The following is a 99082-nucleotide window of genomic DNA, read 5'->3' as shown; positions in this document are numbered from 1 at the left end:
TTTTGTTTAAAGACAGGAGGTTCCCGAACTGTCTATATTTCAGAAATAAATTATACTCAATATTATATGATAAAGCAAGAAGAATTATATATTATTACCTTAATTTAAGAAAATAATATATAAAAAGTTAATATTTTAAAAAAAATAGTATTATAATTTATTAATCATACTTTTATATAAGGAGGAAAGTGGGCATGGAGTTTTTAGAAAATAAAAACAGGAAAGATTTTGAAAGACATAAAAATAAAATTCAAGAAAATATAGACATGGGGAAAAATATGGGGGTAAATAAAATTAGTGCTATATTAGCAATAGAAGATGAATCTCAAGAAATCCAAACAAAATTAATAAATTGGTTATTATCAGAAGGATATAGGATTTCATTAAAAGAAGAGGATTGTACAATATTAACTATCGAATGGTAAAAAAATAATAAAAAAATAATTATTCGTGAATATCATTATGAAAGCTGTCAATAATTACAGAAAAAGGAGTGATATTTATGAGTAATGAAATATATGATAAAGATAAAAAAGAAGTGAAATTTGAAAATAAGCACTTTAATAAAAAAATTTCAATTTTAGCAGGTATTATAGTTTTTGCTGTAGTTGTTAGTTTTTTTGGAACTTATATTATAAGTGATAGATTAATAAATCCGAAATATTCGCAAGAAAAAGAAGATGATGAAAAAACTGTTTATAATAATTCTAAAATTTTAAATGATGATATGATGGTTGTATTAATGAATGAAGGTGTTGTAGAAAAGGAACAAAGTATTTTAGAGTTTAAAAAAGAAAACTCAATTGTAAGTGATATAAATCAGCAATTTGTTGTTAATTTTTATGAAGCAAATGGATATAATCTAGAATCTTTAGAAGATGACAAAGTGGTGTTTATAAAAGAAGGCACAACAAGTGTTTTACAACCTAATAAATATTATCTTGGAGAAAAAGATGGATACTTTGCTATATATAAAACAGATGATTCAGGAAACTTAACAATTGAAGAAAGTGAAGATATATATAGCAATAATCGACCAATAAGTTTCTTACAAGGTAACGATTTAGATGCAATAAAAAATTTTAAGTATTCTTATGATACAAAAGAAGAGGCTATAGAAAAGTTATCTGCTTTTATATCTTAAAAGTAAATACGTTAAATACATACATAAAGGGAAAGTTTACTTTTAAGAAGAAATATAATTCTTTAAATTTGTAACCCAATCTACAACTCAAATATTATAATGAGTTGTTAATATACTTTTACACTAAAAAGAGATTATAAATAGAATTTGGTTTCTATTTATAATCTCTTTCATTATAGGAAAAGACACACCTGTATAACAATATAATCATAGGGAAAAATATTATCATAACCTACTAAGGAGGCGAAGAAATGAGTATTATGTCAAACTTCGATTATTTATTAGTTATGCCTAGTGGAAATATAAAGGGATTTAATGATGAAGAAAGTGCTAAAGCTTATATTAATACTTATTATTTTAAAAAAACAGTTAACAGAGATGTCAGTGGGGCTTATAAGGATTTAACTGAAGACTTTGACGATATTCCAGAGGTTTTAAGTTATAAGAGTGGAGTAGAGGAAGGAGAATGTAGATTATATAATACACTTGAAATAATAGAAAAGATACAAAATGAAGTGATTTTTGAAGAGGAAAAAGAAGAGATAATTTCAAAATTGATTTCTAATAATATAAATATGAATATATATGATTATGCTATTGACAATGTTTTTAGCAATAGTGATTCTATAGATATTATGGAACCATACGGAGAATATACAAGAGGATAAAGTTAAATAAAGAGTTATACTAAAATCTCTTACTTTAGTATAACTCTTTATTATTGAAAAAAACTTTTTAAAATGTTAAAGTATAATGTAGATTATTAAAAAGTATTTATTTACAATGTAAATTGAGAATCGTTAAAATAACAAAACAAGGTTAATCTATTTATATAGATTGAGGGGGATAAAATGTACGAATATATTAAAGGTAAGTATATGGGGATAAATAAAGAATATGTTATTATAGAAAACAACGGTATAGGATATAAGATATTTACTTCTGGTGCTACTATGACAGAGATGCCAAAGGTTTCAGAAGAAGTTATGCTATATTTAGAGCAGATAGTAAGAGAAGATTTTATAGGCTTATATGGATTTAAGGATAGAGAAGAATTAGAAATGTTTAAATTGCTTATTTCAATAAGTGGTGTTGGAGCAAAAGCTGCATTGTCATTACTTTCAATAAGTAGAATAAATAATTTAAAGTATGCTATTATTATGGAAGATGATAAGCATTTATGCAGAGCACCTGGGATTGGTAAGAAAACTGCAGGAAGAATAATTTTAGAATTAAAGGATAAAATCAAAACTGATGAAGTAACAGAAGGTGTTGATATCCAAGAAGGATTTGAAGATATTGTACCAAGCAATGCAAATTCTATTGGAGAAGCTTTAGGAGCGTTATTGGCTTTAGGATATTCAGAAAAGGAAGCTGAAAGTGCATTAAAGAAAGTAAATAGACAGGAATCAGTTGAAAATATTATTAAGGAATGTTTAAGAGTATTAATGGGATAGAGGTGATATAATTTGGAGAGAATTATCACACCAGATGAAATTCTGGAAGATGGGAATGGTGAATTAAGTCTAAGGCCTCAAAAAATTAATGAATATATTGGTCAAGATAAGGTAAAAGAAAGATTAAATATATTTATTACTGCTGCAAAGAGAAGAAATGAAGCTCTAGACCATGTTTTATTATATGGACCACCAGGTTTAGGGAAAACTACACTTGCTAATATAATAGCTAAAGAAATGGGTGGAGATTTAAAGATTACATCAGGACCAGCTATTGAAAGAGCAGGAGATTTAGCTGCTATATTAACTACATTAAAAGATAACGATGTTTTATTTATAGATGAAATACATAGATTAAATAGAAGTGTTGAAGAAATTCTATATCCAGCAATGGAAGATTATGCTTTAGATATAGTTATAGGTAAGGGGGCAGCAGCAAAATCAATTAGATTAGATTTACCACATTTTACTTTAATAGGAGCTACAACTAGAATAGGTATGCTTACATCTCCTCTAAGAGATAGATTTGGAGTTTTATGTGATATGGTGTATTATACAGAAGAACAATTGAAAGAAATAATTGTACGTTCCGCATTTGTTCTAGGCTGTGATATAACTGAAGAAGGCGCATATGAAATTGCTAGGAGATCTAGAGGAACTCCGAGAATTGCAAATAGATTATTAAAGAGAGTCAGAGATTATGCAGAGGTATATTCTGATTCATTAATAAGTTTTAAAGAAGCAAAAGCAGCGTTAGAATTATTAGAGGTAGATGCTCAAGGTTTTGATAGGGTTGATAATAAAATTTTAGAAGCGATTATTGATAATTTTAACGGGGGACCTGTTGGGATAGAAACATTATCTTATTTTATAGGGGAAGAGCTTGGAACAATAGAAGATGTTTATGAGCCATATCTGCTACAAAAAGGATTTATAGTTAGAACTGCTAGGGGAAGAACCGCTACGGATAAGGCTTATAGTCATTTAGGTAGAACAAGGGGCAAAAAAGTTACAAAAAAGCAAACTAGTTTTTTTGAAGGTTAGGAGATATATTAATGAAAACAAGTGATTTTGATTTTTACTTACCAGAGGAGCTTATAGCTCAACATCCACTAGAAAGAAGGGATTATTCTAGATTAATGGTTTTAGATAAAGAAACTGGAGAGATAGAGCATAAACATTTTTATGATGTTATAAACTATTTAAATCCAGGAGATACATTAGTTTTAAATAATACTAGGGTAATGCCAGCAAGGCTTATAGGAGAAAAGGCTGAAAGTGGAGGTAAAATTGAGTTTTTACTTTTAAAGAGAATTGAAGGCGATAAGTGGGAGTGCTTAGCTAAGCCAGGTAAAAGAGCTAAAATAGGAGCTGAATTTGTATTTGGTGAAGGAAAGTTAAGATGTAAAGTTGTAGATATAATAGAAGAAGGAAATAGAATTATTGAATTTTCTTACGATGGAATATTTGAACAAGTTTTAGATGAACTTGGAGAAATGCCACTTCCTCCTTATATAACAGAAAGACTTGATGATAAGGAAAGATATCAAACTGTTTATTCTAAGGAAAAAGGATCAGCAGCAGCACCTACTGCGGGACTACATTTTACTAAAGAACTTTTAGAAGAAGTTAAAGAAAAAGGTATTAATATAGCATATGTTACATTACATGTAGGACTTGGTACATTTAGACCAGTAAAGGTTGATGATGTAAATGAACATGTTATGCATTCGGAATTTTATCATTTGGAAGAAGAAGATGCTAAGATAATCAACGAAACAAAGAAGCGCGGAAATAAGATTATTTCAGTTGGAACAACATCAACAAGAACTTTAGAGACAATTGGTGATGAAAATGGATTTGTTAAAGCACAAAGTGGATGGACTAATATATTCATTTATCCAGGATATAAGTTTAAAATAGTAGATAAGCTTATAACAAATTTCCATTTACCAGAATCAACATTAATAATGTTAGTTTCTGCATTAGCAGGAAAAGAAAAAGTAATGAATGCTTATAATGAAGCTGTAAAAGAAAGATATAGATTCTTCTCTTTTGGAGATTCAATGATAATAAAATAGAATACATAAGTTAAGAAGGACGTGAAGTTTTGAGTAAAAGATATACGTTATTAAAAAAAGACGGTAAAGCAAGAAGAGGTAGATTTGAAACACCTCATGGAACTATAGAAACACCAGTATTTATGAATGTTGGTACTTTAGCAGCAATTAAGGGTGGAGTTTCTTCAATGGATTTAAAGGAAATTGGATGCCAAGTTGAGCTTTCAAATACATACCACCTACATTTAAGACCTAGCGATAAAGTAGTTGCAAAAATGGGTGGCTTACATAAGTTTATGAATTGGGATAGACCAATTTTAACTGATTCAGGCGGATTCCAAGTGTTTTCATTATCATCAATGAGAAAAATTAAGGAAGAAGGAGTTTACTTTAATTCTCATATAGATGGAAAAAAAATATTTATGGGTCCAGAAGAGTCAATGCAAATACAAAGTAATTTAGCATCAACAATAGCAATGGCATTTGATGAGTGTATACCAAATCCTTCAACTAGAGAATATGTAATAAATTCAGTAGCAAGAACAAATAGATGGTTAGATAGATGTATTGCTGAAATGAATAGATTAAATTCATTACCAGATACAATAAATAAAGAACAAATGCTTTTTGGTATTAATCAAGGTGGTTGTTATGAAGATATAAGAATTGAGCACGCTAAACACTTAGCAACATTAGATATGGATGGTTATGCAATTGGTGGTTTAGCAGTTGGTGAAACTCATGAAGAAATGTATAGAATTATTGATGCAGTAGTTCCACATTTACCAGAAGATAAGCCAATATATTTAATGGGTGTTGGAACACCAGAAAATATTTTAGAAGCTGTAGATAGAGGAGTTGATTTCTTCGATTGTGTTCTACCAGCTAGAAATGGTAGACATGGGCATGTGTTTACAGGTCAAGGTAAGATAAATTTAATGAATGCAAAATTTGAATTAGATGAAAGACCAATAGATGAGGGATGTGAATGTCCAGCATGTAAGCATTATACAAGAAGTTATATAAGACATTTATTTAAAGCTAAAGAAATGCTTGCTTTAAGATTATGTGTATTACATAATTTATATTTCTATAACAAGCTTATGGAAGATATAAGAACAGCAATTGATAATGGAACTTATAGTCAGTTTAAAGAACAAAAGTTAAGGGAATGGAATTGCAAAAAATAAAATCCTAAACTGTGTTTTATGAATAATTTGTTAAACTTAGTATTTAATTTGTTCATAGAATTGACATATTATTTTAAATAAAGTATATTATTTAATACATAGTAAATAATACGATGTATCCTTAATGATGAATGTGAAGGGAAGGGATTTTTAAATGACACAATTATTAGCTACACTATTACCTTTAGTAGCGATGTTTGCAATTATGTACTTTTTATTAATAGTTCCAGAAAAGAAGAGAACAAAAAAGTATAATACAATGTTATCTGAATTAAAAGTAAATGATGAAATTTTAACAAGAGGCGGAATAGTTGGAAAAATCATAACAATTGAAGATGATCAAATGGTTATCCAATCAGGGCCAGATAGAGTAAGATTTAGAATTACTAAAAATGCTATAGCTCAAAAAGTAAACAAAGACGTTGCATAATTAAAGAATAATACCCCCTTTTAGCTCATAGAATGAACTAAAAGGGGGTGTTTTTATGGAATGGAAAGAATATTTTAATAACGTTCTAAAGGGTGTGGTAGGAGCAGTAGCAGTAGTAACAGTATTAACAGCAGTTTTATCTTTAGTTATGTCTTTTGTAGACATTAGTTCAGGAATGTTTAGTGCTATTTATGTAGCTATAACCAGTATTAGCTTAATATTTGGAACAATATTTGCAGCAAAACTATATGGTCATAAGGGGTGGCTAGTAGGACTTTCTGTAGGAGTTTTATTTTACATATCCTTATATGCTATTGGAGTTTTATTTGGAGCAGAAGCTACATTAGGATTATATGATTTAATGAAATTTTCACTTTGTGTAGTTGTTGGAATTCTTTCAGGTATGTTAGGTATTAACTTAGGAAGCGATTAAAGATTAAAGGAGTTATGTTATATAACATAGCTCCTTTAATTTATGTGCATATATAATAAATTATAGCATTAAGTAAAAAAAAAATAAATAATTTGGAAAAATATTTGTTAAAATGTACAAAAAATATAAAAAAGGTAGAAATAAACTGTTGAAATACTTTACAATAAGAGAGTAAAGTAAATTTAAAAGATAATACAATTGTTTGGGAACGGTTTCTAGATGTGTAGTATAAGTATTTTCTTTTAAATTAAAAAATAGGGAGGAGAAATTTATGAAAAAAAGAGGGGTAATGAAGCACAAATGGAAAATAGCGGTAATGACATTAGTTTTATTTTGTATAAATTTGGTACCGTTTTCTAATAGTGCGAGTGATGTTTTAGCTGAAACAGTATTAAAAAGCCCAGTAGTTAATAGTGATGGTACTGTTACCTTTAATTATCAAGGTGATGGAACAGAAAATGATGTAAAGGTAAAGGGGGAATTTAGTGGTTGGAATACAATTGATATGATAAAAAGTGAAAATAATATTTGGACAACCACAGTTGAGGGAATATCAGGAATAAATGAATATGGAATTGTGACCTGGGCAGATACAACTATTGATGATATTAATGGTGATTGGAAGGGTGATCCATTAAATTCATATAAAAAAGGTAGTAATCCAGCAGTTGTAGTTAATCCACAGGTTAGTAATGGAAAGGTTACATTATATTATTTAGGTAATGGAATAGAAACGAGAGTTGCAGTAAAAGGATCTTTTGATAATGAAAGGTCAGTTTTACATGAGATGATAAATGAAAGTAGCTCAAATATTTGGTCTGTAACATTAGATCTTGCACCAGGAAATTATGAATATGGAATAGTAACTTGGTCTCCAGACACAAATGATCAAGAAGTGGGAGATTGGCAAGGAGACCCATTAAATCCTAAGCATGTTAAAGAAGGTGATTTTACTTCTAATGCATTGATTTCAGTAGAAGGTGAATCAGAATTAAAAAGTCCAGAAATTAATGAAGATGGTACTGTGACATTTAGAGCTGAATATGAAGGAGAAACTTTATATTTAATTGGATCAATGGTTGATTGGAATATATCTAAACAAATAAAAATGGAAAAAAACGATCAAGGTATTTTTTCTACAACAATTAACTTAGAGCCAGGAACATATGAATATCAATTTAAACCATACGAAGGGGATAATTGGGAAGATGCATTTAAAGATTCACTGAATGCAGAAGTGAATGGAGATAATTCAGTAATTGTTGTACCAAAGCAACAAGAGAAAAAAACAGTAAAAGTAAGATTTATAAAAGAAGGGGAAATTGAATACGAAAACTGGGGATTTTGGACATGGTATCCAGGAGAAGTAGGGAAATTTGTTGAATTTGATTATGTAGATAAAGAAGGTGCATATACGTTACTAGAATTACCGGCTAATGTAACAGAAGGTGAGCTAGGAATTATAGTTAAAAAAGGACAAGATTGGGACAATAAAGCCACTGGAGATCTAAAGTATGAGATTTCTGATTTAAATAATGAAAATAATGAAATAGTTGTAACTTATGGTGAAAAGGAAAAACCAAAAAGTATTATTCAAAGAGCATTTATAAAAGAATATGAAGATATTACTATAAATATTCATTATAAGAGAAATAATAAAGATTATGATAACTGGAATATATGGACATGGTTAGACGGAAATGATGGAGAAACATTAGAATTAACTTCAGAAGATAGTTATGGTAAAGTAGCAACTAAGGTATATGCAAACTTAGTTAATGATACTAATATGGGGTTCATTGTTAAGAGAACTGAAGGTGAGAATGAATGGGCCGAAAAAGATGTAGATAGTAATAGATTTATTGATTTGAGGCATGTATCTAATGATGGAACATTAGATGTATACTTATCACAAGGAAAAGAAGCTTTTGGGTATCATTCGCCATTGGTTTCAAAAGAAATAACAGATTTAGATGGCCAAGTAAATGGTGATATGTTGTATCACAATACTTGGGATAGTCTTTATAAATATCCATTTGGGGCTGTTGTTCAAGGAACTGATGTAACAGTTAGAATGCATTCTCAAAAAGGTGATTTGCAATATGCTAGAGTATTAGTGAGAAATACAAATACAAATAGATCAGATCTTTATAATATGGAAAAGGTTTCAACTATCACTGTAGATGAGGAAGAAGTTGATATATGGGAAGCTACATTTACTCCGGATGAAATTGGAGTATATGGATATAAATTTATTGCTGGTGATGGTGATACTGTAAAATATTATTGTGAAGATGGTAGCGAAGGTAAAATAGGAACTGTAGGAGATAAAAACGGACTATTCTTCCAATTAACTGTTTATGACAAAGACTATACAACACCTGATTGGATGAAAGAAGCAGTTGTTTATCAAATTTTCCCTGATAGATTCTTTAATGGGGATGAATCAAATGATACAGCTAAAGAAAATGCAAGAGGAGAGGAACCAATAGAAACTCATGAATCTTGGAACTCATTACCAGATAACCCTAGATTGGGTGAAAATAATATGGACGATATTGATGGAGCATACACTGGTGACGAAATATGGTCAAATGATTTCTTTGGTGGTGATATTGAAGGAATTCAAAAGAAGTTAGATTATTTACAAGGATTAGGAGTTAATACTTTGTATTTAAATCCAGTTTCTATGGCTGCTTCGAACCATAAATATGATGCTACAGACTATAAAACTTTAGACCCTATGTTTGGAACAGAAGAAGAATTTAAGGCATTTACTGCTGAGTTAAAGAGTAGAGGAATGCATTTAATTGTAGATGGAGTATTTAACCATGTTGGTGATGATTCAATTTATTTTGATAGATATGGTAAATATGATACAGTTGGTGCATATGAATATTGGTCATATGTATATGATTCAATGAATAATGAAGGAATAACAGAAGAAGCCGCAATGACTAAGGCAGATGATTATTTTATAAAAGATGGACAAACATTTAGTGAAGAAAAATGGCATTTATGGTTCAATATTAATAATACTAAGGTTGATGTTGGAACAACAAATGAAAGATATGATTATCAAGGATGGTGGGGATATGATTCACTACCAGAATTTAAATCATTAAGTAAGAAAGATGCTATTAAATTAGGTTTAGCTAGTGAAAGTGATGAATTTGTCAATAAAGAAAGTGAATGGAATAACAAAGAGTTAGTTGATTATATCTATAAGGATGAAGATTCTGTTGCAAAACAATGGATTGACTGGGGAGCAGATGGTTGGAGACTTGATGTTGCTAATGAAGTCGATACAGTATTTTGGAATGATTTTAGAGAAGTAATGAAGGAGCATAATAGTGAAACACTTATTTTAGGGGAAATCTGGGATGATGCCTCAAAATATTTTATTGGAGATCAATATGATTCGGTTATGAATTATAGAATAAGAGCTGCATTAATTGATTATTTAAAAAATGGTAATGCAACAAGGTTAAATGATACATTAATGGCAGTTTATGAAGATTATCCAGAGGAAGCGTTTTATGCATTAATGAACTTAATGGGGTCTCATGATGTTGCAAGAGCGATTTATGTATTAGGAGGGGGAAGTGATTCTTCTGAAAGAGCTGAATTCGGGGACTATGATGAAAGTTTAGGAAAGCAAAGATTAAAGCTTGCTTCTTTATTTGAGTTTGGTTATGCTGGAGCTCCTACTATTTACTATGGAGATGAAGCTGGAGTTACAGGATCTAAGGATCCAGACTGTAGAAGAACTTATCCATGGGGAAATGAAGATGATTCATTAGTTAGTTTCTATGAAGCAATTGGATCAGTTAGAGAAAATAATAAAGAATTATTTTCTTATGGTGATTTAACAACTTTATATACTGGCACTGATGGTGTATATGTATATGGAAGAAGCTATGAGGATAGCCATGCTATAGTAGCTATTAACCCTACAAATAGCGATGCAAAAGTAACTTTAGATTTAAAAAAATTTACTGGAAATGGTACAGATTTTGTTGATGGACTAGATTCTAATTATAAAGTTTCAGTTAAGGATGGAAAGGTTGAAATAACTGTTCCTGCAATGACTGGTAGAATGATGACAAGCACTAATGTTATAAAATTGCCTGAAGCAGTTAGTAAAGTTATAGGAACAGAAGGTAATGGAGAAGTAACTTTAAAATGGGATTCTGTAAAAGGAGCAAAAGAATATAAAGTTTATTCTTCAAGCTTTAAGGGAAGTTTAGAAACAGAAGTTAAGATAGTAGATAATACTGAGATTATAATTAATCAATTAACAAATGGTAATAGATTATACTTTGCAGTAAGTGCAATAGATAAAGATGGAAATGAATCACCTTTATCTTGGAGTGATGGATTAACTCCACATTCAGAGATTACATGGCTTGGTAACTTGAGTGATGTAAAAGCTGATAAAGTTGATATATCATCAGCTATAAATGTTAATTCTGAAGTATATATAGAAGATATTTCAAATGTAGAAGGAGCATCTGATGGATTAGTTGGAAGGTTATTAGTTAAATATCCTGGAGATGAGGAATTTACAATATTTAAAGCAAGCTATTTAGAGGAAAATGAGGATAATGATGTATTCACAGCGTCATTTATAGCAAATAAAGATGGAAAGTATGAATATAAGTTTGAGTTTACTACTAAAGGAACTTATGGATTTGATGACAAGGATAGTATAAAGTCTACAGATGTTAAATCATTTAAATTATCTGTTAATGATGATGTAACTCCAGCAGATGCTATTAAGTTAAAGACTCCAGAAGAACAATCAGGAGAAGTAAATTTAAGTTGGGATGTTGTTGGAGAAAATAATATAGCTCTATATGAAATTGTTAGAAATGGAGTTGTAGTTGCAAGAATTCAAGATAAATTAGCAGTATCATATAAAGATACAGATGTGAAAAATAAAACTGAATATAAATATGAAGTAATTGCTTATACTAATGGTGGTAATTCAATTAAGTCAAATTTAGTTAATGTTACACCGGATTTAGTTATGGTAGAAGTAACATTTAAATTACATGCTCCTTCGTATACACCGCTTGATGCAGTAATAACAATGCCAGGAGGAATGAACGGATGGGATGTAAGTTCATGGGAAATGAGTAGGAATGGTGCAGTTTCAGCTGACTGGACTTATACTATTTCAGTTTTAGAAGGTGAACAAATTGAATATAAGTATGTTAAAGGTGGATCGTGGAATCAAGAAGCGTTAATGAATTATTCAAATCCAAAGGCTGCTAATCAAAGTAAATATGGTTGCACTACTGGAGAAGGTGGTAATGAAAAAATTACAGTTGTAAATCAAGGTAATGGTAAAATGCTTGTTGAAAACGAAGTTGTAAGATGGAAGGATATGCCTGTAGTTGTATTAGATCCATCAAATGGAAGCTATACAAAAAATGAAACTATTACAGTTAAAGGTAATTCAATGTTAGATCCAAATTTAACTATAAACGGCGAAAAAGTTGAAGTTGATGAAAATGGAACTTTCGCACATCAAGTTAAATTAAATGTTGGAAAAAATGATATTAAAATTCATATCGAACCAACAGAAGAGAATAAAAGTAACCCAGATATATTTAATAATAATGAAGAAGCAATAGGATTTGCTACAAAAGATTTATCACTAGAAATAACAAGATTGGGTGAAGGTGAAGAAATACCAGGACCAACTATCAATGCAAATGATAAAATGTTAAAGGTTGGAGATGTATTTAATGCATTAGAAGGGGTTACTGCAGTTGATGCAGAAGGAAATGATATTACAGAAAAGTTAGAGGTAGTTGAAAATACAGTTGATACTTCTAAAGAAGGAGAATATAAGGTTATATATAAGGTAGTGGATGAAAATGGAAAAGAAACTACTAAGGAAATTAAAGTTACAGTAGAAAAGAAAAACCCTGACTCAGAAGATGATGATCCATCAGTTGAAGTTAAGCCGGAAGAAGATGGAACTATAAAGATTGATAAAATCACAGATAAAGATGGTAATAATAAAATTAATATTAGTAAACCAAGTGATGAAGTTACTATAGAGATTACTGATATAGAAAGTATTAAAAATGGTAATGGTTCTATAGAAATAGTAAATGACAATCAAACATTATTAATACCATTTAGTGTATTTGATAAAACTTTACTTGTAGATGGTTCATCTATAATAGTGAAATTTAAAAATGCTATTGATAATGCTATTACAAAAGGGTTAAAGGCAGTGAAAAAAGTTTATGAAGTAGATTTATCTATAAAGAATGGCGATAAGTTTACAAAGATAAAGACTACAAATGATGGCAGAATTACAATGTCAATTACATTAACAGATGATGAATTAAAAGGATTAAATAAATCTAAATTATCTGCATTCTACTATAATGAAGAAAGTAAGAAATTTGAAATAGTAGAAAGTAAAATTGAAGGTAATACTATAGTATTTACAACAGATAAAATAGGAAAGTTTATAATTGCTGAAAAATCAACTGCTGTTGATGGTAATATATTACCTCAAACTGGTGGGACAAACATAATGAATTATATAATAATTGCATTATTGTGTACTGCTGGTGGAATAGTAATGGTATATAAGAAAAAAGAAGAATTAATATAATAATAAAGAAAGCTCTAGGATAAAACCTAGGGCTTTCTTGGCATTAAAGTCAGTTTGAATTCTCTTTTTTAATAAGTATAAATAAGCTAAGTTAAATTAACTGATTTTAGCTTATCTTTAATTTCAAACAATTTAGCTTCAAGAGTATCAATTTTTGCTGAAAGTATTGTACGTTCACTAATCTTATCTGTTTTACTTAATTTTGTATTTAGTTCATCAATATCAGTAGCTATCGAAATAATTTCTAAAGCATATTTCCATGCACTTTTTCCCATATAGAATTCTCCTTATATAATTACTTACTGGTATTTTATGATGAACTATTGATATGTTTACTAAAATTAGGCAAAAAATGTTCAAAATTAGTGAAAACGATATAAAATGCAATAAAATTAAAATAAAAAGGTTTAGATATAAAAATATGAATATATAAGAGAGAATAGAGTATATAGTTTTACTTTATAAAATTATAAAGAAATAATTTTAATACAAAATAAATTATTTGTAAATTAATGTAGTAGAGCCGCAGAATTTTATATGTTCATAAATTAGTTAATATAGAAATACATAAAGAGTATTGAATAAGAAAAAATAACAGATAAAGAGACTAAATGTATTATCCAAAGGTGTTTGTTAAAAAAAAAACAATTTTTTTAAAAAACCTCTTTACTATTCCTTAGTAAAGTAGTATGATTTAATTAAGGAAAATAATTATTAATTAAAAATAAATATTTTAAGATAGTTTTTAGCTTTAGGAGGAATTAATATGAAAATAGTAGTAGTAGGATGTACTCATGCAGGAACTGCAGCAGTAGTTAATTTAAAGGAACTTCACCCTGAAAGTGAAATCACAATATATGAAAAAAATGATAATTTATCATTCTTGTCTTGTGGAATTGCATTAAATGTAGGAGGAGTTATAAAAGAAACTAAAAATCTTTTCTATAACTCACCTGAAAACTTAGCTAAAATGGGTGTTGTAACAAACATGAAGCATGAAGTTTTAAATATTGATTTTGATAATAAAATATTAAAAGTTAAAAATCTTTTAACTAATGAAGAATTTGAAGATAATTACGATAAATTGGTTTTAACATTAGGATCATGGCCAATAGTACCAAGATTTGAAGGTGGAGATTTAGATAATATTTTATTATGTAAAAATCATGACCATGCAGTAGAAATTATAGAAAAATCAAAAACAGCTAAGAATGTAGTAATAATTGGTGCTGGATACATTGGAGTTGAATTAGTAGAAGCATTTGAGATGCAAGGTAAAAAAGTAACTCTAATTGATGCTGAAGAAAGAATAATGGCTAAATACTTAGATAAAGAGTTTACTGATATCGCAGAAAAAGAATTTACAGATAGAGGAGTTAACTTAGTATTAGGAGAAAAGGTATCTAAGTTTGAAGGTGAAAATGGGAAAGTATCTAAGGTTGTTACTGAAAAGGGAAGTTACGAAGGCGATTTAGTAGTATTATGTATTGGATTTGCACCTAATACTAAATTAGTACAAGGAAAGTTAGATACATTACCAAATGGAGCTATTATAATTGATGAATATATGAGAACTAGTAAGGAAGATGTTTTTGCAGCTGGAGATTGCTGTGTTGTTAAATACAATCCTGCTCATGATACAAGATACATTCCACTTGCAACAAATGCTGTAAGAATGGGAACTTTAGTTGCAAGAAATATAGTTGAACCTACATTGAAGTATATGGGAACACAAGGTACTTCAGGAATCAAAATTTACGAAAAATGTATAGCTTCAACAGGCTTAACAGAAGAAGTTGCTAAAGCTACTACTAAAATGAATGTTGGTTCAGTTGAATTAACTGATAACTATAGACCTGAATTTATGCCAACATACTTACCAGCTACTGTTAAGTTAGTATTTGATAAAGATACAAGAAGAGTAATCGGTGGACAAATAATTTCTGATATAGATTTAACTCAATTTATGAATACTTTATCAGTTGTTATTCAAAATGAAATGACTATTGAAGAATTAGCTATGACAGATTTCTTCTTCCAACCACATTTTAATAAACCATGGAGCATTTTAAATGCAGTAGCTTTAAAAGCTCTATAATATTATAAATAGCCTATTTTCATAGGCTATTTTTTTGTTTTTTTGCAAAAAGGGGCACAAAAATTTTTAAGATCATGTATAGTTTGATATATTAAATAGTATAGGAAGGTAATAAATAATATGGAATAATTTTTAATAGAAAAGAGTATATCTCATATAGGGAATAAAATTATGTAAAAGATAAAGAAAATATTGACTTTGGGTAACAGGAGATTGAGATGAAAAATAGTTATAAGTTTTTTATAATTTTTATTGCTATATGGATAGTTGTAGCAATAGTTTTAAATATTAAACTAGACAAAATAAATAGTAGTAAGAGCAATAATGAAAAAGAAGTGGTTGAAAGTAATAATAGTAATGATATTTTTAATAGCAAGTTTGAGGAGCAAGGAGAAATGAGAGGGGTATGGATATCAACAGTTAATAATTTAGATTGGCCTGAAGTAGGTAGCTATAACAACAATAAGATGCAAAAGGAATTATTAAAGGAAAAATTGGATTTTATTGAAGATAATAATATGAATACTGTATTTTTTCAAGTAAGACCTATGGGAGATGCTTTATATGAGTCAGAGTATTCACCCTGGTCAAAATATTTAACTGGAGAATTAGGCAAGGATCCAGGATATGATCCATTAGAATTTGCAATAGAAGAAGCCCATAAAAGAGGAATAGAATTGCAAGCTTGGTTTAATCCATTTAGAATAGATAGTAATTCAGAGAAATTTAATTTTGATGATTATATTAATGAATTACCTGAAGGAAGTCCTTTAAAAGAAAATAAGGATTGGATTGTAAAATATGATAAATATAGTTATTTAGATATTGGAATACCAGAGGTAAGGAAATATGTAATAGATTTAATTTTAGAAGTAGTCGATAAATATAATATAGATGGTATTGTACTTGATGATTATTTTTATCCTTATCCAGTCAAGGGATTAGATTTTCCTGATGATTCAACATATAAAAAGTATGGTGAAGGATTTTCATCAAAGGAAGAATGGAGAAGAAATAACGTTAATTCCTTTATTAGTGAACTAAATAATGCAATAAAATCAAAAGATTCTACATTAAGGTTTGGAGTGAGTCCATTTGGAATCTGGAGAAATGGAGAATCAGTTGGAGGAAGTGCAACAAGTGGATTAAGTAGTTATGATGATGTTTATGTAGATTCAAAGAAGTGGATAAAAGAGGGATATATTGATTATATTATTCCACAAATATATTGGCAATTTGATAATACAAATGCACCTTATGCTACTCTTGTTGATTGGTGGGCTAAACAAGTTGATGGGACAAATGTAGAACTATATATAGGAAATGCTATTTATAAAATAAATGATTCAACTTATGGAGAGGCATGGTTAAATGAAAATGAGGTAATAAATCAAATTAGATATTCAAGAGGAATATCTAATGTTAAAGGTAATTGTTTCTTTAGATTAGGGAGTTTAGAAGAAAATAGATTAGGCTTTACAGATAAGTTAAAAGAATTATATGAAAACAAATAATAAAAAATTGACAATATATAGAAAAAGGATATCATATATCTTATACAAATAGTAAATTTAATTTGTTTAATAAAGGCAATGGGGCCTTAAGATTATCTTAAGGTACTGTTGTCTATTTTTACATTTAAATTTTCATTATCTTTTTGATATTATTTCAAAAGATAACCTCCTAAAGTTTTATATAGCTTGCAAAGCACTTATTTAGAGATAAATTAGTAAAATGTAATCCTTAAAATTAAACTTCCTAAGTAATAAATAAGTGCTTTGTAATTTATGTAGTAATAGATTATGCTTGAAGGGGATTTTCAAGCAGTAAAAAATATATAATATCAATTAATAATTTATAGTAGAATTATTGTAGTAAAATTTAATTATATTTAATAAGAAAGGCAATGACGAGTTACGTTTATCTAAGCATAAATTAAAGGTTGTATTAGTTTAAATAGAGTAAGGTAGATATAGGAGAATTATGTAATAACTAATAAATCCTATATCTTTTTTTATATGAATATAAATAATAAATAGAGTATTTGAATTTAATCAAAAAGAACTTTCCAGTTTTCAGTTTCTTTAGCCTTAAAGCACATTTCTATTTGTTCAAAATTAGATTTTTCTTCAGAAAGTGGAGGTAAATTATCAAGTGAAAAGTAACCGATTTCTGAGGTTTCTATATTTTCAATAAATTCACCACCAACAACATCACATTGAACGAAAACTTTACATATACCATAGGGGTAAAGCGGTGTATTATGCTTATTTCTATCTTGAATAGCTATAACTTTATCGGCAACAACGTCAAGTCCAGATTCTTCTTTTACTTCTTTTATTGTGTTTGATTCTATTGATTCTAATACATCAACCCATCCACCAGGTAATGACCATTTTCCATTTAGTTCATGAACCAATAATATTTTTTCATCTTTAAAAATTGCAGCTCTAGTATCTAATTTAGGCGTTTGATATCCTTCTTCATTACAAAATAAATTCTTTATTTTATCAGTTGGAATATCAGTTTTGTAACTTAACATTTCAGCAGCAATATTTCTCAAATTTTCATAACGTTCTTTATCATACATGTCTTTTGTATATGTCAAACCGCATTGTGCTATACTTTGTATTTCAATAGCCCATTTTAACCAAGGTTCTTTTAAAAATATATTACTCATAAATCCTCCGTATAATATGATTTTAAATTTTGAATTTCAATAGTAATAAGTAATAAAACTATTTTTATTTGTTTTATTAGTTAGTTAAATTAATTATAATTTTATTTTGCTGACTATAAATTAACTAAGATGAAACAGTAATTTTAGATTATTTTACTATATGCTGGCTAAGTAGTTGCCATTATTTTACCAAGATCTTTTAGGTCATAACCACCAATTCCTTTTAGTTCGTTTTTAAACCTATCAGAAGATAAAATAGAAATTATATTTTGATAAATTGGATTATTTAAATCACTTTTTTTAATAATTAAATCATACCTTTCAGTTTGAATTGGTATGAAATCAATAGTTTCAACTTGCATAGAAGCTTTTTTATTACCAATTCCAACATTGGCATCTCCACGGCCAACTGCACTTGCAACTGCTAAATGTGAAGTTTCTTCATTATAGTATCCATTTATACAATGTGGATCAATGTTAAGTAATCTTAACTTCTCGTCAAGTAAAACTCTAACGCCACTACCTTTTTCTCTGTTAACAAATTTAATATTGTCATTAATTAAATCTTCAAAAGACTTTATATTTAATGGATTTCCTTTAGCAACGTAAAAGCCTTGTAATCTATATGCTAAATTAATAAGTACACAAGATGTTCCAGGGACAAGCCTTTTAACATAATCAACATTATAGTTATCAGTGTCTCCATCCCAAAGGTGGCACGAAGCAATAGAAACCCTATTGTTATATAAATCATATAATCCATTATAACTACCTTTATAAGAACGTAAAACAGTAAAGTCTGGATATAGTTCTTCAATGTATCGAGCTAAGATGTCCAATAAAATATCTTGACCAGCAATTATAATTTCGTTAATAGATTGATTACCTAATGTAATAGAATTATTAATTGGTTGTTGAGGTATATTAGTTACTGAATTATTTTGAGTTTCGATATATTTTGATTGTTTAAAGCCAATTTTTTGATTGCTTATATATTCTTCTACATCCTGCATATCAATTCTAATTTTTTTCCCTATTTTATAGCTTGGTAATTCACCACGTTTAATAAGTTCGTAAACAGTGTTTTTAGTTATCTTTAGTAATTCTGACACTTCTAATGGAGTCAAAGAAGATTTTAAGTCCATGTTATCCCTCCTATATATTATGATAATTTTATCATTATTAATAAATAAATTGCAAGAAGTAACGAGATATGATATTATTTTATTTGTATTAAACATGACAAAACAAAACGAAACATAACAAAATGAACTTGTTTAAAGAAAATGGAGGATGTAATAATGAAGAAATTAGGAATGATTTCAATGTTACTATGCTGTAGCTTATTATTTGTAGGTTGTGGTAAAAGTAATGAGGGGGAAAATACTAGTAAAGGTGATACAGAGGCAAAGGCTGCTGTAGAGCTAAATATCTCTGCAGCTGCAAGTTTAAAAGAAGTAATGGCTGATTTAGAAACAGAATATAAGAAGAGTAATGAAAATGTTACTTTAGTTGTAAATTATGGTGCATCAGGTTCTCTTCAACAACAAATAGAGCAGGGAGCACCTTGTGATTTATTTATTTCTGCAGGGCAAAAGCAAATGAATGCATTAAAAGATGAGGGATTATTAGTTGACGATACAACAAAAGATTTAGTTGAAAATTCTTTAGTTCTTATAGCAGCTAATGGAATTGATATTACTAGCTTTGATGATTTAAAAAGTGATAAAGTTACTCATATAGCTGTTGGTGAACCAGAAAGTGTTCCAGCTGGTAAATATGCCGATGAAGTATTAACAAACACAGGAATAAAAGATAGTATTACTGATAAATTAGTTTTTGCTAAGGATGTTAAAGAAGTTTTAGCTTGGGTTGCATCTGGAAATGCAGATTTAGGATTTGTATACTTAAGTGATGCATTAAGTAGTGATAGTGTTACTATAGTTGAAAATATTGATGAAGTAAATAATCACTCTTCAATTACTTATCCAGTATCAGTTATAAAAGATTCAACTAATGTTGATGAAGCAAAGAAATTTGAAGATTTCTTATTTACTGATGCAGCACAAAAGATATTTGAAAAGTATGGATATAAATCTGTAGAATAATATTCTGTAGAGTTAAATTGAAGAAAGTAAGGTTATAAGTTATGGATTTTTCACCTTTATGGATATCGATAAAAACAGCCTTTCTTGCAACTATTATAACTTCAATAATAGGTATATTTATATCTTATAAAATGGCTAATTATAAAGGAAGAGGTAGAGGGTTCATAGATGGAATCTTCACTCTTCCTCTAATATTACCACCAACTGTTATAGGATTTTTTTTATTACTTATTTGTGGGAAAAATGGATTTGTAGGAAAGATTTTTATGAGTTTTAATAAAAATATTATATTTAGCTGGAGTGCAACAGTTATTGCTGCTACTGTAGTTGCATTTCCAATGATGTATAGAACTTGTCGTTCTGCATTTGAGCAAATAGATAAAAATATGATTTCAGCAGCAAGAACATTAGGATTAAGTGAAACTAAGATATTTTTTAAAATTGCAATTCCACTTGCTTGGCCAGGAATAATTGGGGGATTAGTATTAAGCTTTGCAAGAGCCCTAGGCGAATTTGGGGCAACATTAATGATAGCAGGAAATATACCAGGAAGAACGCAAACAATGCCAGTAGCAATATTCTTTGCTGTTGAAGGTGGAGATATGAATAAGGCTATGATTTGGGTTTTAATTATAGTTTCAATTTCATTTATAATGATATTTTTACTAAATTATTGGTGCGATACTCAGCAAAAGTTAATAGGTAATAGGGGGAGGTAATTATGAGTTTACATATAAATATTACTAAAAATTTATCTTCCTTTAACTTAGATGTTTCTATGGAAAGTAAAGGTGGCATTATAGGCTTTTTAGGAGCGTCAGGTTCAGGTAAAAGTATGACACTTAAGTGTATAGCAGGTCTTGAAAAAGCTGATACAGGAAAAATAATAATTAATGATAAAGTTCTTTTTGATTCACAACAGAAAATAAATATTAAAACTAAAGATAGAAGAGTAGGATTTTTATTTCAAAATTATGCTTTATTTCCTCATATGACTATAAAAGATAATATTGAAATTGGATTAGATAAGATAAGTAAAGAAGAAAAGAATAAATTATCATCTAATTTTATTAAAAAATTTGGATTAGAAGGCCTTGAAAAAAGATATCCTTGGCAGTTATCGGGTGGACAACAACAAAGAGTTGCACTTGCAAGGGCTCTTATTACATCACCAGATGTTTTGCTTTTAGATGAGCCCTTTTCTGCCCTTGATAATCATTTAAGGGCTACAATGGAGAGAGAACTTGTAGAGATTCTAAAAGATTATAATGGGACAGTAGTTTTTGTAACTCATGATATAGCAGAGGCTTATAGGGTATGTGATAAAATAATAGTATTTGATGGTGGAAAAGCTAAGAGTATAAGGAAGAAAAATGAATTGTTTGAAACACCAAAATCATTGGCTGAAGCTAAGCTTACTGGATGTAAAAATGTATCAAAGGCTAAGATATTAGAAGATAATTTTATTTTAGCAGAAGATTGGAACTTAAAGTTAAAGTGTTCAAGTGATGAAAAATATATTGATTATATAGCAATAAGATCTCATAATATTAAATTATTTAAAGAGCAAGAAAATGATGAAAATGTATTTGAGATGAGTATTGAAAATATAGTAGAAAATCCTTTTGATTATACTTTATATATTAGGAGAATTAATGCAAGTAAATCAAATTTAATACATTTTACTATTTCTAAGGAAGAAATGGTATTTAACATTAATGAAAAGATAAAGGTTAAATTTGAGCCAGAATATTTATTTACCTTTAAAAGTGAATAAATAACTATAAAAAATCATGTCATGAAGTTTGACATGATTTTTTTTTGTATTGTTATTTATTTAGATGATATAATTATATTTAGAAAAAAGCTTTTAAATCCAGAAAAAGAAATATATAGTAAGATTTTAAATAATTGTGATTTAATTCTAGAAGAAAGTATGTTTAGAAATGATGGTATTGAAAATATTAAAGGTGCAAATGAAAAAGGTATTAAAAGGATTCAATAAGTATAAGTGAATTAAGAAAAGATCTAAATGAATGTGGGGGCTTAAAAAGTTAAATATATAAAATTATAAATTGAAATAGTACAAGGGAGGAAGCTTATGAGTATTTTATTAGAAGCTTGTGTTGGATGTTATGAAGAGGCTAAAAAAGCAGAAATTCAAGGTGCAGATAGAGTAGAACTATGTGATAACTTAGCAGAAGGTGGGACAACTCCTTCTTATGGAACAATATATTTAGCAAAGAAAAATCTTAATATACCGATAGCGGTAATAATAAGACCAAGAGGTGGAGATTTTGTTTATTCAAATGATGAATTTGAAATAATGAAAAGAGATATAGTTGTCTGTAAAGAATTAGGGGTTGAGACTGTAGTATTTGGTATATTAAATAAGGATAATAAGATTGATATAGAAAGAACTAATGAATTAATTGAGTTATCCAGTGGATTAAAAGTTACTTTTCATATGGCTTTTGATGAAATAGATGATAAGTTTGAAGCATTAAATCAGCTTATTGATATGAAAGTTGATAGAGTTTTAACTAAAGGTTGCAATACACATGCTACAGATGGAAAAAATGTATTGAAGAGACTTATAGAAAAAAGTAATGATATGATTACTATTTTAGTTGGTGGTGGAGTTAATTATAAAAATTATAAAGAACTTTCAAATTATATAGGATGTAAAGAAATGCATGGGAGTAAAATAGTAGGGGATTTAAAATAACATAGTTTAGGATTAAATTTAGTAAGTTTATATAAAATGTAAAAAATTAAAACTTATATATAATTTGTCTTTAGTAATATGCCTTTATATAAGTAAATTAATAAAATAAATTCCAATAAGTTCAACTTATTGGAATTTTGTCGAATCTAATATTTTATATTTTCTTTTTAAAGAAAATTTCACCTACACCATCATCATTAATTCCACATAGCATTCCGCACTCTGTGAATCCCATTTTTAAGTGCCACTTTTGTGGATTAACCGCATCTGTCATTGTTGAACTTAATAAGGTAGATTGTCCATTATTTCTTAAATAATCTTCTAAGAATGATAATAGTGATTTTCCAATACCATTAGTTCTATAATCCCTTTTTATAACTATGTAACTTATAAATGGAAGGTGAGTCCAAATATATTCAATTTTTAAGCAACCAATAACTTCATTGTTTAGCTCAGCTACTATTACTTCTTTCATATCAATTTTATTCTTTATAATACTAGCATTTTTATGTAAGTCTAATTCTACGCAGCTATTAAAATCTTTTTGTTCAGCAAATCTAATATTCATATTTTTAATTACTACCTTTCTATACACTATTTTACAATTTTATTATAGCCCATTTTTACTATTTTATGAATAAATATTATAGTATATAATAAGAATAAATTAAATTATAAGAAAAGGAACAAAATTATGGTACATGAATTAACAGTATATAAATTAGGTAAATTATTAAATGAACTTTCTTCTGAATATAATATGAAATTATTAGTGAAAAGAAAGTTAAGTGGAGGATTTATTACAATTACAGGTGAAGTAAATGTAGCTTATATTCCAAATGATAAAAAAGCTTTAAAGGGAAATAATATTATAGGTTTAAAAGTTAAAAATGACGGTGGGGAAATTGATTTAAAAATTACAGGAATTAAAGATACTTTATTTAAAGTTGAAGTTGCTCCTACTAAATTTAAAGAAGTTAGTATTGGAGGATTATCTATAGATAAGATTAAAGAAAGTAAAGAGGAGTGTAAAATAAGAGTTGATGAAGATTTAATTTTTACAGTTCCTGCACCAAATGAAGTAGTAGAAAAATTAATATAAAAAATATATTATTAAATGTCGATACTAGTTAGGTATCGATATTTTTATGTTTTTGTAAAGGGATAAGGAAAGATATTTTACAGTAGAATAAGAGTAATTGTATAACTTTAACTGAAATTTCATATTGTTCTGTATCTTTAAGAATAATAAAATTATGCTATAATGATGTAGTTGAAAAAATTTAAATATTGGGGGTAAAAGATTGAGTGACGATATTATAAAGAAGCTAACCCTTGAAATAAATAAACATGAGAGTTTAGAAGATAAAGAACTTAAAATAATTAAGTTCCAACTTTTAAGAAAAAGTATGATCTTAAAAGTTGTTTTAAGAGGTAAGGAAAAATTAGTTCATGAAGAAGAAGAGTTAATTAAAAAGATAATTTGTAAAACTTTAATGATAAGAATTACTGTTGAAATAGTATTTTATAGAGATGCATCAGACATAAGTTTAGAAGAAGTAATACAAAATCACTGGATTGAATGTATTTCAAGCACTATTAAAAATACTCCTTTGTGTAAAAGTCTTTTATTAAATTGCAGAAAAGAAATTAATGGAAACAAAGTTATCATTTACAATGGATATGATAAATTAACAGATCATTTAAAAGGTAAAAATGGAGAAAAGTCATTAGAAGATACTGTAAAAGCAATGTTTGGTATAACATGTAGGTTCGAACTAAAGTTTGATCCGGAAATGGAAGTTACTATAGATTTTGCTGCTAGGGAAAAAGAAGAACGAGAATTATTAAGTAAAGCGATGCAAGCAAGAGTACAAGAAATTAGTAACAGCCATAGTGGAGGAAGTAAGCCATCAGAGAAAAAGCCAGCTGAAAAGAAATCTTATGAAAAGAAAGAAAATGGATATAAGAGAGAGTCAAAAGCAGAAAATGCTATTTATGGCAGAAATATTTCTATTGAAGCAACGCCAATTAATGAAATTGATGAAAGATCAGGTTATGTTGCAGTTTTAGGAGATGTATTTAAAGTTGATACTATGGAAACTAAAACAGGTAAGATAATTTTAACTTTCTATATTACTGATTATACAAGTTCAATAACAGTTAAATGTTTCTTAAAGCCTCAAGAAAAAGATGAAGTTCTTGATAATATTAAAAAGGGGCTTTATTGCAAAGTAAGAGGAGAAGCTGTTTATGATACTTACCAAAGAGAAGTTGTAATAATGGGTAGAGATATTTTAAAAATGAAAAAGATGGAGAAGATGGATGGAGCAGAAGAAAAAAGGGTTGAGCTTCATTGCCATACTACTATGAGTGCAATGGATGGAGTTACTCCAGTTTCTAAAATAATAGAAAGAGCTGCTAAGTGGGGGCATCCGGCAATAGCAATTACTGACCATGGTGTTGTTCAGGCGTTCCCTGATGCACAGATAGCTGCTAAGAAAAATAAAATTAAAGTTATTTATGGGGTTGAAGGATATTTAGTTGATGATGGAGTTCCATTAGCATTAAATGAAAAGGGTCAAAATTTAGATGATACTTATGTGGTATTTGACTTAGAAACAACAGGATTTTCATCTAAAAATGATAAAATTATTGAAATAGGTGCAGTTAAAATTAAGAATGGAGAAATAATTGATAACTTTAGTGAATTTGTTAATCCAAGACGACCTATACCATATAAAATAATAGAATTAACTGGAATTAATGATGATATGGTTAGGTATGCACAATCAATTGAAGACATACTTCCTAAATTTTTAGAGTTTATAGGTGATTCTGTAGTTGTTGCGCATAATGCTAGCTTTGATTGTAGTTTTATTTCTAAAAATTGTAATGATTTAGGTTTGAAATTTGAACCAACTGTAGTTGATACAGTACCGTTATGTAGATTTTTATATCCAGAATTAAAATCTGTAAAATTAAATATTGTAGCAAAGCATTTAGGGATAAAGCTTGAAAGCCACCATAGGGCTGTAGATGATGCTAAGGCAACTGGAGATATATTACTTGAGTGTATTAAAAAAATTAAGGAAGAGTTAGAAATTAATACTCTTTCAGAATTGAATAAAGTATTTTTAGAAAAAGTTGATATTAAAAAATTACCTACTTATCACATAATTATATTAGCTAAAACTCAAGCCGGAATTAGAAATCTATATAAACTAGTATCTGAAGCTCATATAGATAATTTCTTTAGAAGACCTAGAACTAAAAAGTCTAGGCTAATGGAAATGAGAGATGGACTTATTATTGGTGGGGCTTGTGAAGCTGGTGAAGTTTATAGAGCAGTAGTTGGTGGAAAAAGTGATGAAGAAATAAAAGAAGTGATGAGTTTTTATGATTATGTTGAGATTCAGCCTATTGCTAATAATGCTTATATGATAGAAAAAGGTTCAGTAAAAGATGAAGATGAGCTAAAAGATATTAATAGAAAAATATATGATTTAGCAAAGGAAATTAATAAACCTACTGTAGCAACTTGTGATGTTCATTTTTTAGATCCTCAAGATGAGGCGTTTAGAAGAATTATAATGGCAGGACAGGGATTTGGAGATGCTGATAATCAAGCGCCTCTTTATCTTAGAACTACAGAGGAGATGTTAAAGGAGTTTGCTTATTTAGGAAGTGATATTGCTAAAGAAGTAGTAATAAAAAATCCTACAGCAATTGCTGACTCAGTTGAGGAAAATTTAAAACCAATTCCAGATGAAACATATCCTCCTAAAATTGAAGGTGCGGATGATGATATAAGAAATATGACTATGAACAAGGTGCACTCTATTTATGGTGATCCTTTACCAGAGGTGGTACAAAAGAGACTAGATAAAGAGTTAAACTCCATTATTAATAATGGTTATGCGGTTCTTTATCTAATTGCTCAAAAGTTAGTTGCTAAATCTTATTCAGACGGTTATTTAGTTGGATCAAGAGGATCTGTTGGTTCATCTTTTGTTGCAACAATGTCTGATATAACAGAGGTTAATGGATTACCGCCTCATTATGTTTGCCCAAAATGTAAAAAGTCTCATTTTTTCTTAGATGGATCTGTTAGTTCAGGTGCCGATCTTGAAGATAAGGACTGTCCAGATTGTGGAGTGCCATATATTAAAGATGGTCATGATATTCCTTTCGAAACATTCTTAGGATTTGAAGGGGATAAAGAACCAGATATAGATTTAAATTTCTCTGGAGATAACCAAGGAGATATTCATAAGTATACAGAGGTATTATTCGGAAAGGGATATGTATTTAAAGCGGGAACAATTGGTACAGTAGCAGAAAAAACTGCATATGGATTTGTTAAAAAGTATTTAGATCAAAAAGGACTTGTAGTATCGCAAGCAGAAATTGAAAGATTGACAATTGGTTGTACAGGGATTAAAAGAACTACTGGTCAGCATCCAGGGGGGATAATGGTTGTACCTAATTATACAGATGTATATAATTTTACACCTATTCAAAGGCCAGCAGATGATCCAACATCTGACGTTACAACAACACACTTTGATTATCATTCTATTTCAGGTAGATTGCTTAAGTTAGATATACTTGGGCACGACGATCCGACAGTACTTAGAATGTTACAAGATATAACTGGATTAGATCCTAAGACTATACCTTTAAATGATAAAAAAGTACTGTCTTTATTTACATCACCTGAAGCTCTTGGTGTTACAAAAGAAGAGCTAGAATGTGAAGTTGGTTCATATGGTTTACCTGAGTTTGGAACTAAATTTGTTCGTCAAATGCTTGTTGATACTCAACCACAAACATTTTCAGACTTAGTAAGAATATCAGGACTTTCACATGGTACTGACGTTTGGCTTAATAATGCCCAATACTTTATTAAGGAAGGATATACTACCTTAAGAGATTGTATTGCAACTAGAGATGATATCATGGTTTATCTTATGTATAAGGGTGTTGCTCCTAAAACAGCCTTTACAATAATGGAAAGTGTAAGAAAAGGTAAGGGATTAACAGAAGAGTTTGAGAAGACCATGAAAGAAAATAATGTTGAAGATTGGTATATAGAATCATGTAAAAGAATAAAATACATGTTCCCTAAAGGCCATGCTGTTGCTTATGTTATGATGGCGGTGAGAGTTGCGTATTATAAGGTATATTATCCATTAGCATATTATGCAACATATTTTACGGTTAGAGGTGCTGATGACTTTGATGCAGATTTAATATGTAAGGGTGAGACTGCAGTTCATGCAAGACTTCAAGAATTATATGAGCTGGGAAATCAAGCAACTGTAAAAGATAAAGGGTTGATGACCGTATTAGAACTTTCTTTTGAAATGTACAAAAGAGGATTTAAAATGTTAAAAGTAGATTTATATAAATCTGATGCAACAAAATTCTTAATTATAGATAATGCACTAAGACCTCCTTTAAGTTCATTACAAGGAGTTGGAGTCAATGCTGCAAAATCTATTGCAGAAGCAAGAAAAGATGGAGAGTTTATTTCTAAGGAAGATTTAAGATTAAGATCAAAGGTTTCAAAAACTGTAATTGAAACATTAAGTAATCATGGTTGCTTAGAAGGCATGTCTGAAACTAACCAATTATCATTATTTTAATAGTATAAATAATTAAGGCTAATTATTTATGAGAAATCATAAAATAATTAGTCTTTTTTATCTTTTTCATTGTATAATAATTAGGTTGGAAAAGAATGGAGGGGAATGAATGAATTTATCAGTTATAGTTAATGGAGTGATATCATTATTTTTAATAATTTTAGTTGGGGTATATTCGGCTAAGATGAAAATAATAACTAAGGAAATAAATAAGGGATTAACCAATATTCTTCTTAAAATTACATTACCATGTCTTGTAGTATCATCGTTTATATTTGATTTAAGTGATGAATTAAAAAGTAGCATTATTAAATGCTTTATATATAGTCCATTAGTTTTACTTATTTCAATAGTTGTATCATATATATTTCTTGTACCGATTAAGGAAGGGAAAAAAATAATATTACAGTTTGCAAATGTATTTTCTAATTGTGGATTTATAGGATTTCCTATAGTTTTTAGTATATATGGAAATGAAGGAGTAATATATGCTTCTATATTTAATTTGTTTTTTACTGCTTTTTTATGGACATATGGAGTTGTTTTATTTAATGGGAAAATGAAAAAAGATGATATAAAACAAGTGTTATTAAATCCGGCCATAATTGCAGTAGTTATTGGATTAATAATTATGATTTTTGGTATCAATATTCCTAGTGTTTTATCTTCTACGTTAGATTTAGTAGGAGATATGACTTCACCATTATCTATGATAATAGTTGGTGTTATACTTGGAAATGCAAAAATAATTTCTTATTTGAAGGATAAGACTATATATTATAGTGCATTTTTGAAATTAGTAGTTATGCCATGTATATTAATCATAATTTTTAGAATAATTAATGATAATTCTGTAGTGAGCAAAACTTTAATAATAGTCACTGCAATGCCAGCTGCTGCAATGACATCTATATTGGCAGAATGTTTTGATAAGGAAAGTGAATATTCTGCAGTAATTGTATTTATAACAACATTATTTTCACTTATTACATTTCCAATACTACTTAATTTTATATTGTAGAAAACAATTATTAATGAACCAATATAATATGTTCATCATAAGATATATGTAAGTAATCTTAAAAGGAGATTAAAGTGAGTTATAATTCAATTTATGATATTATTGGATTGAACAATGAGGTAAATAGATTAGAAACCCAAGCTAAGCTAGGATGGAATAAAGAGTTTAGAACCTTGAAATGGTTAGGTTTAAAGGATGGAATGAAAATATTAGATGTTGGCTCTGGGTCAGGAGCATACACTGAGTTATTGTTAGAAAATTTGCCTAATAGTAAAATAACAGCTTTAGAAATAGATAAAAACTTATTGTCTATAGCAAAGGATAGATTAAAAGAATATCCTATTGAAAGATTAAATTTTAAGTATGGATCAATTTTGAATAGTGGATTAAAAGAAAATTCTTTTGATTTTATTATTTGCAGATTTGTATATCAACATTTAGAAAAGCCTTTAGCTGCAACAAGAGAAATATATAAATTGTTGAAACCAGGTGGAATAGTGGCAATTATTGATTCAGATAGAGGACTTTATGGGGTAAGTGAACCTGATATGTTATTTAAAAGTGGAAGAGGGTTTATAAGTCAAATAGAGAGAAGAGCTAAATGGAACAGAGAAATTGGGAGAAAACTTTTGAAAATTTTAAAATATGAAGGGTTTGATAAGTTAGATTTTGAAGCTGTAACAATTCATAGTGATTTAGTTGGAATAAAGAATATTATTGGAATTGATAATGTTCCTCCAGAATTAATCAAAATTGTTAGTATGAATAATCCTAGGTTAGGCAAGATAATGAAAATGTGCTGTGACAAAAAAGAAAGAGAGAATTGTACAATAATTTTTTTGAATTTAATTGCAAAAGGGCAAAAGCCTATAATAACATAAAAAGGGTAAAAACCCTTTTAAATTAATTATACCACCATTTAGAAGGAACACTTTTAGGAGTATAAACAGTACTTTGAATATTTTTATTTGATACTTTAGTAGAGTATGTACTAATGCAATTAAAAGATAAATTTATAAATAATAATGGGATAATTAATAATATTTTTTTCATAATAACCTCCATAGAAAAATAAAATTATGTAATATTAGTATCCCACATATTAATATTAATTATTTATGAAACAAAATAACCTTTAGCAAAATAAATTTTGCTAAAGGTTATTTGTTTTATGTCCTAAAATCAAATTTTGTAGAACATTTTTTGCAGGTAACAACAATTTTACCTTTCTTTCTTGGAAGTCTTAGCTTTTGACCACATTTAGGACATTTAGTAATTTTATAGTCACGAAATTGGGTATACTTTTGTTTAATTCTATCAAATAAAAATGAAATATTATTTAAATCATAGTTTTGTAAGTTATAAGGAATAGATTTACCAAATTTATTTAATAGTTTATTTGTGTATGTATAAAATACATTGTATTCTTCTTTCCTTTTATATATTTTTTTTGAAAAAGCTCTATATATTGCATATGCAAAGACAATAATGCCTAAAGCTCTTGTGATATCAAATATATTAAGTATAAAAGATAATAAAACAAGTACTATAGATAATAAATCAAATCCATAAGTACCATTTAAAAAGTTCATATAATCACCCCTAATTATATAAGTTTTTCTATAATTATAATATAAATTTAAAGGTTGTACAATTTAAAATATAAGAATAAATAATGAATAAAAAATTAATAATAGGATAATATAAATTTATAATCACTTAGTTACTTATGTAACTAATGATTGATTATGGGACGTTGCAATAAAAAATGCAACGTCTTTTATTTTATAGTATATAATACTACTATTAATTGAATTACAAAAATAACTGGAAAACCAATTTTAAATTTTAAATGCTTAGTTTTATGTCTGAAGGTGTACATTCCTATTATTCCACCCATACTTCCGCCTAAAAGGCATAATATTAAGAGTGTTTTTTCTTTTATTCGCCATTTATTTGTAATTGCTTTTCTTTTATCGATACCCATTAAAATGAATAGTAATAGGTTTACTAATAAAAGATAAATAAATTTTAAAGTCATATAACCTCCTAAAAAATAAAAACACTGAATAACAAATCTCAGTGTTTTTTTATATAGATTTACTTTTCTTGACCTTTAGCTAATCTTACAATATTGCTTTTATGTCTCCAAAAAACAAGTATGCAAGCAAACAAGGTTGCACATACATAGTATTTGTCATACCCGAGCAATAAAGTTGAAATAAATAAAGTTACGCCAGCAGATAATGAGCGTATAGAAACTATTTTAGTAAATAGTTTTAAACCAAAAAACACAACTGCTGTAATTAGAAATGGGATTGGCAATGCAACCATGAATGCAGCAGCAGAAGTAGCAACACCTTTACCACCTTTAAATTTCAAAAATATTGTGTAATTATGACCCAATATAGCAGCTATAGCAACTAATGATAAACTTAAGCTTTCATTAGTATGTAGAATATCAGTCCAAATTAAAATTCTTGTTAATAAAACAGGAATAACAGCTTTTAACATATCACAAATTGCAGTGATTTTTGAAAGCTTGTCCCCGGCAACTCTTTTTACATTAGTTGCGCCTATATTTCCACTTCCGTAATCTCTTACATCTTTGTTTAGAGTCTTTTTTACTAAAATATAGCCTGTTGGAATTGATCCCATTAAATAAGAAAAAATAATTAGTAATGGTAACATGGGTACCTCCTTATATATATCTTTACATAAATATAATATTTAAGAATGTTAAAATATGCAAGGATTATTTAGTTTTTTAAGTATAGAAAAGATTGGGAGTGTTTTGGAAGTTTCAATGGCAACAAAAAAATAAAGAACATATAATATAGTATAAAATAAATATCATGAGGAATATTTTTATGAATAGATGGGATCATATAGCCATTATTACATTTATTGCTTGCGATGCTGTTTTAGAAAATCTTAATTGGTTTAAAAATTCTTATAAGTATTGTTATAAAAGCGTTGAAAAAAGAGTTGGAGATATACTTCATAGATTATCAAAATAATGTTATTACAAATTTAATAATATTGGATAATTTTGTTGTGTGTCTAAAAAGTTAAATATGTATCAAATTTTTTGAGCAAAGATTGAAAGTGATTATAGTAGGTAAAGTTCAAATTAAAATTTGAATATGGCAGTAAAAATAAAAAAAGCAAAACTTTATTAAGTGAAAAAATGGTAAACATAAATTTAAAGTATTTAGGAAAAGATAAAATATGTAAGTAACAAGGGCGTAATTTGGAAGAAAAAGAAAAAATATAATCCAATGTTTCCCAAAGTTATTACAAGGAAATTAATTAGAATAAAATACATAAAAAAATGAGGATAATACATAAAGGAAAAATGTTGACAAACATCAATGAAATGTCGTATTCTGTAACGGTGCGAAAAAATGTTTATGCATTTTTATTATTGTATTAGAAAAATATGAGGTGAATTATCAATGGGAATAAGACTAGAAAACCTAGTTGTAAAATTTGGGGACTTTAAGGCAATTAACGACGTTACATTACAAATACCAAAAGGCAAGCTAGTTTCATTATTAGGGCCATCTGGTTCAGGAAAATCTACTACGTTGTTTACAATTTCAGGAATACACAAGCCTTTTAGTGGAAAAATATTTTTTGGAGATAAAGATGTAACAGGTTTAGAACCGGAACAACTTGGAATAGGGCTTGTTTTTCAAAACTATGCACTATATCCACATATGACAGTAAGAGAAAATATATTATTCCCTTTAAAAAATTTAAAGTGGAATAAGGAAGAAGCTGAAAAAAGAGTAGTTGAAGTTGCTAAGATAGTAAAAATAGCTGATCAATTAGAAAAGAAACCAGCTCAGCTTTCAGGAGGACAACAGCAAAGAGTTGCAATTGCAAGAGCTTTAGCAAAGAAACCAGATATTCTTCTTTTAGATGAACCTTTATCAAACTTAGATACAAAGTTAAGAGTTGAAACAAGACAAGAAATAAGAAGAATTCAAAAAGAAACAGGGGTTACGGCTATATTTGTAACACATGACCAAGAAGAAGCTATGTGCATCTCAGATGAAATAGTATTAATGAAGGATGGAGCAATACAACAAGTTTCATCACCAACGGATATTTATATGAATCCAGTTAATAAGTTTGTTGCTTCATTTATAGGAAGTCCAGAAATGAACTTTATTGACATTGATTTAAAAGATGGAGTAGGAACTTTAGATACTTTAACAATTGAGAACTTACCAAAAAATAAGAATAAGGTAATACTTGGAGTAAGAGCTGAAGATTTTGAAGTTGCAGAAAAAGGACTTCAAACTAAGGTAGTTACAGTAGAAATATTAGGTAGAGAAAGATTATTAACTTTAGACCATAAAGGAAAAACATATAAAATGTTAGTTGATAAAGAATTCTTTATTGATGAAGGTGAAGAGTTAACTATTAAGCCTAAAAATGGTAAGAGTTATGTATTTGACTCTGAAAGTGAGGAGTTCATAGCAAAATGTTAAAGAAAAATAGAAAAGGATATTTATACTTATTGCCTGCTCTTATAATATTAGGTGTATTTGTATTTTATCCTATAATAAATACTATTATTTTTAGTTTTGATGAAACAAAAGCTAAAGGATTTGTTTTTGGGTTTGGATCTTACAAATACCTATTCCAAGATAAAAGATTTTTGCAATCTTTATTTAATACAGTAATTTATGCAGCTATTGTACCAGCATTATCAGTAATTATATCTTTATTAATTGCAAATGCACTAGCAAACATAAAAAATGAAAAAGTAAGGGGAATGTTCCAAAGTATATATTTCTTACCATATGTAACATCTCTTGTTGCAATAGGAATAGTGTGGTCATGGTTATTTAACTCAGAATATGGAGTAATTAACTTTATTTTAAATAAAATTGGAATTAGTTCAATAAATTGGTTAAATGATCCGAAGTATGCGATGATAGCATTAATAATATTTGCTGTTTGGAAAAGTTTGGCTTTTAATACGTTAATATTAACAACTGGGATAGCTTCAATTAATCCACAGTATTATCAAGCTGCTAAGATTGACCAAGCAACTAGCGGAACAATATTTAGAAAAATAACTGTTAAATTAGTTTCGCCTATGATTGCATATACATATGTTATTAGTTTAATTGCTTCATTTAAAGTTTATACGGAAGTTTATGTTCTATTTGGAGGACGTACTTTAGATGGTGCAGTATCAACGGTGGTTAGATATATAATAGATAGATTCTATGGAGATCAGGATTTCCCATTAGCATTTGCAGCTTCTGTTGTTCTTTTAGTTATTATATTAACAGTAACTTTAGTTCAAAAAACTGTAGCGCGTAATAAGATTCATTACTAAGAGGTGTAAAGATGAAAAGTAGGAATAATATAAAAGCAGCCATTAAATACTTCTTATTAGTTGTCTTTGCTATAATAACGCTATTTCCATTTTATTGGATGATAGCATCTTCATTAAAATCAAGCTTTGAAGTTATTCAAACGCCGCCAACTATGGTGCCTGATAAGTTTATATGGAGTAATTTTAGCACAGCATTTTCAATGGCTCCTTTTGGAAGATATTTTATAAATACAATAATAGTAACAGCTTTAAGTATTGTTACAACTGTAGTAATTGCTATTTTATCAGCATTTGCTTTTTCACATCTTGAATTTAAGGGAAGAGATTTAATATTTTCAATTTTCTTAGCTTCAATGATGATTCCAGGTGAAGTTCTTATAGTAACGAACTTTAAGACTATTTCAGCATTAAAGATGATAGATAGTTATAGCGCATTATTTGTGCCATATATGGCTAATGTATTATACATATATATGCTTAGAGAATTCTTCTTAAAGATTCCAAAGCAACTTTATTATGCGGCAAAAGTTGATGGAGCAAGTGATTGGAAATTCTTATGGAAAATAGTTGTACCTATGGCTAAGCCATCAATAATAACAATATGTATTTTAGTTGGTATAAATTCATGGAATGCTTTCTTATGGCCATTATTAGTAACTAATAGTGATAACATGAGATTGCTTGCAAATGGATTAACTGCATTCCAATCAGATGTTGGAAATAGATATGAATTATTAATGGCAGCTTCAACGATAATTACAATGCCTATAGTTATAATTTACTTGTTCTTACACAAGAAGATTATGAATGGTATCTCAATGGGGGGAACTAAGGGATAAAAAACAATTAGTTATATAGAAAAAAGATGTTTTGAAAGTTGTAATATTAATTGAAATAGTTATTTTTTAAATAAGTTATTATATAGTTTAGTTATAAAATATATAATTAATATTTTAACTTTTAATCATCTTTTCTTATAAAAATATATATTTAAGGTTTTAGAGGTGAAACGAATGAAAAGAAGATTATTAGCATCTTTAATGACTGCAGTAGTTGCAGTTACAGCATTAACTGGTTGCGGAAGCAATAATTCATCAAGTGAAAATGCTGACATTGTTACAGAATTAACAGAACCAGTTTCAATTGAAATGTGGCACTATATGAATGGTAAACAAGCTGAAATTTTACAAGGTATAGTTGACGATTTCAATGCAACAAATGGAAAGGGAATAACAGTTACTGCATCTAGCCAAGGTAGTATTACTGATTTAAACAAAAAAGTAATTGCTGCATCACAATCAAATACATTGCCAGCAATAGTTAATGTTTATCCAGATGCTGCAACAGGATTAATTAATGATAATAAAGTTGTTGATTTAACTCCATATGTAAATAATTCTTCAATAGGAATGAAAGATGATATTGAAAAAGACTTTATTCCAGATTTTATTAAAGAATTATCACAATGGGGAGAGAATAAAATTTATGGATTACCTTTAACTAAATCTACTGAAGTTTTATACGTAAATAAAAACTTATTAGAACAATTAGGGTATACTGTTGAGGACCTAAATGATTTAACTTTTGAAAAATTAGCTGAAATTTCTCAAAAAGCGTATGATGAATTAGGAATAGCAGGATTTGGGTTTGATTCAAGTTCAAATGCCTTTATTTCATCATTAAAAGAAGAAGGTAAAGATTTCGTTGAGTTAGATGGAAAAATAAATGTTAATAATGATTGGTCTAAAGAATTTATGCAATTCTTCAGAGCTAATACTCAAAGTGGTGCATTTAGAGTTCCAGGTGAAGATAAATTCTTATCAGGTCCATTCTCAAACCAAAGATTATTAGCTTATCAAGGGTCATCAGCAGGTTTCGCACACATAAATACTAATGATGCTTTTGAAATTGCAGTAGTAGAAGTTCCACATTTTGAAGGTAAAGATAAGGCTGTTATCCAACAAGGTGCATCATTATTTGTTACTAATGATGTTTCTGCAGAAGCTCAATATGCAGCTTACGAATTTATAAAGTTCGCAACAAATACTGAAAATACTGCTAAATTTGCTACTGGTACTGGATATTTACCAGTAAGAAAGTCAGCTGTAGACTCTTCAATTGTTCAAGAAGTTTTAGCTGATACTACTTCTTTATATGGTAAGATTTATGATGTAGCAAATGATTCTTTAGCTTTTGCATACTTTACACCAGCTGTAAACAATGCTCAATCAGCTAGAACAGTAGCAGAAGAAAAATATGCTTCATATGTTACTGGTACATCAGATGATATAGAAGCAATGTTAAAAGAAATGAATTCTCAAGTTGAAACTTCTATAAGTCGTCAATAAAAGAATTAATAAAATTATTACCCTACTTAGATAGCTAAGTAGGGTGTTTTTCTAGAAATTATTAATAAAATTATTAATCAAGGAGACAATTAATTATGATAGAAAAATTAATGAAAGAAATTATCAATAAAATTGAAGAGTTTGAAACAATTGCAATATTTAGACATGTGTTTCCAGATCCAGATTCATATAGTTCTCAAACTGCATTAAAGAGTATAATAAACAATACATATCCAGATAAAAAAGTTGTTATTTTAGGTGAGCACTCTAAAAATTTAGAATATATAAATACAATGGATGAAGAAATTGATTTAGATAAAGATTGCTTAGCAATTATTGTAGATGTAGCGAATAAGGAAAGGGTAGATAACCAAGCGTTTAATAAATGTGGATATGTAATTAAAATAGATCACCATAAACCTTTTGATGCTCCTTTTGAGAACTTAACTTGGGTTGATACAAATTATTCTTCTTGTAGTGAAATGATTTTAGATTTGTATCTAAATAACTCTGATAAACTTAAGATAGATAAAAAGGGAAGAAAAGCATTATATACAGGAATTGTAGGAGATACAGGTAGATTTTTATATGTTGAAAATCCTACAGATCTGTTTGGAAAGTTATCAAAAATCACATATGATATAGAAACTAAAGATATATATGCAAATATGTATAGACGTGAAGAAAATGAACTTAAATTTTTAGGATATATTTATAGTAATTATAAGACTACTGAAAATGGAATGGCATATTTAAAAGTTCCTAAAGAAGTGGTTAGAAAATATAAACTAGAAACAATGAAAGCTGTTAGAATGGTAAATGCCCTTCAAGATACAGCTGGAATAATTAATTGGAACTTCTTTGTTGAAAAAGAAGAAGGTGGTATATTCTGTGAGTTCAGATCTAATGGGCCTAAAGTAAATGATATAGCTGCAAGTTTTGGCGGTGGTGGTCATATGCTTGCAGCAGGAGCATCATTAGCTAACTGGGAAATAGTTGATGAGATATTAAAAGCTTTTGATGAGAATTGTATAAACTTTAATAATAGTAAATAAAAAAATACCTAAAGACGAAAATAATAAATAGTTGTCTTTAGGTATTTTTTATGTAAAAATACTTTTAAATAGTATTTTTATGGTATAATTATATTATATTTACTTATTGGTAATATATTAAATTTAAGGATATAAAGTTAAAAAAATAAATTCTTCTTATAGGATAAAGTGATAGAATTTATTTTGAACTGAAAATCAAAAAAGAGGATTTATAGGAGGAGAAAAGATGGGAAGATTTACATTACCAAGAGATATTTATCATGGAAAGGGGTCTTTAGAGGTTCTAAAGACATTGAAAGGTAAAAAGGCTGTAGTAGTTGTAGGCGGAGGATCAATGAAGAGATTTGGCTTCTTAGATAAGGTTGAAAGCTATTTGAAAGAAGCTGGATTGGAAATTAAATTAATAGAAGGTGTTGAACCAGATCCATCAGTTGAAACTGTTATGAATGGTGCTGCTGTAATGAGAGATTTCGAACCAGATTGGATAGTAGCTATGGGGGGAGGATCACCAATAGATGCAGCAAAAGCAATGTGGATTTTCTACGAATATCCAGACTTTACATTTGAACAAGCTGTTATTCCATTTGGATTACCTGAACTTAGACAAAAAGCTAAGTTTGTTGCAATACCATCTACATCAGGAACAGCAACTGAAGTTACAGCATTTTCTGTAATTACTGATTATAAAGCAAAGATTAAATATCCTTTAGCTGATTTCAATATAACACCAGATATAGCAATTGTTGATCCGGATTTAGCACAAACTATGCCGGCTAAACTTGTTGCACATACTGGAATGGATGCATTAACACATGCAATTGAGGCATATACAGCATCATTAAAATCTAATTTTTCTGATCCATTAGCATTAAAGGCAATTGAAATGGTTGATGAAAATTTAGTTAAATCATTTAGTGGAGATGAAGAATCAAGAAACTTAATGCATGAAGCTCAATGTTTAGCAGGTATGGCATTTAGTAATGCTTTGTTGGGAATAGTACATTCTATGGCACATAAAATAGGAGCTGTATTTCATATTCCACATGGATGTGCAAATGCAATTTTCTTACCATATGTTATTCAGTACAATAGATCAGTATGTGAAGATAGATATGCAGATATAGCAAGAGTTTTAAAATTAGAAGGGCAAACCAATAGTGAATTGACAGATTCATTGATTGAAAAAATAAATAAATTTAATAGGGAGCTTAATATTCCAGCATCAATGAAAGAATATGGAGTTACTGAAGAAGATTTCTTAGATAATGTAAAACATATAGCACATAATGCAGTTTTAGACGCATGTACTGGATCTAATCCAAGAGAAATTGATGATGAAACAATGGAAAAGCTACTTTCATGTACATTCTATGGAAATAAAGTAGAGTTTTAATAATTAGGAGTTAGTAGTTAGTGGTGAGTAGTTAAGGTGAAATTTCAGATAATCTGAATTTAAAAATATATTATTATGAAACTCGAAAAGGAGTTTAAACCTTAACTACTAACTTGAAACTACTAACTCTTAACTTTTAATATAGTATGTTAATAAAAATTATTATATAAATACTTAAGAAAATTTTAGGAGGTTATTAAGGTGTATAAAATAACAAGTAAAAGATTATTAACTGAAAATATTTATTTAATGGATATTGAAGCTGCTAGAGTAGCTAAATCTGCTCAGCCAGGGCAATTTATTATTATTAAAAATAATGATAAGGGAGAAAGAATTCCATTAACTATTGCTGATTATGATAGAGAAAAAGGAACAGTAACTATTGTTTTTCAAACGGTAGGCTATGCGACTAAAGAGTTAGCTGAGTATGAAGTTGGTGATTTTGTAGAAGATTTTGTGGGACCATTGGGGCAACCAAGTGAGTTTATTCATGAAGAATTAAGCGAATTAAAAAAATCTAAGATTATATTTGTTGCTGGAGGAGTAGGGGCTGCTCCGGTATATCCTCAAGTCAAGTGGCTTCATGAAAATGGTATCGATGTAGATGTTATTATTGGTGCAAGAACTAAAGAGCTTATAATTTTAGAAGATGAAATGAGACAAGTTGCTAAAAATTTATATATTTCAACTGATGATGGATCATATGGATTTAATGGTAGAGTTACAGATTGTTTAACAGACTTAGTAAAAAATAATGGAAAAGAATATAACCATGCAGTTGTAATTGGGCCTATGATTATGATGAAGTTTATGAGTGCTTTAACTAAAGAATTAGGGATAAAAACTACAGTAAGTTTAAATCCTATCATGGTAGATGGAACAGGAATGTGTGGTGCATGCAGAGTAACTGTTGGCAATGAAGTAAAATTTGCCTGTGTTGATGGGCCAGAGTTTGATGGTCATCTTGTAGATTTTGATGAGAGTATGAGAAGACAAACCCTTTATAAAAGTGAAGAAGGTAGAGCGGTATTAAAAATAGAAGAAGGCGACACACATCATAGAGAAGGTTGCGGATGCGGAGGTCATAATTAGTATGAATAATGTAGTTGATAGAATGAAAAGAACACCTGTTGTTGAACAGGAAGCAAGTGTAAGAGCAAAAAACTTTAAAGAGGTATGCTTGGGATATGACGAAGAGAGTGCTTTCAATGAAGCAAGTAGATGCTTAGGATGTAAAAATCCTAAATGTGTTAGTGGATGTCCTGTTTCCATAGATATACCGGGGTTTATATCAGAACTTAAGAAAAAAAATATAGAGGGTGCAGCTAAAGAAATAGCTAAATATAGCGCATTGCCTGCAGTATGTGGTAGAGTTTGTCCTCAGGAATCACAATGTGAAGGGAAATGTATTTTAGGAATAAAAGGTGAGCCAGTAGCTATTGGTAAGCTAGAAAAGTTTACAGCAGATTGGGCTAGAAAAAATAACATAGATCTTTCAGAAAAAGAAGATTCTAAGGGAAAGAAAATTGCTGTAATAGGTTCAGGACCATCAGGACTTACATGTGCTGGTGATTTAGCTAAAAGGGGATATGATGTTACAATTTTTGAAGCTTTACATGAAGCGGGTGGAGTTTTAGTTTATGGTATTCCTGAGTTTAGACTACCAAAAGATGAGGTTGTAAAGCATGAAATAGAGAATATTAAAAAATTAGGAGTTAATATTGAAACTAATGTAGTTGTAGGAAGAACAGTTACAGTAGATTCTTTAATAGAGGACGAGGGATTTGAGGCTGTGTTTATAGGTTCAGGAGCAGGGCTTCCAAAATTTATGGGTATTCCAGGTGAAAATGCTAATGGGGTATTTTCAGCTAATGAGTTTTTAACAAGAGTAAATTTAATGAAGGCCTTTAAAGAAGAATATCATACACCAGTAAAAGTAGGGAAAAAGGTAGCAGTTGTTGGTGGTGGAAATGTTGCTATGGATGCAGCTAGAACGGCATTAAGACTTGGAGCAGAAACACATATTGTATATAGAAGAAGTGAAGAGGAACTTCCAGCAAGATTAGAAGAAGTACATCATGCTAAAGAAGAAGGAGTTATCTTTGATGTGTTAACAAATCCAACTGAGATTTTATGTGATGAAAATGGATGGGTTAAAGGAATGAAGTGTGTTGAAATGGTACTAGGTGAACCTGATGCTTCAGGTAGAAGAAGACCTGTAGTAAAAGAAGGTTCTGAGTTTGTTATGGATGTGGATACAGTTATAATGTCTTTAGGTACGTCGCCAAACCCACTGATTTCATCAACAACTAATGGGTTAGAAGTGAATAAATGGAAATGTATTATTGCAGATGAAGAAACAGGACTTACAACTAAGGAAGGAGTATATGCTGGGGGAGATGCTGTTACAGGCGCAGCAACAGTAATCTTAGCAATGGGTGCAGGTAAAAAAGCAGCTGCAGCAATAGATGAGTATTTAAGTAACAAATGACTACAAAATTCATTGACTTTTTAATAATAAATTAATAAAATTATCTAAGAGCTAGCCATTGTAAAATTTCAATCTATTTAAGTTGGAGATAGCAATAGGCACAGCCTTAGATAACGAATTTTAAGCTTAAGATGGATGTGAAATCCCATCTTAAGCTAAGAATTTGGTTTGTAACTCCAAGGTTATTTTCTTTCTTTGGGGTTTTCTTTATAATAATGGGAAGTAGCAGTAGGTGTAAAATGAAATTAACTAAAGTACAAAATAGGTTTATAAAAAACAAGAATATGGGCTTTTCATTAATGAAAGGAAAATCATTAACAGGAAAGACTATAACGGCTTTATATAGAGTTATAAATTTAGAAAACAATTATTGTTTATATAAAGATGATAAAATATTATTTTTATCATCAAATTATAAAGAATTAATTAATAATAATTCTTTATATGAGGAAATGAGCAAAGAAAGTGAATTTTATTCTTTATTTTCTTTAGATACTAGAAGAGTAGAATTTAATCTAATAAATTCGTTAATAAAAGAATATTCAAATATGTATTTAAACTTAAAGAATTTAAAATTAGAATTAATTTCTTCAGATAAAGGATTAGAATTATTAAACAGTGAAAAATTTAATTCGAAAATGAAGTTTTTTTCAAAGAAATCAAAGGTTTTAAATAAAATTTCTTCAGAGGAACTTTATGAAGAAATTATGTGGATTAAAGCATGTAATTTCACAAGAGATGAGTATAATGAAGTTGAAAGAAAAGGTAGAAAATATAGGGTTATTAAAAATTCTTTTACTAGAGAAGCTATTTATACATTAATGGAAGTATATGATGAGATATTAATGGATAATGGATTTTATGATGTTTATGATGAGACTAGCCTTGCAATTAAATATGCAAGGGAAAATAGCAATAAATATACTCATATAGTTTTAGACAGTGTAGAAGGATTAACTAAAGGTCAAGTTGAATTTGTAAAAAGTATATATGCTAATTATTTATATTCTTCATTTGTATTTATTGTAAATAATGAAAATAAAAATGATGATATGTGTTGGTTAGTGAAGGGGAGAAAATTAAAAACTCTTGGAGCTGATTTTAAAGGTAAAAGCTTTGCTTTTAAAAAGAAGTTTATTGAAGAAGATAATATGAAAAATACATTTATTGATAAGTTTGAATATGTAAATTTGAAATATAAAAATATTGTTGATTTTAATTTAGATAATTCATCAGCTAAAAAAGAAATTTACCTTGATGATAATACAGTCTTTTCTGAAGAAGAATTAGAAGAAGTAAATGTATATAATGACATAGCAGCAGGTACTCCTATTGAAATTAATGAACAGGTATTAGAAAAGTTCCTTTTACCAAAAGGGTGGTTAGAAAAAGGAAAGGACACTTTCATACTTCATGTTAAAGGAGATAGTATGATCGATAAAAATATAAATGATGGGGATATGGTAGTAATTAAGAGACAAAATACTGCTTATAACAATGAAATAGTTGCTGCTAGTTTGGATGGTGAAGCAACACTTAAAACATTAAAATTAAATGGAGAAGCACCAATGTTAGTTCCTGCAAACTCTAAATATAGTGAAATATATTTAGAAGGTAAGGAAGTTAGTATTTTAGGGGTAGCAATTGGTGTTATTAAAAATAAGTTAAATTAATATATTAATGGGGGCTAAAAATGATTTCTAATAAGATGAAAACTATGGTTGCTAATAGCTCTACAATTAGAGCAATGTTTGAAGAGGGAAAAAGGCTTTCGAGTATTTATGGAGAAGAGAATGTTTTTGATTACAGTATAGGTAATCCAAATGTGGAACCACCTAATGAGATAAAGGATATAATAACTAAAATATTAAATGAAGAAAATCCTAATACAGTACATGGATATATGAATAACTCTGGTTATGAAGATGTAAGAGAAGCTATAGCTCAAAATATAAAGGAAAAAGAAAATATCGAGCTAAGTTATGAAAATATTATTATGACATGTGGGGCAGCTGGTGGATTAAATATTATTTTAAAAAGTTTATTAAATCCAGGTGATGAGGTAATTGTATTTGCGCCTTTTTTTGGTGAGTATGTTAATTATGTAAATAATTTTCAGGGGAAAGTTAAGATTATATCAGCGGATACTAATAATTTTCAACCAAATTTAATGGAGTTAAAAAATGAAATTAGTCAAAATACTAAAGCTATTATTATAAATTCTCCTAACAATCCAAGTGGCGTTATATATAGTGAAGATACTATTAAAGAATTATCAGCTATATTGAGACAAAAAGAAGAAGAATTTAAGCAAGATATATATTTAATTTCTGATGAACCATATAGAGAGATTGTATATGATAATGCAAAGGTTCCATGTGCATTAAAATATTATGATAATTCATTTATTGGATATTCATATAGTAAGTCATTATCCTTACCAGGTGAAAGAATAGGATATATTGTTGTTAATTCTAAAATTAAGGACTTTGATGAAATAGTTTCTGCATTGAATATATCAAACAGAATATTAGGATTTGTTAATGCACCATCACTTTTTCAAAAGGTAATTAAGGAAAGTTTAAACTTAGAGATTAATGCTGATATATATAGGAAAAATAGAGATCTACTATATAACCATTTAATTAGTATAGGGTTTGAATGCATGAAACCAGAAGGTGCATTTTATTTATTTCCTAAGGCGCCGATAGAGGATGATGTTAAGTTCTGTGAAGAAGCAAAGAAGTTTAACATCTTAGCTGTTCCAGGTAAAACATTTGGATGCCCAGGATATTTTAGACTATCTTATTGTATATCATATGAAAAGATAAAGAGGTCATTAAAAGCTTTTGATAGCTTAATGAAACAATACAAAAAATAGATTGATTTAAAATTATTTATATTAACAATTATTAGTGAATAAAAAGATTGAATTTAGGGTAAGTTTAAAATGGGGAACTTAAATGTTGCTTAGCCCCTTGTATTTATTAGTAAAGTATGTTAGTATGTATAAAGAAGTAATTTACTAATAGCTAAAAAAAGTAGAGTGGGGCAGGTTCCCGCTCTTTCTATTTGAACGCAACTACTTTTTTAGTTGCGTTTTTACATATCTATTTTTTAAACTACTTAAAAATTGAATATTGCAAAGGAGGATAATTATGAAAATTGATGCCTTAGTTAATGAAATTTATGAAATGGTTAACCCCATAGCAGAAGAACTTAACTATGATATATATCATATCGAATATGTTAAGGAAAATGGAGAATTCTATTTAAGAATATATATAGAAAAAGATGGCGGCATCACTTTAAGTGATTGTGAAGCTCTTTCAAGAAGAGTTAGTGACCTTATGGATGAAAAGGATCCAATTAAAGATCCATATTTCTTAGAAGTATCATCACCAGGATTAAATAGAACTTTATTTACTGAAAATCACTATAAGAGATTTATAGGAAGAGAAGTAATGGTTAGATTCACTAAATCTATTGATGGGAAAAAGAATGTTAAAGGTATTTTAAAAGAAGTTAATGATGATAGTATAGTTGTTGAAGCAGAAAACTTAATGAATATTCCTAAGGATAAAATTAAGTCTGCAAATATTGAAGGGGAAATATAGTAAGGAGGGTATTTAAGATGAACCAAGAGTTTATAGGTGCTCTTAAAGAAATAGTAAAAGATAAAGGTATTAGTGAAGATTTATTATTCACAACAATAGAGGATGCGTTAGTTGCTGCATATAAGAAGAATTATGCTGGACCAACATCATCAGCGCAAAATGTTAAGGTAACAATTGATAGAGAAAGCGGTGAAATACACGTTTATTCTCAAAAAGTTGTAGTAGAAGAAGTTTTTGATAATATTACTGAAATAGGGTTAGAAGAAGCTCAAGAAATAAAACCTACTTATGACTTAGATGATATTGTTGATTTTGAAGTTACTCCAAAGAATTTTGGAAGAGTTGCGGCACAACTTGCTAAAGGTGTAGTTACTCAAAGAATTAGAGAAGCTGAAAGAAGCATAATCTATGGTGAATATAAAGAAAAAGAATATGATATTATTACTGGAACAGTTCTAAGAGAAGATAAAGGAAATGTTTTTGTTAATATTGGAAAACTTGAAACTGCAATTGGACCAAATGAACAAATTCCAAGAGAAAGATATAAGTTTAACGAAAAGATTAAATTATATGTTGTTGAAGTTAAAAACACTCCAAAAGGAGCTCAAATTATAGTTTCTAGAACACATCCAGGTCTAGTTAAGAGATTATTTGAATTAGAAGTACCTGAAATATATGAAGGTGTTGTTGAAATAAAGAGTATCTCTAGAGAAGCTGGTTCAAGAAGTAAGATAGCAGTTATTTCTCATGATGAAAATGTTGATCCAATGGGTGCATGTGTTGGACCTAAGGGAGCAAGAGTTCAAAATATAGTTAACGAGCTTAAAGGTGAAAAGATTGATATAATAAAATGGAGCAAGAATCCAGAAGAGTTTATTGCAAGTTCTTTAAGCCCAGCTAAGGTTTTAAGCGTAACTGTTGATGAAGATAATAAATCTGCAAAAGTAGTTGTTGATGATAATCAATTATCACTTGCTATTGGTAAAGAAGGACAGAATGTAAGATTAGCTGCAAAATTAACAAATTGGAAAATAGATATTAAGAGTAAGTCACAAGCAGAAGCAGCGGTAGAAACAACAGAATCAATAGAGGAATAGGGGGATTTTTTTATGAAAGTAAAGAAAATACCTTTAAGAATGTGCACAGGTTGCATGGAGATGAAGCCTAAAAAGGAACTTATTAGAGTGGTTAAGAGCCAAGAAGGTGAAGTTTCTGTTGATTTAACAGGAAAAAAGGCAGGTAGAGGTGCTTATATTTGTAAGGATATAGAATGCTTAGAAAAGGCTTTTAAAGCTAAGCGATTAAGCAGAAACCTTGATGTTGCAATAGATGAAGAAATATACAACAGATTAAGGGAAGAGATAGTTAATGAATAAGTTTTTTAATTTTTTAGGTCTTGCCAAAAGATCTGGGAATTTAATTGAAGGATATAGCAAGTGTGATGAACAACGTAATAGAATTAAGTTTCATCTTGTTATATTGAGTGATGATGCTTCTAATAGTACTAAAAAGAAGTTCAGGAATCACTGTGCAGAAAAGCAAATTCCTCTTATAGAAGGCTTTTCAAAAGAACAACTAGGAAACCCAATTGGGAGAGAGGAAATCAAAGTTTTGGCTGTAATAGATAAAAATATGGCTAAAAAATTAATATCCTTATACCAAAATGAAGAAGGAAGAAATTAACCGGGGGTGATTTTATTGTCAAAGATTAGAGTATATGAATTGGCAAAAGAGCTGAATGTAGGCTCAAAGGAATTAATAAATTTATTGATGGAAGAATTTGGTGTCGAAGTTAAGAATCATATGAGTGTGATTGAAGATGAAGATGCTAAGCTTATAACAGAATTATTAGGTGATGCAAACAAAGATAATTCAGAAGAAGGAAAGAAAAGCCTTGTTGATGAATATGAAGATGAGTTAGCTGAATCACTTAATAAAGGTGTAAGAAAAAAGAAAAAGACTAAAAGAGAATTAGAACTTGAAGAAGTTGAAAGAAATGCAGAGGCTGCAGGCGGAGTAATCGAAATAGGTGAAACAATTACAGTTAAAGAATTATGTGAAAAGCTTGGTAAACCAACTACAGATGTTATAAGAAATTTAATATTCTTAGGTGTAATGGCTGGGGTTAACCAAGAAATAGACTTCTCTACAGCAGAAAAACTTTGTGAAAAATATGAAGTTTTAGTTGAAAAGAAAGAAGAAGAAACAGAATTAGAAGCATTTGAAGAAGAAACAGATGTTGTTGAAGAAAACTTAGAAAAGAGACCTCCAATAGTTACTATCATGGGACACGTTGACCATGGTAAGACATCACTTTTAGATGCTATTAGACATGCAAAAGTTACAAGTAGTGAAGCAGGTGGAATCACTCAACATATAGGGGCTTATACAGTTTCTTTAAATGGTGAAAAGATTACATTCTTAGATACTCCAGGACATGAAGCTTTCACAGCTATGAGAGCTAGAGGAGCACAAGTTACTGATATAGTTATATTAGTTGTTGCTGCTGATGATGGTATAATGCCACAAACTAAAGAAGCAATAAACCACTGTAAAGCGGCAGAGGTTCCTATGATTGTTGCAATCAATAAGATTGATAGACCAGGAGCAAATATTGATAGAGTTAAGCAAGAATTAACTGAATATGGTTTAGTTTCAGAAGACTGGGGTGGAGATACTATATGTGTTCCAGTTTCAGCAAAGACAGGAGAAAACTTAGAAAGCTTATTAGAAATGGTTTTATTAACTTCTGAAATGCAAGAATTAAAAGCTGATCCTAATAGAAAAGCTAAGGGAACAGTTATAGAAGCTAAGCTTGATAAGGGTAGAGGAGCAGTAGCATCTTTACTTATTCAAAATGGTACATTAAATGTAGGTGATTCATTATTAGTTGGTTCAACTTATGGTAGAATTAGAGCTATGTTTGATGATAAAGGTAAGAAAATTAAGAGTGCTGGACCATCTATTCCAGTTGAAATATTAGGTCTTTCTGAAGTTCCATCTGCGGGAGATAGATTTATTGTTTGTAAAGATGAAAAAACAGCAAGAAATATGGCTGAATTAAGAAAACAAAAAATCAAAGCTGATAGTCATCAAGCATCAAACAGAGTATCTTTAGAAGATTTATATAGCCAAATCCAAGAAGGTAAAGTTAAAGAATTAGCAATAGTTGTTAAAGCTGACGTTCAAGGTTCAGTTGAAGCAATAAGACAATCATTAGAAAAGTTATCTACTGATGATGTTAAAGTAAGAGTTATTCATGGTGCTGTTGGAGCAATAACAGAAACTGATGTTACACTTGCTGCTGCTTCAAATGCATTAGTAATTGGATTTAATGTAAGACCAGATGGAAAGGCTACAGTTCAAGCAGAAAAAGAAGGTATCGAGATAAAGACATATAGAATTATCTATGATGCAATTGAAGATGTTAAATCTGCTATGATTGGTATGCTTGAGCCAGAATATAAAGAAGTTGTAAATGGTAAAGCCGAAGTAAGAATGACTTATAAGATTTCAAATGTTGGTACTATAGCTGGATGTTATGTTATTGATGGAAAAATTGTTAGAAATTCTGAAATTAGAGTTATCAGAGATGGTATAGTTATATTTGAATCAACATTAGCTTCATTAAAGAGATTTAAAGATGATGCTAAGGAAGTTGCTAGAGGATATGAATGTGGTTTAAGCGTTGAAAAGTTCAACGACCTTAAAGAAGGCGATATTATAGAATCATTTACAATGGAAGCTATTAAAAGAAAAGAGCTTTAAGAGGTGTTTTAAATGGCTAACTATAGAGGTGGAAGAATAAACGAAGAAGTAAAAAGAGAAATTAGTAATATAATACAAAATGAAATCAAAGATCCTAGACTTACTGCTATGGTATCAGTTACTGATGTTAAAGTAACAAAGGATTTAAGATATGCAAAAGTATTTGTAAGTATTTTTGGAAAAGATGATGAAGAAAAGAACAACACTTTTGTTGCTTTAAAAAATGCTAGTGGATATATAAGAAAAGAAATAGGTCAAAGAATTAATTTAAGATATAATCCTCAAATTATATTTGAACTTGATGATTCAATTAATTATGGAATGCATATTGAAGAATTAATTCAAAAGGTAAAAGAAAAGTAATATGACTTTAAGTCAAATTGCAGAATATATTTTAAGGGGCAAAAAAATAGGCATTACCTACCATGTATCACCTGATGGTGATGCTGTAGGTAGTGTCCTTGCACTTCTTAATGGATTAAAAAGTTTAAACAAAAATTGCTATGTAATCTCAAAGGATAGTTTGTCAGATAATTTGAAATTTTTAAAAGGATCTGAAGAAATTGTTGGAGAAATTGTAGAAGCTACAAATGATACAGATATAGTAGTAGTATTAGACTGTGGAAATTTAGAGAGAGTAAGTGCAAATTTAAATGAATTCACTGGTACAATTATAAATATAGATCATCATCTTTCAAATGATAAATATGGAGATATTAATTATATAGATTCAAAAGCTGCAGCAACTGCAGAAATAGTATTTGAATTATTAGGATATATGGGGATTTCTTTTAATGATGAAAACAGCAGTGTTTTAAAGGAGATAGGAACATGCATATATACTTCAATAGTAACAGATACAGGTGCATTTAGACATTCTAATGTTACTGAACGAACTCATACAATATCTGCTGCTTTAAAAAAGATAGGTGTTGATAATACAAGCATATATCAGAACCTTTTTGATAATAAAGATTTTAGTAGAATAAAATTAGTTGGAAAAGCTTTAAGTAGTATGCAACTTATATTAAATGGAAAAGTTGCATTGTTAGAAATTGATAAAGATTTTACAGCAGATTTGGGAATAGATGTAGGTGATACATCTGATATAATTTCATATGGACTTCAAATTAAAGGTGTAGAAGTAACGTTATTACTTAAAGAAGTTGAAGATGGAGTTAAAGCAAGTTTAAGAGCAAAGAGCTACGTTGATGTAAGAAAAATAGCTGAAATTTTTGGTGGTGGTGGCCATGTAAGAGCTTCAGGTATAAAAATTAAAAATATATCAATGGAAGAAGCTAAATATGAAATATTAAATGAAATACAGAAAGAGTTGTAAGAGATGAATGGTGTTTTAAATATTTTTAAACCTAAAGGAATGTCATCTTTTGATGCTGTAAGAGTAGTAAAAAAAGTTGCAGGCACAGGTAAAGTTGGTCATACAGGAACATTAGATCCAGAAGCAACTGGAGTATTGCCAATCTGTATAGGGAAAGCAACTAAAATAATAGATTATATTATGAATTCTGAAAAAGTATACGAAGTAACTTTAAAGTTAGGAATTAGGACAACTACTTATGATTTAGAAGGTGAAATATTAGAAGAAAGAGACTGCGAACATTTAACAGATGTTGAAATACTTCAAGCTGTTAATAGTTTTATAGGCGAATATTCACAAATTCCACCTATGTATTCTGCTTTAAAACAAAATGGAGTTAGGCTTTATGAGTTAGCGAGAAAGGGCATAGAAGTTGAAAGAGAAGGAAGATTAATTACTATTTATAATATAGAAGATATTAAAATTAACAATCCTTATGTTTCAATGAAGGTTAGTTGTTCTAAAGGTACTTACATAAGGAGTTTATGCTATGATATAGGTGAAAAGCTAGGGGTTTTTGCAACTATGACAGAGTTAAATAGAGCTAAAACATCTGTGTTTTCACAAGAGGAATCAATTAATATAAATGATTTAACAAAAGAAAATATAAATCAATATATATTATCTATGGAAAAAGCTCTAGAAAAGTATGATAAAATTATTGTTCATGGAAAATATGTTAATTTACTAATTAACGGAGTTAGAGTTGGAGATAATAGATTTACTAAAAATAAAGTTATAAATGAAAAGTTATATAGAGTATATGATGAGGAAAATAATTTTATAGGCCTTGGTAAGAAAAATGATTTAGGCTTTAAAATAGAGAAGTTACTAATCACATAGGAGAAAAAATTAATGCTAATATATGATAATAACACTCTTAAAAATGAAGAAAAAAATAATTATATAGCTTTAGGTAGTTTTGATGGATTACATTTAGGGCATTTATCTTTAATAGAAAAAGTAAAAAGTTTAGCTCAAGAAAATAATGGTAGAGCTATAGTTTTTACTTTTAAGAATCATCCTAGAATTTTTGTTAATCCTAATTGCCATGTTCAATTAATAATGAGTAATGATGAAAAGATTAAGGTTTTAGAGGAAAAAGACATAGATATACTAGCATTTAAAGACTTTGACGATGAAGTTATGAAAATGATGCCAGAGCAATTTATAAAATGGCTTTGTGATTATTATAAGGTTAAAGGGATTGTTGTTGGATTTAATTTTAAATTTGGATATAAAAATTTGGGAAATGTTGAACTTTTAGAGAAACTTCAAGATAAATATGATTACAAATTATATATTATGGAACCATGTATGATAAAAGATGAGATTATCAGTTCAACAGCTATTAGAAATGAATTACTGCAAGGAAATGTATATAAAGCATTTAATATGCTATCTAGACCATATATGCTATCAGGAAAAGTTGTAGATGGTAAGAAATTGGGAAGAACAATAGGATTTCCAACAGCTAATTTGGAAGTTAAAGGCGAAAAAATTATTCCTAAAAAAGGTGTTTATTATACAAATGTAGAGATAAATGGGAAATTTTTTAAGGGAATTACATCTATAGGGAATAATCCTACAGTTAATGGGATAGACTTAACAATAGAAACCTACATTTTAGACTTTAACGGTGATATTTATGGAAAAGAAATTAATGTTTACTTCATTGATAGAATTAGAGATGAAGTAAAATTTAATAATATTGAAGAGTTAATAACTCAATTAAAAAAAGATAAGAAATATGCTGAAGAAAGAAATATAGCAATGTGTCAAAAAAAATTATAAATCTATGTTATTAGATAATAAAATCTAAATATATTTAAAATAATAAATTATGTTTACAAGATAGACGGACTTTGCTATAATATTTCATGAAGAACCTACTTCTAAGATTTGAGGGTGATTTCTCTTTTCCTGGAAATAGGGGATAAAATTACTGGAGGTGTCATTATGGACGCAATAAGAAAGCAAGAATTAATCAAACAATACGGAAGACACGAAGGAGACACTGGTTCACCAGAAGTTCAAATCGCTCTTTTAACTGAAAGAATCAACTCATTAACTGGACATTTAAGAGTTCACAAAAAAGATCACCACTCAAGAAGAGGTCTTTTAATGATGGTTGGACAAAGAAGAGGTCTTTTAAACTACTTAGCTGCACAAGATATCGAAAGATACAGAGCTATAATAGCACAATTAGGCTTAAGAAGATAGTCTTTATAGAGCGGGTTTTATCCGCTCTATTATTTTAAAAAAATTAAATTGAAGAACCGCAAAACCTGAAGGGAGGTTATTAAATGACTAATGTACTAGAAAAAAATATAGCTGGTAGAACTATGAAAGTTGAATTTGGTAGAGTTGGAATGTTATCAAATGCAGCTATTTTTATGAGCTATGGAGATACAGTTATTTTAACTAATGTTAATGCTTCAGAAAAACCAAGAGATGGGATTGATTTCTTCCCATTAAGTGTTGAATATGAAGAAAGATTATATGCTGTAGGTAAAATACCAGGCGGATTTATAAAAAGAGAGGGTAGACCTTCAGAAAACGCAATTCTTTTCGGAAGAGCTGTAGATAGACCATTAAGACCTTTATTCCCAAAAGGATATAGAAATGATGTTCAAGTGGTTTGTACAGTTGTATCAGTAGAACAAGATAACTTACCAGAAATTCTAGCAATTAATGCAGCATCAATGGCATTATCTATTTCAAGTATTCCTTTCACTACACCAGTTGCAGCAGTGCAAGTAGGTTTAATCGATGGTAATTACATTTTAAATCCAACATCTAAAGAAAGAGAAGAAAGTATTCTTCAATTAACTGTTTGTGCAACAAAAGACAGAGTTATGATGATTGAAGCAGGTGGAGATGAAATTCCTGAAGATATAATGATAGGCGCAATTGAATATGGTTTTGAAAAATGCCAAGAAATTGTTAGTTTCCAAGAAGAAGCAATGGCTAAGTTTGGTAAGAAAAAGGATGAACCAGTTTTATATAAACCAAATGAAGAGCTTGCAAAGGATATAGAAGAATTTGCAGGTGAAATGATTAAAGAAGCTATGTGGATTACTGATAAAGATGAAAGAAATGCAGCTATGGATGTAGTAAACGATAAAATTACTGAAGAGTTTGCTGAAAAGTATCCAGATAACTTTGGAGATTCTAAAGAAATAATATATAACATGCAAAAAGAAGTAGTTAGAGATATGCTTTTAAATCACTCTAGAAGACCTGATGGAAGAGCATTCGATGAAATAAGAAAAATAACTTGTGAAGTTGACTTATTACCAAGAACTCATGGAACAGGTTTATTTACAAGAGGATTAACTCAAGTTATGACAGTTGCTACTTTAGGAGCAGTTGGAGATATTCAAATTATAGATGGTATAGGTGAAACAGAATCTAAGAGATATATGCATCACTACAATTTCCCAGCTTATTCTGTTGGTGAAGTAAGACCATTAAGAGGACCTGGTAGAAGAGAAATAGGTCATGGAGCTTTAGCAGAAAGAGCTTTAGAACCACTTATTCCTTCAGAAGAAGAATTCCCATATACTATTAGATTAGTTTCAGAAGTATTAAGTTCAAATGGTTCTACGTCTCAAGCTTCGGTTTGTGGATCTACATTAGCATTATTAGATGCAGGTGTTCCAATAAAGAGGCCAGCAGCAGGTATTGCAATGGGACTTATAACATCAGAAGATTTAAGTGAAGAAGAAGTTTTAACTGATATTCAAGGCATAGAAGACTTCTTTGGAGATATGGACTTTAAGGTAGCTGGAACTACTGAAGGTATAACTTCTATACAAGTTGATACTAAAATTAAAGGATTAAGCTTTAACGTTATTGAAACGGCAATTAAAAATGCAAGAAAAGCAAGATTACACATTTTAGATAAGATCAATGAATGTATTCCACAACCAAAACAAGAAGTTTCTAAGTTTGCACCAAAGACATCTACTATTTCAATTGATCCAGAAAAGATTAGAGATGTTATCGGAGCTGGTGGAAAAGTTATTAATAAAATAATAGCTGATACTGGCGTTAAAATTGATATTAAAGAAGATGGTACAGTATTTGTTTCTTCTCCAGATCATGATGGAGTAAATGAAGCAATAAGAATCATTGAAGGCTTAACTAAGGAAGTTGAAGCAGGTGAAGTTTATTTAGGTAAAGTTACTAAGATAGCTGCATTTGGAGCATTTATAGAAATACTACCTAATAAAGAAGGACTTTGTCATATTTCTAAACTTGATAAAAAGAGAGTAGAAAAAGTTGAAGATGTTGTATCTGTTGGAGATGAGATTTTAGTTAAGGTCACTGAAATAGATTCACAAGGAAGAATAAATCTTTCAAGAAAAGATGCGCTTCCACCAGATGAAGTAACTGAATAATTGAAATGGTAAAAGAGAATTAAAAATAATTCTCTTTTTTTTACTATATAGAATAAATATGATAAGATTAAAATAAACTAAAAGCAAACTTATAAAAATGGAGGTAAGTATGTTTAATTTATATACATTAGATAACGGGCTAAGAGTAGTTACTGAATATATTGAACATGTAAATTCTATAAGTGTAGGTATTATGGTTCAAAATGGTTCTAGAAATGAAACAAAAGATGAGAATGGTATATCACACTTTATTGAGCATATGTTCTTTAAGGGTACAGAAAAGAGAAGTGCAAAAGAAATAGTTCAAGAAATTGAGAATATTGGAGGACAAATAAATGCTTATACAAGTAAGGAAACTACTTGTTATTATATAAAAGCTTTAAATACTCATACAGACTTATGTCTAGAAGTAATTTCAGATATGTTATTAAATTCTAAATTTGATGAAGAAGAGATTGAAAAGGAAAAAGGTGTAGTAATTGAAGAAATTAATATGAGTCAAGATAATCCTGAAGATGTATTAGATGAAATACATTCTCAAGCTATCTTTGGAAATGATTCATTAGCATATCCTATTTTAGGTACTCCAGATAAAATTAGATCTTTTAATAGAAAAAAAATAAAAGATTATATTAGAACTCATTATACACCATATAACTCTGTACTTAGTATATGTGGAAGATTTGATGAAAAAGAATTGAGAAAACTTATTGAAGAATATTTTGGTGGATGGAGTAAGGATGATATTTATAAACCAACGTATGAGGAAATTATACTTAAAAATGATAGTAAATATTGTGAAAAGCAAATTGAACAAGTCCATATTAATCTTGGACTTAATGGCTTGCCATACGCTAATGATAAATCTTATTCATTAGTATTATTAAACAATATTTTTGGTGGTGGAGCATCATCGATTCTTTTCCAAAAAGTAAGAGAAGAATTAGGTTTATGTTATACAATTTATTCATATATGCAACCTTATTTAGGGGTTGGAACAATGAATATTTACACTGGATTAAGCAATAAATATTGTGATAAAGCAATAAGTGTAATCAATGAACAGTTAGAAAAGTTTACTAGAGAAGGTATTAGTAATGAATTGTTAGAAATAAACAAAGAGAAAATAAAGGCAAATTATATTTTAGGATTAGAAAGTACATCATCAAGAATGTTTGCTAATGCAAAATGCTTTTTATTACAAAATAAGATAAAAACTCAAGAAGAGGTTATTAATAGAATTAACAAAATAGACAAAAATGACATAAACTATGTATTGGAGAGATGCTTTAAACCAGGAATAATCAGTACAGCTTTTGTTGGGCAAGGTGTTGAAGCTGATAAATTAAATACAATTTTAGAAAAGTCTAAAGTTGCATATAAGAACAGTACTGATGAAAAGTTTTTATTGTAAGTTCTAAATATAGTTGATATATTAGTTATGTAAAGTAAGTATTTGAAGGTTTGATGTTCTAATTCTTAAAGTAATATATTACCAAAGGGATGCATAATATTATGTATAACAAGGAGGTAATTATTATGAAGGATTTTGAATATTATGAAAAAAAACCAGAGAGCAAGATAAGAAATTTAAGTGAATTAGAAGGTTATGAAATTTTTAATCTTGAAAGTGCAGAAAAATATGATACTGCTTCAAATATTGACTTTGTAATAGATGAAAACGGATATCTTAAATTCCTGGTGGTTGGTATTAGTGCAGGAAAGTTTAGCTTCTTTGGTAGTAAAGAGTACGTTGAAATACCATGGGAATGTGTAACTAAAGTAGGAACTAATGTCATAGTAATCTCTGCCGAGGAAGGAAAGATAAAGAGAGCGAGAGCTTAGAAAACTTAAGGGGGAAGATTCCTTGGATATTATAGTGCAAAAGTTTGGAGGAACATCTGTATCAACAGAGGAAAGAAGAAAACAAGTAATAAAAAAAATAGGCAAAGCAATTGAAAGTGGTTTTAAACCAGTAGTAGTTGTGTCAGCAATGGGAAGGTTTGGAGAACCCTATGCTACAGATAGCCTATTATCACTTGTAGATAGTAATTTTAAAGAGAATAATAAAAGCGCTCAGGATTTATTAATGTGCTGTGGAGAAATAATAAGCTCTGTAGTAATGTGCAATGATTTATATAAGCACGGAATAACTGCTGTTCCTTTAACAGGAGGTCAAGCTGGAATAATAACGGATGATAATTTTACTGATGCTCAATCAATTAAAGTTGATAATACTAATATAATGAAAATACTAGAAGCTGGGAAAGTACCAGTTATTACAGGATTTCAAGGTGTAACAGAAGATGGATTTTTCACAACGTTAGGAAGAGGTGGAAGTGATACTTCAGCATGTATATTAGGTGTTGCTTTAAAAGCAAAGGAAATTGATATATATACTGATGTAGATGGAATTATGACAGCTGATCCAAGGGTTGTCGAAGATGCTTCACTAATAAATGAAATTTCTTACAATGAAGTATTTCAATTAGCTGATCATGGTGCAAAAGTAATACATCCTAAGGCTGTAGCATTAGCTAAAAAGGGAAATGTACCATTAGTTATTAAAAATACAATGAATGATTGTAAAGGAACAGTGATAAAAAGTAGTGTTTCTGAAGAAGAAAAGAGATTGATTTCTGGAATTACTCACTTAAATAATAGAATTCAAGTTAGAGTAAGATTATCAGATAATAGAGATAAAGGTTCGTATAAAAATTTATTAGAATTGCTTGCTAAAAACCATATAAGCCTAGATTTAATTAATATTTTCCCAGAACATCAAATGTTTACAATAGATGCGTCTGAAAAAGAAAAGCTTGATGAAATAATGAAAAAAGCTGAAATAAAATATACTATAATTGAAGATTGTAGTACTATTGCTATAGTTGGAGCTGGTATGAATGGTGTTCCAGGTGTAATGGCAAGAATAATAAATACTTTAACTAGCAATGAGATTGAAATTTTACAAACAACAGATTCTAATATGACAATATGGTGTTTAATTTACACTAGTAAGGTAAGAGAAGCTATAAAGTTGCTTCATAATGAATTTAATTTAGGTACTGCAAAGTAAGGTTATATTACTATAAAAATACTTAGGAGGAAGTAAAATGGAATTTACTTTTGATGAAAAAGCCAAAAATGCATTAAGTGAACTTATAGAAAATAGTTCAGAAGATTATGTGAGAATAAAAGTATTTTATGGATGTGGAAGACCAGGATATGATTTATATCCAGATTTTAAAAGCGATGAAGATGAAGAAATTATAATTAGTGGAATAAAGTTTGTAGTTAATAAAAAAGATGTTAGAGCTTGTAATAAGCTTGAAATTAAATATGATAAAGAAGTATATAATAAAGGATTTTATATACGTGATTTAGATTAATGTAAAAGGGTATGCAGAAATGTATATCCTTTTTGTAATTATTAATAAAAAATTTTTTCGGTGGTAGATAAATAATATTTTTCATAATGGAAAAAATAATGTAAAAAGTATAGAGGTGATAAAAAGTGAGAGATAAGATTATAAAAGAATTAAATAAATTCTTAACAGGGGTTCATATGGGAGGAGCTACTTTTAAAGAGTATTTAGATAAGGCTGAAAATTTAGAGCTGAAGGGTGTATTAAAGGAAATAATAGAATCTTTTAAAAAGCATGAAGAAGCAATTACGCATAGGATAGAAGAATTAGGAGGAAATGCTAGTGATTCATTAGGGATAAGAGGAAACATAGCAGAAGCCTTTGAAAAGATTAAGCTTATTCCCGTAGATACCGATTGTGAAGTATGTGAGCATGCAATAAAAGCAATGGAAATCGGAAATAGAAATGCAAATAAATTTATTGAGGAAAATGAAAGTATGGAAAAGAGTATTTTAAGTGATATTTATGGTGTAGTTAAAGATTATGATAATCATTTAAAGAAGTTAAAAAATTTACAAAGTAAGTTATGTAATTATTAGTGAAATTTCCTACAACATGTTGTATACTTAGTGAGAGAAATTAGAAAAGTGAGGAAGTTTTCATGAAAAGAATTAAAAGATTATTAACATTATTATGTGTTATTTCTATTATGTCTATTTTGCTTACAGGTTGCGGTAAAGAAGTGGAAATGATTAGAGGTAACACAGCAGAAGAGGTATTAGAATCATTCAATAAGTATAACGTAGAAAATAATATTGAAGAGATGGTTAAACTATATTCCGATGAATATATAGATTACATAGGATATGATGCGAACAAAATAATAAAGATGATTAAAAGTAACAGAAAAGATGCAACTATTAATTCATCAACTACAAAAAGTGTAGAGGATATTAATGAAAATTTAAAAAAAGCAGTAGTTAATATTAATGCAGTAATCAATGGTGAAGAAAGCAATGAAGATTATGTTTATGCATTAATTAAGGAAGATAATGGATGGTCAATTTCACCAGATGGAATAAGTGAATGTATAAACTTTAATGTTCCTGCTAATAAAGAAAAAGAATTGAATTTAAATTTAATGAAAGAAGCAGTTTTATTTGATGGAGCTCTAATTCGTGTAGATTTATATAATGATACGAGCAATTCGTATACATTTGGAACAGAAAATGACAAAACACAAATTATTGTAGAAACTACTGAAGGTACTTTTACAAGTGAAGTAGAAGAACCACAAGAAATAAATAAAAGAGTGAAAAGTTATTTTATAGCTAAAATTCAAGATTTAAAAGGTGACATAAAAAAAGTTACAGTAACATCAATATATGACTTAGATAAAGATGGCAATGTAATAGCTGATAGTAAAAGAGATATTGTAGCTTACAATAAATAATACAAAAAAATACCAGTAGCTAACTACTGGTATTTATCTTTTTGTTATTAATAAAATGATATTTATTTAATACCTCATAATATTTGTTTAGCATTCCAAGATTAATAACATTGTCAATAATAGTATAATGTTTTTTAAAAGGAATGTTTTTTAAAGTTTCACTACAATTAACTAAACTATTTAAAATAGAAAAGTCAATATCTTCAATGCAAGAAGATAGTAAATCTTCGTAAGATAAATTTTTAGTATTATATAAAACATTATAAGGATTAAAACTATTTGTAGATATATCATTTTTTAAATCATCTAAAGCATCCATTAAATAAATCCATTTACCGATAAAATACCCAAGTGAATATAATGCATCTCTTAGTATTTTACTATCTTCTTCAAATTCATATGGGAAATCACTTAAAATACATGCCATAATATTTCCAAAGGGATGAGATATTTCATCTAATGAAGAAAAGGCTTTTGTCTTTTCAAAATTAGAAATTAGGCTTAAATTAGTTGATATTTTATCAGCTATCTTATTTAAATTGTTAAAGCTCTTTTTAGATGAAGGAGAAAGAATTAATTTAAAAAACTTACTTTTTAAACTTTTGTCATCTTCTATGTTATCTTTAAGTTTATAATCAAATAGTAATATGCTTAAGTCTGCACAATAATTTAAACATTGGGATTCAGTAGCAATAATAAGTTTTTTACCAGGATGGCGTATACATGTTACCTCTTTTAATTTTAGAGGATTACTAAAAAGTCCATCTAACATAAAACCAATGAAAGTTAAATCGTAATTTAAGCAAAATCGGGGTATATTACCAAATTGATTTTTGATTTCGTTGCATAAGCCACAATAATAGCTCCTAAAGTACTCAAATTCTTTAACTTTAAGTTCGCTTTTAAGAGGTGTGACGTATCCAAACATTATAAGACTCCTTTTAGCTTCATAGATAATTTAGGAAGATTAAGTGATGTTTTAACACAATCCACCACCACCGCCATTACCACACATATTCATTCCATTGCCACCGCCGCCTAAAAGGCTTTGCAATAGCATATTTTGCATTGGATTGCCACCCATATTATTACCCATGCCAGCCATATTACTTAAAGGGTTGTTTGCTCCACCCATAGGATTAGCACCATTAGCTGCACCACCCATATTATTAGCTCCTCCACTCATAGGATTAGCACCGCCCATACCACCAGAATTATTCATTAACATATTTAATATATTTGGATCAATTCCTCCACCAGAACCTTGTCCGCCGCACATATTTGCTTGATTTCCGCCACCACCGCCACACATGCTATTATTATTTTGTGCAGCTGCATTGCTTTGCATAGCACGAGCATAGTTTGCTTTCATTTGTTTTACCTTTTTAGCTAAAACCATTAATGCCTCTTGATATTCTTGGTTATCAGGGTTAAGTTCTGCAGCAGCTTTCATATGATTAACACCTGCCTTAAACCAACCTTTTTTTAATAAAACAAAGCCTTGTAAATAGTTCCATTCAGCAGATGACTTATCAGTAATTAAATTTAATTGTGTTTCAGCTGATAAAAATTGTTGTTTTTCAATTAAATTACGTATATCTTTGTACTTATACTCATTAATTAAACTATTATATGCTGTATTTAACTCTGAAAGCTTATCCTCAGCAAGGGGTTCTTCTAAAGAACCTTCATAACTATTTATATCATAGGTATTTGCAAGGGATTCGTAGGCTGTTTTGATTTCATCTAAAGATGCATTAGGTCGTACACCTAGTACCTTATAAGGGTTCATATTAAATCTCCTTAGAAAGATTATTAAATCATTATAATATATTCATCTTGATGTAAATAAGTGATTCAATAAAATAATAGAAATAATATTAAATACAATCTATTAAGTCTCCACCCATACATTCACAGCATTGATCTAAACAAATAAGATCGCAACAACTAAAATTGCCACAATCACAACAATCATCACAACAGCAACAAGAACAACCACGGTTTCTTCTTCTATAACCGTTATTATAGTAATCATCTGAGTAATGTCTATGTCTGCTCATAAGTGAAATAAGTTCATCTTTGTATTGGATATTATCTGGTGATAATATTACTGCATTTTTTAAGTGAGATAAGGCTTCATCAAACCAAGCTTTATTCTTTAAAATTAGACCATATAGATAATGATATTCTGAATTCCTATCTTTTGTAGAGTTCAATATATTTTCAGCTTCTATGTAATTTCTATTATTTATTAATTTATTGATAATGCTAAATAGGGAATCATTTTTGTTAAGTGAATTTTCCAAGATATCAACTCCTTTTATTAGAAATAATAATTGTAATATATATATTATATACAATTATATAATATTAATCATAAATAGAAATATAAAATTTATACTATTATTTACTATTATATTGTAAGTGTGATAAAATATAAAAAATGAAAAGGGGAGATACTTATGAAAAAATTATTTATTGAATATCCTAAATGTACAACTTGTAGAAAAGCAAAGAAGTTTTTAACAGAAAATAATGTGGATTTTGAAGATAGAGATATAGTATTAAATAATCCTACTGAAGAAGAATTAGATAAATGGATAAAATTAAGTGGATTAGAAATTAAAAAATTCTTTAATACTTCAGGTGTTTTATATCGAGAAATGAACCTAAAAGATAAGTTAAAAGATATGAGTCAAGAAGAAATGATTAAGCTTTTAGCAAGTGATGGAAAACTTGTGAAGAGACCATTATTAGTAACTGAAGAAAAAGTATTAGTAGGATTTAAAGAGGAAACATACAAAGAAATAATTTAAATTTATGGAATGTATCAAAGTAAATATATTTTGATACATTCTTTTTTTGTTAAAATAATGTATTACTTAGTGAAAAATGTGGTAAAATAATTGATAGTGCTTTTTTAGAATAATAAAAAAATAAACTCTAAATAAAGTTAATATATAAAATAGTTCATTTAATGAGGTGACTTAGGGTGAATGTGACGCAACTAAACGCATTAATATTAAAAAAAGATAGTAATAATCGTCTTTATAAGGGGATGAAATGTTTTAAAGAAGGATTAGTACTGGATATAAAGTCTATAGCAGATAAAGAATATGGATCTTTGGATATATATGGAAAAGTCATATCTGAAAGTGACTTAAATGTTTATAATACAAATTTATCATTTGATTTAAAAAAGAATGAGTTAATTTATACTGAATGTAATTGCGTAGATTTTGAAAATAATTGTGATTTTAATTCTACATATATATGTAAGCATATAGGTGCTACGTTTTATAAGTTTGAAGAAGCAATTGAAGAAAAAACAAATGCAAAAAAAGAGAAAATAAGTAGCGTAGATAGTGATAATGGGGATTATTCAGATAAATTACTTAGCGTTATAAATAAAATTAATAACTGTGATAAAGAAAAAGCTAGCATACAAGTAAATTTAACTAAGAGGGATATAACAAAATATAAATATTTTTATGAATTAGATTTGAAAATAGGAACTAAAAAATATTATGTTGTTAAAAATATAGCAGAATTAATTAATGCTAGGAGATTTAATAAAACATTATCATATGGAAAAGAATTCAAGTATGATCCATCAATATATTATTTTTCAGAGGAAGATGAAAATATTTTGAATTTTATAGAAGAATATGTATCGTTAAATGAACCTTTTGAAAAAGAGTATTCGGTTAATAGGATAACTAACAGTGTGTTTGGAAATAATAAGACTTTATTTATACCTCAAAGCGCTTTAAGGAGACTATTAAGCAATATAGGGGATAAAGTAATAACTTTAACTAAAGATATTACTACAGTTAAATTACAAGTGTTTAACGAAGACTTACCGATAAAGTTTAATATAAATGAAGAAAATGGGCAAATTAAAATTTCTTCTAATGAAGAAATGCCAAAGCCACTAAATGATAAAGGCGATGTATACCTTTATGAGAATAATATTTATTTACCTAATGAAAATCAAGTAAAATATTATAAAACTATAAATGATATATTTACAAAAGAGCCTGTAATTACATTTAAAGATAATAAAAAAAAGGAAGTCTTTAATAAGGTTTTACCTTTATTAGAAACTATAAGTGAGGAAATAAATATAGATGAGAGTCTTAAAAAAAGTATAGTTAAAGAAAAACCAAGATTCGAAATATATTTAGATAGAGATAGAAAGAAAAACTGGGCTTTAGTTAAAGTTTATTATGGTCACATAGATTTTAATATGATAAAGGGACAAAAAGATGACCAGTATGTTATTAGAGATTTAAATGAAGAAGAAGAGATAGAGAAGATATTAAATAGATTTTCTTTTTATAGAAGTAAAGATGTATTTATGTTTAATGGGGATGATGAAAAATTATTTGACTTACTTTCAGATGATTTATCAATATTAAAAGAGAAAGCTACTGTATATTATTCTGATAGATTCAAGGAAAGAAGAATTTATGGAGCTTCATCATTGAATGCATCTATTACAGAAGGAAGAGGTAATTATTTAGAATTTTCATTTAGTATAGAAAATGTTAGTGAAGATGAATATAAGAAAATAATTGCTGCTTTTAAAGAGAATAGAAGGTTTTTTAAGTTAAAAGATGAAAGTTTTGTTGATTTAAAAGACGAAGAAGTAAGCAAATTGTTTGATCTTATTGATAACTTAAGTGAGGAATCACTTATTGAATCCAATGAAATTAAGGTGCATAAAAGCAAAGCATTATTTATTAATAATAGTATAAAAGAAAACAATTTATTGTTTGTACATGGGAAGGATATAGTAGAACATATTTCTAACAAAATAGAAAATTTAAATAGTGTCAATTATGAAGTACCAAAAGAATTAAGAGCAACTCTTAGAGACTATCAATTAACGGGATTTAAGTGGTTTAAAACCTTAAGTTATTATGAATTTGGTGGAATTTTAGCAGATGAGATGGGATTAGGAAAAACACTTCAAACTATTACATTTTTATTATCAGAAGTAGGAAAGAAGAGTATCATAATAACTCCAACATCATTAATTTATAATTGGAAAAGTGAATTTGAAAAATTTGCACCTTCTTTGAAGATTAAGATAATTCATGGGAGTAAGGAAGAAAGGATGTTTATAAGAGAAGAAATTAATGAGTATGATGTGTTAATAACAACTTATGGAACATTAAGAAATGATTACAATTTATATAAAGAAATTAACTTTGATTACTGTATAATTGATGAGGCTCAAAATATTAAAAATCCTTTATCTCAAAGTAGTGAAGTTGTTAAAGAATTAAATGCTAAGGTAAAATTTGCATTAACAGGAACTCCAATTGAAAATAACCTTTTAGAATTATGGTCGTTATTTGATTATATTATGCCTGGATACTTATATTCAAAAAGAAAATTTCAAGATAAATTTATTAAAATGGAAAAAGGGAAATCTGAATTAAAGAAGCTTATTAAGCCATTTATACTTAGAAGGTTAAAAAATCATGTTATGAGCGAGTTGCCTGATAAAATTGAGAAAAGATACGTAATAGAAATGACTAAGGAGCAAAAGAAGGTATATAAATCTTATGTAGATGATATTAAAGTAAAAATGGAAGAAAAGGATGTAGCTAAAGATAAGATTACAATATTCTCTTATTTAACTAAGCTTAGACAACTTGCCTTAGATCCAAGCATACTTCTTGAAGGATATACTGGTGGAAGCGGTAAGATTGATATAACTGTAGAATTAATAAATGAATTTATAAATAATAATCATAAAATATTATTATTCTCCCAATTTACATCTGTACTTGATAGTATAAAAAATATTTTTGAGGCAGAAGGGATTGAGTATTTCTATTTAGATGGAAATACAAAAGCTTCAGAGAGAGTTCAACTTGTAAATGAATTTAATAATTCAAGCAAAGTTAAGGTGTTTTTAATATCATTAAAAGCTGGAGGAACAGGATTGAATTTAACATCTGCAGACGTTGTTATTCACTTTGATCCATGGTGGAATCCAGCTATTGAAGATCAAGCAACGGATAGAGCGCATAGATTTGGGCAAAAGAATGTTGTAGAAGTTATTAAGCTTATTGCAAAGGGAAGTATTGAAGAAAAGATAATTAAACTACAAGAAAGTAAGAAAGAAATTATTAATGATATAATGAATGGAAATTATACTAATGGTGGCTTCTTAAGTAGTTTAAGTTCTGAAGAAATTAAAGAATTGTTTAATTAAAAAAAGGATACACAAAATGTGTATCCTTTTTTATTATTCAACTGTAACAGATTTTGCAAGATTTCTTGGCTTATCAACGTCACAACCTTTTTGTTTTGCAACATAATAAGAAATTAATTGTAGTGGTACAACACTTACTAGTGGAGTTAACATATCAATAGTTTTTGGTATATAAACTAAGTCATCAACAACTTCCTTAGTAGTAGTATCACCCTCATTTACAACTGCAAATATATTTCCACCTCTTGTAGAAACTTCTCTAACGTTACTAATCATTTTATCTTTTAATCCTTCTTGAGTTAAAAGAGTAATAACTGCAGTATTTTTTTCTATTAAAGCTATAGGACCATGCTTTAACTCACCACCAGCATAAGCATCACAGTGAATATAAGATATTTCTTTAAGTTTTAATGAGCCTTCCATTGCAACTGCGTAGTCAAGACCTCTTCCTAAGAAGTACATATCTTTATGGTTATAGTGAGAAGAAGCAAATTTTTGAAGAGAATCTTTCATTCCTAATGCTTTCTCTATTTTATTTGGTATTTCTAATAAATGTGTCTTAATTTCTTCAATTTCTTCATATGACATAGTACCTTTTAATGAAGCAAAGTATAATCCTAAGATATAAAATGCTGCTAATTGAGTAACATAAGCTTTTGTTGAAGCAACAGCTATTTCAGGACCAGCTAATGTATAAAATACATCATCAGCTTCTCTTGATACAGATGAACCTACAACATTAGTTATAGCTAAGACTCTAGCGCCTTGTTTTTTACCATCTCTTAAAACTGCTAAAGTATCTGCAGTTTCACCAGATTGAGATACAACTATTATTAATGTTTTATCTGTTATCATTGGATCTCTATATCTAAATTCAGATGCTATATCAACTTCTACTGGGATTTTAGCGAATTTTTCAATTACTGTTTTACCAACTAAACCAGCATGGTAAGCAGTTCCACAAGCAATTACATAAATTCTATCAAAGTTTTCTAACTCTTCCTTTGTAAATGATATATTATCTATTGTTATTTCTTTTCCTAAGGCGATTTTACCTGCTAAAGTATCTTTAACAGCTTTTGGTTGTTCATGAATTTCCTTTAACATGAAATCTTCAAATCCACCTTTTTCAGCTGCATCGATGTTCCAAGTAACATGGTAAATTTCTTTTTCAATTTTTTCACCATCTTCGTTTCTTAATTGAACACCATTTGATGTTAAAATAGCAAACTCTTTATCTTCTAATAAATAAACTTCTCTTGTATGGTTTAATACAGCAGGGATATCTGAAGCAATAAAGCTTTCATCTTTTCCTAAACCAACTATAAGAGGGCTATCTTTTCTAACGGCAACTATTTTATCAGGTTCATTTTTAGCTATTACTCCAATTGCAAAACTTCCTTCAAGTTTAGAAGTTGCTTTAACAACAGCTTCAAATAAATCACCTTCATAGTAGTAGTCAACTAAATTTGGTATAACTTCTGTATCTGTTTCAGAAAAGAACTTATATCCTTTTGAAGTTAACCATTCTCTTAATTTCATATAGTTTTCTATAATACCATTGTGAACTACACTAATTGTAGCATTTTCTGTAGTATGAGGATGTGAATTAACATCTGATGGTTCACCATGAGTAGCCCATCTTGTATGGCCAATTCCAATATGACCGTGTATAGGATTTTCATTTAGGCTTATTGCTAAGTTATTTAAACGTCCTTTAAATTTTCTAACATTAATTCCATCATTTAAAATTGCAACTCCAGCAGAATCATATCCTCTATATTCTAATTTTGATAATCCTTCTACTAATAAATTAGACGCTTGTCTATTTCCTACATAACCAACTATTCCGCACATATAAATAAATCTTCCTTCCATTTAATAATTATTTTTTTTATTTGATTTTATTGTGATATTAAAGAAAAGTATTAAAAATGGTATACCAATACTAGGACCTCTAAAAACACAATGAAGGTTTTAACACCAAACTAGGATTGTGCTACAAATCACTTTGTAGTTTTACTAGTTGTTAACGGTAGTGCGATACCGTGGGGCACCCGCCGAAGAATTCGATACTCCCCATCCTCGTCAACTTAAGTGAGCCTCCAAATCTTCGATTTGGTTAGGCGAACTTACTCCTATGGTAGTAGGAGTTTCCTTTTTATTCAGCAAACTAAGCTTAGTCTGAGTAAGTTCAGCTTGCAGAAATAAAATTCGAGTTTCACTTAAGTTCTGGCGCTTTTATGAAATTTTTTCATGCTGTATTACTATAATAATCACTTCCTTTGTTAATTATTTAGTATACCACCACATAATTCTACCATAAAATAAACATTTGTCTATAGCAGCTATATAAATAGCTATAGCATATAAAGCTACAAATAATAATTTAAATAATATTATTATATGCATTAATGTGAAAAAAATATATAAAAATATATATAAATATATAAAAATATATATAAATGTAGTTTTTATTATTGATGATTGTATTTAGTTTAAAGTTTCGTAAAAATTATTAAATTAATGTAGATAAAATAAAAAAACACATAATTTAACAACTTAAATGTATAAATTATAAATTCTTTGGTAAGAATACCTAAGAGAGTTTAAAAAACAGGAGGTAATGTGAAATGTCAGATTTAGAAATTAGTAAAAGATCTATAGATGTTCCAAATAGTGCAAAGAAAGCAAGAAAAAACGGAAAGGTTCCAGGAGTTTTATATGGTAAAGCAATAAAAAATTTATCATTTGAAGTTGGAGAGCTTGAATTAGCTCATGAAATAGGAAAAAATGGGCAACATGGAGTCCTTGATTTTTGTTTAGATGGAGAAAAACATAAGGGATTAATTAAAGAAGTTCAAAAAGATCCTGTAACAAATAAAATTATCCATTTAGATCTAGAAGAAGTAAATGGAACTGAAAAGGTTGTTTCGTCAGTTCCAATTCATTACATAGGAGAAGAATTCCTAAATAAGAAGGGTATTGTATTACAAAAGGAAAAAGATAGCGTGAAAGTTGAATGTACTGTTGATTCAATACCTAAATATATAGATTTTAATATAGGTACAGGGAATGTTGGATCAGTTTATAAATTTGGAGATTTAGAAGTAGCATCAGAAATATCAGTATTAGATGATTTAAATTCAGTAATTGCATCTATTAGTTATGAACGTAATACAGTTAGCAAGGATATGGAAGAAGTAGAAGATGCTGATATAAAAGACGTTGCGGAATAAAAAATATACTAAAAATAAGAGTTATAAATAATTTTAAATATAACTCTTATTTTTTTATTTAAATTTATATAAATTTGGTATATAATAACTAAGGTATAGACTACTGAAAATGTTTAGGAGGGATAATATGGATTACAAAGAGAAGTATAATGAGTGGTTAAACTCAAAGGTAATATCAGAAACAATAAAATCTGAATTAAGAAACATTACAGATGAAAAGGAAATAGAAGATAGATTCTACAAAGAGTTAGATTTTGGTACAGGTGGTCTTAGAGGGGTTATAGGTGCTGGGAGTAACAGAATGAATGTTTATACAGTATCAAAGGCAACTCAAGGATTTGCTAACTATTTAAATAAAAGTTTCGAATCTCCAAAGGTTGCAATTGCATATGATTCAAGAAATATGTCAAAGGAATTTGCTGAAGCTGCAGCGTTAACACTTTGTGCAAATAATATAAAGGTATTTTTATTTGAAAGCTTAAGACCAACACCAATGCTTTCATTTACAGTAAGACACTTAAATTGTCAAGGTGGAATAGTAATTACTGCTTCACATAATCCTAAAATATATAATGGATATAAGGTTTATGATGAATTCGGTGGTCAAGTTACTGATGAAAAAGCAGGATTAATAATTGGAGAAGTTAATAATATAGTAAATTATGAAGATATAAAAAATATTGCTTTAGAAGATGCATTAAAAGACAATATTTTAGAATATATAGGTGAAGATGTAGACAAGGCTTATCTTGAAGAAGTAAAAGATCTTACAATTAGAACAGAATTAGTAAAAGAAAAAGCTAAAGATTTAAAGGTTATTTACACTCCAATTCATGGAAGTGGTAACATGCCTGTAAGAAGAGTATTAAAAGAGTTAGGATATGAAAATGTAGAAGTTGTTAAAGAACAAGAAATGCCAGATGGTAATTTCCCAACTGCTTCTTATCCAAATCCAGAAAATGCTCAAGTATTTGAATTAGCTTTAGAAATGGCTAAAACAAGCAACCCAGATATAATATTTGGTACTGACCCAGATTGTGATAGAATTGGTGTTGTTGTTAAGGAAAATAATGGAGAATATAAAGTATTAACAGGTAACCAAACAGGTTTATTATTAACAGATTATATATTATCATCTCTTAAGGAAGAAGGTAAATTACCTTCAAATGGTGTTGTTATTAAGACTATTGTAACTTCTGAAGGTGCAAGAGCTATAGCTAACTACTATGGTGTTGAAATAATGGATGTATTAACTGGATTCAAATATATTGGAGAAAAAATAAGACAATTCCAAGAAAATGGGGATAAGAAATACTTATTTGGATTTGAAGAAAGTTATGGATATTTAGCTGGAGAGTTTGTTAGAGATAAAGATGCTGTTATAGCTTCAATGTTAATAGCTGAAATGACACTTTACTATAAAGAGCAAGGAAAATCTTTATATGAAGCATTAATTGAACTTTACAATAGAGTTGGATTCTTCAAAGAAGACTTAATTTCAATTGAGTTACAAGGAAAAGAAGGTCAAGAAAAAATAGGTAAGTGCTTAGATTTATTAAGAGAAACAGCTTTAACAGAAGTTGATGGTGTTAAAATTGCTAAAAGACTTGATTATAAATTAAGCAAAGAAGAGGATTTAGTAAATGATTCTGAAAAAGTTATTAACTTACCAAAATCAAATGTATTAAAATATATTTTAGTTGATGGTTCATCATTTGTAGTTAGACCTTCAGGTACAGAACCGAAAATGAAGGTTTATTCAGCTGTTAAAGGTGAAAGTTTAATTAATGCTGAAGAAAAGTTAAAGAGATTTAACGAAAAAGTTATGGAAATAATAAATGAGAAATTAGCTTAATATAAAGGTAGAAGTTGTTACATTCTTACGGATGTAACAACTTTTTTTGTTATTATAAAAATATAAAATCAATTTAATGGTTATTGTATTTTATAAGTTATTAGGGAATGGGGATGCTGCTTTTTTCATATGAAGTTATATATGATATAATTAAGGTAGTGATAAAGTTGGAGGGGAATGGAAATGAAAGTTATTGATATGCATTGTGATACGATAGGAGAAATATATGAAAATAGACTCTTAGGGAAAAAGTATAGTTTAAAAGAAAGTAATTTACATGTAGATTTAAATAAACTAATAAAAGGCGACTATCTACTTCAAAATTTTGCAATGTTTATAGATATAGAAAAATATAAAAATCCTTATAAAACTTTGCAAGAGATGATACAAGTTTATCATGAAGAGTTAGAGGAAAATAGAGATATAATTAAGCCAGTTTATTCTTATGAAGATATAGATAGTTGTACTAATGAAAAAAAAATAGGTGCATTATTAACTATAGAAGATGCAGGAGCATTAGAAGGTTCTTTAACAAATTTAAAAACTGTTTATGAGCAGGGGGTCAGGCTTATAACATTAACATGGAATCATATAAATGGAGTAGGTTTTCCAAATTTTAAATTTAAGATTGATACATGCGGAAATATAACTGAAAAACCAGATTTTATAACTCCTAATACTGAATTTGGGCTTACAGCCTTTGGAGTTGAATTGTTAAGAGAGATGGAGAGATTAGGGATTATAGTGGATGTATCACATTTGTCAGATGCTGGATTTTATGATGTTTTAAAATATAGTAAAAAACCATTTGTAGCAAGTCATAGTAATGCAAGAGCCGTTACAAATGTTGTTAGAAATTTAACTGATGATATGATAAAGAAGTTAGCTAATAAAGGTGGAGTTACGGGGATTAACTTTTGTTCAAGTTTTGTTATGCCAACACCTTATACAGGTTTAACATTTACTTATATAGAGGATTTGGTAAAACATATTAAGCATATTAAAAATGTAGGCGGAATAGATGTTATTGCATTAGGAACGGATTTTGATGGAATACAAAGTACTTTAGAAATTAAAGATGCGTCACAAATTCAATTGTTAGCAGAGTCACTATTAAAAAATGGTTTTACTTATGAAGAAGTAGAAAAGATATTTTTTAAGAATATAATGAACTTATATAAGGAATTATTATAAGGTATACAATTAGTATTAGGATGAAGGATGATGAGCTAAGGTGATAGATGTTGAAAAATTATTTGATTTAAATATTGGATTAGTTTTAGCTGGAGGTGGGGCTAAGGGGGCATATGAAGCTGGAGTCTTTAAAGCACTCTGGGAATTGGATATAATAAGAAGGGTTAGTGTAGTTTCAGGTACATCAATAGGTACAATTAATGGTCTTATGCTTTCTATGAACGATGGAAATGTTATGGATAAAAGTTGGTCTAATATTTCTTACTCAAGATTTATTAATAATGAAAATAAAATAAGAGATATTAATATAAGAAAATTAATTAAAAGAGATGGTACTATAGATAAAGAAAAAAAGTTAGCTGACTTATTTAAAAAAAATGATATTGGGTTATTATCACAGAGTGGTATAAAAAGCTTTATTGAAGATTATGTTGATTTTAATTTGATTAGGCAAAGTAAAAAGATATTATATGCTTGTGCTTATAATATTGATTTAGGAAAACCTGAATATTTTAAGCTTAATGATTATGACGATAAGAAGGCCTTGGATATTTGTATAGCATCGTGTGCAGTACCATTTTTATTTAAACCAATTGAAATTAATGAGTATAGATATGCTGATGGTGGGGTAAATAACCCACAATATAAAGAATCTAATGTAGATAATGTTCCAATTGCTCCACTGAAAGAGCATAATTGTGATATTATTATAGTAGTTCATTTGTCTTATAGGGAAGAACTTAATAGAAATGGTTTTGAAAATACAAATATTATTGAAATATATCCATCAACACAATTAGAGCTTATAGAGGGGATTGGTTCTTTGAATATTAGACCAAGTGTATTAAATCAGCATATTGAACTTGGTTATAGAGATGCACTAACTGTACTTGCACCAATGATAATTGATATGATTAAAGGAAAAAATATTGGAAAATTAATAGAAAAGCATGAAGAGTATAATAAAGAACTAATAAATAGAAATAGACATTAGTTAATTAAAATATTAATATAAGAATAAACATTGATATGATGCTATGTTTATAGTATCATATCAATATTTTATTGATGAAAGAAAAAAATTAAGGTAGGAAACGGAAGATGGAAGAGAGTAATTTAAAAGATATGACAGGAAAAGAAATTTTGAGCAAAATATATGAAAAAGAATTAAATTCTAAAAAGAATATATTAGAAGTAATAGAAAAAGTAAAACCTCTAGCTAAAGACGGTTTAGAAAGTGATAAAATTCAAGAAATATATACTATAATCTATAAAAGTATAGAAGAAATGAATACAATAGTAAAGGCGAATACTATAATGTATTTAAAAAATCAACTAAAATCAGCATTAGGAAAATTTGTTGATAATAAAGATCCTAAAGAAATAAATTATTTTTTAGAATTTTTCAAAGAAGCATATCCTCCTAAGAATAGACGAGTTGGATATACAAGGGTAATAAATGATTTTAGTAAAATAACAAATGAACAAATTTGGGAAACACTAACATTTATAAATAGATGCGTAATTAAAACAAAGAGAAGATTAGGGGAGGCTGAAAAACAAGATATTATAAATAATATTAATACTTTACTTGCTAGTGGAAAGATTGAATATATAAATCAAGTTAAAAGTTTAGAAAAATTATTAAATGTACTTAATGTTAAAGTTGTTAACTACAAAGAAGGCTTTAAACTTAAGAAGAGATAGATAATTGAAGTTAACTAGACTGATGTTTAAATTTAAAGAAAAGAGAGATAAAGTATGAGAAATATAAGAATGACAATTCAATATGATGGATCAAGATATAAGGGATGGCAAAAACAAAATATAAAAGGAACAGATGTATCTACTATTCAAGGAAAAATTGAAAATGTTCTATCTAAAATGATGGGAGAAGACATTCAAGTAATTGGATGTGGAAGAACAGATACAGGAGTTCATGCAGATAAGTATACTGCAAACTTTAAAACTAATAGTGATAAAAATATTAAAGATATGTCAAAGTATTTACATGAATTTTTACCAGAAGATATATCAGTTATATCATTAAGAGAGGTAAGTGAAAGATTTCATTCAAGATTAAATGCAATTTCAAAGACTTATGTATATACTGTTGATAATAATAAATTTGCAAATGTTTTTATGAAGAAATATGCGTATCATGTTGAGGGACAATTAAATATTGAAAAAATGAAAGAGGCTAGTAAATATCTTGTTGGAACTCATGATTTTAAAGGATTTAGTGCAGTAAAAGAGAAATCAAAAAAGTCTACTGTTAGAACTATTAATTATATTGATATTACAGAAAAAGATAATATTATTAAAATAGAATATAACGGCAATGGATTTTTGATAAATATGGTCAGAATTTTAAGTGGAACATTATTAAAGGTTGCTAAGGGAGAAATAGAACCTCAAGAGGTTAAAAAAATGCTTGAATCTAAACAAAGAAGTGAACTGGCAGTAAAAGCACCAGCAAAGGGGCTTTGTATGAAGGAAGTAAATTATTAAAAATTTTATCATATTAATTAACATAAAAGAAGTCAGACTAATATATTAATGAATATAGGTTATTTTACCTTAAAAGTATAAATTAATTGAGGGTGTGAAAAATAAATGAATGTGGATTTTCATGTCCATGGTTTGTTAAGCAAGCGGAAAGATTTTAATAAAGATTTTTTCATGAATGAGATATACTTTTCAAAGGATAATGGATTAGATGCTATAGTTTTATGTGAGCATTTTAATGCAAAAGATTTTTTAGTAATTTATGATTTTTTAGAAAAAAATTATACTTATGATGGAGATAGATATATTGTAGAGGGTATTTCAGTATTTCCAGCTATGGAAGTAAGTGTGAAAAACAAAGGTCATGTGATACTTTGTGGTGATAGAGAAAGTATAGTAAATATATATAAGTCTCTTGAAGCTTTTAGAGAAAAGGAAAACTTAATTGATTTAGAAGAATTATTGGATTTAGCAGAAGTATTTAATTTGCTAAAAATAGGTGCACATCCATGTAGAAGAGGACATAAGTTATGTAAGCAGCCTCATGAATTATTAAAAAGACTTGATGCATTAGATTTAAATGGAAAGGATATATTTAAAAAAGGAGAGGCAGTTGCAAGAGATGAAGTAATTAATTTGTCTCAAGAGCTAGGTTTAAATATAATAACTGGCAGTGATAGTCATACTCCAGTTCAACTTGGAGGAATATATACTAGTTTAAATAAGGAATGTAAAACAGTTAAAGAGCTTAAAGAGTGTATCAAAAACAATGATTATACTATTGAAATAAACTCCGCGCTTAATTTTAAAATATTTTCTTCAAAGGTACTAAAAAGATATTTACTAAAAGCTGATACCTATGATAAAAATACTGAATTTAAAATTTAAATAAAATTAATTTGTAAGCTATCTTTTAATATATAATAAAAGATAGCTTTTTGTTGCATATTAGTTTTATAATTTTTAAAGAAAGAAAAATAAAATATTACATAATTATAAACTATGTAAAATATGGCAAAAATAATTAATATAAATAATTAGATAAGGAAGAAGAAATCATGGAAAATATTGAAGAAACATTTAATGAAATTTTAGCTTGTAATGTTCAAGAAGCTATGAAATATGCAAATGATGGATTTAAAAAGAATGGTAATCCAGAATATTTAATATATACTGGACATTGTTATTTAGTTCAAGGATACTTTGAGGAGGCAATTGCAGCTATAGATTTAGCATTTGAATTAGGTTGTGATTATATTGTTTATGGATATAATGTAAAAGGAGAAGCTTTATTAGAGTTAGGCCTTTATGCTGAAAGTAGAAGATGCTTTGAGAGAGTTTTAATGGAAGAAGAAGAACAATATTTAGCTAATACTTTTTTAGTTGAATTAGACATTAGAGAAAAGCTTTATATAGATGCAATAAATAGATGTATTGATTATATAGAAAAATATGAATGTGATAATATACAAATTGCAAACTTTAAATGTATAATTGGATGGACATATTTAATAGATTTAAATAATAGTGAATTAGCCAAAGAAGCGTTAGTAGAATCAATCAAAGCAAATGATAAATGCGGGAGATCTTATACAGGGCTTGGGATATATGAAGCGAATAATAAAAATTTCGAAAAAGCAATTAAGTATTTTAATAAGGCTATAGAAATAAACAATAATGATGGTGAAAATTATTTTGCATTAGCAATATGTTATAAAGCTTTGAAAAAATATGATTTTATTGAGGAGTATTTAATAAAAGCAAATACATTAGAACCGGAAGATAATAGAATTATTGAAGAATATGCTTATGAATTATTAAGACAGGGTAGAAATAGTGAAGCTATTGAATACTTTAAAGAAATAATTGATGATAGTATTGATAGTCAAGAAATTAAAAATTTAATTATTGATTTAGAAGAAAATGAAAAAAATAGAGAAATAGAATAAAGTACATAAAAGGCAAATGATAAAAGTTATAGATATCATTTGCCTAAATTATTATTTTTTATCGAAACTTCCACAGTTAGTTTCAGTATAAAGATTTGCGTTAGCTCCGTTTACTTGAATAGAAGAAAGGGTACAAAGACAATTTTCATTATGCTCACAACTACTTACTTTACAAACTAAACAATCACAAGGACCTGAAGTTTCTGAAGAATTAGTAAGGTCACTATAATTTTTTTTATCTAAGAATGATCCACAACATGTATTATTTTCAGCAGATGAAGCCATTCCACCTATATCAACACGATTTGAACAACAAATTCCTGAACTATTATATGAACAATTACATACATCACAATTAATTTTTGCCATTTTAATATCTCCTTAAAATAAATTATTAATTAAAATATCTATCTAATAAACCTTTAAATGCTTTTCCATGTCTTGCTTCATCCTTACACATTTCGTGAACTGTATCATGGATAGCATCTAAGTTGTGTTGTTTTGCTAATGTAGCAAGTTTTTTCTTTCCATCACAAGCACCAAATTCAGCTTCTACCCTTGCTTGTAAGTTAGCTTTAGTGCTTGGTGAAACAACTTCACCTAACATTTCTGCAAATTTACTAGCATGATCAGCTTCTTCATAAGCAATTCTTTTATATGCTTCTGCAACTTCTGGATAACCTTCACGATCTGCAGCACGTGACATTGCTAAGTACATACCAACTTCTGTACATTCTCCAGTAAAATTAGCTCTTAAGCCTTCAATAATTTCTGGATCAACATCTTCAGCTAAGCCAATTCTATGTTCATCAGCCCAAGCCATATCACCTTTCATTTCTTCAAATTTACTAGCTGAAGCTTTACATACTGGACAGACTTCTGGGGGTGTATCGCCTTCATGAACGTACCCACATATTGTACAAATAAATTTTTTCAATTAAAAAAAACCTCCTTAATATTATTTCAATAATAAACATCTATATTATTATTTCTCACATAAAATTTAATATTCATTTGAAAAATATAGAAAATATAATTGACTTTTGTTCTAAAAGTATATAAGATTGTAGGATATACTATATAGTAAGAGGAGAAAAAGATGGCAAAAGACAATAGCGGAAGCGAAAATTTTCATTATAATAATATAGAAAAAAAAGATAAGAACTTTATGTATAAAAACTTTAAAAGAAGTAATTGCTATAATTGCAATTTTGCAAATTCTAATTTTAATTTTGCAACTTTTAGAGGCGCTCATTTTAAAACTTGTAGTTTTATTAGGGGAAGTTTTGAAGGAACAGAATTTATTGGAACTAATTTAAAAAATAGCAAATTCAAAAATGCAAAATTCAAAAATGCTATTTTTGAGGGTGCAAATTTAGATGGTGCAGATTTTAAAGAAGCCATATTCGAAAATACAATATTTTTAGGATGTAAATTAGAAAAGACTATAAATTTCAATAAAGAATTAGATGGTGTAAGAATTTTCGATGAAATGCCAGTAATGGAGTTAAGCACTGAATTAAATACTGCTTTACAAGGTTTCATGGAAAATAAATTTGTTAAAAATTCAAGAATATTTGATACTAAAGATGGTGGAATTAACACATTAACATTAATGATTTTATTAGAAAATTTTAGCGAGAGTGAATTGATTCAAGGATTTGATAAAATTAAGTCAAAAATTGATAGAGATTTTTATACAATAAGTTATATTATAAGAATGATAAAAAAAGAATTAGTATAAATATTTAATTTAAGATAAGATTAAAAAAAGAAATACTATATCAATGGAAAATTTTCTTGATTTTCGTAGATATAATATTTCTTTTTTATCTTTAAAATTATTTTATTAATTACTTTAAAAGTTAGAAAATTAGTTGGAAAATACCCATTAAAATTATTATTAATGCAGATAATAATCCAGAGTATTTACCAAAAATTTCAGAAAGGAAACTGTTACCTATTTTTAAACCAACTATTAAAATTAAAACACTAAATATAAATGTAAAAACAGTTGTAAGAGGAATACTGATTCCGGACATACTTGCCCCAATACCTAATGCAAAATTATTTATACTTAAAGCTAATGCTAGAGAAACAGCTTCTTTTAATTCGATATTACCAGAACCATCTATGTCTGCTGTTTTGTTTTTAGTTAATATTTCGTCATAATTTAAAGAATCTATTAAATCATTATCTATATCATCACTATCAGGTGTGTCACTACAAAGTGATTTTTGATCTTTATAATAATCTATTGTCATCCAAATACCTACTGCAATTAAAAGTATTGCACCTATATAATTACAGATATACCCAGGGATGAATTTGCCTAATATAGCACCAAGAAGCATAGATAAAAATGTACCTAAAGTAACTATTAATGCTATTATTATATTTATACTAAATTTGATTCTAATTTTTTTTATTCCATAAGCAATCCCAATAATTAAGCTGTCCAAACTTGCTGAAAATGCTAACAAAATAGAAGAAAATATAAACATATGTTACTCCTTATTTCATAATTATATTAATTAGTATATTCAAAGATAAAAAGTTAGTTACTTAGACAAAAAAATCTTTTAAAATCTAATAAATGACGTAAAATATTTATATAAGTTAATTTGGGAATAATTGAGAAATCCATCTAGAAGAAGTAAATACACAATTAGTTTTGTAGTGGTGTCTATTTAGATTGTTTGTAAGTTTTGAAATGTACTATAAATTGAAAAGTGTTCAAATAGTTGAATCGTTAAAATATGTAGATTAAAATAAATGAGATATGTAAATTATAATTACACATCTCATTTATTTTTTAAGATAAATTGCTATTTAATAGTCTAAATTCCTTTGGTGTTAAGTTATATTTTCTTTTAAATAGTTTATTAAAATATGATAAATTATCAAATCCTACTTCTAAGGCAATATCCATAATTGCATTGTTACATGAAGTAAGTAAAATAGATGCTTTTTCTAAGCGATAATTATTTATATATTGAATACAAGTTAAACCTATATTCTTCTTAAAAAATCTCATAAAGTGATATTCACTATAATTGCAAAGAGCTGCTAAGGTGCTAATAGAAATATCTTCAGTATAATGTTCATTAATATAATTTAATACTGCTTTAATTTTATCAGTAGTATTAACGGTTAATAAGTTCTTATTAATTTGTTGTTCTATTAAATTATTTTTATAAAGGATCGCAAAGAAACTAAATAAAAATGATTTTAATTCAAGTTCATATGCAATATCTTTTTCATAGTAGCAGTATACTATATTTTCTATTAAGTTAAATAGAGCATTATAGCAAGGTGTGTGTGTGTTTATTAAATTGGGAAGTGCATGTTTATGATTTAAAATTGGTGATATATATTTAAGTAATGCACCATCAGTAATTAAACTTTTAAGCATATCCATATTAAATACAAATGATATCCAAGTCATTGTATTATCTTGAATTAAAGAAAAAGAATGAAGTCTTTGAGGTCCTACAATTAATATATCCCCTTTATTAATTATAAATGAATCTAAATCAATCCTATAATGACAGCTTCCGTCTATAACTATAATAACTTCTATTTCTTCATGCCAATGAACAGGAATAGAAGGAAAGGTTGGACTTATAGTGCCTTTATATATAGAAAATGGTAAAATAAAATTTCCATGAGTAGTATTTTCTTTTAGTCTTGTAAAATCTAATTTATCCATATTATCTCCAGTATAGCAGTATTGTTTTATTTAGTGATAGTATGCTGCAAGTATTTTATATTTCTAACTACTATAATAACATCATAATAGTAGTATTTAAATAGAATAATTCAATTGTTATAAAGGGGATAGAGGTACTATGGTTGGAAAAATATTAAGTTATGAAGTAAATAAAAATTTAATATTAGTAAATTATAAAGATATTCAATGTACTGTTACTATGATTAATGAAGCAGTAGTAAACTTTTTTGCTCCATTTTTTAGAAAAGAAAGAAATTCGAAAGCAGTAGAAAATTTAAAGTGTGAAAATATTGAGTTTAGTGTACAAAAAAATGAAGGATGTTTAAATGTAAAAACTAAATTATTAGATATTAGAATTTACGATGATTTTAAAGTTGATATATTTAAATTAAATGGAGAAGCATTATGTAGAGACTTTAGGGAAGAAAGAAAACCTTTTAGAAGATTAGGGGCAGAGTTTTCTTTAGCTGCTGAAGAAGGACATAAATTGGAAGGGCACGAAGAGTACAAGGTATATGTATCAAAAGTTATGGAAAATGATATGTTCTTTTATGGGTTGGGAGAAAGAACAGGATCATTAAATAAAAAAGGATATCATTATAGAAATTGGAATACAGATGATCCAACGCCACATGGAGAAACCTATACACAGTTGTATAAATCTATACCATTTTTAATTACAATGAAGGATAAAGAAGCATGTGGTATTTTCTTTGATAATCATTTTGAAAGTCATTTTGATATGGGAAAAGAAAATTCAAATTATTACTATTTTGGAGCAAAGGATGGGAATTTGGATTATTACTTTATTTATGGGCCAGAAGTTAGTAAGGTTGTAGATGAATATACTAATTTAACAGGTAAAACACCATTACCACAACTTTGGACATTAGGGTATCAGCAATGCAGATGGTCTTACGCACCGGCAGAACGGGCTTTAGAAATTGCCAAAACTTTTAGGGAAAAGAATATACCATGTGACACAATTTATTTAGACATTGATTATATGGATGGTTTTAGAGTATTTACATGGGATAATAAAAAATTTAAAAATCCTAGGGAATTTACAGAGCAATTAAAGAAAATGGGATTTAAAGTTGTAACAATAATTGATCCAGGTGTAAAGATAGATAAAGGATATAAGATTTATGATGAAGGTATAAAAAATGGATATTTTGCAACAGATAAAGATGGAATAGTATATAAAAATGTTGTGTGGCCCGGAGATTCTGTTTTCCCAGACTTTATGAATTCAAATGTTAGAAAGTGGTGGGCAAATAATCAAAAAATAATGATTGATTCAGGAGTTGCAGGAATTTGGAATGATATGAATGAACCGGCTAGCTTTAATGGACCATTACCTGACGATATAACTTTTGATAATGATGGTACATTAGTTACTCATAAAGAAATTCATAATATTTATGGACATATGATGGATAAAGCAACTTATACTGGCATTAAAAAATTTACAGGTAAAAGACCTTTTGTAGTAACTAGAGCATGTTATGCTGGTACGCAAAAATATGCTACAGTTTGGACTGGTGATAATCAAAGTACATGGGAACATTTAAGAATGTCTTTACCTATGCTAATGAATTTAGGGCTTAGTGGAATGGCTTTTTGTGGGACTGATGTTGGAGGCTTTGGACATGATTGTACAGCGGAACTTTTAAGTAGATGGGTGCAAGTTGGTGCATTTACACCATTGTTCAGGAATCACTCTACTATTGGTAGTAGAGAGCAGGAACCATGGGCATTTGGAAATGAAACAGAGGAAATTAATAGAAAATATATTAAATTAAGATATAAGTTTATTCCTTATTTATATGATATGATGTACAAATGTGAGGAAAATGGAGCTCCAATTATAAGACCGTTATTATATAATTATCAAAATGATAAAAAGACATATGAAATTAATGATGAATTCTTATTTGGTGATAATATATTAGTTTCACCAGTGGTTGAACAAGGATCAAGGCAAAAGTTAGTTTATCTCCCAGAAGGAAATAGTTGGATTGATTATTGGACAGGAACAGAATTTGAGGGGGGGCAATATATTATTAAAGAAGCACCTTTAGATATTTGTCCTGTTTATATTAAAGCAATGTCAATTATACCAACTAGCAAAGATGTAAATTATATAGGTGAAAAAGATAACGAATGTTTAAATTTAAATATTTACTTATCTAATAAAAAAGGTATTGGATATTATAATAATTTCTTTGATGATGGGGAAAGCTTTGATTATAAAGAAGGTAAATTTAATAAGTATGAATTTGACTTTGAGTTAGGAGAATCATTAAATATACAAATGAAGGAAAAAATAGGATATGAAAAAGTCTATAAGGAAATTGAAGTTATGGTTCATAATTTTGATTGTAGTAAAAAAGTATTCTTTAATGGAAATGAAGTTAAATTAAAAGATAATAAGTTTAAACTTAAATTATAAATTAGTTAATCTTACAATGCTTTATAGCAATTTGTAATTTTATAAATTTCCACCTTAAATTTAAAAAGTACGAGGTTTTTATAAACCTCGTACTTTTTATGCTTGAAAGAAAGTAATAATATTTATGTAAGAAAAATTATGCCTTGTATTACTCACAAAAAAATAAAAGTATTTTACAGGTAGATATAAAATTTAGAAGTTTAATTAGTAAGAGTAGAGTTAACTGTAAGGGTAAGATATGTTATAATAATTTATTACTTTAAGATAACGAGGTGAAAATATGAACTTAAGAAAGCTATTAGATGCAGTATTGGCTTTAGGATCAAATATTAGCATTAAAGAAGGTAAAGAAATTTATAAGTCAAAATTAGTAACAGGAATTACAAGTAAAGGCATTGAGGGTATTTATCATATATATTCAAAGGTAAAAGAAGATGATGATTCTAAAAGCTATAGTTGTCATATAAAATATAATTTGAAAAATGAAAAGGTTGATGGTGCAACTTGTACATGTAATACGTATAAAGAATTTTCAAAATACAAAAATAATTATGTTTGTAAACATATAATAGCAAGCATATTTTCCTTTTATATAGTGGCTAAGAATAAAATAAAAAAAAGCAATAAAAGTGATAATATCATACCAAAGAAAAAAAATATTTCAGATAATTATAAAAAAGAAATAAAATTGGATTTAGATATAAGAAGTATCAAAGAAAAAAATATATTTATGTTTGATATTCAATTTAGAATTGGTGAAGGGACTACTTACTTAGTGACTAAAATAAATGAATTTTTTTATGCTATAGAAAATAAAAGCCAGTTAAGGATTAATGGGGAATTTTTATTTAATCCATATAATATGTATTTTTCTGAAAGGGATAAACAACTTTTATTATTTGTAATAGATAGATTTAAAGAAAATAATGAAATTAAAATAATCGAAGGCAAATATTTAAGGTTAAAAAATAATGACATTAGAGAGTTCTTATCATTAGTTAGTACTGATAAAAAAATAAAATTAAATTATGATTATATTAATTATGAAACTTTTGTATATAAAGAAAATTTACCACTGTCTTTTACTTTAAAATTAGAAAATGAAATTGTTAATCTTACTACTAAAAAGAAGCTGCCTATACCTTTAAGTAATAAGTTTGATGTTTTTCTTTATGATAGGAAAATATATTTACCAAGTATTAGTGTTTCAAACTCTTATTTTGAATTTTGGAAAGAGCTTAAAAAACAAGGAAAGATAGAATATTCAAAAGAAAGTAATAAATTAATAAAAGTAATAAAAGTTTTAAGTGAAATTAGTAGTGATGTTGTATTATCAGAAGGAATAAAGAGAATTTGCAGAAGATTTTGGAATCCTAAGCTAAGTTTTTTTACAGAAAATGAATTAGTTAAGTGCAAAGCAACCATAAGCTATTTTGGCAAAGAGATAAATATTTTAGAAAATGATAGTATTGAGTTCTTTAGAGATTTAACCTTAGAGGATGAAATTGATAGAAGACTTGAAAGGTTAAGATTTATAAAGAAAAATAAATATTATATTTTTATTGGAAATGATGATGAATACTATGAATTTTTAAGTGAAGGAATAAATGAGCTTACTTTAATTTCGAAAGTAATTTTTAATAAAAGCTTTGAAAAATCTAATTTACTAAATTCGAATAATATAGAAGCTATAATTGAAGGTGAAGAGGACAACTTATACTTTAAATTTAATATAGAGGATATTGATTTTAGTGAGTATAAGGATATTTTAGAGGCATTAAAAGATGGAAAGAAGTATTATAAAAGTAAAAAAAGTAGGCTAATTAATTTAAAAGATATTGGTATGAATAATTTTTTAACTATGCTTGATAATTTATCTTATAGAAAAGACTTAAGTAAAGGAATATTAGAAGTAGATAAAAATAAAGCTTTATTTTTAGAAAATAGTATTGAAGGAAATAATTTATCGTTTATTAGAGGGAAAAAAATAGTCAAAGCTATAGGAGATAAACTATCTAATCGTAATGAGACGGAAATAAGCCAAGTGAAAGGATTTAAAGGTCAATTAAGAAATTATCAGTTAGTTGGAATAAATTATTTAAAGGCCTTAAGCAATTTAGGGTTTGGTGGAATTTTAGCTGATGAAATGGGATTAGGGAAAACAATACAAATTATTTCATTTCTATTAGAAGAGAAAAATTTACAAGAAAATAATAAAAAAAGCCTTATAGTTGCACCTACATCACTTTTATATAATTGGAAGGCTGAGTTTGAAAAATTTGCTCCAGATATAAAAGTAGGAATAGTACATGGAAGTAAAAATGCTAGGGAAAAAATATTAATTAACATAAATGAATTTGATGTATTGCTTACAACCTATGGCACAATAAAAAATGATATAAGTTTTTATGAAAATGAAGTTTTTGACTATTGTATAATAGATGAGGCACAAAATATAAAAAATCCTAAAGCACAAAACACTAAGGTTATTAAGGAAATAAATGCAAAAGTTAAATTTGCTTTAACAGGAACTCCTATTGAAAACTCTCTTATTGAATTATGGTCAATTTTTGATTTTATAATGCCAGGATATTTATTTGATGACAGTTCTTTTAAAGAAAAATTTATGAATAGAGATGAAGATGAACTAAAAGAATTAAAACTTCTTATTAATCCATTTATATTAAGAAGATTGAAAAGAGATGTTATTTTTGAATTGCCAGAAAAAATTGAAAAGAAATATTATGTTCAAATGACACCTGAGCAAAAACTTGCTTATAAAAGTTATATGAAAGATGTTAAGTTAAATATTAAAAATGGTGAAGAGGATAAGATTACTATTTTTTCTTACTTAACAAGATTAAGACAGATATGTCTTGATCCATCACTAGTAGATGAAAATTATGAGGGGAAAAATGGGAAATTTAATACAGTTATTGATATAATTGATGATGTAATTGAAAGTAAATACAAAATATTGGTTTTTTCACAATTTACATCAGTATTAAAAAAACTAAGAAAAGAATTAAGTGCAAGAAGAATTGAAAGTAAATATCTTGATGGAACAATAGGTGCAAAGGAAAGAGTAAGATTAGTTAACGAATTTAATGAAAGTGAAGAACCACAGGTATTTTTAATTTCATTAAAAGCAGGAGGAACAGGATTAAACTTAACATCTGCAAAGTTTGTAATGCATATGGATCCATGGTGGAATCCTGCAATTGAAGACCAAGCTACTGATAGAGCGCATAGAATAGGGCAAAAAAATATAGTTGAAGTTATTAAACTAATTGCAAAAGATACCATAGAAGAAAATATTATAAAATTACAGGAAGATAAGAGAGAAATAATTAATAGTGTAATAAGTGATGATAGCTTAAATATAAATAATATTTCAAAGCTAACAAATGAAGAAATTTTAGATTTATTTAAATAAAGACTTATAGTTTTATAAGAAGAGTATATTATAAATTAATAAGTTATAAGTTATAGTTAAACAGTAATATATTAATAAAATATCCTTAATATTAATTCATAAATTGAGTTAATATTAAGGATATTTCTGTGTGCGGTAAAGAAGATAAATAAAATTAAGTAAAATTTACTAGATTAAGGCTAAATATGATAATATTAATAATATAAAAAATAATATTGACTTTTAGGGGGAGAAAATGAAAAGTAATTTTAGTGTTAATAGGGAATTCTTATTAAAGACAGCAAAAGAAATATTAGAATTTAATAGTCCTACTGGATTTTGTTTTGAAATAATGGAGAGGATTGAAGAGATTATTAAGCCTTTTGGACATAAATTTGAAAGAAATAATAAAGGGTGCGGAATAATTACAGTTGAAGGAATAAGCAATGAAAAAACAATAGGAATGTGTGCACATGTAGATACTTTAGGTGCAATGGTGAGATCAATAACACCAAGTGGAAATTTGAAGTTTACAATATTAGGTGGACCTATTTTACCTACATTAGATAGTGAATATTGTACAATAAGGACTAGAGAAGGAAAACTTTATTCTGGTACATTCTTAAGTACTAGCCCAGCTGCTCATGTTTTTGAAGATAGTAAATCTAAACCAAGAGATGAAAAGAACATGGAAGTAAGAATTGATGAAGTTGTAAAATGTAAAGAGGATGTTGAAAAGTTAGGTATTGGAGTTGGAGATTTTATTTTTATTGATCCAAAGACTACAATAACAGAAAGTGGATTTATTAAATCAAGGTTTATTGATGATAAAGGAAGTGTTGCAGCTATAATTGCATTGTTAGAAATGCTGCATAGAGAAAATTTAAAACCTAAAAATACTGTGAAAATTATAATTTCTACATATGAAGAGGTTGGTCATGGTTCAGCATCTATTCCTTCTGATATTAGTGAAATGATAGCAGTGGATATGGGCTGTATAGGTGATGATTTAAGTTGTACAGAATATGATGTATCAATTTGTGCTAAAGATTCTAGTGGGCCATATGATTATAATATGACTACTGAATTAATTAATTTAGCAAAAGAAAACAATTTAAGTTATTCTGTAGATATATATCCAATGTATGGTTCAGATGTCAGTGCAGCCTTAAGAGCTGGAAATGATATTAGAGGAGCACTTATTGGACCAGGGGTTCATGCTTCTCATGGTATGGAAAGAACTCATGTAAATGCTCTTGAAAATACAATAAAGTTATTGAGTGCATATTTAATATAATATTAAAAAAAATAAATATGCTTAAAGCTCACTAAGGTTTAAATGTCTTAGTGAGCTATTTTATATTTCAAGCCTAAATTTAATTATATAAATATGATTTTTCTTTAGATTTTATAAGCAATAAAATTTTAGAAATTAAAAATAATATAGGTAATTCTATTAATGGGCCTATAATAAGAGCTAAGGAGATTAATGGCTTATCTGGAAAGGTTGCTACAGCAATAGCTAGTGCTATAGGAGAATTTCTAGCAAGAGTAGTTAAATTTAGAGAAACACTATCTTCATAATTTAGTTTAATAATCTTACTTGTTAATCTTCCAAATATAAAATTAATTATAAAGAACAATAAAATTGGAGCTAATAAAATTAGTAATACGTGATAATTTTGAATCAAAATCTTTCCTTGAGAAGCAAACATAGCTATAATAGCAATATTTAAAAAAATATTCTTTGAATATATATATATCGTTTATGGAATTATACCATATAAAAATTATATGGAAAGATTAAGATTAAAAATGAAACGTTTTTTTGAATAGACCAAAAAAATAAGTAATATAAGTCTATATATGTATTAATGCTCTCTTCATAGTAACAGTTTTTATTATTTTAACTGTCTACTATAAAGAGAGTATATCATTTTCATATCAGCTAATTTTTATAATTATCATAAATTTATATAAATAAATCTAAGAAGGACTTTAGTTATAAGATTACTATATTATAAATCTTGTAATCTGCCTTTATTTTTTAGGTGAGAAATTAATTTATCAGGATCATTCATGATTAACTCTTTAGGCATTTCTATTTTTTTTAATAATTCAATTCCATTAGAAAAATCACCAATTTTTAAATTAATATGAGCATCAGAAGTTAAAATAACTTTAGTACCATGTTCTTTACAAAGCTGTGCAACTTTTTCACAATTAACATTACTTCCAATTCTTGATGTTCCAGATAAAGAACTGTTATTAATTTCAATCATAATATCCTTTTCCTTAGCTTTTCTAACAATTGCATCATAATCAAGTTTATAATTTGGGTTTCCAAGATGACCTAGTATTTCAACTTTTTCATACTTATCTATTGTATTTAAAATAGATTTAGTATTTTCTTCTAAAGATTTTGGTTCAAATACAGGTTCATGAAAAGAAGCAATCATATAATCTAAGTTTTTTATAGCGTCGTTAGGCATGTCAAGATTACCATCAACATCAAGGATATTAGCCTCACATCCTTTTAAAATTAGCACTCCATTTATTATTCTTGGAAGAACCTTTAGATTACCGAAGTACCAGTAATGTGGAGCTCCAGGCATAGTAGGCGCATGCTCTGATGTACCTAAAATTTTAATACCCTTTTCTGAACAAAAGTTAATATTCTCCATAAGGGTTGTGTATGCATGTCCGCTCACTATAGTATGAGTATGCAAATCAGATAAGTAATTCATAAAATTCTCCTTTGTCGTATTATTAAAGTAAATATACTTATAATTAAAGTATATTTATTTTTGAGTTAAACTTCAATAAAAGAAAGAAATAATGGGAAATTAAAATTAAATGTTTAATTTATATAAAAAATGAAATTATAATAAGTGAAAAGAAAAGTTTAAAAAATAATTTAACAATTTAATAGTTTAGTACAATAAAGCAAAATGATAATATGATAAAATTTATATATATATATTAAATATTATTTAAATAAAATAAGTGTCAAATAGTATAAGTTTAATTTAATCATATAAAATGTGCTATTTTGTAAAAAAATAGGGTGGAAAGAATGAAGTTATTATGATAATATATATTGTGAAATAAAATTCGACAAAAAAGCTATAATATGAAAAATAGCTTACTTAAACTAGGGAGGAAATATTATGAGTAATAATAAAGGTAAACTAACTTTAATTGCATTAATACTTATGATTTTTACATCAGTATTTGGATTTAATAATATTCCAAGGGCATTTTTCCTTATGGGATATTCAGCAATTCCATGGTATATTTTTGGAGCTATATGCTTCTTTATTCCTTATGCATTTATGATGGCTGAATTTGGAGCAGCATTTAAAGAAGAAAAAGGTGGGATTTATGTTTGGATGCAAAAGTCTATTGGTAGAAAGTTTGCATTTATTGGTACATTTATGTGGTTCGCATCATATATAGTTTGGATGGTTAGTGTATCATCATCTATATGGGTTCCGCTTTCTAATTTGATATTTGGAACTGATAAAACATCTACTTGGTCATTGTTTGGACTTACTTCTTCACAAACATTGGGTATTTTAGGAGCAATGTTTGTTATATTAATTACATTCTTATCATCAAAAGGTTTGAATAGTATTTCAAAAGTTGCATCTATTGGAGGTATATTTGTAACAAGTGCAAATGTACTATTAATAGTTGGTTCATTAATAGTATTTTTTGCTAATGGTTTTCAAGCAGCACAACCATTGAATTTATCTGAATTTGCACACTCACCTAATCCAGCTTATGGAAGTGTTTTAGCAGTATTAGGATTTTTAGTATTTGCTATATTTGCTTATGGAGGATTAGAAGCAGTCGGTGGACTTGTTGACCAAACAGAAAATGCTAATGAGACATTTCCAAAAGGAATTAAAATTTCAGCAATAGTAATTGGTGTAGGTTACTCTTTAGCAATATTGATGGTTGGTTTATTTACTAATTGGCAAGAGGTACTTTCAAATCCTGATGTAAGAATGGCAAATGTAGCATATGTGGTTATTAAAAACTTAGGAGTTAGGTTAGGTGAAGTATTTGGATTATCTCCACATGGAGTTGAGATAATGGGTACTTGGTTTGCTAGATATATTGGATTAGCAATGTTCTTAGCTTTATTGGGGGCATTCTTTACATTAATTTATTCGCCATTAAAACAATTAATAGAAGGTACTCCAAAGGAGATATGGCCAGAAAAATGGACTGCAATAAATGAAAATGGTATGCCTGTAAATGCAATGTGGATGCAATGTATAGCGGTTGTAGCTATTATTATAATTGCAGTTATAACAGGTGGAAAATCTTCTAGTTTCTTAGATTATTTAATACTTATGGGAAATGTAGCAATGACAATACCAACTATGTTCTTATCAATTGCATTTATTTACTTTAAGAAAAATGATAGTATAGATAAACCTTTTATTTTCTTTAAAAGTAAAACAGTTGCAACAATATGGGCTATAATAGTAACTTGTACGGTTGGATTTGCTAACATATTTACAATATTACAACCAGCAATTGAAACTAAAGATTATGTTTCTACTGGATTCCAATTAGCTGGACCAATAGTATTTGGATTAATTGCTTTCTTCTTAATTTCTAGATATGAGAAAAGATATGGAAGAAATAAGGATTCAATAGATAAAGTAGCATAATAAAAAAAGTACCAAACGAAGTTGTTTGGTACTTTTTTTTATTATAGGCCTGTAACTTGAATATCTTGTAGTAAATGTTTATATTTCAAAAATTCAGCATATAATGAATCTATACGTCGTTCTAATACTTCTCTTTCTGTAATTTGAGCTGTTTTCTTTAAATCGGATGTAAGTTTTTGAATTTCCTCATCAATTGACCACATTTCTTTCATGATTTCATATGCATTATTTCTCATAATAATCCCATCCTTTTAATGTAAAGTGTTGAAATAAAATTATTTCAATATAATTATAACATAGAATATATATTAGTACAAAATTGGTTTTATATAAGTAAAAAATTACCAACTAATCAAAAAAAGACAATAAAATTAATTAAAATGTTATTTAGAAAGGTTTACAGAAATTTTATTCGTAAATATAACAATAAACTATTTCAAAAATATGGGAATATGGTAAAATATTATTAGAATTTGAGAAAATTAATATTAAATTTAAATAACATAATATAGGATAGAACAGATTAAAAACGGGAGGAATTTTGAGATGAAAAAAATATTATTTGTCGCTTCTGAATGTGTACCATTTATTAAAACTGGTGGACTAGCAGATGTTGTAGGATCGCTTCCTAAATCATTTCCAAAAGAAGAGTTTGATGTAAGAGTTGTGATACCAAATTATACATGTATACCATGGCACTACAGAAGTGATTTTAAATATATTACACATTTTTATATGGATCTAGGACAAGTCACTGGTAGTGAATATGTTGGTGTATTGACAACACAATATGATGGAATTACATTTTATTTTATCGATAATCAACGTTATTTTGGAGGAAATACTCCATATGGAGATACTAGATTTGACATTGAAAAATTCTGCTTCTTTAGTAAGGCAGCATTATCAATTTTACCAAGTATAGATTTTAGACCAGATATAATACATTGTCATGATTGGCAAACAGGGGTATTACCTGTGTATTTACACACAATATTTAGAGATAATCATTTCTACGATAATATAAAAACTATAATGACAATCCATAATTTAAGATTCCAAGGAATTTGGGATATTAACACTCTTCAAAAAATAACTAATTTCCCAGATTATGTGTTTAGACCTACTGATATGGAATATAATAAGGAAGCTAACATGTTAAAGGGTGGAATGGTTTATGCAAATTATATAACTACTGTAAGTAATAGTTATAAAAATGAGATACAAAATGATTACTATGGTGAAGGACTTGATGGAGTAGTATGCCAAAAGTCAGGAGATCTTTATGGAATATTAAATGGTATTGATTATAATGAGTATAATCCTGAAACAGATAATGAAATATTCAGTAAATATAATAAATATAGTTTTATAGAAAATAAATTATATAATAAAAGAGGATTACAACACGAATTAGGATTAGAAGAAAATGATAATAAATTTATGATAGGTATAATATCAAGATTGACTGATCAAAAAGGTGTAGATTTAATTGCTAGAGTAATAGAAAAAATTGTAGATGATAACACTCAATTGGTAGTCCTTGGAACTGGTGATAAAGGATATGAAGATATGTTTAGATATTATGAGTGGAAGTTAAAAGGAAAGGTATCTGGCAATATTTATTTTTCAAATAACAGAGCTCATAAGATATATGCAGCGGCTGATGCAATGCTTGTTCCATCTAGATTTGAACCTTGCGGTTTAACACAACTTATATCATTAAGATATGGAACCGTTCCTATAGTTAGAGAAACAGGTGGCTTAAGAGATACTGTTGAACCATTTAATATATATTCTGATTGTGGTACAGGCTTCTCATTTGCAAATTATAATGCTCATGAAATGCTTAATACAATTAATTATGCTAAACATATTTATTTTGATCATAGAGATAAATGGAATGGTATAGCATTTAGAGGAATGGAAAAAGATTATTCTTGGAGAAATTCAGCACAAGAGTATGCTGGGCTTTATAGAAAATTAATGGGTGAATGGTAAAAGTATTATGATATTCTAAAGTTGTAGAAATTAAATGTTATTTATAGAAGATTTTAAGGAATATAAGTACTTAGTATTAATATAAGCAAGAGTTGTAGTAAATAGAATATTATAATAAGGAGCCACAATGTATTAAAATATGTTGTGGCTTTTTATTTATTTATTTGATGAATTTTTGTTTGAATTACTCCTTGAACATCCTAATAAAAATCCTACACAGCTACTTATTAAGTCTCTAAATTGTATTATAGATGGATTGGCTTCTTCAGGAATTAGGTTGAAATCATATCCTATAATTAGCGAAGATAAAGCAATTACACAAACTGATAAAGCAACAATAACTTGAAAAGATTTATTGCAAATGTAATATTTTAAATCCGTTGAAAGGTTATTGGATTTATTTTTACTTTCAATTTTACAATTTCTATCCTCGTCTTTTAGATACTTTTCTTTATCCTCTTTATCGTCTAACTCATCTTCATCTATTGTAACGATTATTGGAGAGTTAGAATCACTGCTCTTTATAACTTCGTGTTTTAAAAAATTTTCGCTTAAAAAGTAACCAAAAATAGAAGCAACAGTAGTACGTATGATAACACTAATAGATATTCCACTATTTGTTGAAGGTTCAGGCATAAATAAATTATAGATACATTGAAGTAAAAGTATAAACATTATAATTATTAAAGATTTATCGCTAATAGCTATTTGATTCCAACATTTAATTAATGCATGTAAGAGTTTATTTTTATTTTTTCTCATAAGCTTACCTCCGTTATTACAATATATTTTATTAACTTACTTTTACATATGTTACATATTTAAACCATATATTTGGTTTGCTTAGTTAAATTTATTTAAAGTAGATATAACTAATAATGATAATAATATGAAAAGATGATATAATAATTAAAAAGATATACTAGGAGGATAAAATGAAGTTTGATGGAATAATATTTGATTTAGATGGGACGTTATGGGATTCAACTGCAGAAGTAGCAAAAACTTGGACTAGTATAATTGCAAAATATAATTTAAAGCGTAAAGAAGTAACTGTTGAAGACTTAAAGCCATGTATGGGAAAATTATTGGATGAGATAGCAAGTATTTTATTACCAGAGCTAGATGCTAAAATGCAACTTAAAGTAATAAAAGAATGTTGTGAATATGAAAATGAATATTTAAGAGATTATGGTGCAACACTATATGATAAATTAGAAGATACATTAAAGGAATTATCAAAAAATTATAAACTATTTATAGTTAGTAACTGTCAAGATGGTTACATAGAATGTTTCTTTAAAGCACATAAATTAGATAAATACTTTATTGATTATGAATGTCCTGGAAGAACAGGATTACCTAAAGGTGAAAATATTAAGCTAATAGTTGAGAGGAATAACTTAAAAAATCCTGTTTATGTAGGGGATACCCAAGGTGATGCAAATGCAGCGAAATTTGCTAATGTTCCTTTTATATTTGCAAAATATGGATTTGGAAATGTAGAGGAGTTTTATAATTCAATAGACTCTTTTGATCAATTGTTAAAAATAATATAATTAAGGAGAAGCAAATGATAAGTAAAAAACAACTAAAAGAAGATATAATAACATATGATATAATTACTTATAAGGATGAAGATGGAAAAGACATTGAATATGTAGAAGTAACTTTAGTAGATAGAATTATTGATGTTTATATGGATATAAGAGAAGTAAACATTGGTATTTTGGCTAATAAAATAATTGAAGATAACTTATATGAAGAATAAATAAAAGTCACCTAATTTGGTGGCTTTTATTTTTATATAAAGATACTAATATTTATAGGAATTATTTAATTTATTATTAAGTATTTATAAAACAAGTAAAACTTTGTATAATAAAGGGGAAAATATAATGCGAATAAGCGTTAAAAATATTTTAATAAATTATTAAATAAAGTGAAATGTAAGGAATTAATATGAAAATTTATGGTTATGAAAATAATTCAATAAGAAAAGAAAGATATTTATATGAAGCTTTAGGAATGAATTTAAAGGAAAAGAGTATTATTTCCTTTGTTGGTGGAGGGGGAAAAACAACATCTGTTTACACATTGGCAAAGGAGTTAAGTGATTTAGGTAAAAAGGTTTTAGTTACAACTACAACACATATGCATATGCCAAAGGATTGTATTGATTTTAAAGGTGATGTCAATGAAATAATTGAAAGATTAAAAACATATAATTTGGTTACAGTAGGAATTAAAGAAAAAAATGATAAGATTTCAAGTGTTGGTGAAGATATAGCTGAGACTCTAATAAATTTATGTGATTTTTTAATAATTGAAGCTGATGGAGCAAAAATGTTACCTCTTAAGGCGCCAGCAAGCCATGAACCTGTTATTTTAAAAAATACTACAATGGTTGTTGGGGTTGCTGGAATAGACTCATTAAATAAAAGCATAAAGGAAACATGCCATAGGCCACAGCAGGTTTGTAATATATTAAAGAAAAATGACAATTATGTTATTAAACCTAAAGATATAGCTATTTTATTAAGTAGTGAAGATGGGCAAAAAAAAGGAGTCAATGAATGTAGAAATGCTGTTTATAGAGCAGTGATTAATAAGGTAGATAACAAGGAATTGTTAGAGTTAGCAGAAGAAATATGTGAATATTTGCAGCAAAACAATATAAAAAGTATAATTACAAGTTATAAAGAGTTTAATGAGGTGTAGAGATGCTAATAGTGATTAAAGGTGCAGGAGATTTAGCAAGTGGTATAGCATACAGATTAAGAAAAAGTGGATTTGATATTATAATGACAGAAATAGAGAAACCTACAACCGTAAGAAGAACAGTAGCTTTTTCTCAAGCTATATTTGATAATGAAATAACTATTGAAGGAATTAAAGGAGTTAAGGTTAATAGTATAGATGAGATAAATGAAGCGATAAGTAAAGGTAATATACCAATTATAATTGATGAAAAAGCAGAAATTGTATCAAAGTTAAAGCCTAATGTAGTTGTAGATTCTATAATTGCAAAGAAAAATTTAGGTACAAGCATAGATGATGCACCGATAGTTATTGGAGTAGGGCCAGGATTTGAAGCACAGGTTGACTGTGATTTAGTAGTTGAAACTAAAAGAGGTCACTATTTAGGTAAAGTTATAGAGAAGGGGAGTGCTATACCAAATACAGGGGTTCCAGGTAACATTGGTGGATATACTAAAGAAAGAATTATAAGAGCTTCAGCAAATGGTAAAATAAAGCCAATTGTTAAAATAGGGGATTTTGTTAAAAAAGGTGAAGTAGTGGCTTATGTAGATGAAGAAGAAGTTTTAGCGCAAATTGATGGAATAGTAAGAGGAATGTTACAAGAAAATATTGAAGTGTTTAAAGGTATGAAGGCTGGAGATATTGATCCACGATGTGAAAGAGATCATTGTTTTACAATTTCAGATAAAGCAAGATCTATAGGTGGTGGAGTATTAGAAGCAATAATGTATATGAGTAATAAGAATAAATAAATGAAAGATTAGGGAGTAAGTTATGAAAAAATTTATAGATGCTAAGGGAAAGAATTGTCCAATACCAGTGATAATGGCTAAAAAGGAAATAGAATCTGGAGTTAATTTTTTTGAAATTGAAGTAGATAATAAAATTGCTGTTGAAAACTTAAAAAAGCTTGCAAAAAATCAAGGGTTTGAAATAAAAATTATACAGGATAAAGGTAACTTTAAAGTTGAATTTTCTAATGGATGTGAAGAATGTGAGGATATTTTAAATAAATTAGAAGAGAAAAAAGAATTAGGAAATTGGGCTGTATTTATGAATAAAGAAACCATTGGCAGTGGAGATGATGAGTTAGGTAAATCATTAATGAAGATGTTCTTATATACTATTTCTGAAGGTGAAGACTTGCCAAGTTCAATTTTATTTATGAATGGAGGCGTGAAAGTTCCAACCTTAAATGAGCAAGCAATTGAGCATTTAAAACTTTTAGAAGCTAAAGGAGTAGAAATGTTAGTTTGTGGTGCTTGCCTTAATTTTTATGGTTTAGAAGACGTGTTAGGTGTAGGAAAAGTTAGTAACATGTATGATATAACAAATGTTATGAAACAGGTATCAAAAGTGATAACTATATAATTATAGAAGATTAATGAATTATATTAGAATAAAAATATTAAAAAATATTATTTAGTATATAAAAATATAAGGTTAAATAATAAGTCAGCATAATTTAGAATATTCTATTTACTATAAATAATAGAAAAATTTTGTATTATGCTGACTTTTTAATTGTATATTATTTTATTATTATTGAATGTGATTGCTTATCAGTAACAGTACCAATAATTTTTGTCCAAGGATTATGGAGTTCCATTCTTGATATATATTCCAAAGCATCTTTTTCTGGCATTGATAAAAGTAGACCACCAGAAGTTTGAGGGTCTAGGAGTACATCTTGCATTTCTTGAGTAACAGAGGAGTAACAGTCAAAAGTATTCTTTAAATATTCTAAATTGTTATACATTCCTTCAGGAATAATTCCCATTCTAGCATATTCTAGAGAATCGGTAATAAGAGGTATTGAATTAGAGTAGAACTCAATAGTTTTATTACTTCCACTTGCCATTTCATACCCATGACCTATTAGGCTAAATCCAGTTATATCTGTACAAGAATTAACATTTAAGTTTTTTAAAGAATCTTTAGCATATTTATTTAAAGTTGTCATTACATTAGTTACTTCTTTAATTTTTTCATAAGATAGTAATTCTGCTTTAGTTGCTGTATTTAAAATACCTATGCCTAAGGGTTTAGTAAGAACAAGGACATCACCAGTTTTAGCATTACTGTTAGTAAGGATTTCATTAGGATGAGCAAATCCAGTTACACAAAGTCCATATTTAGGAGTAGGGTCTGCAATAGTATGACCACCACTAACAATTGCACCAGATTCAGATACCTTACTGTATCCGCCAGCTAAAATATCATGCATTATTGATGAATCTAAACAAGATGGAAAGCATAATAAATTCATTGCAATTGCAGGATCACCACCCATAGCATAAATATCACTCAATGCATTTGTAGCAGCAATTTGTCCAAATATGTAAGGATCATCAACCATAGGAGGGAAAAAGTCAACAGTTTGAATAAGGACTTTATCTTCACTTACTTTATATACACAAGCATCATCTTTTTTATCAAAACCAACCATAAGATTTGAGTCTTCAAATTTAGGTAGATTTTTTAATACTGAATCTAAAACTCCAGGGCCTATTTTAGCAGCACATCCAGAAGTTTTAGTTAAGGCAGTTAATTTAATAGTATTCCCCATTTTTTCTCCCTTCGAATTAAGAAATAAATATTTTTTATATAGAACTATTATAAATAAAAAATGAAAAATTATAAATATATATGGAAGAATTTATTTAATTATGGTATAGGGATATAGGACTAAAAAAATAATATGAAAAATATAAATAGTTGTGTTTTAGTATAAAGAGTATTAAATGTATAAAGTTATAGCTTTTATA

91 protein-coding genes are annotated in these 99082 nt (G+C 28.1%); 70 read left to right on the top strand and 21 right to left on the bottom strand.

Features of this window, described 5'->3' with window-relative positions:
- The first annotated feature begins 194 nt into the window (after positions 1-194).
- The 10 genes from I4V63_RS08195 (at position 195) to I4V63_RS08150 (ending at position 13357) form a co-directional block, all read left to right on the top strand.
- Positions 195-425, top strand: coding sequence for a hypothetical protein (locus I4V63_RS08195; protein WP_196000809.1), 231 nt, complete (start codon positions 195-197; stop codon positions 423-425).
- A 77-nt stretch (positions 426-502) separates the two neighbouring features.
- Positions 503-1144: a hypothetical protein gene (locus I4V63_RS08190; RefSeq protein WP_196000808.1), complete on the top strand. Its 642-nt coding sequence runs from the start codon at positions 503-505 to the stop codon at positions 1142-1144.
- A 251-nt stretch (positions 1145-1395) separates the two neighbouring features.
- Positions 1396-1812, top strand: a complete 417-nt coding sequence (locus tag I4V63_RS08185; RefSeq protein WP_196000807.1) for a hypothetical protein — start codon at positions 1396-1398, stop codon at positions 1810-1812.
- Between the two features lie 183 nt (positions 1813-1995).
- Entirely contained in the window at positions 1996-2601 is a 606-nt protein-coding gene (gene ruvA, locus I4V63_RS08180) for a Holliday junction branch migration protein RuvA (protein ID WP_196000806.1), read from the top strand.
- Between the two features lie 12 nt (positions 2602-2613).
- Entirely contained in the window at positions 2614-3645 is a 1032-nt protein-coding gene (gene ruvB / locus I4V63_RS08175; RefSeq protein WP_196000805.1) for a Holliday junction branch migration DNA helicase RuvB, read from the top strand.
- An 11-nt stretch (positions 3646-3656) separates the two neighbouring features.
- Entirely contained in the window at positions 3657-4682 is a 1026-nt protein-coding gene (gene queA / locus I4V63_RS08170; protein WP_196000804.1) for a tRNA preQ1(34) S-adenosylmethionine ribosyltransferase-isomerase QueA, read from the top strand.
- Between the two features lie 29 nt (positions 4683-4711).
- Positions 4712-5851: a tRNA guanosine(34) transglycosylase Tgt gene (gene tgt / locus I4V63_RS08165; RefSeq protein WP_196000803.1), complete on the top strand. Its 1140-nt coding sequence runs from the start codon at positions 4712-4714 to the stop codon at positions 5849-5851.
- 154 nt (positions 5852-6005) lie between these two features.
- Complete coding sequence (gene yajC / locus I4V63_RS08160; protein ID WP_196000802.1) at positions 6006-6281, top strand: preprotein translocase subunit YajC; 276 nt, start codon at positions 6006-6008, stop codon at positions 6279-6281.
- Between the two features lie 55 nt (positions 6282-6336).
- Positions 6337-6714 (top strand): TIGR04086 family membrane protein, encoded by a 378-nt coding sequence (locus I4V63_RS08155; RefSeq protein ID WP_196000801.1) that lies wholly within the window; start codon positions 6337-6339, stop codon positions 6712-6714.
- Between the two features lie 271 nt (positions 6715-6985).
- The gene (locus I4V63_RS08150; RefSeq protein ID WP_196000800.1) at positions 6986-13357 is read left to right on the top strand and encodes an alpha-amylase family glycosyl hydrolase; all 6372 of its coding nucleotides are present in this window, start codon (positions 6986-6988) and stop codon (positions 13355-13357) included.
- Positions 13358-13443: 86 nt separating this feature from the next.
- Here I4V63_RS08150 and I4V63_RS08145 read toward each other — a convergent pair whose 3' ends face one another.
- Positions 13444-13632 carry a hypothetical protein gene (locus tag I4V63_RS08145; RefSeq protein ID WP_196000799.1) on the bottom strand — a complete coding sequence of 63 codons (189 nt, stop codon included), beginning with the start codon at positions 13630-13632 and terminating at the stop codon, positions 13444-13446.
- Between the two features lie 491 nt (positions 13633-14123).
- Here I4V63_RS08145 and I4V63_RS08140 point away from each other — a divergent pair, with 491 nt between their 5' ends.
- Positions 14124-15455, top strand: a complete 1332-nt coding sequence (locus I4V63_RS08140; protein WP_196000798.1) for an FAD-dependent oxidoreductase — start codon at positions 14124-14126, stop codon at positions 15453-15455.
- A gap of 218 nt (positions 15456-15673) precedes the next feature.
- Entirely contained in the window at positions 15674-16969 is a 1296-nt protein-coding gene (locus I4V63_RS08135; RefSeq protein ID WP_196000797.1) for a family 10 glycosylhydrolase, read from the top strand.
- Between the two features lie 536 nt (positions 16970-17505).
- Here the strand turns inward: I4V63_RS08135 and I4V63_RS08130 are convergent.
- Entirely contained in the window at positions 17506-18135 is a 630-nt protein-coding gene (locus I4V63_RS08130) for an NUDIX hydrolase (RefSeq protein ID WP_196000796.1), read from the bottom strand.
- A gap of 167 nt (positions 18136-18302) precedes the next feature.
- The gene (locus I4V63_RS08125; RefSeq protein ID WP_196000795.1) at positions 18303-19280 is read right to left on the bottom strand and encodes a helix-turn-helix transcriptional regulator; all 978 of its coding nucleotides are present in this window, start codon (positions 19278-19280) and stop codon (positions 18303-18305) included.
- Positions 19281-19436: 156 nt separating this feature from the next.
- Between I4V63_RS08125 and modA the strand changes: the two genes are divergently transcribed.
- From modA to I4V63_RS08100, 5 genes are all read left to right on the top strand, one after another.
- Positions 19437-20243: a molybdate ABC transporter substrate-binding protein gene (gene modA, locus I4V63_RS08120; RefSeq protein WP_196000794.1), complete on the top strand. Its 807-nt coding sequence runs from the start codon at positions 19437-19439 to the stop codon at positions 20241-20243.
- A 41-nt stretch (positions 20244-20284) separates the two neighbouring features.
- Complete coding sequence (modB, locus tag I4V63_RS08115; RefSeq protein ID WP_196000793.1) at positions 20285-20962, top strand: molybdate ABC transporter permease subunit; 678 nt, start codon at positions 20285-20287, stop codon at positions 20960-20962.
- A 2-nt stretch (positions 20963-20964) separates the two neighbouring features.
- A complete protein-coding gene (locus I4V63_RS08110) occupies positions 20965-22020 on the top strand; it encodes a sulfate/molybdate ABC transporter ATP-binding protein (protein ID WP_196000792.1) in 1056 nt (351 codons plus the stop codon).
- 33 nt (positions 22021-22053) lie between these two features.
- On the top strand, positions 22054-22248 hold the full coding sequence (locus I4V63_RS08105) for a hypothetical protein (RefSeq protein ID WP_196000791.1): 195 nt from the start codon (positions 22054-22056) through the stop codon (positions 22246-22248).
- A 96-nt stretch (positions 22249-22344) separates the two neighbouring features.
- The gene (locus I4V63_RS08100) at positions 22345-22971 is read left to right on the top strand and encodes a copper homeostasis protein CutC (RefSeq protein WP_196000790.1); all 627 of its coding nucleotides are present in this window, start codon (positions 22345-22347) and stop codon (positions 22969-22971) included.
- A 154-nt stretch (positions 22972-23125) separates the two neighbouring features.
- Here I4V63_RS08100 and I4V63_RS08095 read toward each other — a convergent pair whose 3' ends face one another.
- Positions 23126-23539, bottom strand: a complete 414-nt coding sequence (locus I4V63_RS08095) for a GNAT family N-acetyltransferase (RefSeq protein WP_196000789.1) — start codon at positions 23537-23539, stop codon at positions 23126-23128.
- A gap of 126 nt (positions 23540-23665) precedes the next feature.
- Between I4V63_RS08095 and I4V63_RS08090 the strand changes: the two genes are divergently transcribed.
- The 4 genes from I4V63_RS08090 to I4V63_RS08075 all read left to right on the top strand — a co-directional run bounded on the left by I4V63_RS08090 (position 23666) and on the right by I4V63_RS08075 (position 30524).
- Positions 23666-24073: a UDP-N-acetylglucosamine pyrophosphorylase gene (locus tag I4V63_RS08090; RefSeq protein ID WP_196000788.1), complete on the top strand. Its 408-nt coding sequence runs from the start codon at positions 23666-23668 to the stop codon at positions 24071-24073.
- Positions 24074-24275: 202 nt separating this feature from the next.
- On the top strand, positions 24276-28622 hold the full coding sequence (locus tag I4V63_RS08085) for a PolC-type DNA polymerase III (RefSeq protein WP_196000787.1): 4347 nt from the start codon (positions 24276-24278) through the stop codon (positions 28620-28622).
- 109 nt (positions 28623-28731) lie between these two features.
- Entirely contained in the window at positions 28732-29643 is a 912-nt protein-coding gene (locus I4V63_RS08080; RefSeq protein ID WP_196000786.1) for an AEC family transporter, read from the top strand.
- A gap of 74 nt (positions 29644-29717) precedes the next feature.
- On the top strand, positions 29718-30524 hold the full coding sequence (locus I4V63_RS08075) for a methyltransferase domain-containing protein (protein WP_196000785.1): 807 nt from the start codon (positions 29718-29720) through the stop codon (positions 30522-30524).
- A gap of 22 nt (positions 30525-30546) precedes the next feature.
- Here I4V63_RS08075 and I4V63_RS08070 read toward each other — a convergent pair whose 3' ends face one another.
- The 4 genes from I4V63_RS08070 to plsY form a co-directional block, all read right to left on the bottom strand.
- Positions 30547-30696, bottom strand: a complete 150-nt coding sequence (locus I4V63_RS08070; RefSeq protein WP_196000784.1) for a hypothetical protein — start codon at positions 30694-30696, stop codon at positions 30547-30549.
- Between the two features lie 116 nt (positions 30697-30812).
- The gene (locus I4V63_RS08065) at positions 30813-31235 is read right to left on the bottom strand and encodes a hypothetical protein (RefSeq protein WP_196000783.1); all 423 of its coding nucleotides are present in this window, start codon (positions 31233-31235) and stop codon (positions 30813-30815) included.
- Positions 31236-31423: 188 nt separating this feature from the next.
- Positions 31424-31684 (bottom strand): DUF1294 domain-containing protein, encoded by a 261-nt coding sequence (locus I4V63_RS08060; protein ID WP_196000782.1) that lies wholly within the window; start codon positions 31682-31684, stop codon positions 31424-31426.
- 59 nt (positions 31685-31743) lie between these two features.
- Entirely contained in the window at positions 31744-32334 is a 591-nt protein-coding gene (plsY, locus tag I4V63_RS08055) for a glycerol-3-phosphate 1-O-acyltransferase PlsY (RefSeq protein WP_196000781.1), read from the bottom strand.
- A gap of 179 nt (positions 32335-32513) precedes the next feature.
- On the opposite strand from plsY, the gene I4V63_RS08050 reads away from it, so the two are divergent.
- The 28 genes from I4V63_RS08050 to I4V63_RS07915 all read left to right on the top strand — a co-directional run bounded on the left by I4V63_RS08050 (position 32514) and on the right by I4V63_RS07915 (position 60279).
- The gene (locus tag I4V63_RS08050; protein ID WP_196000780.1) at positions 32514-32663 is read left to right on the top strand and encodes a hypothetical protein; all 150 of its coding nucleotides are present in this window, start codon (positions 32514-32516) and stop codon (positions 32661-32663) included.
- Between the two features lie 438 nt (positions 32664-33101).
- On the top strand, positions 33102-34145 hold the full coding sequence (locus tag I4V63_RS08045; protein WP_196000779.1) for an ABC transporter ATP-binding protein: 1044 nt from the start codon (positions 33102-33104) through the stop codon (positions 34143-34145).
- The gene (locus I4V63_RS08040) at positions 34139-35005 is read left to right on the top strand and encodes a sugar ABC transporter permease (protein WP_196000778.1); all 867 of its coding nucleotides are present in this window, start codon (positions 34139-34141) and stop codon (positions 35003-35005) included. The genes I4V63_RS08045 and I4V63_RS08040 overlap by 7 nt, the downstream gene beginning before the upstream one ends.
- Before the next feature lie 11 nt (positions 35006-35016).
- A complete protein-coding gene (locus I4V63_RS08035) occupies positions 35017-35844 on the top strand; it encodes a carbohydrate ABC transporter permease (RefSeq protein ID WP_196000777.1) in 828 nt (275 codons plus the stop codon).
- Positions 35845-36018: 174 nt separating this feature from the next.
- The gene (locus I4V63_RS08030; protein WP_196000776.1) at positions 36019-37353 is read left to right on the top strand and encodes an extracellular solute-binding protein; all 1335 of its coding nucleotides are present in this window, start codon (positions 36019-36021) and stop codon (positions 37351-37353) included.
- 95 nt (positions 37354-37448) lie between these two features.
- On the top strand, positions 37449-38408 hold the full coding sequence (locus I4V63_RS08025; protein WP_196000775.1) for a bifunctional oligoribonuclease/PAP phosphatase NrnA: 960 nt from the start codon (positions 37449-37451) through the stop codon (positions 38406-38408).
- A 226-nt stretch (positions 38409-38634) separates the two neighbouring features.
- Complete coding sequence (locus tag I4V63_RS08020; protein ID WP_196000774.1) at positions 38635-39801, top strand: iron-containing alcohol dehydrogenase; 1167 nt, start codon at positions 38635-38637, stop codon at positions 39799-39801.
- Positions 39802-40002: 201 nt separating this feature from the next.
- The gene (locus I4V63_RS08015; protein ID WP_196000773.1) at positions 40003-40893 is read left to right on the top strand and encodes a sulfide/dihydroorotate dehydrogenase-like FAD/NAD-binding protein; all 891 of its coding nucleotides are present in this window, start codon (positions 40003-40005) and stop codon (positions 40891-40893) included.
- Position 40894: 1 nt separating this feature from the next.
- Positions 40895-42292: an NADPH-dependent glutamate synthase gene (gene gltA / locus I4V63_RS08010; RefSeq protein ID WP_196000772.1), complete on the top strand. Its 1398-nt coding sequence runs from the start codon at positions 40895-40897 to the stop codon at positions 42290-42292.
- Between the two features lie 239 nt (positions 42293-42531).
- The gene (lexA, locus tag I4V63_RS08005) at positions 42532-43965 is read left to right on the top strand and encodes a transcriptional repressor LexA (protein ID WP_196000771.1); all 1434 of its coding nucleotides are present in this window, start codon (positions 42532-42534) and stop codon (positions 43963-43965) included.
- Positions 43966-43985: 20 nt separating this feature from the next.
- A complete protein-coding gene (locus I4V63_RS08000) occupies positions 43986-45173 on the top strand; it encodes a pyridoxal phosphate-dependent aminotransferase (RefSeq protein ID WP_196000770.1) in 1188 nt (395 codons plus the stop codon).
- Between the two features lie 277 nt (positions 45174-45450).
- Entirely contained in the window at positions 45451-45909 is a 459-nt protein-coding gene (gene rimP, locus I4V63_RS07995; protein ID WP_042393837.1) for a ribosome maturation factor RimP, read from the top strand.
- Positions 45910-45926: 17 nt separating this feature from the next.
- A complete protein-coding gene (nusA, locus tag I4V63_RS07990; protein ID WP_196000769.1) occupies positions 45927-47006 on the top strand; it encodes a transcription termination factor NusA in 1080 nt (359 codons plus the stop codon).
- Positions 47007-47018: 12 nt separating this feature from the next.
- A complete protein-coding gene (locus I4V63_RS07985) occupies positions 47019-47285 on the top strand; it encodes a YlxR family protein (RefSeq protein WP_196000768.1) in 267 nt (88 codons plus the stop codon).
- Positions 47278-47592, top strand: a complete 315-nt coding sequence (locus I4V63_RS07980; protein ID WP_196000767.1) for a ribosomal L7Ae/L30e/S12e/Gadd45 family protein — start codon at positions 47278-47280, stop codon at positions 47590-47592. Before I4V63_RS07985 ends, I4V63_RS07980 begins: the two co-directional genes overlap by 8 nt.
- A gap of 15 nt (positions 47593-47607) precedes the next feature.
- Positions 47608-49677 (top strand): translation initiation factor IF-2, encoded by a 2070-nt coding sequence (gene infB, locus I4V63_RS07975; protein WP_196000766.1) that lies wholly within the window; start codon positions 47608-47610, stop codon positions 49675-49677.
- Between the two features lie 12 nt (positions 49678-49689).
- Positions 49690-50040 carry a 30S ribosome-binding factor RbfA gene (rbfA, locus tag I4V63_RS07970; RefSeq protein WP_042393850.1) on the top strand — a complete coding sequence of 117 codons (351 nt, stop codon included), beginning with the start codon at positions 49690-49692 and terminating at the stop codon, positions 50038-50040.
- 1 nt (position 50041) lies between these two features.
- A complete protein-coding gene (locus I4V63_RS07965; RefSeq protein WP_196000765.1) occupies positions 50042-51016 on the top strand; it encodes a bifunctional oligoribonuclease/PAP phosphatase NrnA in 975 nt (324 codons plus the stop codon).
- 3 nt (positions 51017-51019) lie between these two features.
- A complete protein-coding gene (gene truB, locus I4V63_RS07960) occupies positions 51020-51898 on the top strand; it encodes a tRNA pseudouridine(55) synthase TruB (protein WP_196000764.1) in 879 nt (292 codons plus the stop codon).
- A 12-nt stretch (positions 51899-51910) separates the two neighbouring features.
- Complete coding sequence (locus I4V63_RS07955) at positions 51911-52849, top strand: bifunctional riboflavin kinase/FAD synthetase (RefSeq protein WP_196000763.1); 939 nt, start codon at positions 51911-51913, stop codon at positions 52847-52849.
- A 165-nt stretch (positions 52850-53014) separates the two neighbouring features.
- Positions 53015-53278, top strand: a complete 264-nt coding sequence (rpsO, locus tag I4V63_RS07950; RefSeq protein ID WP_005216394.1) for a 30S ribosomal protein S15 — start codon at positions 53015-53017, stop codon at positions 53276-53278.
- An 83-nt stretch (positions 53279-53361) separates the two neighbouring features.
- Positions 53362-55461 (top strand): polyribonucleotide nucleotidyltransferase, encoded by a 2100-nt coding sequence (locus I4V63_RS07945; protein WP_196000762.1) that lies wholly within the window; start codon positions 53362-53364, stop codon positions 55459-55461.
- Between the two features lie 109 nt (positions 55462-55570).
- Entirely contained in the window at positions 55571-56875 is a 1305-nt protein-coding gene (locus I4V63_RS07940) for a pitrilysin family protein (RefSeq protein ID WP_196000761.1), read from the top strand.
- Between the two features lie 125 nt (positions 56876-57000).
- Complete coding sequence (locus I4V63_RS07935) at positions 57001-57306, top strand: YlmC/YmxH family sporulation protein (RefSeq protein ID WP_196000760.1); 306 nt, start codon at positions 57001-57003, stop codon at positions 57304-57306.
- 22 nt (positions 57307-57328) lie between these two features.
- Complete coding sequence (gene dapG / locus I4V63_RS07930; protein WP_196000759.1) at positions 57329-58537, top strand: aspartate kinase; 1209 nt, start codon at positions 57329-57331, stop codon at positions 58535-58537.
- 37 nt (positions 58538-58574) lie between these two features.
- Positions 58575-58850: a hypothetical protein gene (locus tag I4V63_RS07925; RefSeq protein ID WP_196000758.1), complete on the top strand. Its 276-nt coding sequence runs from the start codon at positions 58575-58577 to the stop codon at positions 58848-58850.
- 125 nt (positions 58851-58975) lie between these two features.
- Positions 58976-59425 carry a DUF2383 domain-containing protein gene (locus tag I4V63_RS07920; protein WP_196000757.1) on the top strand — a complete coding sequence of 150 codons (450 nt, stop codon included), beginning with the start codon at positions 58976-58978 and terminating at the stop codon, positions 59423-59425.
- Between the two features lie 62 nt (positions 59426-59487).
- Positions 59488-60279 carry a hypothetical protein gene (locus tag I4V63_RS07915; protein ID WP_196000756.1) on the top strand — a complete coding sequence of 264 codons (792 nt, stop codon included), beginning with the start codon at positions 59488-59490 and terminating at the stop codon, positions 60277-60279.
- Positions 60280-60298: 19 nt separating this feature from the next.
- Here I4V63_RS07915 and I4V63_RS07910 read toward each other — a convergent pair whose 3' ends face one another.
- The 3 genes from I4V63_RS07910 to I4V63_RS07900 form a co-directional block, all read right to left on the bottom strand.
- Positions 60299-61207, bottom strand: coding sequence for a DUF5685 family protein (locus tag I4V63_RS07910; protein WP_196000755.1), 909 nt, complete (start codon positions 61205-61207; stop codon positions 60299-60301).
- Positions 61208-61258: 51 nt separating this feature from the next.
- Complete coding sequence (locus I4V63_RS07905) at positions 61259-62071, bottom strand: DnaJ domain-containing protein (protein WP_196000754.1); 813 nt, start codon at positions 62069-62071, stop codon at positions 61259-61261.
- Between the two features lie 88 nt (positions 62072-62159).
- Positions 62160-62588, bottom strand: a complete 429-nt coding sequence (locus I4V63_RS07900) for a molecular chaperone DnaJ (protein ID WP_243280476.1) — start codon at positions 62586-62588, stop codon at positions 62160-62162.
- Between the two features lie 156 nt (positions 62589-62744).
- Here I4V63_RS07900 and I4V63_RS07895 point away from each other — a divergent pair, with 156 nt between their 5' ends.
- Positions 62745-63098 (top strand): arsenate reductase family protein, encoded by a 354-nt coding sequence (locus I4V63_RS07895; protein WP_196000753.1) that lies wholly within the window; start codon positions 62745-62747, stop codon positions 63096-63098.
- A 176-nt stretch (positions 63099-63274) separates the two neighbouring features.
- A complete protein-coding gene (locus I4V63_RS07890) occupies positions 63275-66514 on the top strand; it encodes a DEAD/DEAH box helicase (protein WP_196000752.1) in 3240 nt (1079 codons plus the stop codon).
- A 33-nt stretch (positions 66515-66547) separates the two neighbouring features.
- Here I4V63_RS07890 and glmS read toward each other — a convergent pair whose 3' ends face one another.
- Positions 66548-68371 carry a glutamine--fructose-6-phosphate transaminase (isomerizing) gene (gene glmS / locus I4V63_RS07885; RefSeq protein WP_196000751.1) on the bottom strand — a complete coding sequence of 608 codons (1824 nt, stop codon included), beginning with the start codon at positions 68369-68371 and terminating at the stop codon, positions 66548-66550.
- Between the two features lie 776 nt (positions 68372-69147).
- On the opposite strand from glmS, the gene I4V63_RS07880 reads away from it, so the two are divergent.
- From I4V63_RS07880 to I4V63_RS07845, 8 genes are all read left to right on the top strand, one after another.
- Positions 69148-69753 (top strand): 50S ribosomal protein L25, encoded by a 606-nt coding sequence (locus I4V63_RS07880; RefSeq protein WP_196000750.1) that lies wholly within the window; start codon positions 69148-69150, stop codon positions 69751-69753.
- A gap of 127 nt (positions 69754-69880) precedes the next feature.
- A complete protein-coding gene (locus tag I4V63_RS07875) occupies positions 69881-71608 on the top strand; it encodes a phospho-sugar mutase (RefSeq protein ID WP_196000749.1) in 1728 nt (575 codons plus the stop codon).
- A gap of 183 nt (positions 71609-71791) precedes the next feature.
- On the top strand, positions 71792-72802 hold the full coding sequence (locus I4V63_RS07870; RefSeq protein WP_196000748.1) for a dipeptidase: 1011 nt from the start codon (positions 71792-71794) through the stop codon (positions 72800-72802).
- Between the two features lie 40 nt (positions 72803-72842).
- Entirely contained in the window at positions 72843-73796 is a 954-nt protein-coding gene (locus tag I4V63_RS07865; protein ID WP_196000747.1) for a patatin-like phospholipase family protein, read from the top strand.
- A gap of 107 nt (positions 73797-73903) precedes the next feature.
- Positions 73904-74509: a hypothetical protein gene (locus I4V63_RS07860; RefSeq protein WP_196000746.1), complete on the top strand. Its 606-nt coding sequence runs from the start codon at positions 73904-73906 to the stop codon at positions 74507-74509.
- A 54-nt stretch (positions 74510-74563) separates the two neighbouring features.
- A complete protein-coding gene (truA, locus tag I4V63_RS07855; RefSeq protein WP_196000745.1) occupies positions 74564-75313 on the top strand; it encodes a tRNA pseudouridine(38-40) synthase TruA in 750 nt (249 codons plus the stop codon).
- Positions 75314-75418: 105 nt separating this feature from the next.
- On the top strand, positions 75419-76198 hold the full coding sequence (locus I4V63_RS07850; protein ID WP_196000744.1) for a PHP-associated domain-containing protein: 780 nt from the start codon (positions 75419-75421) through the stop codon (positions 76196-76198).
- A gap of 170 nt (positions 76199-76368) precedes the next feature.
- Complete coding sequence (locus I4V63_RS07845) at positions 76369-77259, top strand: tetratricopeptide repeat protein (protein WP_196000743.1); 891 nt, start codon at positions 76369-76371, stop codon at positions 77257-77259.
- Between the two features lie 51 nt (positions 77260-77310).
- Here I4V63_RS07845 and I4V63_RS07840 read toward each other — a convergent pair whose 3' ends face one another.
- The gene (locus I4V63_RS07840; RefSeq protein ID WP_196000742.1) at positions 77311-77628 is read right to left on the bottom strand and encodes a DUF1540 domain-containing protein; all 318 of its coding nucleotides are present in this window, start codon (positions 77626-77628) and stop codon (positions 77311-77313) included.
- A gap of 25 nt (positions 77629-77653) precedes the next feature.
- Complete coding sequence (locus tag I4V63_RS07835) at positions 77654-78196, bottom strand: NADH peroxidase (protein WP_196000741.1); 543 nt, start codon at positions 78194-78196, stop codon at positions 77654-77656.
- 162 nt (positions 78197-78358) lie between these two features.
- On the opposite strand from I4V63_RS07835, the gene I4V63_RS07830 reads away from it, so the two are divergent.
- Positions 78359-79003 (top strand): pentapeptide repeat-containing protein, encoded by a 645-nt coding sequence (locus I4V63_RS07830; RefSeq protein WP_196000740.1) that lies wholly within the window; start codon positions 78359-78361, stop codon positions 79001-79003.
- 121 nt (positions 79004-79124) lie between these two features.
- Here I4V63_RS07830 and ytaF read toward each other — a convergent pair whose 3' ends face one another.
- Together ytaF and I4V63_RS07820 are read right to left on the bottom strand one after the other, a co-directional pair.
- Positions 79125-79763, bottom strand: a complete 639-nt coding sequence (ytaF, locus tag I4V63_RS07825) for a sporulation membrane protein YtaF (protein WP_196000739.1) — start codon at positions 79761-79763, stop codon at positions 79125-79127.
- Between the two features lie 311 nt (positions 79764-80074).
- Complete coding sequence (locus I4V63_RS07820) at positions 80075-80971, bottom strand: AraC family transcriptional regulator (protein ID WP_196000738.1); 897 nt, start codon at positions 80969-80971, stop codon at positions 80075-80077.
- 139 nt (positions 80972-81110) lie between these two features.
- On the opposite strand from I4V63_RS07820, the gene I4V63_RS07815 reads away from it, so the two are divergent.
- The 3 genes from I4V63_RS07815 (at position 81111) to I4V63_RS07805 (ending at position 88159) form a co-directional block, all read left to right on the top strand.
- On the top strand, positions 81111-83447 hold the full coding sequence (locus tag I4V63_RS07815; protein ID WP_196000737.1) for a TIM-barrel domain-containing protein: 2337 nt from the start codon (positions 81111-81113) through the stop codon (positions 83445-83447).
- 280 nt (positions 83448-83727) lie between these two features.
- Entirely contained in the window at positions 83728-86883 is a 3156-nt protein-coding gene (locus I4V63_RS07810; protein WP_196000736.1) for an SNF2-related protein, read from the top strand.
- Positions 86884-87118: 235 nt separating this feature from the next.
- Positions 87119-88159, top strand: coding sequence for a M42 family metallopeptidase (locus tag I4V63_RS07805; protein ID WP_196000735.1), 1041 nt, complete (start codon positions 87119-87121; stop codon positions 88157-88159).
- A 79-nt stretch (positions 88160-88238) separates the two neighbouring features.
- Here the strand turns inward: I4V63_RS07805 and I4V63_RS07800 are convergent, their stop codons facing one another.
- A complete protein-coding gene (locus I4V63_RS07800; RefSeq protein WP_196000734.1) occupies positions 88239-88553 on the bottom strand; it encodes a hypothetical protein in 315 nt (104 codons plus the stop codon).
- A 327-nt stretch (positions 88554-88880) separates the two neighbouring features.
- Positions 88881-89609 (bottom strand): phosphatase, encoded by a 729-nt coding sequence (locus I4V63_RS07795; protein WP_196000733.1) that lies wholly within the window; start codon positions 89607-89609, stop codon positions 88881-88883.
- 420 nt (positions 89610-90029) lie between these two features.
- Between I4V63_RS07795 and yjeM the strand changes: the two genes are divergently transcribed.
- Positions 90030-91550, top strand: a complete 1521-nt coding sequence (yjeM, locus tag I4V63_RS07790; protein ID WP_196000832.1) for a glutamate/gamma-aminobutyrate family transporter YjeM — start codon at positions 90030-90032, stop codon at positions 91548-91550.
- 41 nt (positions 91551-91591) lie between these two features.
- On the opposite strand, the gene I4V63_RS07785 is transcribed toward yjeM, so the two are convergent.
- Positions 91592-91786 (bottom strand): hypothetical protein, encoded by a 195-nt coding sequence (locus tag I4V63_RS07785; protein WP_196000732.1) that lies wholly within the window; start codon positions 91784-91786, stop codon positions 91592-91594.
- Positions 91787-92096: 310 nt separating this feature from the next.
- Here I4V63_RS07785 and I4V63_RS07780 point away from each other — a divergent pair, with 310 nt between their 5' ends.
- Positions 92097-93551: a glycogen synthase gene (locus tag I4V63_RS07780; protein WP_196000731.1), complete on the top strand. Its 1455-nt coding sequence runs from the start codon at positions 92097-92099 to the stop codon at positions 93549-93551.
- A 156-nt stretch (positions 93552-93707) separates the two neighbouring features.
- Here I4V63_RS07780 and I4V63_RS07775 read toward each other — a convergent pair whose 3' ends face one another.
- Positions 93708-94313 carry a hypothetical protein gene (locus tag I4V63_RS07775; RefSeq protein ID WP_196000730.1) on the bottom strand — a complete coding sequence of 202 codons (606 nt, stop codon included), beginning with the start codon at positions 94311-94313 and terminating at the stop codon, positions 93708-93710.
- A 173-nt stretch (positions 94314-94486) separates the two neighbouring features.
- Here I4V63_RS07775 and I4V63_RS07770 point away from each other — a divergent pair, with 173 nt between their 5' ends.
- From I4V63_RS07770 to yedF, 5 genes are all read left to right on the top strand, one after another.
- The gene (locus I4V63_RS07770; protein ID WP_196000729.1) at positions 94487-95110 is read left to right on the top strand and encodes an HAD family hydrolase; all 624 of its coding nucleotides are present in this window, start codon (positions 94487-94489) and stop codon (positions 95108-95110) included.
- Between the two features lie 14 nt (positions 95111-95124).
- A complete protein-coding gene (locus I4V63_RS07765; protein ID WP_196000728.1) occupies positions 95125-95322 on the top strand; it encodes a hypothetical protein in 198 nt (65 codons plus the stop codon).
- A 191-nt stretch (positions 95323-95513) separates the two neighbouring features.
- On the top strand, positions 95514-96272 hold the full coding sequence (gene yqeC / locus I4V63_RS07760; protein WP_196000727.1) for a selenium cofactor biosynthesis protein YqeC: 759 nt from the start codon (positions 95514-95516) through the stop codon (positions 96270-96272).
- A gap of 2 nt (positions 96273-96274) precedes the next feature.
- Positions 96275-97066 carry a selenium-dependent molybdenum cofactor biosynthesis protein YqeB gene (gene yqeB / locus I4V63_RS07755; RefSeq protein WP_196000726.1) on the top strand — a complete coding sequence of 264 codons (792 nt, stop codon included), beginning with the start codon at positions 96275-96277 and terminating at the stop codon, positions 97064-97066.
- A 22-nt stretch (positions 97067-97088) separates the two neighbouring features.
- Positions 97089-97685: a sulfurtransferase-like selenium metabolism protein YedF gene (gene yedF, locus I4V63_RS07750; protein ID WP_196000725.1), complete on the top strand. Its 597-nt coding sequence runs from the start codon at positions 97089-97091 to the stop codon at positions 97683-97685.
- 160 nt (positions 97686-97845) lie between these two features.
- On the opposite strand, the gene selD is transcribed toward yedF, so the two are convergent.
- The gene (selD, locus tag I4V63_RS07745; protein WP_196000724.1) at positions 97846-98883 is read right to left on the bottom strand and encodes a selenide, water dikinase SelD; all 1038 of its coding nucleotides are present in this window, start codon (positions 98881-98883) and stop codon (positions 97846-97848) included.
- Between the last annotated feature and the right edge of the window lie 199 nt (positions 98884-99082).

The sequence above is a fragment of the Clostridium sp. 1001271B_151109_B4 genome (assembly GCF_015670405.1).
Lineage (GTDB): Bacteria > Bacillota > Clostridia > Clostridiales > Clostridiaceae > Clostridium.
This window is presented reverse-complemented; position numbering and strand designations above follow the sequence as displayed.

Bases quoted from the DNA above. Each gene is read 5' to 3' on its own strand.
- I4V63_RS08195 (WP_196000809.1), top strand. From the start codon at position 195: ATGGAGTTTTTAGAAAATAAAAACAGGAAAGATTTTGAAAGACATAAA.
- I4V63_RS08190 (WP_196000808.1), top strand. From the start codon at position 503: ATGAGTAATGAAATATATGATAAAGATAAAAAAGAAGTGAAATTTGAA.
- I4V63_RS08185 (WP_196000807.1), top strand. From the start codon at position 1,396: ATGAGTATTATGTCAAACTTCGATTATTTATTAGTTATGCCTAGTGGA.
- ruvA (WP_196000806.1), top strand. From the start codon at position 1,996: ATGTACGAATATATTAAAGGTAAGTATATGGGGATAAATAAAGAATAT.
- queA (WP_196000804.1), top strand. From the start codon at position 3,657: ATGAAAACAAGTGATTTTGATTTTTACTTACCAGAGGAGCTTATAGCT.
- yajC (WP_196000802.1), top strand. From the start codon at position 6,006: ATGACACAATTATTAGCTACACTATTACCTTTAGTAGCGATGTTTGCA.
- I4V63_RS08155 (WP_196000801.1), top strand. From the start codon at position 6,337: ATGGAATGGAAAGAATATTTTAATAACGTTCTAAAGGGTGTGGTAGGA.
- I4V63_RS08150 (WP_196000800.1), top strand. From the start codon at position 6,986: ATGAAAAAAAGAGGGGTAATGAAGCACAAATGGAAAATAGCGGTAATG.
- I4V63_RS08145 (WP_196000799.1), bottom strand. From the start codon at position 13,632: ATGGGAAAAAGTGCATGGAAATATGCTTTAGAAATTATTTCGATAGCT.
- I4V63_RS08140 (WP_196000798.1), top strand. From the start codon at position 14,124: ATGAAAATAGTAGTAGTAGGATGTACTCATGCAGGAACTGCAGCAGTA.
- I4V63_RS08135 (WP_196000797.1), top strand. From the start codon at position 15,674: ATGAAAAATAGTTATAAGTTTTTTATAATTTTTATTGCTATATGGATA.
- I4V63_RS08130 (WP_196000796.1), bottom strand. From the start codon at position 18,135: ATGAGTAATATATTTTTAAAAGAACCTTGGTTAAAATGGGCTATTGAA.
- I4V63_RS08125 (WP_196000795.1), bottom strand. From the start codon at position 19,280: ATGGACTTAAAATCTTCTTTGACTCCATTAGAAGTGTCAGAATTACTA.
- modA (WP_196000794.1), top strand. From the start codon at position 19,437: ATGAAGAAATTAGGAATGATTTCAATGTTACTATGCTGTAGCTTATTA.
- modB (WP_196000793.1), top strand. From the start codon at position 20,285: ATGGATTTTTCACCTTTATGGATATCGATAAAAACAGCCTTTCTTGCA.
- I4V63_RS08110 (WP_196000792.1), top strand. From the start codon at position 20,965: ATGAGTTTACATATAAATATTACTAAAAATTTATCTTCCTTTAACTTA.
- I4V63_RS08105 (WP_196000791.1), top strand. From the start codon at position 22,054: ATGATTTTTTTTTGTATTGTTATTTATTTAGATGATATAATTATATTT.
- I4V63_RS08100 (WP_196000790.1), top strand. From the start codon at position 22,345: ATGAGTATTTTATTAGAAGCTTGTGTTGGATGTTATGAAGAGGCTAAA.
- I4V63_RS08095 (WP_196000789.1), bottom strand. From the start codon at position 23,539: ATGAATATTAGATTTGCTGAACAAAAAGATTTTAATAGCTGCGTAGAA.
- I4V63_RS08090 (WP_196000788.1), top strand. From the start codon at position 23,666: ATGGTACATGAATTAACAGTATATAAATTAGGTAAATTATTAAATGAA.
- I4V63_RS08080 (WP_196000786.1), top strand. From the start codon at position 28,732: ATGAATTTATCAGTTATAGTTAATGGAGTGATATCATTATTTTTAATA.
- I4V63_RS08070 (WP_196000784.1), bottom strand. From the start codon at position 30,696: ATGAAAAAAATATTATTAATTATCCCATTATTATTTATAAATTTATCT.
- I4V63_RS08065 (WP_196000783.1), bottom strand. From the start codon at position 31,235: ATGAACTTTTTAAATGGTACTTATGGATTTGATTTATTATCTATAGTA.
- I4V63_RS08060 (WP_196000782.1), bottom strand. From the start codon at position 31,684: ATGACTTTAAAATTTATTTATCTTTTATTAGTAAACCTATTACTATTC.
- plsY (WP_196000781.1), bottom strand. From the start codon at position 32,334: ATGTTACCATTACTAATTATTTTTTCTTATTTAATGGGATCAATTCCA.
- I4V63_RS08050 (WP_196000780.1), top strand. From the start codon at position 32,514: ATGAATAGATGGGATCATATAGCCATTATTACATTTATTGCTTGCGAT.
- I4V63_RS08045 (WP_196000779.1), top strand. From the start codon at position 33,102: ATGGGAATAAGACTAGAAAACCTAGTTGTAAAATTTGGGGACTTTAAG.
- I4V63_RS08040 (WP_196000778.1), top strand. From the start codon at position 34,139: ATGTTAAAGAAAAATAGAAAAGGATATTTATACTTATTGCCTGCTCTT.
- I4V63_RS08035 (WP_196000777.1), top strand. From the start codon at position 35,017: ATGAAAAGTAGGAATAATATAAAAGCAGCCATTAAATACTTCTTATTA.
- I4V63_RS08030 (WP_196000776.1), top strand. From the start codon at position 36,019: ATGAAAAGAAGATTATTAGCATCTTTAATGACTGCAGTAGTTGCAGTT.
- I4V63_RS08025 (WP_196000775.1), top strand. From the start codon at position 37,449: ATGATAGAAAAATTAATGAAAGAAATTATCAATAAAATTGAAGAGTTT.
- I4V63_RS08020 (WP_196000774.1), top strand. From the start codon at position 38,635: ATGGGAAGATTTACATTACCAAGAGATATTTATCATGGAAAGGGGTCT.
- gltA (WP_196000772.1), top strand. From the start codon at position 40,895: ATGAATAATGTAGTTGATAGAATGAAAAGAACACCTGTTGTTGAACAG.
- lexA (WP_196000771.1), top strand. From the start codon at position 42,532: ATGAAATTAACTAAAGTACAAAATAGGTTTATAAAAAACAAGAATATG.
- I4V63_RS08000 (WP_196000770.1), top strand. From the start codon at position 43,986: ATGATTTCTAATAAGATGAAAACTATGGTTGCTAATAGCTCTACAATT.
- rimP (WP_042393837.1), top strand. From the start codon at position 45,451: ATGAAAATTGATGCCTTAGTTAATGAAATTTATGAAATGGTTAACCCC.
- nusA (WP_196000769.1), top strand. From the start codon at position 45,927: ATGAACCAAGAGTTTATAGGTGCTCTTAAAGAAATAGTAAAAGATAAA.
- I4V63_RS07985 (WP_196000768.1), top strand. From the start codon at position 47,019: ATGAAAGTAAAGAAAATACCTTTAAGAATGTGCACAGGTTGCATGGAG.
- I4V63_RS07980 (WP_196000767.1), top strand. From the start codon at position 47,278: ATGAATAAGTTTTTTAATTTTTTAGGTCTTGCCAAAAGATCTGGGAAT.
- rbfA (WP_042393850.1), top strand. From the start codon at position 49,690: ATGGCTAACTATAGAGGTGGAAGAATAAACGAAGAAGTAAAAAGAGAA.
- I4V63_RS07965 (WP_196000765.1), top strand. From the start codon at position 50,042: ATGACTTTAAGTCAAATTGCAGAATATATTTTAAGGGGCAAAAAAATA.
- truB (WP_196000764.1), top strand. From the start codon at position 51,020: ATGAATGGTGTTTTAAATATTTTTAAACCTAAAGGAATGTCATCTTTT.
- I4V63_RS07955 (WP_196000763.1), top strand. From the start codon at position 51,911: ATGCTAATATATGATAATAACACTCTTAAAAATGAAGAAAAAAATAAT.
- rpsO (WP_005216394.1), top strand. From the start codon at position 53,015: ATGGACGCAATAAGAAAGCAAGAATTAATCAAACAATACGGAAGACAC.
- I4V63_RS07945 (WP_196000762.1), top strand. From the start codon at position 53,362: ATGACTAATGTACTAGAAAAAAATATAGCTGGTAGAACTATGAAAGTT.
- I4V63_RS07940 (WP_196000761.1), top strand. From the start codon at position 55,571: ATGTTTAATTTATATACATTAGATAACGGGCTAAGAGTAGTTACTGAA.
- I4V63_RS07935 (WP_196000760.1), top strand. From the start codon at position 57,001: ATGAAGGATTTTGAATATTATGAAAAAAAACCAGAGAGCAAGATAAGA.
- I4V63_RS07925 (WP_196000758.1), top strand. From the start codon at position 58,575: ATGGAATTTACTTTTGATGAAAAAGCCAAAAATGCATTAAGTGAACTT.
- I4V63_RS07915 (WP_196000756.1), top strand. From the start codon at position 59,488: ATGAAAAGAATTAAAAGATTATTAACATTATTATGTGTTATTTCTATT.
- I4V63_RS07910 (WP_196000755.1), bottom strand. From the start codon at position 61,207: ATGTTTGGATACGTCACACCTCTTAAAAGCGAACTTAAAGTTAAAGAA.
- I4V63_RS07905 (WP_196000754.1), bottom strand. From the start codon at position 62,071: ATGAACCCTTATAAGGTACTAGGTGTACGACCTAATGCATCTTTAGAT.
- I4V63_RS07895 (WP_196000753.1), top strand. From the start codon at position 62,745: ATGAAAAAATTATTTATTGAATATCCTAAATGTACAACTTGTAGAAAA.
- glmS (WP_196000751.1), bottom strand. From the start codon at position 68,371: ATGTGCGGAATAGTTGGTTATGTAGGAAATAGACAAGCGTCTAATTTA.
- I4V63_RS07880 (WP_196000750.1), top strand. From the start codon at position 69,148: ATGTCAGATTTAGAAATTAGTAAAAGATCTATAGATGTTCCAAATAGT.
- I4V63_RS07875 (WP_196000749.1), top strand. From the start codon at position 69,881: ATGGATTACAAAGAGAAGTATAATGAGTGGTTAAACTCAAAGGTAATA.
- I4V63_RS07870 (WP_196000748.1), top strand. From the start codon at position 71,792: ATGAAAGTTATTGATATGCATTGTGATACGATAGGAGAAATATATGAA.
- I4V63_RS07860 (WP_196000746.1), top strand. From the start codon at position 73,904: ATGGAAGAGAGTAATTTAAAAGATATGACAGGAAAAGAAATTTTGAGC.
- truA (WP_196000745.1), top strand. From the start codon at position 74,564: ATGAGAAATATAAGAATGACAATTCAATATGATGGATCAAGATATAAG.
- I4V63_RS07850 (WP_196000744.1), top strand. From the start codon at position 75,419: ATGAATGTGGATTTTCATGTCCATGGTTTGTTAAGCAAGCGGAAAGAT.
- I4V63_RS07845 (WP_196000743.1), top strand. From the start codon at position 76,369: ATGGAAAATATTGAAGAAACATTTAATGAAATTTTAGCTTGTAATGTT.
- I4V63_RS07840 (WP_196000742.1), bottom strand. From the start codon at position 77,628: ATGGCAAAAATTAATTGTGATGTATGTAATTGTTCATATAATAGTTCA.
- I4V63_RS07830 (WP_196000740.1), top strand. From the start codon at position 78,359: ATGGCAAAAGACAATAGCGGAAGCGAAAATTTTCATTATAATAATATA.
- ytaF (WP_196000739.1), bottom strand. From the start codon at position 79,763: ATGTTTATATTTTCTTCTATTTTGTTAGCATTTTCAGCAAGTTTGGAC.
- I4V63_RS07820 (WP_196000738.1), bottom strand. From the start codon at position 80,971: ATGGATAAATTAGATTTTACAAGACTAAAAGAAAATACTACTCATGGA.
- I4V63_RS07815 (WP_196000737.1), top strand. From the start codon at position 81,111: ATGGTTGGAAAAATATTAAGTTATGAAGTAAATAAAAATTTAATATTA.
- I4V63_RS07810 (WP_196000736.1), top strand. From the start codon at position 83,728: ATGAACTTAAGAAAGCTATTAGATGCAGTATTGGCTTTAGGATCAAAT.
- I4V63_RS07805 (WP_196000735.1), top strand. From the start codon at position 87,119: ATGAAAAGTAATTTTAGTGTTAATAGGGAATTCTTATTAAAGACAGCA.
- I4V63_RS07795 (WP_196000733.1), bottom strand. From the start codon at position 89,609: ATGAATTACTTATCTGATTTGCATACTCATACTATAGTGAGCGGACAT.
- I4V63_RS07785 (WP_196000732.1), bottom strand. From the start codon at position 91,786: ATGAGAAATAATGCATATGAAATCATGAAAGAAATGTGGTCAATTGAT.
- I4V63_RS07780 (WP_196000731.1), top strand. From the start codon at position 92,097: ATGAAAAAAATATTATTTGTCGCTTCTGAATGTGTACCATTTATTAAA.
- I4V63_RS07775 (WP_196000730.1), bottom strand. From the start codon at position 94,313: ATGAGAAAAAATAAAAATAAACTCTTACATGCATTAATTAAATGTTGG.
- I4V63_RS07770 (WP_196000729.1), top strand. From the start codon at position 94,487: ATGAAGTTTGATGGAATAATATTTGATTTAGATGGGACGTTATGGGAT.
- I4V63_RS07765 (WP_196000728.1), top strand. From the start codon at position 95,125: ATGATAAGTAAAAAACAACTAAAAGAAGATATAATAACATATGATATA.
- yqeC (WP_196000727.1), top strand. From the start codon at position 95,514: ATGAAAATTTATGGTTATGAAAATAATTCAATAAGAAAAGAAAGATAT.
- yqeB (WP_196000726.1), top strand. From the start codon at position 96,275: ATGCTAATAGTGATTAAAGGTGCAGGAGATTTAGCAAGTGGTATAGCA.
- yedF (WP_196000725.1), top strand. From the start codon at position 97,089: ATGAAAAAATTTATAGATGCTAAGGGAAAGAATTGTCCAATACCAGTG.
- selD (WP_196000724.1), bottom strand. From the start codon at position 98,883: ATGGGGAATACTATTAAATTAACTGCCTTAACTAAAACTTCTGGATGT.